Below are 115,343 nucleotides of genomic sequence, written 5' to 3' on the forward strand. Positions count from 1 at the left end.
CGCAGCAGCCGGTGCTGACGGTGCAGACCGGCCAGACCACCGATGCGATGTACATGGGCTTCTACAGCGACACGCTGCCCACCAATAATGTGACCGACTACCTGGTGCGCGTGGTCAAACCCAAGTTGGACTCCATCGCGGGCGTGCAGACGGCGGAAATCCTGGGCGGCCGCCCATTCGCCCTTCGCGCCTGGCTCGATACGGCCAAAATGGCGGCGCATAACGTGACGGCGGCCGATGTCAGCGCCGCGTTGGCCAGCAACAACACGCTTGCCGGTCTGGGTTCGAGCAAGGGTCAGATGGTGACCATCCCGCTGACCGCCGCCACCGATCTGCATTCGGTGGAAGAGTTCAAGCAGTTGGCCGTCAAGCGCAACGGCGACGCCATCGTGCGCTTGCAGGACGTGGCCAATGTCACGCTGGGTTCGGACAATTACGACTTCAACGTCGCCTTCAGCGGCGTGCGCTCCGTGTTCATCGGCATCAAGGTGGCGCCGGAAGCCAACATCCTCGACGTGGCGGAGCGAGTGCGCAAGGCCTTCCCCGACGTGCAGAAGCAGCTGCCGACCGGACTGACCGGCCAGATCGTCTACGACTCCACCGAGTTCATCAACACCTCCATCCATGAGGTGGTGAAGACGCTGCTGGAAGCGCTGGTGATCGTGACCGTGGTGATCTTCCTGTTCTTAGGCAGCTTCCGAGCGGTGCTGGTCCCAGTGATCGCCATGCCGCTGTCGCTGATCGGCACCTTCTTCATCATGCTGATGCTGGGCTACTCCATCAACCTGCTGACGCTGCTGGCGCTGGTGCTGGCCATCGGCCTGGTGGTGGACGACGCCATCATCGTGGTGGAAAACGTGGACCGCCACATGCGCGACGGCATGTCGCCTTTCCAAGCCTCCATCGTGGCCGCGCGGGAGCTGGGCGGGCCGATTCTGGCGATGACCGTGGTGCTGGTGGCGGTGTACGTACCCATCGGCTTCCAAGGCGGCCTGACCGGCGCGCTGTTCACCGAGTTCGCCTTCACCCTGGCGGCGGCCGTGACCGTGTCCGGCGTGGTGGCGCTGACGCTGTCTCCGATGATGTGCTCGCGTTTCTTCAACACTGATATGGACAACAGCCCCTTCGTCCATGCCATCGACCGCACCTTCGAGCGCGTGCGCCATGCTTACCAGCGCATTCTGCACAGCCTCCTGGAAACCTGGCCGGTGCCGATCGTGATGGGCGTCATCCTGATCGCCCTGCTGGCCGTGATGTTCAAGATGTCCAAGTCAGAGCTGGCGCCGGAAGAAGACCAGGGCATCGTGATGTCGCAGGTAGTCGGCGCGCCTACCGCCACGTCCGACCAGATGCAAACCTACGCCAACCAGGTATTCCAGGTGGCCAAGGGAATGCCCGAATACGAGCAGATGTTCCAGATCACCGGCGTGCCCACCGTCAACGCCGGCATAGGCGGCGTGCTGTTCAAGGACTGGGGCGAACGCAAGCGCAACGCCCACGAAATCCAGCTTGACCTGCAGGCGCGCTGGAACAAGATCGCGGGCGCGCGGGTGGCGGCCTTCCAGTTCCCGCCGCTGCCGGGCGCTTCCGGCTTGCCGGTGCAGTTTGTGATCAACACCACCGAACCGTTCGAAAACCTCAACCAAGTCGCGCAGCAGGTGATGGACAAGGCGCGCGCCTCCGGCAAATTCTACTTCATCGACGGCGACCTCAAAATCGACAAGCCGCAAGCCACGGTGGAAGTGGACCGCGACAAGCTGACTGCGCTGGGCCTGACCCAGCAGGATGTGGGCAACGCGCTGTCCGCCGCGCTGGGCGGCGGCTACGTCAACTACTTCTCCATCGACGGCCGCTCCTACAAGGTGATTCCGCAAGTGCAGCAGGTGGACCGTCTCAACCCGTCGCAGCTGATGGACTACTACATCAAGACGCCCGCCAGCGGCGTCATTCCGGTCGGGACCGTGGCCAAGCTCAGTTACAGCGTGGTGCCGCAGTCCATCACCCGCTTCCAGCAGCTCAACTCGGTGACCATTTCCGGCGTGGCCGGGGTATCGCAAAACGAAGCGCTGCAATTCCTGCGCGACGAAGTGCAGAAAGCCGCGCCCTCCGGCTACAGCGTGGACTACGCCGGCCAGTCGCGCCAGTTCATGCAGGAGTCCGGCGGCTTCCTGGTGACCATGCTGTTCGCGGTGATCATCGTGTTCCTGGCGCTGTCGGCGCTGTTCGAGAGCTTCCGCGACCCGGTGGTGATCCTGGTGTCGGTGCCGCTGGCGCTGTTCGGCGCGATGATCTTCATCTTCCTGGGCTTCTCCTCGCTCAACATCTACACCGAAGTGGGCCTGGTGACGCTGATGGGCCTGATCAGCAAGCACGGCATTCTGATCGTGGAAGTGGCCAACGAGCTGCGCAAGACCGGGCTGTCCAAGCGCGAGGCCATCGAAGAGGCCGCGTCCATCCGGCTGCGCCCCATCCTGATGACCACCGCCGCCATGGTGTTCGGCGTGATCCCGCTGGTGATCGCCTCCGGCGCCGGCGCGGCGGGCCGCTACGCCATGGGCCTGGTGATCTTCACCGGCCTGTCCATCGGCACGCTGTTCACGCTGTTCGTGGTGCCGGCGATGTATATGTTCCTCGCCTCGCGCCGCGAGGCCGAAGAGGAGGCGTCCTCTGGCGAGCAAACGCAGACGGCTCACTGAGCGGCGCTTGCTGCGTTATGATTCGACAGGCGGCCATCCGGCCGCCTGTTTTGTTTACCCAAACAGGAATAGCTAACAATGTCTACCCGCTCTGAAAATGAAGGCATCACCGCCCTGCTCTTGGCCGGCGGCCAGGGCTCGCGCATGGGCGGCGTGGACAAGGGATGGCTGGAACTGGATGGCGTCGCGCTGGCGGAACGGGTCGCCGCGCGGCTGCGTCCGCAGGCCGACACGCTGTTGATCAGCGCCAACCGGAATCTGGAGCGTTACGCCGCGCTGGGCCGGGTGGTGACGGACGCGGCGGAGTTCGCCAACTGCGGCCCGCTGGCCGGGCTGGAAGCCGGCCTGGCCGCTTGCGAGACCACATGGCTGATCGCCGCGCCATGCGACCTACCCTTGCTGCCGGAAAACCTGGCGGCGCGCCTGCTGGCGCCGCTGCGCGATGGCCGCAGCCAGCTGGCGGTGGCGCGCAGCGGGGGGCAAGCACATCCGGTGTGCATGGCGCTATCGATCTCCCTCCTGCCCTCGCTGCGCGACTATCTGCGCGGCGGCGGCCGCAGGGTGCGCGAGTGGCAGGCGCGGGAGAACGCGCTGGCGGTGGATTTCGACGACGCGCCGCAGGCGTTCCGCAATCTCAATTCGCCGGAGGATCTGGCCAGGCTGGAAGAAGAATGGCGAAACCCCGCCTGATCCCCCATCAGACTCGGCGAGATCCCACGAATAACCACGTTAGCTATTGAAGGTTGCTGAATGGTGGCGCCGGGCTGCACTTTGCGATGCATCTAGGCGTTTCGACCGCCACATAGTCATTCCCTGCCCGGGCAAAAGCGCGATGAATCGGCACAAAGGTGGCCGACTCATCACATGTCAACCGTACCGATTCCCGACTTCCGCCGTGCCAAAAGCACCAGATCCGAGCTTGGGTGAGTGGCGTTAGATGGACTGGGAATGATATGAGACTCCAGCACCTCGAAACCGGCTGTCGAAACCATTTCGACGACCGCCTCTGGCGTTCTGTAGAAGTTGAAGACACGGTCACCTGCATGATTGGATTGCGCACCAGAAAACCCCGGGTCCCCCGTGATGGATGCCAGCAACAACACACCCTCATCAAGGAGTTTTTTGCGTGTCTGCTGCAAAGCGACAGCCGCATCCATATCGTCGAGGTAGCTAAGACCAAAAAAGAAAGCTGCGCCATCAAACCGCGCATCGATAGAGCCAAGATCCCGGCAATCCACTTCAGCGATCAAAGCCCCGGATACGCGCTTTGCCGCCTCGGACAACATCGCGGCAGAACGGTCCGCGCAAACGATCATCGCATCAGGACGACGACTGCGCACATAAGCTGCGACAAGGCCGGGACCGCAGGCGAGATCCAGAAACTTGATCGGTCCCCTGGGCAAGGCGCTCAACAACACATCGAAATAAGCATCATAGAGCCGCAAATCGCAGTATTTTTCAGCGTAGCGCGCCGCACCGCGATCAAACGTATCGACTGTTTCATCGTTGTAGTGCATGGATGGTGTCCCAAAATAAAGTTGCACAGTAGACTCAGCCTTGGAAAAAAAGCGCCCTGCGCTAGAATCACTTACCAAAGATAGAGCCTTGCCGCCAAATCCCTCCCATGAGCGCCCAGAACGGCCGGGGCCTGGAACCCTCTTATCGACCATTGCGGCAGAATCCGGCAAGCCAATCCAATCAAGCCAGTTTATCGTTCGCGGTGTACTCGACGAAACCGTTCTGCCGACAGAAGCTGGCCAGCGCCACGCCGGCCTGGCGCGCGATGTCCACCGCCAGCGCCGTGGGCGCGGAGATGGTGGCCAGCATGGGAATATTCATCCGCGCCGCCTTGCGCACCAGCTCGTAGCTGGCGCGGCTGGACATGAAGACAAAGCCATCGCTGGGCGAAAGATCTTGCAGCGCCAGATGGCCTATCAGCTTGTCCAGCGCATTATGGCGGCCCACATCCTCGAACACCGCCTTCACCTCGCCATCCAGGCCGCACCAAGCGGCCGCATGCGCGCAGCCGGTGAGCTGGTTCAAACGCTGCCGCGCCGGCAGCTCGGAAGCCGCGCGGGCAATGGTCGCGGCGTCGGCGACCAGCGGACGCGCCGTGATCCGATCAGGCGAGAGATCAAGCAGGCCCAGGCTCTCGATGCCGCACACGCCGCAGCCGGTGCGGCCGGCCAGCGAGCGCCGGCGTTCCTTCATCGCCAGAAAAGCCGGCTGGGCGATGTCCAGCCTGACCTCGGCGCCGCCGCAAACCCGCTCGGCCTCGACATCGAAAATTTCCGCCCGCCGCGACACAATGCCCTCGCTCAGGGCGAAGCCTACCGCCAGCTGCTCCAAGTCGCAGGGCGTCGCCATCATCACGGCGTGCGAGATGCCATTGAACACCAGCGCCACCGGCACCTCCTCCGCCACCCAATCCATGGCGGACTGCGCCGCGCCGTCGCGGTGACGCCTTACCTCCAGCCGGGCGGCCCCGGCCTGCTCGCTCATCCCTTCCACACGCCTCTCCCTCCCGCGCCTTGGCGACGGGAATACGCTAGACTACGCGTCGTTTACATTGATACTGATCCCCATGACCGCCGACGCCCCTTTGCAGGCAGAACAACTGGACCCGGCCATCGCCGCGCTGCTGGCGCAATTGTGGCGCGCCGAGCACGCCAGCGACGGCCCCTGGTCGCTGCCGCGGCTGTGCAAGCAATCCGGGTTGCGCATGAGCACCTTGCGCCGCAGCCTGACGCTGCTGAGCCAGCTGGAGCTCGCCGCCCTCCGCATCGACGATGCCGGCCATGGCGAGGCCAGCCTGACCGACGACGGAAAAACCTTGTGCCGCCAGCTATTCGCAGCGGCGGGCCACGACTGACATTATCCCCCTGGCTGCGCGGCGGAGCCAGCAGCTTGCGTGAGTCGCCGCCACCAAGCCATGTCATGGCGATAAAATCTTGACCCCAAGCCGCAGCTAGGAATTATCCTAGTAAGCTTAGCCACCGCGCCGCCCGCAGCCATGCCAGGCGGTACGCGTTTTACCGCACACCGCATCTGGAATACCCACCATGGAACACAAGCGCAAGGCACGCATCGCGCCCTACCCACAGCCGGCCGGCGGCCTGGATTCGCTGAAAAGCACCACCATCACGCTGCTGAAGGAAAAAGTGCCCGGCAGCCGCTACAAGACGCTGCTGCACCAAAACCAGCCGGACGGCTTCGACTGCCCGGGCTGCGCCTGGCCGGACCGGGAGCATACCTCCACCTTCGAGTTCTGCGAAAACGGCGTCAAGGCGGTGGCCGCCGAAGCCACCTCCAAGCGCATCGGCGCCGATTTCTTCGCGCGGCACACCGTCGCCGAGCTCTTGGAGCAGAGCGACTACGAGCTGGAGCAGCACGGCAGGCTGACCGAGCCGCTGGCCTACGACGCCGCCAGCGACCGCTACCTGCCCATCAGCTGGGACGACGCCTTCGCGCTGATCGCCCGCCATCTGAAGACGCTGGACGATCCCAATCGCGCCTCGTTCTATGTCTCCGGCCGCACCAGCAACGAAACCGCCTTCCTGTTCCAGCTGTTCGTGCGCCTGTACGGCACCAACAACTTCCCGGACTGCTCCAACCTGTGCCACGAATCGTCTAGCCGCGCGCTGCCGCAGACGGTGGGCGTGGGCAAGGCCACAGTGGTGCTGGACGACTTCGAACACGCCGACACCATCATGGTGTTCGGCCAGAACCCGGCCACCAACCACCCGCGCATGCTGAACGAACTGCGCGCCGCCGCCAAGCGCGGCGCGACCATCGTGTCGATCAACCCGCTGAAGGAAAAGGGGCTGGACCGCTTCGCCAGCCCGCAACATCCGATGGACCTGCTGAATGGCGGGGCCGAGATCAGCTCGCTGTTCATCCGCCCCACGCTGGGCGGCGACTTCGCGCTGATCAAGGGCGTGGCCAAGCGGGTGCTGGAACTGGACGACGCGGCCGTCGCCGCCGGCGAGCGGATTCTGGACATCGGCTTCCTGGCCGAGCACTGCAGCGGCTTCGACGCCTTCGCCGCCGACCTGCGCGCCGAGAGCTGGCCGGACCTGGCCGCCGCCTCCGGCGTGCCCTACCAGGATATCGACGCGCTGGCCCGGATGTACGCGAAAGGCAAGGCGGTGATCGCCACCTGGGGCATGGGCCTGACCCAGCACCGCGATTCGGTGGCGGCGATCCAGATGCTGTCCAATCTGATGATGCTGCGCGGCAACATCGGCCGCCGCGGCGCCGGCCTGTGTCCGGTGCGCGGCCACTCCAATGTGCAGGGCGACCGCACCATGGGCATCGAGGACAAGCCTAGCCAAGCTTTTCTGGACCGGCTGGCCCAGGTTTACGACTTCGAGCCGCCGCGCGGGCACGGCCTGGACGCGGTGGACACCATCAAGGCGATGCAGTACGGACGGGTCAAGGTCTTCGTCGGCCTGGGCGGCAATTTCGCGATGGCGACGCCGGACACGCCGCGCACCTTCGAAGCGCTGCGCAACTGCGATCTGACGGTGCAGATTTCCACCAAGCTGAACCGCAGCCACCTGATTCACGGCCGGGACGCGCTGATCCTGCCGACGCTGGGCCGCTCCGAGATCGATCTGCAGAAAACCGGCCCGCAGGGCGTGACGGTGGAGGACTCGATGTGCATGGTGCACTTGTCTTACGGCATCAACCCGCCGGCGTCCCGGCAGCTGCTGTCGGAAACCGCGATCACCGCGCGCATGGCGCATGCCACGCTGGGCAGCGGGAAAATCGACTGGCTGTCCTATGCGGACGATTACGCCAAAATCCGCGACGAGATCGCCAAGGCCGTCGCCGGCTTTGAAGATTTCAATGCCCGCGTGGCCAAGCCCGGCGGCTTCCACCTGACGCCGGCCTCGCGCGAGCGGCGCTGGCTCACGCCAAGCGGCAAGGCGCAGTTCATCGTCAACGCGCTGGAGAAGGACACCCCGATCGCCCGCGCCCGCGCGCTCCATGGCGACAAGCTGATGGTGCTGATGACCGCCCGCTCCCACGACCAGTACAACACCACCATCTACGCCCTGGACGACCGCTACCGCGGCGTCTACGGCCAGCGCCGGGTGCTGCTGATCAACCGCGACGACCTCGCGCGGCTGGGCTTCGCCGACGGAGAGCGCGTGGATATCTTCACGGTATGGCATGACGGCATCGAGCGCCGCGCCGACGGCTTCCTGCTGGTGGAGTACGACATCCCGCGCGGCTGTCTGGGCGCCTACTTCCCGGAAACCAATCCGCTGATTCCGCTGGACAGCGTGGCCGACATCTCCAACACGCCGACGTCCAAATCGGTGCCGGTGCTGCTGCGCCGCTCGGCGGCGAGCTGAACGGACGACACGGCAGCCAAGAAGGGCCGTCGGCGGGATCAACTCAGCCGGCGGTCCATTTCCTCGACCGGCATCGGCTTGCCGTAATAAAACCCTTGCATGATCCGCACCCCATGCCTGGCCAGGGCATGAGCCTGCTCGGCCGACTCCACCCCCTCCGCCACCAGGCTCAGCCCCATCGCCTGCGCCATCCGGACGATGGCCGCCACGATGGCGCCGCTGCTGCTATCGCTGAGCATGTCGCGCACGAAGCTCTGGTCTATCTTCAACACATCGATGGGAAAAGACTTCAGATAAGACAGGCTGGAGTAACCGGTGCCGAAATCGTCGATGGCGATGGAAACGCCCAGGCTTTTGAGTTCGGACAGCATCGCCATCGTCAGCTCGACATCGCGCGCCAGCACGCTTTCAGTCAGCTCCAGCTGCAGGCGGTCCGGCGCCATGCCGGTTTCCGTCAGCGTCGCCCGCAATTGTTCGCAGAACCCCGCCGCGGCGATCTGCATGGCGGAGACATTGACCGCGACGTGCAGATCGCAGCCGGCGTCATGCCAACGCTTGCCGTCCAGGCAAGCCTGGCGCAATACCAGCTGTCCCAGCGGCAGGATCAGGCCGGTTTTTTCCGCCAGCGGAATGAACTCCGCCGGCGCCAGGATAGCGCCATCCTCCTTGCGCCAGCGCATCAGCGCCTCCACGCCGACAGTGCTGAGGTCCTCCACATCCACCTTGGGCTGGTAGTAGACCAAAAAGCTCTCTTGCTCCGCGCCCACCCGGAAGTGCCGCTCCAGGGCCTGCCGCGTCAACAACGCCTCTTCTATCTCGCCGGAGAAAAAGCTGCAATGATTGCGCCCCTGCTGCTTGGCGTGATACAGCGCGGCGTCGGCATGACGGTACAGCTCATCGGCATCGCGGCTGTCATCGGGATACAGGCTGACTCCCACGCTGGCGGACAGATCGTAGCGCGACTCGCCCAGCTGGAACGGTTCGGCGACAAGCCGCCTCAATTTTTCCGACAGCATGCCGGCCTGCTCAATGCTGCCCAGCCCCGGCATCAAAATGATGAATTCGTCTCCCCCTTGGCGGCTAACCGTATCGCCAGGCCGCAATCCCTGCTGCAGACGCAAGGCCACCAACTGCAACAATTGATCGCCCACCGCATGCCCCATCGAGTCGTTGATCAGTTGGAAATGGTCCAGGTCCAGCATCAGCAAACCCAAACGCTCGCCGCTTTGCTCCGCCTGCTGCAAGGCCTGCAGCAGCCTATCCTGCAGCAGGATGCGGTTGGGCAGATTGGTCAACGCGTCATGGTAGGCCAGATGCGTCATCCGCACGGCCATCGCACGCGCCTCGCTGACATCATGGAATACCACGACGGCGCCGCCCGGCCTGCCGGCATGGTCCATGACCGGCGCGGCGCGGCCCACGACCGCGAGCAGTCCGCCGTCTCGCTGCTGCAGTTCGCAGTCCAGCGCCATGCCAACGGTTCGCCTCTCCGCCAAGGCCAGATGCGTCGGGCTGGGCAGGGCTCGCCCCTGGCTGTTGCGCAGCAGGAGGATCTTATCGACAGGCTGGTTCAGCGCGTCGTCAAACTGCCACCCGGTCAGGCTCTCGGCGATGGGGTTCAGGAAGGTCACGCGGCCATCGTCGTCGGTGGCGATCACCGCGTCGGCCAAGGCATTGAGCGTGACGCGGGCGCGCTCCTTCTCGTCAAACAAGGCATGCTGGGTCCGCTTATCGTCGGTCACGTCGGAAATCGACATCATCAGCACATTCTCTGCGCGACGGATCAGGGCGACTCTGCCATACCAGGCCTCGCCGTCCGGCCGTGAAAAACGCGATTCGAACAAGGCGTCGCTGCCGGCCAGCGCTTGCCGCAGCGAGTCTGCCATTGCCCGGTAATTGTCTGCGCCAAGCGCGTCGCGCGCGTGCAAACCGACCATGTCCGCCGCCGGCAGCCCAAACCAGCAGCCTTCCGCGTCATTGCAGGAAATATTGCGCAAGTCGGCGTTCCAGTAAGCGATGAACACCGGAAAATAACGCCGCATATCGGACATGTCCTGCGCCGCCCTCTCCAGCAGCCGCGCCTTGCGCCGCAGGGTCAAGTGCGTCTGGATGCGAGCGCGGGTCTCCTGCACGCTCAAAGGCTGGCGCAGGAAGTCCGCGCCGTCCATGCCCAAGGCTTGCAATTGCTCGTCGTCCGCATCTTTGCCCGTGATGCAGATGATCGGCACATCCCGCAATGGCGGCATGGCCTTTAGCGCATGGTAAACGGCGCCGCCATCCATGCCAGGCACGGCGATGTCCAGCAAGATCAAATCCGGCTTCAGGATTCCGGCCATGCCGAGCGCCGCCCGCTCGCCCGAAGCATGATGCACTTCGGCCTGCCCGCGCAGCGCCTCGGCCACCACGCGCGCATTGCTCGGCGAGTCGTCGATAATCAGAATCCGCTCCGGCTCCCGCAGCCGCTCATTGAACATTCGCCCTCCCTGCACCAACCTAGAAGCCCGGCAGACAACAGGCAAAGAAACCCGGCCCTCGCCCGCCATACCCGGAAACTACATTCAGGAATAGCTGGCCGCCGACGCCATAGGCAAGCCCACTCGCAAAACTGCGTATTGCCTGCCTTGCGGCTAAGCGGCGGCGTCCCATGCCCTGCATGGCACAAGCGCATGCGCCTGGCCGTCAATGCCGACGATCAGACCGTGCCGGCGGTGGCGGGCAGTCTCCATCGCCATGCTCCCGTCCGCGCCGCGCGATGGGCGGCAATGCCGCGTAGACGACCACATTCTTCCTGCGGGGGGACTGAGACAATGGGCGGTTATGAATCGGACGGCCGCAATTCATGCGGGGCATACAAAAACGGCTGCGCGAACGAACGTGAAACGCAAAAGCCCCGATGAAATCGGGGCTTTTTATTTGGCGGAGAGGGGGGGATTCGAACCCCCGTTAGGGTATTACCCTAAACACGCTTTCCAGGCGTGCGACTTAAACCACTCATCCACCTCTCCGGAGGTGTCTTGCTGAATTGTCGGAACCGCTACGCGGTTCGATATTGAATTCTGGCGGAGAGGGGGGGATTCGAACCCCCGTTAGGGTATTACCCTAAACACGCTTTCCAGGCGTGCGACTTAAACCACTCATCCACCTCTCCAGAACCCTGCGCTGAAGCGCCTTCGGCGTTTCGGCCACAGAGGCTGCGCAGTATATAAGCCCTATTCTTCTTGCGCAAGTGTTTTATAAGCGGAATGCGCAAATAACTGGTCCACATAATCGGTCACGCCGGCACGCTCGCGCGCCAGCCAGCCGGCGATGGCTTCTCTAAAGCGCGGATCGGCAATGTAATGGGCGGACACCGTGCGCGCCGGCTCGAAACCGCGCGCCAGCTTGTGCTCGCCCTGCGCGCCGCCTTCGAAACATTGCAGTCCTTTAGCAATGGCATATTCCAGGCCCTGGTAATAACACAGCTCGAAGTGCAGGCAAGACACCTCCTCCAGCGCGCCCCAATAACGCCCATACAACACCGCGCCATCGCGTATGCACAGGCTGGCAGCGATATCGACGCCATCGCGGCGGGCGATGAACATCACGCAATGGCTGGCCAGCCGCTCGCCTATTCGCCGGAAGAAGTCCAGATTCAGATACGGCGCCGAGCGATGCTCAAGATAGGTCTGGCGATAACAGCGATAAAACAAGCGCCAGTCTTCATCGGAGATCTGCCCCGCATCCAATGCGCGCACCTGCACGCCGGCGTCCGCCACCTTGCGCCGCTCCTGGCGTATCTTCTTGCGCTTATCCCGGCTCAAGCTGGCGAGAAAAGCCTCAAAATCGGCATAGCCCTGGTTGTTCCAATGGAACTGCACGCCGTCGCGCAGCAGCCAGCCCGCGGCGGCCAGCCATTCCGCCTCTTCCTGCGTCGGAAACAATACGTGCGCCGACGACAGGCGGTTGTCGTCCGCCACCTGCTGCAGCCCGGCGATCAGCCGTCTCGAATCATCTCCGCGCCCCAGCAGCCGGCTGCCAGTGACGGGGCTGAATGGCGAAGACACCACCAGCTTGGGGTAATAATCCAGCCCGGCGCGGGCATAGGCTTCGGCCCAAGCCCAGTCGAACACGTACTCGCCGCGGTTATGCTGTTTCAGATAGGCCGGCGCCAGCGCCTCAGCCCTGCCATCGCGCTCCAGCGCCAGCGGCAAGGGCTGCCAGCCGGTGGCGCCGCCGACGCAGCCGGTTTCCTCCAGCGCGGCCAGCCACTCGCGGCCGACAAACACGCCGCCGCCCTCCCCTGCCGGCCAGGCCGGCTGCGGCACGGCGCTCACGCCGTCATACAGTTGCAGACGCAATGCTTTTCCTTTCGAGGCCGCTGTCTTCAGGTAAAATGTGCCAATCAAGAAACATCGGTGTTCTCTCAAGATGCGTATCGCACTCGCCCAGTTCAACCCCGTGGTCGGCGACATCGCCGGCAATGCCCAGAAAATCGTCGATCTCGCGCAGCGAGCCATGGTCCAGGGCGCCGACATCCTGCTGACGCCGGAGCTGGCGCTGACCGGCTACAGTCCGGAAGACCTGCTGCTGCGCGACAGCTTCTACCGCGAAGTAGCCAAGGGCCTGGACATCATCGAGCAGCTGGACGGCATCACCGTCATCGTCGGCCATCCGGCGAAAATCGGCAACGAGCGCTTCAACGCCGCCACCGCGCTGCGCGACGGCAACCGTCTGGGCCAGTATCACAAGATGCTGTTGCCCAACTATGAAGTGTTCGACGAATGCCGCTACTTCACCCCCGGCGCCGCGCCGCTGGTCTTCGAACAGAACGGCGTCAAAGTCGGGGTGCTGATCTGCGAGGACGCCTGGCAACTGGAGCCGGCGGCAGAAGCGACCGACGCCGGCGCCGAGTTGCTGCTGAGCCTGAACGCCTCGCCGTTCCACCGCGACAAGGTTGAAACCCGGCACGAGGTGATGCGTTACCGCGTGGAGGAAACCGGCCTGCCGCTGGCCTATGTCAATCTCGTCGGTGGCCAGGACGAGCTGGTGTTCGACGGCGCCTCGTTCGCCGTCAACAAGGCAGGCGAGGTCGTCGCCCAGGCCGCCGCCTACGACGACGAACTGCTGCTAGTGGACTACGCCGACGGCGATTTCCAGGCCGGCCGCCAAGCCGCCCTGCCCGGCCCGCTGGAAAGCGTCTACCGCACCCTGGTGGTCGGCGTGCGCGACTACATCGTCAAAAACGGCTTCCCCGGCGCGCTCTTGGGCCTGTCCGGCGGCATAGACTCCGCGCTGACCCTGGCGGTGGCGGTCGATGCGCTGGGCGCGGACAAGGTGCACGCGGTGATGATGCCGTCGCGCTACACCGCGGACATTTCCGTGACCGACAGCCGCGACATGATAGGCCGGCTGGGCGTGAAGTACGACGAGATCGAAATCTGGCCGATGTACGAAAGCTTCATGGCCGCGCTGGCGCCGTCGTTCGCCGGCCTGGAGATGGACACCACCGAGGAGAACCTGCAGGCACGCATCCGCGGCACGCTGCTGATGGCCTTGTCCAACAAGAGCGGCAAGCTGGTGCTGACCACCGGCAACAAATCCGAGATGACCACCGGCTACTGCACCCTGTACGGCGACATGGCCGGCGGCTTCGCGGTGCTGAAAGACGTGGCCAAGACCTTGGTGTTCGAGTTGTGCCGCTGGCGCAATACCGTGTCCGACGTGATTCCGGCACGCATCATCACCCGCCCGCCCTCGGCCGAGCTGCGCCCGGATCAAAAAGACCAGGACAGCCTCCCGCCGTATGAAATACTGGACGCCATCATGGCGCGTTACGTCGAGGACAACCAGTCGGCCGCCGACATCATCGCCGCCGGCTACGCCGAGGCCGACGTCAAGCGCGTGGTGCGCTTGCTCAAAATCAACGAGTACAAGCGTCGCCAGGCGCCGGTGGGTCCGCGCGTCACCCAGCGCGGCTTCGGCAAGGACTGGCGCTACCCGATCACCAATCGGTTCAGCTGATCCGGCGCGGGCGGCCATGGCTGCATGCGACATTCCGCAAGCTATTCCGCCCGCAACGCGCCGAACCGCCGCCAACGCCGGCAGTCATAGCATTTTGACCGCAGCCAGGCTGCCCTGAGGAATCCATCCGATGAAACCGTCTTTTCCCCTGCTGAGCGCCGCCGCGCTGGCCTGCAGCCTGGCCGCGCCCGCCCACGCCTCCGCCATCGGCCAACTGAAGGCCTTCGTCGCCGGCAGCAAAACGCTGAGCGCGGACTTCACCCAGATTGTCAGCAACAAGAACAAACGCGAAGAAGCCATCGGCCGGCTGGAAATCGCCCGCCCCGGCAAATTCCGCTGGGAATACACCAAGCCGTATGCCCAATTGATCGTCGGCGACGGCAAAACGCTGTGGATCTACGACCCGGACCTGGCCCAAGTGACGCGCAAGGCGCAGGGTGCGGCGCTGGGTTCCAGCCCGGCCGCCTTGCTGGCCGGCAGCAATGAAATCGAGCGCAGCTACAAGCTGAACGAAGCCGGCAAACAGGGCGACCTGGAATGGCTGGCCGCCAGCCCCAAGAAGCAGGACAACACCTTCAGCGCCATCCGCATGGGCTTCCGCAACAATATGCTGGTGGAAATGGAACTGACGGACAGCTTCGGCAACGACACCCGCATCCGCTTCAGCCAACCGCAGCAGAACGTCAATCTGCCGGTCAGCCGCTTCGCCTTCACGCCGCCCAAAGGGGCGGATGTGGTCAATGGCGACTGATCGCGGCTGACTCAAGACCCCCGCGCAGCCTAGCCGCAAACCATTGCGGCGCGCGGGCATGGCGCGGGACGCGCCAACGCATTCGCAGGGCCGCCATCGCCGCATTGCAATCCCCCCTCCCGTCCGCTACAAAAATGAAGTATCTGGCGCGAGGATGCGCAAGCCGGGATAGGGAAAATGAAAAATGGCGAGACCGGCATAAGGTCATTAGCAGGCCGCCTGGTGCTGGCCACGCTGTTATTCTGCCTAGCCTTCACCTTCGCCACCGTCATCGTCAAAACCTGGCTCATCTGGAATAGCCACGTCCAGGCCATGCAGAATCAGCTTAACCTGATCAATGGCATCTACCAGCAGACGCTGAACAAGGCCATCTGGGATCTGGACCGCGCTGCCATAGAAGAACATCTGCGCAGCAGCTTTCAAGTGCCGGCAGTCGGCAGCGTCACCATCAAACTGATCAATCTGAACAGCGAATCCAAGAATTACTACGAAGCGGAATCCTTCAGCCTTTCCAAGCCAGGATGGCAAAACACATCCTGGACACCAAAAATCTTTTCCCAGCTGAAACACCACGACCGCACCGCCGGCACCACGGAAACCATAGGCAGCCTGGAAATTGAAGGCGACAGCCGCATCCTCATCGCCGAGTTGAAAAGCGAAGTCGCCAATATCATCAGCACCCAGGCAATCTATTCATTGTTGCTGGCCGGATTTCTGATGCTGATCGTCAATCGCTACATCACCACGCATATCCGCAAGATTGCGCTGCACCTGGATCGATTCTCGCCGGAAACCCTGAACCAACCGCTCCGCCTGGAGCGGCGGGGAACCTATCAGGATGAGCTGGACAAGCTGGTGAATGGCATCAACGCCATGCAGCAGAATCTTTCCGAATACCTGGAACATAAAAACCAATACGAGGAAGAGCTGCCCACCCACCGCGACCACCCGAGCGAGGCGAACATGGCCCTGGCAAGCTCGGCCGAAACCCTGCGGCAGCTGGGCGACATCGGCAAGGCGCTGACTGCCAGCCTGGACAGCAAGGCCATATGCGTCGCCCTGTACCAGCATTTGCGCGAGCTGATTCCGATTGACGGCTTCGCAGTCGCGCTGCTGAAATCCGACGCCAATGCCCTGGAGCTGATTTACTGCATCGACGACGGCCAGGAAAAGCCATCCGCGCTGCTGCCGCTGGAGCAGACCGACTCCCCTCTCGTCAATGCCTTCTTGGCGATGGAAGAGGTCCAGCTGCTGGACGAACACCGCATCGCCCAGCTGGGTGCGGCGAGCTGCGACACGATCAGATCAACCATGCGGCAGGGCGTCATCCATCAGCTGACCGCCGGCCGCAACTGCATCGGCATCGCCATGGCGCTGAGCCATGCATCAGACGCATTCCAGCAGCGCGAACTGGAAATCTTCCGCTCCATCGCCGCCTATGCCGCCATCGCGTTCACCAATTCGATTTCCTACGACATGAGCAAGACACCACGCCAGCATGCAGACAAAACCTTGCAAGACCTGCGGCGCGAGCAGGACAACTGATCCAGCCCGAAAAAATGGCACCGCAAGGACAACTGGCCGCCGGCGTCGCCCACGAAATCGACACCCCTACCGGCGCGATCCCAGCCGCGACAATATTCAAGATGCGCTGGAGCTGGCGCTCTCCGCCTGCCTGCCATCCTGATACGACTGGACGCCAGCCCCCCCCCCTGGCCGGGCGGCCTCAAAACCCGCCAAACCCCGGAGCGAAGGCACCGACCTCGGTTTGGGCATCGTCAAAAAAACATTGAACGGCACAGAGGGAAAATAGAATTTTCCAGCGGGCTTGGCATCGGAACCGCCCTCCAGCTTTTCTTGCGCTCTCGGCAGGAGGGCAGATGAAGAAAGGCATCATCTTGTGCGGGGACGACAAGCCCAGCGCACTCATCGCCCCGCGGGCAAACTGAGGAAAAATTATCCGAGCCATCTGATGGGAATCGCCGAAAGCGAAGCGAAGAGGCTGGATATTCTGAATCTCAACGAGCTTCCGCCGAAGGCGGTTGATTCCACCGATCGTCATTTCCGATTTCATCATGCCCGGCATGCATGAAAGGCGACCAGCCGCGCCCCGGCCCTGGCGCCCCGGCTCAGGACACGCCACGGCGCTCGTACACCGCCTGCGCCAGCGTGCCCAGATCGACGTACTCCAGCTCGCCGCCCACCGGCATGCCGCGGGCGATGCGGGTGACCGCCAGGCCGCGATCCTTGAACAGCTCGCTCAGCATATGGGCGGTAACCTCGCCCTCGGCGGTGAAATTGGTGGCGATCACCACCTCGCTCACCTGCCCGTCCAAAGCGCGCGGCAGCAGCTTGTCCAGGTTCAAGTCCTTGGGGCCGATATTGTCCAGCGGCGAAATCCGCCCCATCAGCACGAAATACAGGCCTTCGAAACACTTGGCCTGTTCCAGCATCATCAAGTCCGCCGGCATCTCCACGATGCACAGCTGATCCTGCCGTCGCGCCTCGTCGGCGCAGATCGAACACAGTTCGGTCTCGCTGAACGTATTGCAGCGCTGGCAATGGGTCAGCTGGGTCAACGCCTTGTCCAGCGCGCGCGCCAGCTTGTCGGCGCCCTTCTTGTCGCGTTGCAGCAAATGAAACGCCATGCGCTGCGCGGTTTTCGGCCCCACACCCGGCAATACCTTCAAAGCGGCGATCAATTGTTCCAGCGCGGGTGGATTTTTCATCCCAAAACCTCATACACCACGAAATCGTACGGATAAGAAATAACCGAATTTCCACCACGAAATCCACGAAACCACACGAAACACAACAGCCGCCGACCTTCTGATCGACGGCTGCTCACGGTTGCCCAGCCAGTCAGGTTCGTGTTTCTCGTGGATTTCGTGGCTGAAATGGTTTCAGCTTACTCAAGCGCTTGCGCGCCCCACATATTACCGAAGGCACCGCCAGCGCCGGCACTGCGCGCCGAACAAAAAGGCCCGTCGCCGGGCCTGGAATCAGAACGGGAGCTTCATCCCGGCCGGCAGATTCAGGCCGCTGGTGAAGCCGGACATGCGTTCCTGGGTGGTGGCTTCCACCTTGCGCACGGCGTCGTTGACCGCGGCGGCGATCAGGTCTTCCAGCATGTCCTTGTCTTCCTTGGCGTCTTCCAGCACGCTGTCGTCGATGGCGACGCGCTTGACGTCGTGGGAGCAGGTCATCACCACCTTCACCATGCCGGCGCCGGCTTGGCCTTCCACTTCCACCTTGGCCAGCTCTTCCTGGGCCTTTTTCATGTTTTCCTGCATTTGCTGGGCCTGTTTCATCAGGCCGGCGATTCCAGCTTTACCGAACATTGCGGTCACTCCTGTACGGGTTGAATGGTCTCGATGAGCAGCGTGGCGCCGAATTCGCGCACCATTTGCTGCACCACCGGATCGTTTTGCATGCATTCGCGGGCGACGGCCAGCTGCTCCTGCCGCAGCCTGGCATCGGTCATGGCCGGGGTTTCCATCCCCAGCTCCTCCACCGTCACCGCGAGGTCCACCGGATGGCCGAAGCGATCGGCCAGCGCGGCTTTCAATTTATCCTGGTAATCGCGTCCGCTCATGTGGCGGAAGCTCTCCGGCACCGCCAGCTCCAGTCGGCTCTGACTCCAGCGCTTCAGCACCGCATTATGCGCCAGCATGCGCGCCGCGCCGAGCTTGGCACCCAAATCGGCCACCAGCCGCTGCCAGTCGCCGTCGAAACTGTAGCCGGCCGCTTCGTCCTCCAGCGGCGGCAATTGGGCATAATCCGGCAGGCCATCATCGTCGGCCTGCCATGGCGCATCGACGATTTCCTCGTCGTCGCGCTCATCCGCCTCGTCCTGCGGCTCAGGCGGAACGGCGGCTGGCGGCAGCGGCCGGGCTTCGATCTTGGCTTGGGCAGCCGGCGCTGCCGCTACCGGCTGTGGCGCAGGCTCGGGCTCCGGCTCGACAGCCGGGACAGCGGGTTCGCTCGGCTCCTGCCGCGGCGCCGGCTTGGCCGGACTGCCGAGACCGGCAGCCTGCAAGGCGCGGGCGGCGGGCGAAACCCCGCGCGCGACCGGCACCGAAGCGCTGGCGGTCACGGAGGCGGCGGCCGCTGCCGGACGCGATGCGGGCTGCGGCGCAGCCGCCCGCGCGGGCGCCGCGCTTTCGGCCGGCGCGCGGGCCGGATGGAAGGCCAGCATGCGCAGCAGCGTCATATTGAAGCCGGCGTGCTCGTCCGGCGCCAAGGCCAGGTCTTTGCGGCCATGGATGGCGATCTGATAGTACAACTGGACGTCCTGCGGCGCGATGGCGTCCGCCAGCGCGAAAATCGCCTCCCGCTCCGGCTCGTCGTCGGCCAGCGCCGCCGGCACCGTCTGCGCCAGCGCCAGTTGCTGCAACAATACGGCCAGTTCGGACAAGGCGGCGTCAAAGCTGATGCCGCGCTCGGCCAGCCTGTCGGCCTCGGCCATCAGCGCCGAGCCGTCGGCGCCGGCCAGCGCCTGCAGCAGGCTGAACAGGTAGCGGCGGTCCACCGCGCCCAGCATGGCGCGCACGCCGTCTTCCCTGACTTCGCCCAAGCCATAGGCGATGGCCTGGTCCAGCAGCGATTGCGCGTCGCGCATGGAGCCGGACGCCGCGCGGCCCAGCAAGGCCAAGGCCGGCGCCTCGTACGGAATGCCTTCGACTTCCAGCATATGCGCCAAATGCGTCGACACCTGCTGCGGCGTCATATTGCGCAGGGAGAATTGCAGGCAGCGGCTCAATACCGTGACCGGGACTTTCTGCGGATCGGTGGTGGCCAGGATGAATTTGACGTGGCCAGGCGGCTCCTCCAGCGTCTTCAACATCGCGTTGAAGGCGCTTTTCGACAGCATGTGCACTTCGTCGATGATGTAGACCTTGAAGCGGCCCATGGTCGGCGCGTACTGGGCGTTTTCCAGCACTTCGCGGATATTGTCGATGCCGGTATTGGACGCGGCGTCGATTTCCAGCAGGTCGACAAAGCGGCCGGCGTCGATCTGGCGGCAGGCCTGGCACTCGCCGCAAGGCTCAGCGGTGGTGCCGGTTTCGCAGTTCAGGCTTTTGGCCAGGATGCGGGCGATGGTGGTCTTGCCTACGCCTCGGGTGCCGGTCAGCAGATAGGCGTGGTGCAGCCGCTGCTCTTTGAGGGCGTTGGACAGGGCGCGCACCACGTGCTCCTGGCCGACCAGATCGGCGAAGCGTTTGGGGCGCCACTTGCGGGCAAGGACTTGATAGCTCATGGGGGCGGATTTTAATGGCAATTGCCGCGCAAGGCGACAGGTTTCGCCGGCGCGGCCGCGGCGGGCGGCGCCGGCGGAAGAGATAGCCGCGGCGGCTTACATACCGGCCGAGGCCGGCTCCTGCCGCCGCGCCAGCTCGGCGAAGTAACGCTGGCGCAGCTGGCTGGCGATTTCCTGCACCGCCTTGGCATACAGCGTGCTGCGGTTGTAGCGGGTGATCGCGTAGAAATTGTTCAGGCCCAGCCAGTATTCGGTGACGCCCGGCGCCGACTCCAGCGAGAACAGCACGGCCGGGACGTCGTCGGCCAGCGGCGCCTGCGGCGCCACGCCCATCTTGCGCAGATCGCCCACCGCGTAGTGCAGATTGAATTTGTCGGCCAGCAACTGATCGATCTGCGGACCGGCCACCACGCTGGCCGGCACCACCACGTCGTCGCCGGGCTTCCAGCCGTGCAGCTGGAAGTAGTTGGCCACGCTGCCGATGGCGTCGTGCGGATTGTTCCAGATGTCGCGGTGGCCGCTGCCGTCGAAGTCCACCGCCCACTTGCGGTAGCTGGACGGCATGAACTGCGGCAGGCCCATCGCGCCGGCGTAGGAACCCTTTAGCGTCAGCGGATCCTTGCCCTCTTCCTTGGCCAGCAGCAGGAACTGGGTCAGTTCGCCGCGGAAGTACGCGGCGCGGCGCGGGTAATCGAAACCGATGGTGGACAGCGAATCCACCAGCCGGAAGCTGCCGGTGTTGCGGCCGTAATGGGTTTCCACCCCGAGGATGGCGACGATCACCTCCGGCGCCACGCCGTATTGGCGCTCGGCGCGCGCCAGCGCGTCGGCATTGGCCTGCCAGAAGGCCACGCCGTCGGCGATCAGCCTCTCGTTGACGGTGGTGGCGCGGAATTGGTACCACGGCCGCGAGGTGGACGGCTTGTCCAGAATGCGGATGATATTCGGCTTCAGTTCCACATTGGCGAACACCGCCTCCAGCTCAGGGCGATTGAACTGGCCGCTGGCTACTTGCTCGTCGATGTAGCGCTGCACATCGGGGCGGGCGAGGAAGTCCGCGTCGGCGAAAGCCGGGACGGCGGAAAACGCCAGCGCGGCCAGGGCAACCGCGGCGGCCAGTTTCTGCATGGTTTTCATGGTGTATTTGTTTTCCAGTTGGATATCCCTAATTCCGGGCGCAGGCGGCAAGCTCACTCGCGGAACGACAGCGCGTTGCTGACCAGCCGAGCGGTGATGTCGACGATAGGAATGACGCGCTCGTAAGCCATGCGGGTGGGGCCGACCACGCCCAGCGTGCCGACCACCTGGCCGTTGATGCAATACGGCGCGGTCACCACCGAGCATTCGTCCAGCGTTACTACGCCAGACTCTTCGCCGATGAAAATGTTCACCCCGCTCGCCTCCCGGCCCTGCGCCAACAGCTTCAGCAACTCGGTCTTGCGTTCGAACACGCCGAACAGCTCCCGCAGCCGCGACAGGTCGTCGGACAGGTCATGCACCTGCAGCAGGCGCGAGCCGCCGGCCACCACCACGTCCTCGCTGCTCTGGTTCAGCGTTTGCTGGCCCAGTTTCACCGCGGCGGACATCAATTCGGCGATATCGCCCTGCAGCTGCTTGAGCTCGCTTTCCACCCGCTGCGCGACGGCGCTCAGCCCTTGGCCGGCGTAATGCTGGTTGATGAAATTGCCGGCCTCGATCAGCTCGCTCGGCGTGTAGTCGCGCTCGGTCACCAGCAGATGGTTCTGCACGTCGCCGTCCAGCGTCACCAGTATCATCAGCACCCGCCGTTCGGACAGGCGCAGAAATTCGATCTGGCGGAAGGCGACATCGCTGCGCTGCGGCGTCAGCACCACGCCGGCGAAGCTGGTCAGCTCGGACAGCAAGGACGACGCCGCCTGCACGATGCGCTGCGGGCTGTCCGGCTGCAGATTGTGCTCCAGCTCCTGCAACGACACCTGGTCCAACGGACGGATGGTCAGCAGGCGATCCACAAACAGCCGGTAGCCGCGCGCGGTGGGCACCCGGCCGGCGGAAGTATGCGGCGAGGCGATCAGGCCCATGCCTTCCAGATCGGCCAGCACATTGCGCACCGTGGCCGAAGACAGTTCCACGCCGGGCAGCAGCGACAGGGCCTTGGAGGCCACCGGCTGACCGTCGGCGATGTAGCGCTCGATCAGCGCTTTCAGCAGATGTTGGGCGCGTTCGTTCATCATGTCTCCCATTGTACACATCCTGAACCGCGCCAAAAGGGGGCGGCGCGCGGGTTTACGACTATGGCACGCGCCGGATGGCCGGCAAGCTGCTGTTAGCCCTCTGGTTTTCTGCGATAATCGCCCCATTATTGGTCCGACCTACCCCATTTGGAGACAGCATGGCATCCGAAGACAAGAGCAAGGCGCTGGCCGCGGCCCTGGCCCAGATTGAAAAGCAGTTCGGCAAGGGCTCGATCATGCGCATGAGCGACAACCAGATCAACGAAAACCTGCAGGTGGTCTCCACCGGTTCGCTGAGCCTGGACCTGGCGCTGGGCGTCGGCGGCCTGCCGCGCGGCCGCGTGGTGGAAATCTACGGACCGGAATCGTCCGGCAAAACCACCCTGTGTCTGCAAGTCGTGGCCGAGGCGCAAAAGCTGGGCGGCACCTGCGCCTACATCGACGCGGAAAACGCGCTGGACCCGATTTACGCGCAGAAGCTGGGCGTAAACGTGGAAGACCTGCTGATCTCGCAGCCGGACACCGGCGAACAGGCCCTGGAAATCTGCGACATGCTGGTGCGTTCCAGCGGCGTGGACGTGATCGTGGTGGACTCGGTGGCCGCGCTGGTGCCCAAGGCTGAAATCGAAGGCGAAATGGGCGACAGCCACGTCGGCCTGCAAGCCCGCCTGATGAGCCAGGCGCTGCGCAAGCTGACCGGCAACATCAAGCGCACCAACACCCTGGTGATCTTCATCAACCAGATCCGCATGAAGATCGGCGTGATGTTCGGCAACCCGGAAACCACCACCGGCGGCAACGCGCTGAAGTTCTACGCCTCCGTGCGCCTGGACATCCGCCGCACCGGCGGCATCAAGAAGGGCGAGGAAGTGATCGGCAACGACACCCGCGTCAAAGTGGTGAAGAACAAGGTCTCGCCGCCGTTCCGCCAGGCTGATTTCGAAATCCTGTACGGCGAAGGCATTTCGCGCGCCGGCGAGATCATCGAGCTGGGCGTCAAGCACGGTTTCATCGACAAGTCCGGCGCCTGGTACGCCTACAACGGCCAGAAGATCGGCCAGGGCAAGGACAATACCCGCGAGTGGCTGAAGGCCAATCCGGCCATCGCCGAAGAAATCGAGCGCAAGATCCGCGAAGCGGTGGGCGTGAAGGTGGAAATCACCGAAGGCCAGGCCGACGAAGAAGAATTCGTCGACGACGCCCTCGACGCCTGATGGCGGCGGAAGGCAAAAGCCTGAAGGCGCGGGCCGCCGATCTGCTGTCGCGCCGGGAATATTCCCGGCGCGAACTGGTCAGGCGGCTCGCGCCTTTTGCCGAAAGCATGGAACAGCTGGAAGCCGTGCTGGACGAGCTGGCGGCCGCCAACTGGCAGTCGGACAGCCGTTTCGCCCAGCAATTCGCCGCCAGCAAGGGCGGCAAGTTCGGCAGCCGCCGGCTGTCGCAGGAGATGCGCCAACGCGGCGTGGACGATGACACCATACGCCAGGCCCTGGCCGGCCAGGACGATCTGGCCAGCGCGCGCGAACAGTGGCGCAAGAAATTCGGCCGCCCGCCGGCCGACGCCGCGGAAAAAGCCAAGCAGTACCGTTTTCTGGCGCAACGCGGCTTCCCGACGGATGTGATCCGCCAGGTCATCGCCGGCGCCGGCGACGACTTCTACGAGGACTGAGCCATGGCCAAGCGCAGCATCGCCACCGAGATCGACATCGCCGCCGCTCCGGATCAGGTATGGCGGGTGCTGACCGACTGGCCGCGCTACCCGGAATGGAACCCGTTCATCGTCGGCCTGCACGGCCGCCGCGAAACCGGCGCCAGCCTGGTGGCCACCATCCATCCGCCCGGCGGCCGGCGCCTGACCTTCCGGCCGCGGCTGACGGCGTTTTGCGCGGCGCAGCAACTGCGCTGGCGCGGCCAACTGCTGCTGCCGGGCCTGTTCGACGGCGAACACTACTTCCGGCTGGAAGCGCTGGCAGACGGCGGCACCCGCTTTCATCACGGCGAGGATTTTTCCGGCATCCTGCTGCCTTTGATCGGCGGCGCGCTGCTGGACAAGGCCCGCAACGGCTTCCTGCTGATGAACCAGGCGCTGAAACGGCGCTGCGAAGCGCTTGCCAGCCAGGCTCCAGCTTGACACAATCGACGGATTCGTCCTGGCACGGCGCCCGGACCAGATTTTGAAAATTGACCAAAAATCATGAAAACCTCTGAAATTCGCAAGAAATTCCTGGATTTCTTCGCCTCCAAAGGCCACCAGGTAGTCGCCTCCAGCAGCCTGATCCCGGGCAACGACCCGACGCTGATGTTCACCGTCGCCGGCATGGTGCAGTTCAAGGACGTGTTCCTGGGCTTTGAAAAGCGCGACTACACCCGCGCCACCACCAGCCAGAAATGCCTGCGCGCGGGCGGCAAGCACAACGACCTGGAAAACGTCGGCTACACCGCGCGCCACCACACTTTCTTCGAAATGCTGGGCAACTTCAGCTTCGGCGACTACTTCAAGCGCGACGCCATCACCTTCGCCTGGGAATTCCTCACCGGCGAACAATGGCTGGCGCTGCCGAAGGACAAGCTGATGGTGACGGTGTACGCCACCGACGACGAAGCCTACGACATCTGGCACAAGACCGTGGGCCTGCCGGCCGACAAGATCGTCCGCATCGGCGACAACAAGGGCGCGCCGTACGCGTCCGACAACTTCTGGACCATGGGCGACACCGGCCCCTGCGGTCCGTGCACCGAGATCTTCTTCGACCACGGCCCGTCCGTGGCCGGCGGCCCTCCGGGCAGCCCGGACGAAGACGGCGACCGCTTCATGGAAATCTGGAACAACGTGTTCATGCAGTTCAACCGCGACGAAGCCGGCGTGCTGCACCCGCTGCCCAAGCCGTCCGTCGATACCGGCATGGGCCTGGAACGCCTGTCCACCGTGCTGCAACACGTCAAGTCCAACTTCGAGACCGACGGCCTGGCCTGCCTGGTGCGCGCCGCCGCCCGCGAAACCGGCGTGGCCTACAGCCAGGACGTGCCGTCGCTGAAAGTCATCGCCGACCACATCCGCGCCTGTTCTTTCATGATCGCCGACGGCATCCTGCCGTCCAATGAAGGCCGCGGCTACGTGCTGCGCCGCATCGCCCGCCGCGCCATCCGCCACGGCTACAAGCTGGGCCAGAAGGGCCTGTTCTTCCATAAGATCGTGGCCGACCTGGTCGCCGAGATGGGCGACGCCTATCCGGAGCTGCGCGAGAAGCAGGCTCAGATCGAAGACGCGCTGCGCGCCGAGGAAATCAAGTTCGCCGAGACGCTGGAAAACGGCATGGCGCTGGTGGACGCCGCGCTGGAAGGCGGCAAAAAAGAGCTGGATGGCGAAACCATCTTCAAGCTGTACGACACCTTCGGCTTCCCGGTGGACCTGACCGCCGACATCTGCCGCGAACGCGGCATCCACGCCGACCTGGAAGGCTTCGAGCGCGCCATGGAAGCGCAACGCGAGCGCGGCCGCGCCGGCTCCACCTTCAAGATGAGCGGCAAGCTCAGCTACAGCGGCGACGACACCTGCTTCCACGGCTACGACAAGAGCAGCGTGGAAGCCAAAGTGCTGGCGCTGTACAAGGGCACGGAACCGGTTGAGGCGCTGTCCGCCGGCGACGAAGGCATCGTGGTGCTGGACAACACCGCCTTCTACGCCGAAGGCGGCGGCCAGGTAGGCGACGTGGGCGAAATCTCCGCCACCGGCGGCCTGGACGCGTTGTTCGACGTGGCCGACACCCAGAAGATCCAGGGCGCGGTCTTCGGCCACAAGGGCGTGCTCGCCCGCGGCGCGCTGAAGGTCGGCGACAACGTCACCGCCACCATCGACCTGCATCAGCGCCTGGCCAGCGCCCGCAACCACTCCGCCACCCACCTGCTGCACGCGGCGCTGCGCCATGTGCTGGGCAGCCACGTGGCGCAGAAGGGTTCGCTGGTCAATCCGGAACGCACCCGTTTCGACTTCGCCCACGGCGAGCCGGTGACGGCGGAGCAGATCGCCGAGCTGGAGCGCGTGGTCAACCGCGTGATCGCCCATAACGTCGAAGTCAAGGCCGAGCTGATGAGCATGGCCGACGCGCAAAAATCCGGCGCGATGATGCTGTTCGGCGAAAAATACGGCGAGGAAGTCCGCGTGCTGACCATGGGCGACTTCTCCGCCGAACTATGCGGCGGCACCCACGTCAAGCGCACCGGCGACATCGGCCTGTTCAAGATCGTGGCCGAAAGCGGCGTCGCCGCCGGCGTGCGCCGCATCGAAGCCGTGACCGGCGAAGGCGCCGTCGCCTGGGTTCAAGCCCAGGAAGCGGAACTGAAAGCCGCCGCCGGCGCGCTGCAAGCGCAGCCGGGCGAGCTGATCGCCAAGATCGAACGCCTGCAAGCCGAACTGAAAGCCGCGCAGAAGGAAGCCCAGCAGCTGAAGGGCCAGCTGGCCTTCGGCCAACTGGACGAACTGGTCAGCGTCGGCATGCGCACCATCAACGGCGTCAAGTGCGTCGGCAGCCGCATCGACAACGTCGACGCCGCCACCCTGCGCGACATGAGCGACAAGCTGATGGACCGTCTGGAAAGCGGCATCGCGCTCCTGGCCTGCGTCAACGAAGGCAAGGTCAGCCTGATCGCCCGCGTGTCCAAGGACCTGACCGGCAAGGTCAAGGCCGGCGAACTGGTCAACCAAGTCGCCATGCAAGTGGGCGGCAAGGGCGGCGGCCGTCCGGACATGGCCCAGGCCGGCGGCACCCAGCCGGAAAACCTGCCGGCTGCGCTGCAAAGCCTGCCGGACTGGCTGATGAGCAAGCTGTAAGCCGCGCAAACCGCACACAAACGAAACGGCCGCATGACTATCATGTGGCCGTTTTTTATTCGGTAACAATTGGCTTGCAAAATGCGATCAGCCCCGTCAACAGGAGCCTGCCATGGAAACCATCGAATTCCGCCTTGCCGACTGGGATGACCTACCGGCTGTCTGTCACTTGATCCAGCAGGCGTTCGCCCCGCTGACCGCCACGCTGCCCAGCCGCCCCACCGCGCTGGACGAAACCGTCGCCAGCCTGACCGGCCACCTCGCCAGCGGCAGCCAGATCTTCCTGGCCTGGCAGCAACGGCAGCTGGCCGCCTGCCTGTTGGTGCTGCCGCCGGACGATGGCTGCGCCGAGGTCAAACGCGTCTGCACCCACCCGGAACTGCAAGGCCTGGGCCTGGGCTCCGCCCTGCTCCACCACGCCGAAGCGCAGCTGCGGCAACAAGGCGTGCAACGCATACGGCTGGCAACCCGCCGCCGCCTGCCTGGCAATCTGGCGTTCTATCAGCGCCTCGGTTATCAGGAGATCGCGCGCCAGCCTTACGCCGCAGAGGTGGATGATGAGCGCGTGGTATTGAGCAAGCAATTAGCCGCCTGAAACTGCAGAGCCAGCCAGACACTAATTTGAAGCAAAACCCTGTAAGTTTGTTTCATATCAAGCCATGAAAAATCAGAGTTAAATAATATACACATGCTTCTTATGGCTTCTCCTTTGTTGTTTGCTTTGATGCCCCCGGGACCTCCCGGGGCTTTTTTTGCCTGCGCCCAAGCGCCTGCTTATAGTGGAAACACCTATCCACTTCGTCGAGGGGAGCGCCATGCGCCTGCCTTTGCTCGCCCTGCTCGCTTGCTGCTGCCAGCTGCTATCCGCCCGGGCGGACCAGCCCCCGCCGGAACTCTACGCGCTGACCGAAAACCTGCCGCCGCTGAGCTATCAGCAAGGCGGCGACTACAAGGGCTTCTCCAATGAGTTGCTGCTGATGATGCTGCACGAAAGCGGCCTGCACGCCACCATTGAGATCAAGCCGTGGAGCCGCGCGCTGCGCGAGGCGCAACAAGTGCCGAATACCGTGCTGTACCTGACCGTGCGCACGCCGGAGCGCGAGGATTGGTTCAAATGAGTGGGACCGGCCCTGCCCTTGCCGATTGAGCTATTCCGACTGGGCGGTCCCAAGGCGCTGCCGTACACCTCGCCCGGCGCGCGCGGGTGGCGGTAGCGCGCGACACGCCCGGGCAAAAGATGATGGAAGACCGGGGGTTTTCAGAAAACCAAAACCTGGTGCTGACCAACGACGAAGCGCAGTCGGCCAAGCTGCTGTACGCGCGCCGGGTGCCGTACACGGTTGGGGTGGCGCTGTTCCAGCGCTACGCCGCGCGCCAGCAGGGCCAGGACCCGGAGCGGCTGGATTCGGTGCAGGTGCTGGATGACAGCACGCAGTTCTATTTCGCGCTGCAAAAGGATAGCAAGCCGGAATACGTCGCGCGCCTGCAGGCGGCATTGGACAAGATCAAACAGGATGGCCGCTACGCCTCTCTGCTGAAACGCTACACCCACCCCTGAATCCGCTTACAACACCAGCTTGCCGCCCACCAGCGCCAGCATCACCGCCAGCGCAGGCCTGAGCCAGTGGTCCGCCAGCTTGCCGGTCAGCTTGCTGCCCAACCAGATGCCGGGCAGCGAGCCGCTGAGGAGTTTCAACAGCAGCAGCCAATCCAGATGCCCCATGCTGGCGTGGCCCAGGCCGGCCACCAGCGTCAGCGGCACCGCATGGGCGATTTCCGTCCCCACTAGGCGCGAAGTGGACAGCGCCGGATACAGCATGAACAGCGCCAGCGTGCCCAACGCGCCGGCGCCGATGGAGCTGAGCGTCACCAGCGTCCCCAGCACCGCCCCCACCAGCGCGGTGGGCCACCAGCGCTCGCCCACGCCAAGCTTGGCCACATGGCGCCCGCCCACCTTCATCAGCCAAGGCTTGCCCAATATGGCCGCCGCAGTCAGCAGCAAGGCCAGGCCGAGCACAAAGCGGAATATTTCGTCCATGATGCGCGGCGACACATGCAGCCAGGACAGCAAGCCCAGCGTCAACAGCGCCGCCGGCACGCTGCCCAGCGCCAGCTGCAGCGTGATGCGCCAGTCGATATGGCGCTGCCTATGATGCACCACCACCCCGCCGGCCTTGGTCAGCGCGGCGTACAGAAGGTCGGTGCCGACGGCCGTGGCCGGCGAAATGCCAAACCACAACAGGATGGGCGTCATCAGCGAGCCGCCGCCGACGCCGGTCAGCCCGACGATAAAGCCGACCGCCAGCCCCGCCACCGTGTATCCCAGATCCATAGCCGTCCTCATTTATCCTGCAACAAGCAGCCGATGCTACGCGGTTTGCTTATAACAATTTAGATCGTTTTGATACAACAATATATTCACAAAACATATGAATGGCTTACCCTGCAAGTTTCATCGCGGCATCACAGCCTCGTAACAACAGCGGGCTAAGTTTTAATCGAAACAAAATGACACGGGACGCCACAACCGCCGCCTGATTTACACCCAAAGCCTTTACAAACTGAGCAAATCGCGTCAACTTGATACCGTCAGGGCGCCCCCGCCCAGCTTGCCGGCCACCTCCGCGCCAGCCGTCAGGATCGCCCTGAGAAGTCCACGTTTCGAGATCGAAAGGTGCAGGATGATTTCTCGTATCCCCCTGAGCGTTCGTAGAAAACAGGCCCGAGACCAGCATGAAAGCTTCCTCTATGCCGTGGCCAAACCACAGCTGAGCGACGAGGAAAGGTCGCGCCAGCAGAAAGTGCGGCAACGGGCCCACGACCGCGACGACGCCCGCTTCCTAGCCGACCGTTGCGACGATCTGTTCTGAAACCTTGACGGGGCCGCACGGCCCCGCCCACCTGCCTCCGCCCACGATGGCGGCGCGCCCTCCGTATTTTTCTTTACACCATCCCGTCCCCTTCTTGCCCCCCGGAAATCACGTATCCGCCAAGCGTTGACTTGACGCAACGCGCCGCTTTCCGCCTAAAAAAATTCCAACAATACGACGACAGAGGAATTTTTTTTCTAAAAAATGACCGATAGCAATAATTTTTATACTTTCTTTACACGAGGCTGCTCGCTTTTATCAGGTTTTTGACGTCGGTTTGATTACCTTCCACATCGCACATTACGCATGGAGATTTTCACTATGGATTGGCTTTATCTGGGCCTGGTCGCGCTGTTCTGCGCACTGACCTGGCTGCTGATCGCAGCCTGTGACCGACTGGGAGGCAAGCAATGACTGCCTGGTACCTGATCAGCGCCCTGCTGGCGCTTGGACTGTTCGTCTATCTGATCTACGCATTGGTCAAACCGGAGAATTTCTAATCATGACAACACCCGCCATGCTCCAACTGGGGCTGTTCCTGGCCGTGCTGATCGCGCTGGCCTGGCCTCTGGGCGCGTACATGACGCGCATCATGCAGGGGGAAAACGTCGGTCCGGTACGCTTTTTCGCGCCGCTAGAACGCGGTTTCTATCGCCTCGCCGGCATCAAGCAGGATGAGGAAATGGGCTGGCGCGGCTACACCGTGGCCTTGATCCTGTTCAACGTGCTGGGAGTGTTTGCCGTCTACGCCCTGCAACGCCTGCAAGGCGCGCTGCCGTTCAACCCGCAAGCGATGGCGGCGGTCAGCCCGGACTCCTCGTTCAACACCGCCATCTCCTTCGTCGCCAATACCAACTGGCAAGGCTATGGCGGCGAAACCACGATGAGCTATCTGACCCAGATGCTGGGTCTGACCGTACAGAACTTCTTGTCGGCTGCGACCGGTGCCGCCGTGGTGATCGCGCTGATCCGCGGCTTTGTCCGCCACAACAGCAGCAAGATCGGCAACTTCTGGGTGGACATCACCCGCCTGACCCTGTACATCCTGTTGCCGCTGGCCGTGGCGTTCGCGCTGGTCTTCACCCAGCAGGGCGTCATCCAGAACCTGTCCGCCTACAAGGATGTGCACACGCTGGAAGCGACCAAGTATCAGCAGCCCAAGGTTGACGCCAAGGGCAATCCGGTGACCGGCAAGGACGGCAAGCCGGTGATGGAAGACAAGTCCACCCAGACGCAGACCCTGCCGATGGGCCCGGTGGCCTCGCAAGAAGCCATCAAGATGCTGGGCACCAACGGCGGCGGCTTCTTCAACGCCAACTCCGCCCACCCGTTTGAAAACCCGACCCCGCTGGCCAACTTCCTGCAAGACATCGCGATCTTTCTGATTCCGGCAGCCTTGTGCTTCCTGTTCGGCCGCATGGTCGGCGACCGCCGCCAGGGCTGGGCCATCCTCGCCGCGATGACCATCATGTTCGCCACCGCCTACGCGGTGGAAGTCAGCGCCGAGCAAGCCGGCGTGCCGCAATACAACGCCCTGCACATCGACCAGAAAGCCAGCGGCCTGCAGGCCGGCGGCAATATGGAAGGCAAGGAAGCGCGCTTCGGCATCATCGACACCTCGCTATTCGTTACCGTGACCACCTCCGCCTCCTGCGGCGCGGTGAACGCGATGCATGACTCGCTGACGCCGATCGGCGGCATGGTGCCGATGTTCCTGATGCAGCTGGGCGAAGTGGTGTTCGGCGGTGTGGGTTCCGGCCTGTACGGCATGCTGATCTTCGCCATCCTGGCCGTGTTCATCGCCGGCCTGATGGTAGGCCGCACGCCGGAATACCTGGGCAAGAAGATCGAAACTTACGAGATGAAGATGACCGCGATCACCATTCTGGTGACCCCGACGCTGGTGCTGGCGCTGACCGCCATCGCCGTGAGCATGGCAGCGGGCAAGGCCGGCATCGCCAATCCGGGCGCGCACGGTTTCAGCGAAATCCTGTACGCCTTCACCTCCGCGGCCAACAACAACGGCAGCGCCTTCGCCGGCCTGTCCGCCAACACGCCGTTCTACAACATCACCACCGGCATCGCCATGTTCTTTGGCCGCTTCTTCATGATCGTGCCGATTCTGGCCATCGCCGGTTCGCTGGCAGCCAAGAAGCGCCTGGCCGTCACCAGCGGCACCCTGCCGACCCACGGTCCGCTGTTCGTGACGCTGCTGATCGGCACCGTGCTGCTGGTTGGCGCCCTTAACTATGTTCCGGCTCTGGCACTGGGCCCGGTAGTCGAGCATCTGCAAATGCTCGCCGCCCGCTAAGCGCCCGTCAGTCAGTCAAGGAAACTCGAAATGAACGACAAGAATCATTCAAAGACCCTGGTAGCAGAACCCGCCGCTGCCAGCCACAAGAGCGCGAGCAAGGGCATGTTCGATCCGGCGCTGGTGAAACCCGCCATCGTCGATTCGTTCAAGAAGCTGTCGCCGCGCACCCAGTGGCGCAACCCGGTGATGTTCGTGGTGTACGTGGGCAGCATCCTGACCACCGGCCTGTGGATCCAGTCGCTGGGCGGCCAGGGCGAAGCTTCCTCCGGCTTCATCCTCGGCATCGCGCTGTGGCTGTGGTTCACCGTGCTGTTCGCCAACTTCGCCGAAGCGCTGGCCGAAGGCCGCAGCAAAGCCCAGGCCGCCAGCCTGCGCTCCGCCAAGAAAAACGTGGTGGCCAAGAAGCTGGCCGGCGGCAATCACGGCGCCGCCAAGAGCATCGTGGACGGCACCAGCCTGCGCAAAGGCGACTACGTGCTGGTGGAAGCCGGCGACGTGATCCCGGTGGACGGCGAAGTGATCGAAGGTGTGGCCTCGGTCGACGAATCCGCCATCACCGGCGAATCCGCGCCGGTGATCCGCGAATCCGGCGGCGACTTCTCCTCGGTCACCGGCGGCACCCGCGTGCTGTCTGACTGGATCGTGGTGAAGATCACCGTCAACCCGGGCGAAACCTTCCTCGACCGCATGATCGCCATGGTGGAAGGCGCCAAGCGCCAGAAGACGCCGAACGAGATCGCGCTGACCATCCTGCTGGTGGCCTTGACCATCGTGTTCCTGATCGTCACCGTCACCCTGCTGCCGTTCTCCTTATTCAGCGTGGAAGCGGCCAAAGCCGGCACGCCGATCAGCATCACCACCCTGGTGGCGCTGCTGGTCTGCCTGATTCCGACCACCATCGGCGGCCTCTTGTCCGCCATCGGCGTGGCCGGCATGAGCCGGATGATGGGCGCCAACGTGATCGCCACCTCCGGCCGCGCGGTGGAAGCCGCCGGCGACGTGGACGTGCTGCTGTTGGACAAGACCGGCACCATCACGCTGGGCAACCGTCAGGCTTCCGCCTTCATCCCGGCGCCGGGCGTCAGCGAGAAAGACCTGGCCGACGCCGCGCAGCTGGCCTCCCTGGCCGACGAAACGCCGGAAGGCCGCTCCATCGTGGTGCTGGCCAAGCAGAAGTTCAACCTGCGCGAGCGCCAACTGGCCAGCCATGAAGCCAGCTTCATCCCGTTCAGCGCGCAAACCCGGATGTCCGGCATCGACTACGACGGCCGCTTGATCCGCAAGGGCGCCATCGACGCCATCCGCCGCCACATCGCCGAGCAAGGCGGCCAGTTCCCGGACGCGCTGTCCAAGAGCGCGGACGAAGTGGCCCGCCGCGGCTCCACCCCGCTGCTGGTGGCCGAAGGCAACCGCGCGCTGGGCGTGATCGAGCTGAAGGACATCGTCAAGGGCGGCATCAAGGAGCGCTTCGCCGAACTGCGCCAGATGGGCATCAAGACGGTGATGATCACCGGCGACAACCCGCTGACCGCCGCCGCCATCGCCGCCGAAGCCGGCGTGGACGACTTCCTGGCCGAAGCCACGCCGGAAGCCAAGCTGAAGCTGATCCGCAGCCATCAGGCCGAAGGCAAGCTGGTGGCGATGACCGGCGACGGCACTAACGACGCCCCCGCCCTGGCCCAGGCCGACGTGGCGGTGGCGATGAACACCGGCACCCAGGCGGCCAAGGAAGCCGGCAATATGGTGGACTTAGACTCGAACCCGACCAAGCTGATCGAGATCGTGGAAATCGGCAAGCAGATGCTGATGACCCGTGGTTCCTTGACCACCTTCTCCATCGCCAACGACGTGGCCAAGTACTTCGCCATCATCCCGGCGGCGTTCGCCAGCACTTACCCGCAGCTGAACGCGCTGAACGTGATGGGCCTGAACAGCCCGTCCTCGGCCATCATGTCCGCCGTGATCTTCAACGCCATCATCATCGTGTTCCTGATCCCGCTGGCGCTGAAGGGCGTGAAGTACCACGCCAAGAGCGCGGCCGAACTGCTGCGCGGCAACTTGCTGGTCTACGGCCTAGGCGGCCTGCTGGTGCCCTTCGCCGGCATCAAGATCATCGACATGCTGCTGGGCGCGCTGGGTTGGGTGTAACAGGCAATCTAAGGTTCCCGGACCCGGTCCGGGGCATCACCCCGGCATGCCGGGAACCGGGCACGGGCCAGCCCGCCGCCGCCAAGATGGCGACGGGCGCCGCGCCAAGAGAATGGAAAGGATTATCGTGAAAATCATTCGTCCCCTGCTGGTGATCTTCGGCGGCTTGTCGCTGCTCACCGGCCTGGCCTACCCGCTGGCCACCACCGGCATCGCCCAGGCGGTGTTTCCGGCGCAGGCCAACGGCAGCCTGATCGAAAAAGACGGCAAGGTCGTGGGCTCGCGCCTGATCGGCCAGAACTTCAGCGGCGAACAGTACTTCTGGGGCCGTCCGTCGGCCACCAGCCCGATGCCGTACAACGCCGGCAGCTCCGGCGGCTCCAACCTGGGCCCGACCAACAAGGCCCAGCTGGACGCGGTGAAGGGCAATGTGGACAACATCCGCAAGGCGCATCCGACCCAGACCGGCCCGGTGCCGGTGGACCTGGTCACCGCTTCCGGCAGCGGCCTGGACCCGGAAATTTCGGTCGCCTCGGCTTACTATCAGGTTGACCGCGTAGCCGCCGCGCGTAAACTGCCGGCAACGGCCGTGCGCAAGCTGGTCGATGACCATATCATCGGCGAGACCTTCGGCCTCCTGGGCGAGCCGCGCGTCGATGTGCTGGAGCTGAACCTGGCGCTGGATCAGCTGGCCCGCAAAGCCTGAGCCGTCCAGCTCTAGCCACGGAAACACACGGAAGGACGCGAAAAGGCTCCCCCAAGGCGGCTCGCCTGGCCATTTCGTGTCGTTTCGTGGATTTCGTGGCTCATTTACTTGTGATTCCGTGTGTTTCTGTGGCTGAACAATAGGATGCCTCATGTCTGATACCCGTCCTGATCCCGATGCGCTGCTGGATGAACTCAAACGCGAGGAGGAGCAGGCTAATCGCGGCCGGCTGAAAATCTTCTTCGGCTCCTGCGCCGGCGTCGGCAAGACCTTCGCCATGCTGGCCGCCGCGCGCATCAAGCAACAGGAAGGGGTCAAGGTGCTGGTCGGCGTGGTGGAAACCCACGGCCGCAAGGAAACCGCGGCGCAGCTGGACGGGCTGGAAGTGCTGCCGCCCAGCCAGATCGAGTACAAGGGCCGCACGCTGTCGGAATTCGACATCGACCAGGCGCTGGAACGCCAGCCGCAACTGATCCTGATCGACGAGTTCGCCCACTCCAACGTGCCCGGCTCGCGCCACCCCAAGCGCTGGCAGGACGTGGAGGAGCTGCTCGCCGCCGGCATCGACGTCTACACCACTCTCAATGTGCAGCACCTGGAGAGCCTTAACGATGTTGTCGGCCAAATCACCGGCATCATCGTCAGGGAAACGCTGCCGGACCATGTGTTCGACATGGCCGACGAAGTCTCGCTGGTGGACTTGCCGCCGGACGAATTGCTGTCCCGCCTCGCCGCCGGCAAAGTTTACTTGCCGCACCAGGCCGAGCGCGCGGTCAAGAACTTCTTCCGCAAGGGCAATCTGCTGGCCCTGCGCGAACTGGCGCTGCGCCGCACCGCCGACCGCGTGGACGCGCAGATGCGCGCCTACCGCGCCGATCAATCCATCGCCCCGGTCTGGCATGCCCGCGAGCGGCTGCTGGTCTGCGTCGGCCCCGGCCCCGGCACCGAGAAACTGATCCGCAGCACCAAGCGGCTGGCCGCCAACCTGGACGCCGACTGGATCGCGGTCTACGTGGAAACGCCGCAGCTGCAGCGGCTGCCGGAAGAGCAGCGCGCGCGCATTCTCAAAGGCCTGAAGCTGGCGCAGGAACTGGGCGCCGAAACCACGGTGCTGGGCGGCAGCGAGCTGGCCGCCACCCTGCTGGCCTATGCCCGCACCCGCAATGTGTCCAAGCTGGTGGTGGGCAAATCGGTGCGCAATCCGCTGGTCCGGCTGTGGCAAGGCTCGCTGGTGAACGAGCTGACCCGGCTGTCCGGCGATGTCGACATCTATGTGGTGGCGCATGAGCTGGAGGACGAATCCAGCCGCCGCGGCAAACGCGTGCGCAGCCTGCTGTTCAGCGAGGATGACGAAGGCAAGACCAGGCGCGGCTATCTGGCGGCGTCCGCCATCTGCTTCGCCACCACTGCCGTCAATCATCTGCTGGTGCCGTATTTCGCCTTGTCCAACGTCATCATGGTGCACCTGCTGGCGGTGGTGCTGATCGCCACCCGCTACGGCCGCGGGCCGGGCGTGCTGGCGTCCTTCCTGTCGGTGGCGGCCTTTGATTTCTTCTTCGTGCCGCCGCGGCTGTCGTTCGCGGTATCGGACACCCAGTATCTGCTGACCTTCATCGTGATGCTGGTGGTGGCCTTGATCATCAGCCAGCTGACGGCGCGCTTCCGCTTCGAAGCCACCATCGCCACCTACCGCGAACGCCGCACCCGCGCGCTGTACGACCTGGGCCGCGAGCTGGCCGGCGCGCTGACTGCATCGCAGATCATCGAAACCGCCGTCGGCCGGCTGGAGCCGCTGTTCCGCGCCAAGGTGATGCTGTTCATCCCGAACAGCGAGGACCAGCTGCGCGCCGCCACCGATTACGGCAGCACGGCCGATACCGGCGTGGCGCAATGGGTGTTCGACAATCTGCAGCCGGCCGGCCTGGGCACCAATACCCTGCCGTCCAATCCCGCTCTGTATGTGCCGCTGAAGGCGCCGATGCGCACCCGCGGCGTCATCGCCTTGCTGCCGGAGGAAACCATCCACGCCTTCCTGCCGGAGCAGCAACGGCTGCTGGAAACCTGCGCCGCGCAGATCGCGCTGGCGCTGGAGCGGGTGCACTACGTGGAAGTAGCGCAAGACGCCATCGTGGCGATGGAGTCGGAACGGCTGCGCAACAGCGTGCTGTCGGTGGTGTCGCACGACCTGCGCACGCCGCTGACCACCATGCTGGGCCTGGCCAATATGCTGAATTCGCCGAATCTGCCGCCGGAACAGCAGGCCGACATCTCGCAGTCCATCCAGGACGAGGCGATGCGGATGAACAAGCTGGTGACCAACCTGCTGGACATGGCCAAGCTGCAGTCGGGCGTCAAGCTGAACAAGGAATGGCAGCTGCTGGACGAAGTGGTGGGCAGCGCTGTGCGCGCCTGCGAGCACAGCCTGCGCAACCATAAGCTGGAGCTGCAACTGAGCAACGATCTGCCGGTGCTGGAGTACGACGCCGTGCTGATCGAACGCGTGCTGGTCAATCTGCTGGAAAACGCCGGCAAGTACACGCCGGCCGGCTCGCATATTCAATTGGCCGCGCGTCATGAGGGCGACAAGGTCCGCATCTCGGTCAGCGACGACGGCCCAGGCCTGCCGGCCAATATGGAACACAAAGCTTTCGACAAATTCTCGCGCGGCACGCCGGAGTCCACCACGCCGGGCGTCGGCTTGGGCCTCGCCATCTGCCGCGCCATCATCGAAAACCACGGCGGCACCATAGACGCAGGCAACCTCCATCCGCACGGCGCCCGCTTCTCCTTTACCCTGCCGGCCGGCACGCCGCCCGCGCTGCCGCCGGAAGACGCCTGAACCCAAAAGAGCGATAAGACATGACCGACGCACCTATTTCCGTAGTGATCATCGAGGATGAAAAGCCGATACGACGCTTCCTGTCCTCGGCGCTGGACGAAGAAGGCCTTAACGTCTTCGAAGCCGAAACCGGCAAGCAGGGACAGATAGAAGTCGCCACCCGCAAGCCTGATATGGTCATCCTGGACCTGGGCCTGCCGGACATGAACGGCATAGACGTCATCAAAAGCCTGCGCGAATGGAGCGACATCCCCATCCTGGTGCTGTCCGCCCGCACCCAGGAAACGGAAAAAGTGGCCGCGCTGGACGCCGGCGCCGACGACTATCTGACCAAGCCGTTCGGCGTGGCCGAGTGCCTGGCGCGCATCCGCGTGCTGCTGCGCCGCCGCATTCAGGGCAGCGCCGCGCCGCAGCAAACTTTCCAGTTCGGCGACATCCGCGTCGACCTGGTCAACCGCCTGGTGCACAAGGGCGACGCGCCCGTGCATCTGACGCCGATCGAATACCGGCTGCTGTCCACGCTGATCCGCAACGCCGGCAAGGTGATCACCCATCGCGAGCTGCTGCTGGCGGTGTGGGGGCCATCGTTCTCCGAACACAACCAGTACCTGCGCGTCTACATGGGCCATTTGCGGCAAAAGCTGGAAGACAACCCGGCCATGCCGCGCCACATCGTCACCGAAACCGGCGTGGGCTACCGGCTGGTGGAAAACGCTCCCGATCCGGCCATTTGAAAACCAGACGCATGGCCTTGACAGCGTAGAACCATGGGCATAATCTAACCGACATGCGCCGATTTGACACAGCTTGCGGGCGCTTAACAAATGCCAGCTAAAGCGTATCCGGATCAACCCGCTTGCGCTTACACGGCCAGCGGGTTTTTTCTTGGCTGGCTGATTGGCACCGTTCTCCCGCAAGTCGTCCCGATCGGCTCGGGCGCCGAGTTAATGACAACTTGCAGGGCGCCTAAAAATCCTGCTAAAGCGTCGCCGGCGGACTCAAGCCCGGCACGCACAGCGCGACCGAACTTGGGAGAGCCAAACATGTACGACTGCCTGCAAGACAGCTATACCGATTTCTCTTTTGCGATTTTTGATGCCGTGGGAAGACCTCGCCCCCTGTGTGGCAGCCTGAGCGCCACCCCCCTGCCGTACGGCGACGGCCATGCGCTGCATGAGCTGGCCGCCTTCGCCCGCGATCAAGGCTATGACGTGGAACACAGCGATCAACAACGGACCGTCAGCGACATCAGCTTGGCCGACGCGCTGGCGATCAACGCCCGCTATGGCGACACGCTGATCATCAGCTGCGACCTGCGCCGCGATCCGCCGGTGAGAATTTGAGCCGACGCGACAGCATGCGGCCCGCGCGGCTATAATTGGCGTTTTCCGCCGAAAATCCCGCCAAAGCCCATGCTGTTTGAACTCAATCGCGCCACGCGCCACGAAATCATGGCCGAGGCGCGTCAGATCGCGCGCCTCGCGCTGCCGATGATGATCGCCCAGATCGCCCAAGTGGCGACCGGCTTCGTCGACACCGTGATGGCCGGCCGCGTCGGCACCGACGATCTGGCCGCCGTCTCGCTGGGCGCCAGCGTGTTCATCACCGTCTATGTGACGCTGATGGGGGTGGTCGCGGCGCTCAATCCCATCCTGTCCCACCACCTTGGCTCCGGCCAGACGCGCGAATTCGGCCGCGACGCCTCCCAGGGGCTGTGGTTCGGCCTGCTATTGGGCGCGCTGGGCGCGCTGTTGATGCTGCTGCTGGAAGCCCCGCTGCGCCATGTGCTGGACCTGCCGCCGCAAGTGATAGACAAGGTGATGCTGTTCATCACCGGCGCCGCCATCGGCATGCCGGCCGCGATGGCGCACCGCGCGCTGCACGCCTACGCCTCCAGCCTGGGCCATCCCAAACCCATCATGGTGGTCAGCCTGCTGGCGCTGGCGCTGAACATTCCGCTGAACTACATCCTGATCCACGGCCTGTTCGGCCTGCCCAAGATGGGCGGCGCCGGCTGCGGCTGGGCAACCGGCATCGTGTTCTGGTTCAACTGTCTGGCGCTGCTGGCTTATGTCAGCTGGCACAAGGCCTTCCGCGGCAACCGGGTGTTGGCGTCGCTGGCCGCGCCGGACTGGCGCCGCTTCGCCGCCTTCCTCAAGCTGGGCACGCCCATCGGCCTGTCCTTCTTTGTCGAAGTCAGCCTGTTCTCTTTCATCGCGCTGTTGATCGCCGAGCTGGGAACCGTGGTGGTGGCCACCCACCAATCGGTGCTGAACTTCTCCAGCCTGATCTACATGCTGCCGCAAAGCGTGGCCACCGCCTTGTCGGTGCGGGTCGGCCACCATGCCGGCGCCGGCGACTACAAGGCCGCCCGCTTCATTTCCGGCGTCGGCCTGGCCATGGGGCTGGCCATGGCCGGCGCCGCCATGATCCTGGTTCTGCTGCTGCGCGAACCCATCATGCGCATGTACAGCGAGGACCCGCGCGTGATCGCCATGGGCACCACCCTGTTGCTGTTCGCCGCCGTCTATCAGTTGACCGACGCCGCCCAGACCATCGCCTCCGGCGCGCTGCGCGGCTACAAGCTGACCGCCATCCCGATGGCCATACACATCACCTCGTTCTGGATCGCCGGCCTCGGCCTGGGCATCCTGCTTGGACTGACCGACTGGATCGTGCCGCGAATGGGCATCTACGGCTTCTGGACCGCTCTGGTGATCAGCCTGACGCTGGCCGGCCTGCTGCTCACTTATTATCTGGCCCGCGCCAGCCGCCAGCGGCTGCGCCGCGACCAAGGAATCCTGCTATGACCCTGCAGTTTCAAGCAGACGTCGATCTGCGTCCATACAACACCTTTGGCCTGGCGGCGCGCGCCGCCCACTTCTGCCGGCTGGACGATCTGGCCGACCTGCCCGCCCTGCTGGCCCATCCGCTATACCACCAGGGTCCGGTGCTGTGGCTGGGCGGCGGCAGCAATCTGCTGCTGACGCGCGATTACCCTGGCTTGGTGATCAAAGTGGCGCTGACAGGCATCCGCCTGTTGCGCGAAGACGGCGGCCACGTGATCGTCGAGGCCGCGGCCGGCGAAAACTGGCACGATTTTGTGCTGCATACCCTGGAGCAAGGCTGGTACGGCCTGGAAAACCTCAGCCTGATTCCCGGCACCGTGGGCGCCAGCCCGGTGCAGAACATCGGCGCTTACGGCGTGGAGGTGAAGGACCATTTGCATGAAGTCGTCTGCGCCCAGCTGGACCGCGACGGCGCCCCGCTGGTGCTGTCCAATGCCGATTGCCGTTTCGGCTACCGCGACAGTGTGTTCAAACACGAGGCTGCCGGCCGGCTGCTGGTGATCGCCGTGCGCTTCAGGCTGTCGCGCCATGCCAGCTTGCGCACCGGCTACGGCGACATCGCCCGGCAGCTGGCCGCCGACGGCATCACGGCGCCGACCCCGAGCGACATCAGCCGCGCGGTCATCGCCATACGCCAGAGCAAGCTGCCGGATCCCGCCGTGCTGGGCAATGCCGGCAGTTTTTTCAAGAACCCGGTGGTATCGGCCGCGCAGGCCGAGCAGCTCCTGGCCAGCCACCCGCAGCTGCCGCACTACCCCGCCGCCGACGGCCGGGTCAAACTGGCCGCCGGCTGGCTGATCGACCAATGCGGCTTGAAGGGCTACCGCGACGGCGACGCCGGCGTGCACGCCAAGCAGGCGCTGGTGCTGGTCAACTACGGCGAGGCCAGCGGCGCGCAACTGCACGCCCTCGCCCGCAAGGTTCAGGAGGCCGTTCGGGAACGATTCGGCGTGGCGCTGGAGCCGGAGCCGCTGATTTTGTAGTTTTCTTGCGGGAACCGATCCTGCGAAAGCCACTCTAGCCATCATCCTGCGGCGGGATTTGACCGCCGGCAATCAAAATCTAAAGAGGGCGCGATGAGCAGCAAACCTAGCGTATTGGTGTTTGATCTGGGCGGCGTGCTGGTGGACTGGAACGGCATCGATCCGCTGATGCGGCTGTCCGGCGGCACCTTGTCACGGGAAGAGGCGCGCCGGTTCTGGATAGAGAATCCATGGGTGGCGCGGCTGGACCTGGGCGAATGCACGCCGCAGGCATTCTGCGCGGCGATGGTGGATGCGCTGCAGCTGGGCCTCTCCCTGCAAGCGATGCAGGAGCAATTATCCGCCTGGCTGGCGGGCTGCTACCCTGGCGCTGGCGAATTGCTCGACACCCTGTCCCAAACCTTCCCGCTGGCGGCGCTCAGCAACAACAACGCGTTGCATTGGCGCAAGATAGAGCGGGAGTTCGGGCTGCTGGGGCATTTCCAGCATACATTCGCCTCTCATCTGCTGCATTTGCGCAAGCCCGATCTGGCGATCTATCGCCATGTCGAGCAGGCGCTGGATCTGCAAGGAGAGCAGATCGCCTTCTTCGACGACAACATCGAATGCGTGGAAGCCGCCCGCGCCATCGGCTGGCAAGCCTTCCACACAGTCGGCTTCGAGCAGCTGCAAGCCACGCTGCGCGCGCAAGGCTGGCTGTAACCTCAGCCGATTAGGCCGCCGGCGCGCAGGAACAGGTACAGCGCCGCCAGCATCCCCACCAGCCAGGCCAAGGAACGCAGCGAGGCCTGGTTGGCGATATACAGCAGACCGTGGGCGACGCGCGCCAGCACGAAGACGGCCGCGGCGGCATTCATCGCCGCCTCCGGCACCTTCATCAGCCAGGCGGCCACGACTGCCGCCGTCCAGGTCGGCAAGGCCTCCCAGGCGTTCTGCTGCGCCCAGCCCGCGCGCTGGCGATAGCCATCCGCCCTGGCCGCCACTTCGCGCGGCTTATGATTGTCGTAACGCGTCCCGGCCTTGGATACCCCGGCCCAGATCAACGGCAACACGGCCGCCAGCAACAAACTCCATAAGACAAACGGCATCGCGATTCTCCTCAACGCTTGCCCGGCCAATCGCCGAGATAGCGCTCATCATCGAAGGTAGCGACCCAATGCGGTCGATACACCACCAACACTGCCAGCAACAAGCCGGTCGTAAAGGCCTCGGACCACGACAGCAGGAAATAATACGGCACAGCCTCTTCCAGCAAGGCATCCCAGGGGTAGACTCCGGCCAGCCCCAGCACCAGCAAGCCGCACGCCGCGGCGCAGATCAAGCTGGCGCCGCCGGCCAGAAAGCCGTTGACGAACACATAGACGAAGAAATGCGGCGGCAGGAACCGCCGCGCCAGGTGCAACCCAACGCCGGTCAAGACGACTGCCGGCAGCGCCGTCAACAACCAATTCAAGCCCAAGGCAAGCCAATCGGCATGGCCGCCGGCCGCCAGCCCGATCTGCACCGCGGCCAAGGCCAGCAATGCCAGCCACGGCCCCATCAACAAGGTGAACAGCGCGGCGCCGAGCATGTGAAACGACAAGCCGGGATGCAAGCCCGCGCGCAGCAGCCACAGCGCCAAATCGAATACGCAGGCGCCCATCCAGGCATTCAGCGCCGCGGCGTCCAATTGCCGCCACGGCACGCGCCAGGCGGCCACGCACAATCCGGCCAGCGCCAGAGCGTTTGCCAACCAGGCAATCCAGGGACCAAACAGAGAAGCCGACAAATCCATGACATTGAGCTTGCGGTTCGATGCCTGCCAGCATACCAGATGCCAAGCGCCGTTCGCGCCGCGTCGCGCGCCTTTTTCGCAAGACTGCCGTTACAATACGCTTTTGGATGGAGACCCGCATGACCGCCCTACCCGCCCCCCACCTGATTGCCCAGCAAGTCGGTCAGGCGCTGGCCGAAGACATTGGCCAGTGCGACTGGACCGCCCGCCTGATTCCCGCCGACAAAATCGGCTCCGCCCGCGTCATCGCGCGCGAGGACGCGGTGATCTGCGGCCAAGCCTGGTTTGATGAATGCTTCCGCCAGGTAGACCCGCGCTGCGAAGTGGAATGGCGGGTGAAAGAAGGAGACAAGGTCTCCGCCGACAGCGAGTTGTGCCGCATCGCCGGTCCGGCGCGCGCGCTGCTGACCGCCGAACGCAGCGCTTTGAACTTCCTGCAGCTGCTGTCCGGGGTGGCCAGCGAAACCCGCCGCTACGTCGATGCCGCAGCCGGCCACCGCGCGCGCATCCACGACACGCGCAAGACCGTCCCCGGCCTGCGGCTGGCGCAGAAATACGCCGTCACCGTCGGCGGCGGCGCCAACCAGCGCATAGGACTGTTCGACGGCATCCTGATCAAGGAAAACCATATCATGGCGGCCGGCGGCATCGCCGCCGCCATGGAGCAGGCCCTGGCGGACCTGCCCCCCGGCGTGACGCTGCAGATCGAGGTGGAAACGCTGGCACAGCTGGAAGAGGCGCTGCGCCACGGCGCCACGCTGATCCTGCTGGACAATATGAGCACCGAGCAGATGCGCCAAGCGGTGGAGCTGACCGCCGGCCGCGCCCAGCTGGAAGCCTCAGGCGGCATCGACCTGGACACCGTGGGCGCCATCGCCGCCACCGGCGTCGACCGCATCTCGGTAGGCAAGCTGACCAAGGACGTCCGCGCCATTGATCTGTCCATGCGCTTTACCCTGTAAGCAACTACGCAGCGGCGGCTTTAGATGTCATACTGAAGACCTTAGAACAATAGACAACGCATACCCCGCCCTGATATGGAAATGACCAACCGCAAGCACGTGCACCGCTCCGCTCGCCATGCCAAATGGGGCGCGGCATTGCTGCTGTTGGTCACGCTGAGCCTGGTGCTGCTGGACCTGGTCATCAGCTATCGCCAGGTGGAGAACGAGGCCAGCCACCAGGCCAATGGCCTGAGCCAGCTGCTGTCGGAACGGCTAAGCTCAGGCATCCATGAGGCCGGCCTGATCCTGCAAAGCAGCAACCAGATCCCGGAAGTGCAGAAATTGCTGCGCAGCGGCAGCCTGCCGCCGGAGGCTCAACAGGATCTGCAGCAGAAACTGCAGCAACAATTGCGGCTGGCGTCCTACCTGAGCCAGATCGAAATCGTCGATACCGCCTGCCAGACCATCTTCAGCAGCAAGCCGGACAGCGCCGCTCATGCCCGCCACAGCGAATTCTGTCGCTGGCTGCACCGTGGCGAGCCGCAGGAGAGCAAGTACACTGCGGTTGTGCACAGCCCCACCGCCGGCGGCATCGTGCTGGCCAACAAGCTGTACGACGCCAATGGCAACCTGGTCGGCATGGCCACTGGCCTGATCAACCACAACTTTTTCCAAGACGAAGTCAGCCGCCTGACCGTGGGCGAGCACGGCGAGATTCTGGTGCTGGACCAGAGCCAGCTGACCATAGCCCGCTGGCCCAAAGTGCAAGGCAAAGACCCGCAAAGCTACCGGCCGCTGCAGCCGCACGTCATGATGTCGCGCGACGCCAGCCAGATGCTGTTCAGCGCGCCATCCAGTTTCGACGGCTCGATGCGCTTGTACAGCGTGCGCCAGACCGGCAACTACCCGTTCCAGGTGGCGGTGGGCATCTCGCGAGAGGATTTCACCCGCTATGTCTGGGACAAGGCCTGGCTGGCGCTGCCGGGCTGGCTGTTCGTGGCCGCGCTGACGCTGCTGGCGCTGCGCAAGCATCTGTCCAACCTCAACCAGCATCAACAGCTGCTGCGCGGCAACGAGCGCATCCGCGAAAGCGAAGAGCAGGCGCGCCGCATTCTCGACACCGCCCCACTCGCCCTGTTGCTGGTGAATCCGCAAACGCTGCGCATCCAGCACGCCAACGCCCCGGCGCGGGAGCTGCTGCGCTTGCCGCCGCAGCAAGCCGAAGCCGCCGGCCGCGAATTGAACCTGCCGCTGAAACTGCAGCCGGTGGAGCGCTGGCTGCTGGACGGCGAAGACGCGCTGCAGCGCGAGGTCGAACTGGAACTGGAAGACAAGAGCCGCCTGTGGGCGATCGTATCGCTGCAACAGCTGAACCGCGAAGGGTCGCCGTCCTCGCTGGTCGCCATGTACGACATCTCCGGTCGCAAGCAGCTGGAACAACAGCTGCACGAGAGCAATCTGCAATTGGCCGAGATGGCCATCACCGACCCGCTGACCCGGCTATACAACCGTCGCCACGGCGACATGGTGCTGAAGGACGAGATCAGCCGCTGCGAGCGCTACGGCCAGACCATGGCGATTGCGGTATTCGATATCGACCACTTCAAGAAATTCAACGACCAATACGGCCATCAAGCTGGCGACGATGTGCTGGTGGCCGTGGCCAACGCGCTGCGCGATTCCACGCGGAACACCGACATCAACGCCCGCATCGGCGGCGAAGAGTTCATGGTGGTCTTCCCCTACACCCGCCTGCGCGACGCACACAAGGTGATGCTGCGCATGCAGATGGCGCTGACCCACACCACCTTCCCCTTCGTCGAACAACGCATCACATTCAGCGGCGGCATCACCGACTGGCGACCCGGCGACACGCCGGCCACCATGGTGTCGCGCGCCGACAAGCTGCTGTACGAAGCCAAGCTGTCCGGACGCAACATCATCCTGTGCGATCAGGACACGCCCTGAGCGGCGGCCCGCTCACCAGCCCCAGGCCGCCCAAGAAACCTCCGCCAGCGCTTGGCGGGGCCGAATCCGACCAACAAACCGCATGCCCGCTCAAGCCAGCGCGTCGGCCAGCATCCACATCATGGCCGCGGTGGCGCCCCAGATGGTGTAGCGCCGCCACTCCAAGGCCAGATATTGTCCGGCCACGCCATCGCGCACGTAGTCATGCCGGCGATAAGCCGACTTGTCCAACAGATTCCGCAGCGGCACCTCGAACACCTCGGCCACCTCGCCGGGCGCCGGCGACAGCGCCAAGGGCGGCCGCAGCATGCCCACCACCGGCGTCACCATGAAGCCGGTCACCGTCACGTAGTCCGGCAGGCAACCCAGCACCCTCACATCGGACTCCGGCAAACCGGTTTCCTCGCGCGCTTCGCGCAAGGCCGCCGCCTCGGCGGACGCATCGTCCGCCTCCCGCTTGCCGCCGGGGAAACTGACCTGCCCCGGATGGCTGGGCAGGTGATCGGCTCGCCGGGTGAACAGCACCGCAGGCTCGTCCGCGTGCCACACCAGCGGAATCAGCACCGCCGCCGGGCGCAAGCCCTCGCGCACGGGACGACACGGCAAGTCGCCCGTCTTGCCGGTGAAATCATACGCGCGCAGCCGCTGGGCTATCCGCCCCGCGGCCTCTTCTGCCTCCATCGACCACATTTTATTTTCCTTTTTACTGCTCGCGCCTGCCTATCTTGGGCAGCGTGATCTCGCGGGCGTGGGCCAGCATGCGCAGCGCCAGCCCCAGCCAGAACAGCAATTGCAAAGACCAGACCCCCACCCAGCCTAGCTTGTCGAACAACCACAGCCCGCCCGCCACCACGATGGCGACCGTGCCGTAGAAATCCCTATGCAGGATGAAGGGCACGTCATTGACCATCATGTCGCGCACCACCCCGCCGCCGACCGCGGTGATGAAGCCCAGCGCCACCACGCCAAAGGCGTTGAGGTCGAACATCAGGCCCACCTGGGCGCCGGTCAGGCTGAACGCCACCAGGCCCAGCGAATCGGCCACCACGAACAGCCCCTCCAATGCCCGGCTGCGCCGGCGGTGCAGGCCCAGCAGCCAAGCCAAGAGGACCGTCGCGGCGATGACGGCCAGATTGGTGTAATCGAAAAACACCCGCGGCACCCGATTCACCAGCACGTCGCGCATGATGCCGCCGCCTATGGCCGTCACCACCGCCAGAATCAGGATGCCCAGCACGTCGAGCCGCTTGCGGATGCCCACCAGATAGCCCGATACGGCGAAAGCGGCGGTGCCGATCGCCGAGAACCACTCCATTTGAAAAACGCGGCTTGGCAAATCCATGTCTCAATGTACCAAAAAAAATGCCAGACCGGCATGGTCTGGCATGTTTTGCGACGAAGGCCGCTTAACGGCGCATCGAGTCGAAGAAGGCCTGGTTCGACTTGGTGGCCTTGATCTTGTCCTGCAGGAATTCCATCGCCTCCAGATCGTCCATCGGGTACAGCAGCTTGCGCAGCACCCAGATCCGCTGCAGCTGGTCCTGCGGGATCAGCAGCTCTTCGCGGCGGGTGCCGGAGCGGTTGATGTTCAGCGCCGGGAAGATCCGTTTTTCGGCCATCTTGCGGTCCAGATGGATTTCGCAGTTGCCGGTGCCCTTGAATTCCTCGTAGATCACGTCATCCATGCGGCTGCCGGTGTCGATCAGCGCGGTGGCGATGATGGTCAGGCTGCCGCCTTCTTCCACATTGCGCGCGGCGCCGAAGAAGCGCTTCGGCCGTTGCAGCGCGTTGGCGTCGACGCCGCCGGTCAGCACCTTGCCGGAAGCCGGCACCACGGTGTTGTAGGCGCGGGCCAGACGGGTGATGGAGTCCAGCAGGATGACTACATCCTTCTTGTGCTCGACCAGGCGTTTGGCCTTTTCGATCACCATTTCGGCCACCTGCACGTGACGGGTGGCCGGCTCGTCGAAGGTGGACGACACCACTTCGCCGCGCACCGAGCGTTGCATCTCGGTCACTTCTTCCGGACGTTCGTCGATCAGCAGCACGATCAACACCGCGTCCGGATGGTTGGCGGTGATGGCGTGCGCGATATGCTGCAGCATCACCGTTTTACCGGACTTCGGCGGCGCCACCAGCAGCGCGCGCTGGCCGCGGCCGATGGGCGCGATCAGATCGATGATGCGGCCGGTGATGTTCTCTTCGGCGCGGATGTCGCGCTCCAGCTTGAACTGCTCGGTCGGGAACAGCGGCGTCAGGTTCTCGAACAGAATCTTGTGCTTGGAGTTCTCCGGCGCTTCGCCATTGACCTTGTCGACCTTCACCAAAGCGAAGTAGCGCTCGCCGTCCTTCGGGGTGCGGATCTCGCCCTCGATGGAGTCGCCGGTGTGAAGATTGAAGCGGCGGATTTGCGACGGGCTGACGTAGATGTCGTCCGGACCAGCCAGATACGAGGTATCCGGGCTGCGCAGGAAACCGAAGCCATCCGGCAGCACTTCCAGCGTACCCTCGCCGAAGATGCTCTCGCCTTTCTTGGCCTGGTTTTTCAGAAGCGCGAAGATCAGATCCTGCTTGCGCAGACGGTTTGCGCCTTCGATCTCGTTGGAAATCGCCATTTCCACGAGCTCGGAAACATGAAGATGTTTGAGATCAGATAAGTGCATAGCGGTCGTGAGGTCGACTCGGTAGTATTCAGGCGGAACGCCATCGGGGGTGTGGAAGCGTAAACGGAGCGGGCGGCTTTTTATGCCACCCGCCTTGAAGATTGTGCGTGGAGAATAGACGCTTTACAGTTGGCTGTCAATGAAGGCGGTCAGCTGGCTCTTGGACAGCGCGCCAACCTTGGTGGCCACAACCTGGCCATCCTTGAACAGCATCAGGGTCGGGATGCCGCGGATGCCGAACTTCGGCGGAGTCTGCTCGTTCTGGTCGATGTTCAGCTTGGCCACTTTCAGCTTGCCGGCGTAGGCGGTCGCCACTTCGTCCAGAATCGGAGCGATCATCTTGCACGGACCACACCATTCGGCCCAGTAGTCAACCAGCACCGGGGTGTCGGCCTTCAGCACGTCTTGTTCGAAAGAATCGTCGGTTACGTGATGGATCAAATCGCTCATGGCTTCCTCGTCGAAATTAAATAGCTTGCCTAATCCCCGATGGTAGCAAGCGCAGCCGCTCGCGGCAACCGCGCGCTGCGCGGAAGAATCCCTGCCTATCATCAGGTTATATGCCGCATCCCTCGCCTAGATGGCTGCTGCAAATGGCTGCCATTCGGTATAATGTCGCGCTGTTTACATGTGAAGGACACCAAATGGGCTTTCTGCAAGGCAAGAAAATCCTGATCACCGGCATGATCTCCAACCGCTCCATCGCTTACGGCATCGCGCAAGCCTGTCATCGCGAAGGCGCCGAACTGGCTTTCACCTATGTGGTGGACAAGCTGGAGACTCGCGTCCGTGAAATGGCGGCGGACTTCGGCTCCAAGCTGGTCTACCGCTGCGATGTGCAGAACGACGACGAGATCAATCAGCTGTTCGTCGAGCTGGGCAAGGAATGGGATGGCCTGGATGGTCTGGTGCACTCTATCGGTTTTGCCCCGCGCGAAGCGCTGGAAGGAGACTTCCTGGATTCGTTGAGCCGCGAGGCCTTCCAGATCGCGCACGACGTGTCGTCCTACAGCTTCCCGGCGCTGGCCAAGGCCGCCCGCCCGATGATGCAGGGCCGCAAGGCCGCGCTGTTGACCTTGTCCTACCTGGGCGCGGTGCGGGCGATCCCGAACTACAACGTGATGGGCCTGGCCAAGGCCAGCCTGGAAGCCTCGGTCCGCTTCATGGCCGCCAGCTTGGGCAAGGAAGGCATCCGCGTCAACGGCATCTCCGCCGGCCCGATCAAGACCCTGGCCGCCTCCGGCATCTCGGGCTTCTCCAAGCTGCTGAACATGGCGGCCGGCCAAGCCTGTCTGCGCCGAAACGTGACCACCGAGGAAGTGGGCAACGCCGCCGCCTTCCTGCTGTCTGACCTGTCCTCCGGCATCACCGGCGAGATCACCTACGTCGACGCCGGCTACAGCGTCAACGCGCTGAACGTGCCGGAATAGGCGGAGACCGCGCGCTCCGCCGCGTTATTCCTCGCGCAGCGCTTTCAACGCTTCCTGCGAGTGGTAGAACACCTGATCCAGGTCTTCGACCAGACTGGCCGCGTCGACCAGATCATCGGCCTTGCCCAGTTGCTCCAATAATTGGCACAGCTCGGCCAGCCGCCGCGCCCCCACGCTGCCCGCGCCATTCTTCAAGGCGTGGGCGGCGCGGAACAGCTCTTTGCCGTCGCGGCTGTTGGCCGCCTGATGTATGGCGGCCAACAGCCGCGGCCCTTCCCCCAGCCAAGCCGCCACCATGCGCGGCAACAATCCGGCATCGATGTCGCGGATGCCTGCCAGCGCTTGAGGATCGAGCCAGCCCTCTTCCTCCGCCTCGGACGACGCCTCCTCCGCCGGGTTGCGTTCAAACGTGTCCGCTCCATAATCCAGCGGCCCTGCCTGGACGCTGATTTCCTGAAAATTGCGGCGCAGCTCGCCAAGGATTTTCAAGCTTGGCACCGCATTGATATTGGCGTTATTGGCGCCTTCGCACACTCTCTCCATCCGGTACCGCTCCAGCGCGATCAGCAAGGCCATGCCCAGCAAAGCTGGCCAGCGCCATATTCTTGCCAACAGTCAATTTCACGCGAACCTCCCGGCATGGCCACAAACGCGACGTTAACTATTGCAGTTTAGACAATTAACAAAATCACTAAATAAAGAAAAAAGACTAGACTGGAGACATCGAGCCTATTCCCGAGGAGGGAATGCATGCAGCTTACTGGCAACATTCTGGTGGTCGATAACACCATGACCACGCTGATGATGCTGCTGGCTCTGCTATCGACCCAGGGCTTCCAGGTCAGCTCGGCGCAAAGCGGCGCCGAGGCGCTGGATTTGGCGCAAAAGCAGCCGCCGGACCTGATCCTGCTGGACTTCAGCCTGCCGGACATGGACGGAGTCGCCGTTTGCCGCGAGCTTAAGCTCAATGCCCGCACCCGCGACATCCCGGTGCTGTTCCTCAGCTCCATCTCCGACGCGGACATCCGCGTGGAAGGCTTCGCCGCCGGCGCGGTGGACTTCATCGCGAAGCCGTTCGAACGCAGCGAACTGCTGGCCCGCGTCAACACCCACCTGGACCTGTCCCGCCTGAAACAGCGGCTGAGCAAGCTCGTTGAGGAAAAAACCGAATCGCTGCGGCTGAGCGAACAACGTTTCCGCGCGCTGATCGAACAGGCGCCGGAGGCCATCATGGTGTTCGACAAGGATACCGGCCGCTTTGTCGACGCCAACCGCCAAGCCGAGCTGCTGACCGGCCGGCCCTTGCAGACGCTGATAGGCCTGACGCCCGGCGACCTGTACTCCGCGGAGCAGCCCGATGGCCTGCCGGCGATGGAAACCGTGCGCATGCATGCCGCCCGCGCCATGCAAGGCGAGGTGCAGGTATTCGAGCGCGTCATACAACGGCCGAATGGGGAAACGGTGCCGTGCGAGGTCAGACTGAGCAAGCTGCCCAGCGAAACCGGCCATCTGCTGCGCGTCAGCTACATCGACATTTCCTCGCGCATGGCGGCCCAGGAGAAAATCAACCGGCTGGCTTACTTCGACAACTTGACCGGCCTGCACAACCATAGCGGCCTGCTGGAGCAACTGAACGCGCTGTGCGCACTGAGCGATGAGGAAAGGCCGCCGTTCGCGCTGCTGCTGATCGACTTGGGCGACTTCAAATACATCAATGACGTTTACGGCAACCGCATCGGCGACCTGCTGCTCAGCTGCGTGGCCGACCGGCTGCGCCAACTGGCGGGCAACACCGGCCATGCCGGTCGGCTGGGCGGCGTTGAGTTCGTTCTGCTGCAAACCGGCATCGCCACTGCCAAGGCCGCGCAGGCGCTGGCCAGCCAGGTGCTGGACACCATCACCGCGCCGTTCGCCGTGGACGAAATGATGCTGAGCATTGCCGCCAACATCGGCGTCAGCCTTGGCGCGCCGCATGGCTGCAACGGCCAGGAGCTGCTGCGCGACGCCGACATGGCGCTATACCAGGCCAAGCAGCGCGGCACGCGGCATATCGAACTGTATCAGGCGGAAATGGGCCAGCAGATGCGCGAGCGCATCGAGCTGGAGAAGCAGCTGCGCCACGCCATTGAAAAAGGCCAGCTGGCGCTGCATTACCAGCCGCAGATCGAACTGGCCAGCGGCCAGGTGGTGGGCGTGGAGGCGCTGGTGCGCTGGCAGCATCCGAAGAAGGGCATGATTTCGCCAGGTCAGTTCATTCCCATCGCCGAACAATCCGGCCTGATCCTGCCGCTTGGACGCTGGGTGTTGCGCGAAGCCTGCCAGCAGCTCAGGCGCTGGCACGACAAAGGCTGCGGCCTAGACATCAAGATGGCTGTCAACCTCAGCGTGGCGCAATTCACCGACCAGGAACTGCCGGAGTTCGTGGCCGAGGTGCTGAAGGAAACCGGCATCGCGCCGGCCTCGCTGGAGCTGGAAATCACCGAATCCTGCACCATGCTGTCGCCGCAGCAATCGATACGCATGATGCAGCAGTTCCGCGCCATGGGCGTTCACAGCTCGATAGACGATTTCGGCACCGGCCACTCCTCGCTGTCTTATCTCACCCGCTTCCCGGTGGACACGCTGAAGATAGATCAATCGTTCATCCGCAATATCGCCAGCGACGAAAAAGACACCGCCTTGTGCGACACCATCGCCTATCTTGCCCACCGCATGGATTTGCGGGTGGTGGCCGAAGGCGTGGAAACCAAGGAGCAGCTGACCTTCCTAACCAGCATCCAGGTCGATGTGGTGCAGGGCTACCTGCTGTGCAAGCCGGTGCCGGCCGCGGATGCCGAAGCCTTCATCGTGCAGCGGGCAAGCCTGAACCCGCAGGCCGGCGTCGAATATTTCTAACTTTACCTAGGGGCTGCTGACGTTTGCTGAGCGGTCGCGCCGGAGTGCATTTCGCGACGAATCGAGGCGTTTCGCGCGCCGCATTTCATTCTCTGCCAGCGCGGAACAACGAAGAGTCGGCGCGAAAGGCGCCCGGCCCAAATCGGCTCAAACGCGATCCACTCACCAAACGTCAACAGCCCCTAATCCATTGCCAGCCGCCCCCCGGCAATGGCACACTTTCCCCATATTTTCCCCAGGCGAGCGCCATGCCCGATGACCACAAACTGACGGCCATCACCGCCGCCCACGCGGCGGAACTGCTGAACCATCTGCGACACGGCAGCGTGAACGATCCGCAGCAGCTGGGCGCGCTGGCGGACGCCAACGCCAACGAGCTGATCCTGGATCTGCTGCAGGCCGCCCGGCCCGAAGACGGCTTTCTGTCGGAAGAGTCCGCCCCCGATCCCTCCCGCCTGTCGAAACACCGCGTCTGGATCATCGACCCGCTGGACGGCACCCGCGAATACTGCGAACGCGGCCGCGACGACTGGGCGGTGCACGTCGCCTTGACCGAGGGGGGCGTCCCCACTGCCTGCGCCGTGGCTTTGCCGGCATCGCATCTGCTGTACAGCACCGCAGCGCCCCCGAAACTGGCCCCCGCGCCTTCCGGCAAACTGAAAATACTGGTCAGCCGCAGCCGGCCGCCGGAACTGGCGGCGCGGGTCGCCGCCAGGCTGGATGCCGAGCTGGTGCCGATGGGGTCGGCCGGCGCCAAGGCGATGGCGGTGCTGCGCGGCGAGGCCCACGCCTATCTGCACAGCGGCGGCATGAACGAATGGGACACCTGCGCGCCGGTCGGCGTGGCGCTGGCCGCCGGCCTGCACGCCTCGCGCATAGATGGCTCGCCCTGTGTGTTCAACCAGGCGGACATCAGCATGCCGGACCTGCTGATCTGCAGGCCGGAACTGGCGCAAACGCTGCTGGCGGCGATAGCGGCGGAACAATAGCCCGAAGAGCCTGCACGCTCTTGCAGGCATCGGACGCCCATAATGGTTTTGGTCCTCGCGCCGCCTCACGCGCAAAATCCAGGTCGCCACCATGGCGGGAGCGGCCAAGGGCTCTGCCGCCGCAAAACAAGACGATAAAGCGCCCCGGTGGCGGCCACCGGGGCCGCGCAGCTTCTGCGCTTAAGCCCGCGCGGCGCGCAGCTGCTTCGCCGCGGCAACCATATTGCGCAAGGCCGGAATCACCTCGTTCCACTGGCGCGTCTTCAGGCCGCAATCCGGATTCACCCACAAACGTTCAGCCGGTATGCGCTCGGCCGCTTTTTGCATCAGCTGGACGATATGCTCCTCGCTGGGGATGTTCGGCGAGTGGATGTCGTAGACGCCGGGGCCAATCTCATTGGGATAGTTGAAATCGTCGAAGGCGTCGAGCAGCTCCATATCGGAACGCGAGGTTTCGATGGTGATCACGTCGGCGTCCATGTCGGCGATCGAGGCGATGATGTCGTTGAACTCCGAATAGCACATATGGGTGTGGATCTGCGTTTCATCGCCCACGCCATTGGCGGCGATGCGGAACGACTCCACCGCCCATGCCAGATACTCTTGCCATTGCGCCTTGCGCAGCGGCAAGCCTTCGCGCAGGGCCGCCTCGTCGATCTGGATCACCCGCACGCCGGCCTTTTCCAGATCCAAAACCTCTTCGCGGATGGCCAGCGCCAGCTGATAGCACGAAACCGCGCGCGGCTGGTCGTCGCGCACGAAAGACCAGTTCAGGATGGTCACCGGGCCGGTCAGCATGCCCTTCATCGGCTTTTTCGTCAGCGACTGCGCATAGCGGATCCATTGCACGGTCATGGCCTTGGGACGGCTGATGTCGCCGTATAGAATCGGCGGCTTCACGCAACGCGAACCATAGGACTGCACCCAGCCGAACTGGCTGAACGCGTAGCCATCCAACTGCTCGCCAAAGTATTCCACCATATCGTTGCGCTCGGCCTCGCCATGCACCAGCACATCCAGGCCCAGCGCCTCTTGCTCGCGCACGCTGTGTTCGATCTCGGCGCGCATCGCAGCGATGTAGGCCGCCTCGTCGATTTCCCCGGCCTTGAACTGGCTGCGCGCCTGGCGGATGGCCGCGGTCTGCGGGAAAGAGCCTATGGTGGTGGTGGGATAGGCCGGCAGCTGCAATCGCGCGGCCTGCAAGGCGGCGCGTTGCGCGTAGCCGCTGCGGCGACGGCCCAACTGCGCGTCTATCTTGGCGACGGCGGCCTTCACCGCTGGATTGTTGACGCGCGGCGACTGGCGGCGGGCATCGATGGCGGCGCGGTTGGCCGCCAGCGCCTCGGCCACCGCCGCGCGGCCCTGGTTCAACGCCGTGGCCAGCACGCGCAGCTCTTCCAGCTTTTGCTTGGCGAAGGCCAGCCAGGATTGAATCTCGGCATCCAGCTTCTGCTCGCTATGCAAATCCACCGGCACATGCAGCAAGGAGCACGATGGAGCCAGCCACAAGCGATCGCCCAGCGCTTTCGACAGCGGCTCCAGCCAATCCAGCGCCGCGTTCAGATCGGTTTTCCAGATATTGCGGCCATTGATCACGCCGACGGACAGCACGCGGTCGGCCGGCCATTGCGCGGCCAATGCCTCCACTTCATGGCGGGCATGGACGGCATCAAGATGCGCGCCGTGCACCGGCAGCGCGGCGAGCAGCGGCAGATTGTCCTGCAGCTGGCCGAAGTAACTCGCCAATAGCAGCTTAGGCTTGCCGGTGCCCAGCGCCTGATAAGCCGTGGCGAACGCCTGCCGCCAGCCGGCGTCCAGCTCGGTCGCCAGAATCGGCTCGTCTATCTGCACCCATTCCACGCCCTCCGCCGCCAAGGCGTCCAGCAGCTGGACATACGCCGGCAGCAAGCGCGAGAGCAGCACCAGCTTGTCGGAGCCATCCTTGGCCTTGCCCAAGGCCAGATAGGTGACCGGGCCGATGATCACCGGCTTGGCGCGGACGCCCTGCGCCTTGGCCTCGGCCAACTGCGCCAGCAGGCGCGAGGCATCCAGCTGGAAGGTCGTCGCCGCGCTGAATTCAGGAACGATGTAGTGATAGTTGGTATCGAACCATTTGGTCATCTCGCCAGCCGCCACGCCGCCGCAGCAATGGGCATGTTCTTCCGCCGATTGGGCCGAGCGGCCGCGCGCCACGCGGAAGTAATTGTCCAGCGCGTCGCCATGGAAATCGCGCACGCGCTCGGGCAGATTGCCCAGCGTGAAGCTCATGTCGAGCACTTGGTCGTAAAAGGAGAAATCGCCGACCGGCGCCCAATCCAGCGCCGACTGCTCCTGCCAGTGGCGACAGCGCAGCGCGGCGCCGACCGACTGCAACTCGTCGCGAGTGCTTTGGCCTTTCCAATACGATTCGAGGGCGAACTTCAGTTCGCGCTTGGCGCCGATGCGGGGGAATCCCAGGTTATGCGTAAATGCCACGATTTCTCCTTTTCTTAATAACCAAAAGTAGAAACATCGTAGAGCGGCCAATGCATGAAGAAAAATGGTATTGTTTCATAAATCAATGAAAACCATTCATGGAGTAACCGCATGGCCACGCTTGAACGCATCCACCTGGCGATCATCCGCGCAGTAGACCAGCACGGCTCGCTGACCGCGGCGGCGGAACAGCTGCACCTGACCCAGTCCGCCCTGAGCCATACCATGCGCAAACTCGAAGACCAATTGGGCGTGGCGATCTGGCGCCGCGAGGGGCGCAGCCTGCAGCCAACCCAGGCCGGGGAATATCTGCTGGCGGTAGCCAACCGGCTGCTGCCGCAGCTGAACCACGCCGAAGAGCGCATCAGGCAATTCGCCCGCGGCGAAAGCGGCGCCCTGCGCATCGGCATGGAATGCCATCCCTGCTACCAGTGGCTGCTGAAAATCGTCTCGCCCTATCTGGCGGCCTGGCCCATGGTCGATGTGGACGTGAAGCAGAAATTCCAGTTCGGCGGCATCGGCGCGCTGTTCGGCTACGAGATAGACATGCTGGTCACCCCGGACCCGCTCTACAAACCGGGGCTGCGCTTCGAGCCGGTATTCGATTACGAGCAGGTGCTGGTGGTGGGGCCGGGACATCCCTTGCGCCATGCGCCGCACGCGCAAGCGGAGCAGCTGGTGGAGGAAACGCTGATCACCTACCCTGTGAGCATCGACCGGCTGGACGTCTATACCCAGTTCCTGATGCCGGCCGGCATCCAGCCCAAACGGCACAAGCCGATAGAAACCACCGACATCATGCTGCAGATGGTGGCCAGCGGCCGCGGCGTGGCGGCCCTGCCGCGCTGGCTGGTCGACGAGTACGCCGCCAAGCTGGACATCGCCGCGGTCAAACTGGGGGAGCATGGCATCGCCAAGCAGATTTTCCTGGGCATCCGCGAAACGGACGCCGACATCGACTACCTCAGCGCCTTTGTCCAACTGGCGCGCGGGGATCGCAGGTAAACCCCGCGGCGGTTACCGCGATATTGCACCGCCCACACAGCAAAGTTGCCAACCATGAGCCGATACCCGCAAGCCGACATCGACGCCGTCTACCGCGCCATCCGCGAGCGCCGCGACATGCGTCACTTCAAACCGGACCCAGTCGATCCCGACATCATGCAGCGGCTGCTGGCCGCAGCCCATTTCGCGCCCAGCGTAGGCTTCATGCAGCCATGGCGCTTCATACGCATCCGCAGCCTTGAATTGCGCCGCCGGATGCACGCGCTGGTGGAGGAGGAACGGATACAGACCGCCCGCGCGCTGGGCGAGCGCGAGGACGCGTTCATGAAGCTGAAGGTGGAGGGCCTGCTCGATTGCGGCGAAGTGCTGGTGGCCGCGCTGATGGACGGCCGCGAGCGGCATGTCTTTGGCCGCCGCACCCTTCCGGAGATGGACTTGGCCTCGGTGGCCTGCGCCATCCAGAACATGTGGCTGGCGGCGCGGGCCGAGGGCTTGGGGCTGGGCTGGGTGTCGATCTTCGATCCCGCCAAACTGGCCGCTCTGCTTTCCATCCCGCCAGGCGCGCGGCCGGTGGCGATACTGTGCATCGGCCACGTCGAGGCGTTTTACGAGAAACCGATGCTGGAGCAGGAAAGCTGGGCCAGCCGGCAGAATCTGGCCGATCTGGTCTACGATGATCGCTGGCCTGACGCCTGATCAGGACGCCCCAGGCCGGATTTCGCCAAAGCGAGGAGGCAAAGCCCCAAAGCCAGTCAGCGCGAAGCCGCGGGTTTATCGCGGCACCCCCTGCGCCAGCCGTTTCTGCAGGCACGCCGGGCATAGGCAATCGCTGTCGGCAGCCATGGGAGACAAGCCGCGCGGCAGGTCCGCGCACCAGCAGCCGCCTTGCTCCCCGCCCGCGCCGCATGTAAAACCGCTGCCGCAACGCGCGCAGGTCTTGCGCAGCACCGGCAGCGGCAAAGCCAGCAGCCTCCGCCACACCTGTTCCTTTTGTTCCTCGCGATAACCGGACCAAGCGGCGATCTCGTCCAACGTACGATGACAGCCTGCGCAAACCTGCCCGCTCTCGTCCACGCGGCAGACGCCTATGCAGGGGGATGGCACCGCCTTTCCTGACTGCTCCAAAACCACACCTCGAATTCCAGCAATGACTGTCGGGATGGTAACGCGGCGGCGCGGATCAGGCCAGCTCCCGCCAGCGCTGGCTCAGCCCCGCCGCGTGGAACAGCCCATAGCCCAGGCAAATCAGCGAGCTCCAGACGGCGAAGGCATTGAGGGCTTCAGGACGCCATAGCCAAATGGGAAGCAAAGCCAAGCCGCGCAATAGATAAATGGCGGTGATGATAAGCAAAACCGGCTTGAGCAAAGGCAGCCGCCGCAAGCAGCCCGCAGCGGAGAACGCATACAGCGCCCAGATAGCCAGCATGGCGGCAATGGCCATCGTCACTAGCGACGGCCACCACTCTCCGCGCTCCGCGGCCCAAGCGTAGCGGGCCGGCGCGCCAAAAAAGCGATACCATGCCGGCCCGCCAAAGATGATCGCCACATGCAGCAAACTGGCCAGCAGGCTCAAACCGCCGCCGATCAGCAAATTTCGATTCATTCCCCGCCTCCTGACCTTATTGATAGAATGAATATAACATTGTCATTTCTGGCGTGTATGAAAAACGGCGCGAAAATCGCGCCGTTTTTTATCCTCAAACCTGCTTACTTGGCCGCCGAGGCATCCTTGGCTGCCGCGCCGCCGCCGACGGTCTCCATCACTTTCCACTGGCCGTTCTCGACCTTGTACACGGTGATGCCGCCGTCTTTCAGATCGCCCTTCTCGTCATAGGTCCAGTTGCTGGAGGTCACGCCCTGGTGGGTGATCTTGGCCAGCACCGGCAGGTAGACTTTGGGGTCGGCCGAATTAGCCTGCTCCATCGCTTGGATCAGCGTGCGCGCCGCGTCGTAGCCGTACGGCGAGTAAGTCGCCACATCGGCCTTGAAGCGCGCCTTGTAACGGGCCTCGTAATCCTTGCCGCCCGGCATTTGCTCCAGCGGCAAGCCGGCCAGCGAGGCGATGGTGCCGTCGGCTTCCTTGCCAGCCAGCTGCAGGAAGGTCGGGGTCTTGGTCATTTCGCCTGAGATCAACGGCGACTTCAGGCCCAGACGCTTCATCTGCTTGACCATGGGCGCGGACTGCGCGTCGGCGCCGCCGTAGAACACCACGTCCGGGTTCGCGCCTTTGATGGAGGTCAGGATGGCGGTGAAGTCGGTGGCCTTGTCATTGGTGAACTCGCGCTTCACCACGTCACCGCCGGCGGCGCGCGCAGCCTTCTCGAACTCGTCGGCCAGGCCTTGGCCGTAGGCCGTGCGGTCGTCGACGATGACGATTTTCTTGGCGTGCAGCTTTTCCACCGCGAACTTGCCCATCACGCCGCCCTGCTGGGTGTCGGACGTCATGGAACGGAAGGTGTTCTTGAAGCCTTGCGAGGTAAACACCGGCGACGTGGCCATCGCGATCATCGGGATGCCGGCGTCGGAATAGATCTTGGAGGCCGGGATGGACGTGCCCGAGTTGAAGTGGCCCACGATGCCCGCCACCTTGCCATCGACGAACTTCTGCGCCAGCTGGGTGGCGGTCTTCGGATCGGCCTGGTCGTCCTGCGCGTCGAGCTCGAACGTCACCGGCTTGCCGCCGATGGTCGGCTTCTCGGCGTTGGCGTCTTCGATAGCCAGGGTCACGCCGTTTTTGTATTCCTCGCCATAGTGCGATTGCGGGCCGGTGAGCGGCGCGGCGAAACCGATCTTGATCACATTGCTGGCGCTGGCGGCGGGCGCGGAGGCGGCGCCAGCAGGCGCGGCTTCTTCCTTCTTGCCGCAGGCGGACAGCGCAACGGCGGCGGCAACCGCCAACGTCAGGGTGGACAGCTTGGATGCTTGCATCTCTCTCGTTCCTCTTCTCTTGCTTCTACTGCTTGCGTCGATATAACCGGCCAAAGCCGGATCCATACTTGCTCTTTATAAAGTAAAAACTCTGGCCGCATTATTCCAACGCGGCCAGGGCCTGGCAAGTTCTTATTCAGTCATGCTCATCAGGCTGGCGTTGCCGCCGGCAGCGGTGGTGTTGACGCTCAAGGCGCGCTCGACCACTAGCCGATGGATATTGTAGCCGCGCTCGCCGCGCAAGATCAGCGGCACCAAGGCGCCGTCGCGCGAGGCCAGCTTGCGGCGAGCCTCTTCGACGCCGCTGCCGGCAAACAGCACGGCGGACACATCGGCGGCCAGCACATCGGCAGCCACTTCAGCATAGCCGTTCAGGGCGCGCGCGAGCTTGCGTCCTGCTTCGTTGTCCGCCAGCACGGCGCGGTTGCCTGCGGCAAACGCGGCGGCCAGTTGTTCGGCCAAGGCCTGGACGTCATCCGCCACGCAGCCAACCCAGCCGCGGCCGGCAAAGGACAGGATATTGTTCTCGCCGGTCGGACCGGGCAAGGCCACGCTATGCGACAACGGGCTGTCCTTGCGCGCGGCGGCGATCACGCCATCCAGCGCGAGGCCCTGCGCCTTGGCGACGGAGGCCAACGCGTCCAGCGCGCGCAGATCCGCAGCCTCTGCCTGAGCATTCAGCTTGGGCTGCCAGTCGGCGCGCGTCAGGCGATACAGATAGTAAGGACCGCCGGCCTTGGGGCCGGTGCCGGACTTGCCTTCTCCGCCAAATGGCTGCACCCCGACCACCGCGCCGACGATGTTGCGGTTGACGTAGATGTTGCCCACCTTGATCTTGCCGCATATGTCGGCGATGGTTTCGTCGATGCGGCTGTGTATGCCGTGGGTCAGGCCATAGCCGGTGGCGTTGATCTCAGCCACCACCTTGTCCAGGTCGCTAGCGGCGAAACGCAGCACATGCAGCACCGGGCCGAACACCTCGCGCTTCAGCTCGGCCAGGTTGTCGATCTCGAACAGCGTCGGCGCCACATAGGTTCCGCGCTCGCAGTCCGCCGTCAGCTTGGTCTGATGCACAGCGCGCGCGGACTGTTTCATGCGCTCGATGTGAGCCAGCAAGCCAGCCTGCGCTTCGGCGTCGATCACCGGACCGACATCGGTGGTCAGCTTGGCCGGATTGCCGACGGTCAGCTCGTCCATCGCGCCCTTGATCATCTTGATGACTTTGTCGGCGATGTCGTTTTGCAGATACAGCACGCGCAGCGCCGAGCAGCGCTGGCCGGCGGAATCGAAGGCCGAGCTCAGCACATCGGTCACCACCTGTTCCGGCAGCGCCGAGCTGTCGACGATCATCGCGTTCATGCCGCCGGTTTCCGCCACCAGCACGGTGTCGTCGCTGCGCTTGGCCAGCGTGCGGTTGATGATCTGCGCCACCTCCGTGGAACCTGTGAAGATCACACCTTGAATACGCGCGTCGCCGGTCAGCGCCGCGCCCACCATTTCGCCGCGTCCCGGCAGGAACTGCAGCGCCGCGCGCGGCACGCCGGCCTCGTGCAGCAATCGCACGGCGTAGGCGGCGATCAGGCTCGTTTGCTCGGCCGGCTTGGCCAGCACGGTGTTGCCGGCGGCCAAAGACGCGACGACTTCGCCGATGAAAATGGCAAGCGGGAAGTTCCACGGGCTGATGCACACCACCGGACCCAGCGGCGGGTGCGTGGCTTTGTCAAACTCGGACACGATCTGCGCCGCGTAATAGCGGCAGAAGTCCACCGCCTCGCGCACTTCGGCGATGGCGTTGTTCAAGGTCTTGCCGGCCTCGCGCACAGCCAGCGCCATCAGCGCCGGCATATTCGCTTCCATCAAGTCCGCCATGCGGTTCAGGCAGGCGGCGCGCTCGGCTACCGGCGTAGCCGCCCAGTTGGCGGCGAAATCGGCCGACTGCTGCAGCGCGCGCTCGACATCGTCTGCGCTGGCTTCCAGCACTTTGCCCACCACGTCGCCGTGGTCGGCGGGGTTGCGCACGGCCAGCAGCTCGCCGTCGGTGACATCGCCGTCGCCCAGCATGGGGAAGGCGGCCCAGCGTTGCTGCTCGGCGGCCTGCAGCCCCAGTTGCAAGGTGTTCAGCACATGCTCGCTGGACAGGTCCAACCCCTTGGAATTGCGGCGGCCATGGCCGTAGAGGTCCAACGGCAGCGGAATCTTGCTGTGCGGCTGGCCGGCGAAAGCGGCAGCCTCGGCCACCGGGTCGGTCACCAGCTCATCAATGGAGACGCTCTCGTCGACGATGCGGTTGACGAAAGACGAGTTGGCGCCGTTTTCCAGCAGACGGCGCACCAGGTAGGCCAGCAGGGTTTCATGCGAACCCACCGGCGCGTAGATGCGGCAGGCCTTGCCCAGCTTGTCTTTGCCGACGACTTGGTCATACAAAGTCTCGCCCATGCCGTGCAGGCACTGGAACTCGTAATCCTTGCCGGCCGCCAGGTTGTAAATCGCCGACAGGCTGTAGGCGTTGTGGGTGGCGAACTGCGGGTAGATGGCGTCTTGCGCAGCCAGCAGCTTCTTGGCGCAGGCGAGGTAGGACACATCGGTATACACCTTGCGGGTATAGACCGGATAGCCCGGCAGACCATCGACTTGGGCGCGCTTCACCTCGGCGTCCCAATAGGCGCCCTTCACCAGCCGCACCATGAAGCGGTGGCCGCTGCGGCGCGCCAGGTCGATCAGGAAATCGATGACGAAGGGACAGCGCTTCTGGTAAGCCTGCACCACGATGCCTATGCCCTCGAAGCCCTTCAAATCCGGATCGTCGGCCAGCGCCTCCACCAAGTCCATGGAGATTTCCAGACGGTCGGCTTCCTCGGCGTCGATATTGAGGCCGATGTTGTACTGCTTGGCCAGCAGGAACAGCGCCTTCAAGCGCGGGAGCAGCTCCGTCATCATCCGCTCATGCTTGAGGCGGCTGTAGCGCGGGTGGATGGCGGACAGCTTCACCGAGATGCCCGGGCCATCGTAAATGCCGCGTCCGTTCGACTCCTTGCCTATGGCGTGGATGGCGGTGACGTAGTCTTTCAGGTAACGCTGCGCGTCGGCCTCGGTCATCGCCGCCTCGCCCAGCATGTCATAGCTGAAACGATAGCCGCGCGCTTCGCGCTCGCGCCCGTTGGCCAATGCTTCTTCAATGGTCTCGCCGGTGACGAACTGCTTGCCCAGCATGCGCATCGCCATGTCGACGCCCTTGCGGATCAGCGGCTCGCCGCCCTTGGCGATCAGGCGGGTCATCGCGGCCGACAGGCCGGAGGCGCTGTGCGAGGCGACCAGCTTGCCGGTGACCAGCAGGCCCCAAGCGGCGGCGTTGACGAACAAGGAGGCGCTATTGCCCAAGTGAGCCTTCCAGTCGCCGCGGGAAATCTTGTCGCGGATCAGCTTGTCTGCCGTCTCGCGGTCGGGGATGCGCAGCAGCGCCTCCGCCAGGCACATCAAGGCGATGCCTTCGCTGCTGTCCAGCGAGAACTCGTGCATCAGCGCGTCCACGCCGCTGGCACGGGTGCGCTCGCGGCGCACCTCCGTCACCAGGCGGCGCGCCAACTGCTGCACCGAAGCGACCTGCTCCGGACTCATCGCCGCCTGCGCAAGCAAGGCTTGCACGCACTCGCGCTCGTCGCGCCGATATGCGGCGGTGATCGCATCGCGCAGGACAGATTGCTGATGAGCAAAAGATTCAAACTGCATGGGCTTCTCCGATATTGTTTTTGCTGTCCCGGGCCAGGGGCTGTTAACGAGTGCTGAGCGGTTCCTCGAAAGACCTCTCCGCCAGGCGCTCCCCAGGCTCCAGGCAATCGGACTATTGTATACAACTGCATTAAAAGTTGTTGGACAATATAAAATATTCTTTAGCTTGCAAGCACTCACTCTAGCAAGATAGACACAGCAAAAAACCTATGCAATCCACGCCTTCCGGATTCATTGCCATTGCTAGTCAAGCGGGATCAAATCCTTCCGCGATCAGGACAATAACATGTGAAATCTTCTGCTTGTCACTGGCTCCCGCTTTGACAGCAGCGAGCGCGCGCTTTCGATATGGAGCACCCCGTTGCGCATCAGCAAACACCTTGGTTTGTTCGAGTCAAACGGTTGCCATGGCTGAACGCCGAGACCGCAGCAAAGCAGCGGGCCAATCCTTCCCTGAGTGAAAGACTGGCGGAAATTCTGGGGCAAGAGCGCCATGGTCAAAATCTGCGAAACTTGCGCAGACGCAGGCGGCCTTGTCGAGGACTATCTGCCGCCAAGCGCGGTCATCGGCGCCACGCTGAAACGGGCCGAATGGACGCGGGCAGCAGATAAGAGGATGGGTTTCTAGGGGCGCTGAAAATCAGGCAAGCATCATTTCCAGGTTCGATAAATCCTCCCCAGTGGGCAAGGGAGAAGACCATAGAGCTTTGTTATTGCTAAGGTGGGAAAACGTCTGGCAAGTCGCCATCATATCGACCCTGTTGATGTTGACCCGGCCCGGCAAGCGGCTGATCCACCAGGCGGTCTCCGCCACGTCTCGCGGCAACAGGTAATCGTAAGGCATCTGCTGCCGCCTCAAGGCCTCCACATCTCCGTCCAGCCTTCCAAGCGCCAGTTCGGTGTCTTTCACCGTTCCAGGCTCAATCGACGTCACCCGAATAGCGCTGCCTGCCAAGTCCGCGCGCAGCGCCAGAGAAAATTGCTTGGAAAATGCTTTGCTGGCGCAGTAAATCGCATTGCCCGGACGCGGATAACTGCCCGCCGTCGAACCGATATTGATGATAAGGCCGCGATTACGCTGCACCATGCCCGGCAACACCAGGCGCGTGCATGCAATAAGCCCGTTGATATTGGTGTCCACCATCCGTTGCCATTGATCGAGATCGCTCAGATGCGGCGCGCTATCGCCCAGTGTCACGCCGGCGCAATTGATCAGAACATCAATACCCTGAAACCGTTCAGGCAAGTTGGACAGCTCGCGACTCAGCATCGCCGCATCCGCCACGTCCTGGCAAATCAGATGAACAGGCACGCTCAAAAACTTCTTCAAGGCTTGCAAACGCTCCTGCCGGCGCGCCAGCAATATCAGCGAGTGCCCTTCCTCTGCGAACTTGCGGGCACAAGCAGCGCCAATTCCGGAGCTTGCGCCAGTAATGAGTATGGTCATGATTGCTTTCTGAGAAACGACCGCGGCGCGCCATTACGCCGCGGCAAACGATCAGTGCACTTCCGGTATGGCTTGCGCAATTTCCTGAGTACGCGTTGCGTACAGGTTGAAAATCATCACCAGGCTGAGCGCCGTCACGCCGACATACAAGGTAGCAAGCGGGGTCAACACGTCCACGCGCAATAAGCTGGAAACATACATAATCACCCCGGCGCAGATCGTGAACGAGAATCCCAACAGAGAACTCGCCAGGCCGGCAATTTGCGGAAACAGCGCCACGCTGCGCGCCATCAGATTCGGGAAGATCACGCCGGCAAAAAAAGTAATGATCAATGGCGGGACAATCAGAGCCGACAAAGTCAGACCATAGCGATTGGCGAGGAAAAGCATCACGCCTGCGCAAGCCAGATTGATGATGGAGGCCGTCTTGCACAGTACGGCAGCGCGTATTCGCCCCGCGATGATCCGATTGCTGAAGACCCCGGCAAAATAGGTCAACCCCATGGCCAGCGCAATATTTCCAAAGAATACCGGGGACTGATGCAACACATCTTGCACCATGAAGGGCGCGCACAAATTAAATGTCAGCAATACGCCATAGCACAATCCCATGGTGAGGAAATTCAGATGAAATTCCTTGCTGCGGAAAATGGCGCCAATATTTTGCAACATCACTCGCGGCCGCAGCGGCACCGGCGTTTTCAATGACTCTTTGTAGCCAAACACGGTCAAACCACAAAGCAACGCGCCATACGCAAACAGAAAATACAGGCAGGACTCCCAGCCGAAATGCTTCTGCAACTGCGCGCCAATCACGGGAGCGACAATCGGCCCCATCCCCCAGCCAATGACCATGTAAGTCATCACATGCGCCAGCTTCTGGCCGGAAAAGTTATCCGGCGCAATCGCTTTCATCACAACCGAAGCGGAAGCGATGCCAAGCCCCTGTATCACCCTGGCCGCGAGGAACAATGAAAATTCATGTGTTTGTAGAATAATCAGACTGCCAATCATGTACAGGCCGAGTCCGGCCAGCAACGCCGTCTTGCGCCCGTAGGCATCGGCAATCGGTCCGTAGAACAGCTGCCCGCATGCGAAACTGACCAAATACGCCGTCACGCTCAGTTGTATGCTTTGCTGGCTTACCTGAAAGGCGTTCCGCATCTCCGGCAATGCAGTCACATAGATATCGATTGCCATTTGGCCGATAGGAGCCAACGCCACAATCAACAGCATCATCAAGAAAGGATGATTCAAGGTTTTTTTCATGATTCGACTCCCACCGTCAGGCATTGATCAATTCAAAAGACTGACCTGCAAGCTGATGCAAAGCATGCTTATACTGATTGCGCCGCCATACCAGATGGGTCGTCATCATGCGCCCCTTATACATGCCGGCTTGGCATGTGCTTAATTCGAGCAGATCATCTTGAAGACGCATTTGCCGGATCAACGAGCGTCCTTCCCAGTTCGGGAATAGGCTGTTGACCATATGATGGGAGATCAAGCCACGGACGACTTTGCCATCGCCAGCCTCTGCCTCATCCAGTACCTCAATCTCGTACAAACCCGAATAGGCAAAATATCCTCGCGCTGCTTGTCCAATTTCATATTCGGTCTTTTCATGCAGTTGATCCGATTGAAAGCGCGGCCGATTCGCCACCATGATCTGTACAGACATGTGACCGTCCTGCGAGTACATGATCAAACCGCTAGGATGCTCTCCCATCGGGTACTCAAGCCTCCCATCGTCGTCGCGTTTGAAATAGGACTGCAGCTCCCAGCTGCCCACAATCAGCAAATTCGACATTTCATCCATTCCTAGTCTTGATAAATCAATCCATACAGTCGGATTGCATATATAATCGTTCGAGGAGGAATAATATTCAAAATGGATTTTCAAAGAAAGCCGCAGCTTTGCATAAGCAGCATGCAATTTTGCATAAGGTTCAATGATGAATTGGAATGATGTTCGCTTTTTCTTAGCCATCTACCGCAACGGCACCTTAAGCGCAGCCGCCAGGTTACTGGCGGTGGACCAGGCCACCGTTGGCAGAAGACTCGCCGCTCTGGAAAGCAGCCTGGGATCACGACTGTTTCTAAGAGGCTCCTCAGGCTATACGCCGACGCCGCTGGCTGAAGAAATTCTTGCAGAAGCCATGCAAGTGGAGCAGGCGGCGCTCAAGTTGGAAAGCAAGTCCCAAGGCCAGGACAATCTCGCTTGCGGACGCGTACGCATCGCCACCACAGATACGCTTGCTCAGGCATTGGTCATTCCGGCGATGACGCATCTGCGCTCCAGACACCCACGGATTGAATGCAGCTTGGTATCCGGGCAGGAACTCATCAGCCTCACTAGGCGCGAGGCCGACATTGCCATCCGCACCGTCAAACCCAACAATCCCGATTTGATCGTCCGCAAGCTGGCGGATCTATCCGTACACTTGTATGCCAGCCAGGCTTACCTGGATCGCCGTGGAGCCCCGCTGCGCGGCTCTCAATTCATGGGACATGAACTATTGCTGCCACTGGTTAATACCGGCTGGGCAGAGATGGAAAAACTCTCCGGGGAACCCATAAGCCAAGGCACCGTCGCAGCCCGCTTCAGTAGTTTATGGAGCATGCTATCCGCTTGCGCATCAGGCATCGGGATTGCCGAGCTTCCGGATTTTGTCGCCGCGTGGGGAGGGGATATGAGACAGATCTGGCCCGAGCAAGACAAAACCTATCCGATATGGCTGGTTGTACCGCCCGATCTCTATAAGACCTCACGTGTTCGAGCCGTCATCGACATGATTGATGAAGTGCTTTCGGGCAAGGGACCCGATATCTGGCAAACCCCGGGAAACTGGCTGATGCCATACGCGTCCATACCCTCTCCCGCTTGACCCACGATCAAGAAACGGATGAATCCAGGAGCAAGAATGCAAAAACCCCGGACCATTGTCCGGGGTTATCTGATGGGATCTGGCGATGTCCTACTTTCACATGGCGAATGCCACACTATCATCGGCGCTAAAATGTTTCACGGTCCTGTTCGGAATGGGAAGGCGTGGAGCCATTTCGCTATGGTCGCCAGAAAAAACGTGAACGCTGTCGCGTAATTCTGGATCCGCTTCTTTTGAAGCGAAACGCCAAGTCATGGAGTTGGCGCTATCGTATGGGGCGTCTGGCGGTGTCCTACTTTCACATGGCGAATGCCACACTATCATCGGCGCTAAGGCGTTTCACGATCCTGTTCGGGATGGGAAGGCGTGGGACCACCTCGCTAAGGCCACCAGACATAAACTGTACAAACTGCAAGAAGCCTGAACCAGAGTCGCTCTCTGATTCTGAATATTCGGTATTTGATGTTCTTCGCACATCCACTCTCGTCACTTAGCCTCGCTAAGCCACTCAAATGATAGGATCAAGCCTCACGAGCAATTAGTATCGGTTAGCTTCACGCCTCACAGCGCTTCCACACCCGACCTATCAACGTCCTGGTCTCGAACGACTCTTCAGGGAGGTCAAGCCTCCAGGGAAGTCTCATCTTCAGGCAAGTTTCCCGCTTAGATGCTTTCAGCGGTTATCTCTTCCGCACTTAGCTACCCGGCGATGCGACTGGCGTCACAACCGGTACACCAGAGGTGCGTCCACTCCGGTCCTCTCGTACTAGGAGCAGCCCCCGTCAAACTTCCAACGCCCACTGCAGATAGGGACCAAACTGTCTCACGACGTTTTGAACCCAGCTCACGTACCACTTTAAATGGCGAACAGCCATACCCTTGGGACCGGCTACAGCCCCAGGATGTGATGAGCCGACATCGAGGTGCCAAACACCGCCGTCGATGTGAACTCTTGGGCGGTATCAGCCTGTTATCCCCGGAGTACCTTTTATCCGTTGAGCGATGGCCCTTCCATTCAGAACCACCGGATCACTATGTCCTGCTTTCGCACCTGCTCGACTTGTCGGTCTCGCAGTTAAGCTACCTTTTGCCATTGCACTATCAGCACGATTTCCGACCGTACCTAGGTAACCTTCGAACTCCTCCGTTACACTTTGGGAGGAGACCGCCCCAGTCAAACTGCCTACCATGCACTGTCCCCAATCCGGATCACGGACCAAGGTTAGAACCTCAAAGGGGTCAGGGTGGTATTTCAAGGTCGGCTCCACCAGAACTAGCGTCCTGGCTTCTTAGCCTCCCACCTATCCTACACAAACCACTTCAAAGTCCAATGCAAAGCTACAGTAAAGGTTCACGGGGTCTTTCCGTCTAGCAGCGGGGAGATTGCATCTTCACAAACACTTCAACTTCGCTGAGTCTCAGGAGGAGACAGTGTGGCCATCGTTACGCCATTCGTGCGGGTCGGAACTTACCCGACAAGGAATTTCGCTACCTTAGGACCGTTATAGTTACGGCCGCCGTTTACCGGGGCTTCGATCAAGAGCTTGCACCCCATCACTTAACCTTCCGGCACCGGGCAGGCGTCACACCGTATACGTCCACTTTCGTGTTGGCACAGTGCTGTGTTTTTGTTAAACAGTCGCAGCCACCGATTCTCTGCGACCTCTCAAAGCTTCGAACGCGAAGTCCTACACTCTAAGAGGCATACCTTCTCCCGAAGTTACGGTATCAATTTGCCGAGTTCCTTCTCCTGAGTTCTCTCAAGCGCCTTAGAATTCTCATCCTGCCCACCTGTGTCGGTTTGCGGTACGGTTCTTGTGTAGCTGAAGCTTAGTGGCTTTTCCTGGAAGCGTGGTATCAGTCACTTCAGGTCCGTAGACCCTCGTCATCACGTCTCGGCCTTAAGGGGCGGCGGATTTGCCTACCACCCCAGCCTACCGGCTTAAACAGACTATTCCAACAGTCTGATGACCTAACCTTCTCCGTCCCCACATCGCACTACACAAAAGTACGGGAATTTTAACCCGTTTCCCATCGACTACGCTTTTCAGCCTCGCCTTAGGGGCCGACTCACCCTACGCCGATGAACGTTGCGTAGGAAACCTTGGGCTTTCGGCGAGCGGGCTTTTCACCCGCTTTATCGCTACTCATGTCAGCATTCGCACTTCTGATATCTCCAGCATCCCTTACGAGACACCTTCACAGACCTACAGAACGCTCCCCTACCACGCATCGGCTTCCCTTAGCCTGCTTGTTTCCCTCATGGCCTGGCGACCATTGGGGTGGGCTTTGTCATCGCTTCGCGATGACAAGCTTGCAACAAGCTAAGGTGAAGCCGACGCATCCGCAGCTTCGGTTATCAGTTTGAGCCCCGTTACATCTTCCGCGCAGGACGACTCGACCAGTGAGCTATTACGCTTTCTTTAAATGATGGCTGCTTCTAAGCCAACATCCTGGCTGTCTAGGCCTTCCCACTTCGTTTACCACTTAACTGATCATTTGGGACCTTAGCTGGCGGTCTGGGTTGTTTCCCTCTTGACGATGGACGTTAGCACCCACCGTCTGTCTCCCATGCTCGCACTTTCCGGTATTCAGAGTTTGCCATGGTTTGGTAAATCGCAATGACCCCCTAGCCATAACAGTGCTTTACCCCCGGAAGTGATACATGAGGCACTACCTAAATAGTTTTCGGGGAGAACCAGCTATCTCCGAGTTTGTTTAGCCTTTCACCCCTATCCACAGCTCATCCCCTAGTTTTGCAACACTAGTGGGTTCGGACCTCCAGTGCGTGTTACCGCACCTTCATCCTGGCCATGGATAGATCACTCGGTTTCGGGTCTACGCCCAGCAACTAAAGCGCCCTATTCGGACTCGGTTTCCCTACGCCTCCCCTATTCGGTTAAGCTCGCTACTGAACGTAAGTCGCTGACCCATTATACAAAAGGTACGCAGTCACGGAACACGTCCGCTCCCACTGTTTGTATGCATCCGGTTTCAGGTTCTATTTCACTCCCCTCCCGGGGTTCTTTTCGCCTTTCCCTCACGGTACTGGTTCACTATCGGTCGATCACGAGTATTTAGCCTTGGAGGATGGTCCCCCCATCTTCAGACAGGATTTCGCGTGTCCCGCCCTACTTCTCGTATGCTTAGTACCAAGAATGCGTTTTCGTGTACGGGGCTATCACCCACTATGGCGGTCCTTTCCATAACCTTCCACTAACGCAATCTCTATCACATACAGGCTGTTCCGCGTTCGCTCGCCACTACTTACGGAATCTCGGTTGATTTCTTTTCCTTCAGCTACTTAGATGTTTCAGTTCGCTGAGTTCGCCTCCTCAGACCTATGTATTCAGTCTGGGATGACCCCTAAGGGCCGGGTTTCCCCATTCGGATATCGCGGGATCAAAGCTCTATTGCCAGCTCCCCCGCGCTTTTCGCAGGCTTACACGTCCTTCATCGCCTGTGATCGCCAAGGCATCCACCAGATGCACTTAGTCGCTTGACCCTATCATTTCAGTAACCTAGATCACTAAAACAACAAGTGTGTTTGTGCGACGACTGCACCGCCCCTTTTGAGTTGGCGACGCAGCCTTAGATACAATCAAATACCCAAGATGACGATTTGTCCGCGTAAAGAGTTAACTCTACGCTTTCATTTCGCCGTCTTATATATTCGGCTTCTTCAGTTTGTTAAAGATCGGGCGTTTTACAACGCAAACAGAATCCAACTCTTCCGAGTTCGCTTTTGTTTGCACTGTAAGTGGTGGAGGATGACGGGATCGAACCGACGACCCCCTGCTTGCAAAGCAGGTGCTCTCCCAACTGAGCTAATCCCCCTCTAAATCCGAAATACTGCGTTGCTTAGTCGCTCGTGTACAGGTGTACACGTCGCTCCTGCGCGCCTTGTCTTTCGGCTTTATCTCCGGGTGCCAATTCAGAACACCCAGAGTGTAACTGGTGGGTCTGGTAGGACTCGAACCTACGACCCCTGCGTTATCAACACAGTGCTCTAACCAGCTGAGCTACAAACCCAGTTGACTTATGAAGTCGTGGCATCCACAACTTCATTTTGATCAAAAACAAGCGAATCCAGGCGGAAGGCGACGACGTGTACATCCAGTACACGAGGAGCTTTCCAACGCAGAGTCGCGCCGGTTTTCATCAAAATGCCCTTAACTACAAATAACCGATAGGCTGTAAGTACTTGACGATCGCCTTCTCTAGAAAGGAGGTGATCCAGCCGCAGGTTCCCCTACGGCTACCTTGTTACGACTTCACCCCAGTCATGAATCCCACCGTGGTAAGCGGCCTCCTTGCGGTTAGCCTACCCACTTCTGGTGAAACTCACTCCCATGGTGTGACGGGCGGTGTGTACAAGACCCGGGAACGTATTCACCGCAGCATGCTGATCTGCGATTACTAGCGATTCCGACTTCACGCACTCGAGTTGCAGAGTGCGATCCGGACTACGATCGGTTTTATGAGATTGGCTCCACCTCGCAGCTTCGCGACCCTCTGTACCGACCATTGTATGACGTGTGAAGCCCTGCTCATAAGGGCCATGAGGACTTGACGTCATCCCCACCTTCCTCCGGTTTGTCACCGGCAGTCTCATTAGAGTGCCCAACCAAATGATGGCAACTAATGACAAGGGTTGCGCTCGTTGCGGGACTTAACCCAACATCTCACGACACGAGCTGACGACAGCCATGCAGCACCTGTGTTACGGCTCCCTTTCGGGCACCAAGCCATCTCTGGCAAGTTCCGTACATGTCAAGAGCAGGTAAGGTTTTTCGCGTTGCATCGAATTAATCCACATCATCCACCGCTTGTGCGGGTCCCCGTCAATTCCTTTGAGTTTTAACCTTGCGGCCGTACTCCCCAGGCGGTCAACTTCACGCGTTAGCTACGCTACCAAGGATTCAAACCCCCAACAGCTAGTTGACATCGTTTAGGGCGTGGACTACCAGGGTATCTAATCCTGTTTGCTCCCCACGCTTTCGTGCATGAGCGTCAGTGTCATCCCAGGGGGCTGCCTTCGCCATCGGTATTCCTCCGCATCTCTACGCATTTCACTGCTACACGCGGAATTCTACCCCCCTCTGACGCACTCTAGTCGTGCAGTCTCCAATGCCGTTCCCAGGTTGAGCCCGGGGCTTTCACATCAGACTTGCACAACCGCCTGCGCACGCTTTACGCCCAGTAATTCCGATTAACGCTTGCACCCTACGTATTACCGCGGCTGCTGGCACGTAGTTAGCCGGTGCTTATTCTTCCGGTACTGTCATCCCCGCCAGGTATTAACCAGCGAGATTTCCTCCCGAACAAAAGTCCTTTACAACCCGAAGGCCTTCTTCAGACACGCGGCATGGCTGGATCAGGCTTGCGCCCATTGTCCAAAATTCCCCACTGCTGCCTCCCGTAGGAGTCTGGGCCGTGTCTCAGTCCCAGTGTGGCGGATCATCCTCTCAGACCCGCTACTGATCGTCGCCTTGGTGAGCTCTTACCTCACCAACTAGCTAATCAGACATCGGCTGCTCGTATAACGCGAGGCCTTTCGGTCCCCCGCTTTCCCCCTCAGGGCGTATGCGGTATTAATCCGGCTTTCGCCGAGCTATCCCCTATTACACGGTACATTCCGATGCATTACTCACCCGTTCGCCACTCGCCACCAGGAGCAAGCTCCCGTGCTGCCGTTCGACTTGCATGTGTAAAGCATGCCGCCAGCGTTCAATCTGAGCCAGGATCAAACTCTTCAGTTCAATCTCATAGCAACTTCTGGCACGCAAGTTCAAAGAAATAACTGGTATTTCCTATCTCTTGCAGTGCAAGTTTTTGGCTTTCGCCAAGCACTTACACCTATCGGTTATTCGTTCTGTTAAAGAGCGGTGCTGGTCGCTGCAACCGTCGCCGGAACCTGTTTCGTTCGGCTTGTTTCGTTCGCTGCGTCAGCTGAGGAGGCGAACTATACGCCCGGACCCGAACCTCGTCAACACCTTTTGCGGGAAAAAGTGAACAAGAGCGGACCTTCCAGTCTGAAAACACACGCAAGTGATTGATGAAAAACATCATATGAAGACAGACTTTTTGCAGCGCATCTAGGCAGCACCGCCCAAACTATCGACACACCATGAAAAACGGGCCGGCATTGCTGCCGGCCCGCGCCCAAAACCTATATATAGCTGCGATCAGTTCTTACGCAGTTTGGCGAACGCCGCCGCCATCGCGGTATCGCCCGCCGGCGCGCCTTGCTGGCCGCGCTGACGCTGACCGCCGGACGGCCGCGCATCGCTGCGCGGCCCGCGAGACGATGTCGCGCCCACTTCGTCATCCAGACGCATGGTCAGCGCGATGCGCTTGCGCGCCACGTCCACTTCCAGCACTTTGACCTTGACGACGTCGCCGGCCTTGACCACCTTGCGCGGGTCGTCGATGAATTTGTTGGACAGCGCCGAGATGTGAACCAGGCCATCCTGGTGCACGCCGATATCGACGAAGGCGCCGAAGTTGGCGACGTTGGTGACCACCCCCTCCAGCACCATGCCGGGCTGCAGGTGCTTGATGTCTTCGATGCCATCCTGGAAGGTGGCGGTCTTGAACTCCGGCCGGGGATCGCGCCCCGGCTTGTCCAGCTCTTTCAGGATGTCCATCACCGTAGGCAGGCCGAAGCGGTCGTCGGTATAGTCAGTGGCGCGCACCGATTTCAGAAAGGCCGAGTCGCCAATCAGCGACTTCACCTCGCGCCCAGCCTTAGCCACGATCTTCTCGACCACTGGATACGCTTCCGGGTGCACCGACGATGCATCCAGCGGGTTGTCTCCGCCAGTTATTCGCAGAAAGCCCGCCGCCTGCTCGAAGGTCTTTTCGCCCAGACGCGGCACTTTCAGCAATTGCTTGCGGTTGCGGAAGGCGCCGTTCTGGTCGCGGTAAGACACGATATTGGACGCCAGCGTGGCGTTGAGGCCGGAGATGCGGGTCAGCAGCGGCGCCGAAGCGGTGTTGACGTCGACGCCCACCGCGTTCACGCAATCCTCGACCACGCCGTCCAGCGCGCGCGCCAGCTGGCTCTGATTGACGTCGTGCTGATACTGGCCGACGCCGATCGACTTGGGTTCGATCTTGACCAGCTCGGCCAGCGGATCTTGCAGGCGGCGGGCAATGGATACCGCGCCGCGCAGGCTGACATCCAGATCCGGAAATTCCTTGGCCGCCAGTTCGGATGCCGAATACACCGAAGCGCCGGCTTCCGACACCACGATCTTGGTCATGGAGAGTTGCGGGAAGGCGCGGATCAGCTCCTGTGCCAGCTTGTCGGTTTCGCGGCTGGCCGTGCCGTTGCCGATGGCGATCAGGTCCACCTTGTGGCGCGCGCACAGCGCGCCGAGGATGGCGATGGACTTGTCCCACTCGCGGCGCGGCTCGTGCGGATAGATGGTGGCGGTTTCCAGCAGCTTGCCGGTGCCATCCACTACCGCCACCTTGCAGCCGGTGCGCAGGCCAGGGTCCAGGCCCAGCGTGGCGCGCTGGCCGGCCGGGGCGGCCAGCAGCAAGTCATGCAGATTGGCGGCGAATACCTTGATCGCTTCGGCATCGGCCGCTTCTTTCAGCCGCGAGACCAGCTCCAGCTCCAGCGACAGGAAGATCTTGGCGCGCCAGCACAGGCGCACGCCATCGAGCAGCCACTTGTCGGCGGCGCGGCCGGCATCCTGGATGCCGCAGCGGGCGGCGATCAGCTGTTCGTAAGCGGAACGCTCGGTAATCGGCGTTTCGTCCGGCTGGTATTTCAGCGCGACATTCAACACGCCCTCGTTGCGGCCGCGCAAGAGCGCCAAGGCGCGGTGCGAGGGAATGGCCTTGATCGATTCGCGATGGTCGAAATAATCGGAAAACTTGGCGCCTTCCGTTTCCTTGCCGGCCACCACGGACGCGGCCAGTTCGCCTTCGTTCCATAGCTTCTCGCGCAATTGGCCCAGCAGTTCGGCGTCTTCAGCAAAGCGCTCGATCAGGATGGCGCGCGCGCCGTCGAGCGCGGCCTTGGCGTCGGCGACGCCGGCTTCGGCATTGAGATAGGCTTCGGCCAAGGCGTTCGGGTCTTGCGAGGGATCGGCCAGCAGGCTGTCAGCCAGCGGCTCCAGCCCGGCTTCGCGGGCGATCTGCGCCTTGGTGCGGCGCTTGGGCTTGTAGGGGAGATACAGGTCTTCCAGCGTGGTCTTGTTGTCGCTGGCGTAGAGGGCGGCTTCCAGTTCCGGGGTGAGCTTGCCCTGCTCGGCGATGCTCTTGAGGATGCTATCGCGGCGTTCATCCAACTCGCGCAGATAAACCAGCCGTTCGGCCAGCGTGCGCAACTGGGTATCGTCCAGACCGCCGGTGACTTCCTTGCGGTAACGGGCGATGAAGGGAACGGTGGCGCCGCCGTCGATCAGCTCGATGGTGGCCGCCACCTGGGATTCGCGGACGGCAAGCTCAGCCGCCAGGCGGCTGGAAAGGCTTTTCAGCATCGGTTTTTATTCTTTCGCGTCGAACAAAAAACGCTACTGTACCGCCATCCGCCGCAAAATCAAGCCGCGACGGGGCGCGCCAGCCAGGCCTGGGCCTCTTCCACCAGGTCGAAATACTCCACATGGGTGTGGGACAGCAGGCCGGCAATATGGGTGGCCAGCTTGATCCAGACATCGCCGACCACGATGGCGACCCGCCCCATTTTCTCTTCATGCGCGCGCATGAACTTGACCTCTTCCAGCGCCATGTCCAGCGTGAAGTCCTTCAACTCGGACAGGTCCAGCAGCACGTCCGGCTTTTCCCGCTCCTCCAGCCGCTTGAGCAGGGCCTGCTCCAGCAACTGGAAATCAGCCAGCGTGAATTCGTTGAACAAGGCGACATCCAGACCGTAGTCCTGCTCACGGATTGAGATCATGTATTGCTCCCTTCCTTTGTATCGCGGGAACCGCTTTGACTGTATTTTAGCGCCGGCTGGCCAACATGCCGCTGACCACGATCAAGCCCATCGCCAGCAGCGAATCGACCGTCAGCACATCGCCCCACACCAGCGCGCCCAACAAACTGGAAAACACCACGGTCAGGTAGGACAGATTGGCCGCGGTCAGCTTGCGTCCCACCTTGTAGGCGCGGGTCATCGCCAATTGCGCCAGCGTGGCGGTGGCGCCGACGCCCAGCAGCAGCCACGCATTATCCCATGTCACCGCATGCCAGCGCTCCAGACACATCAGCAACAGTCCGCCGATCGTGGAAATCAGGGCGAAATAGAACACCACCCGCCATTCTGCCTCGCCCTGCCGCCCCAGCTCGCGCACATGCAGATATGACCAGCCGGCCAGAAAGCCGGATACCAGGCCCATCAGTCCGGCAAACCACACGTCGCCGGACAGGGTGGGCCTGAGCAGCAACACCACTCCGGCAAAACCCAGCGCCAGGCCCAGCATGGCGCGCGCCGGCAGTTTCTCCCGCAGCAGCACAACCGACAACAGCGCCAGGAACATCGGCGAGGTATAGGTCAGGGTCGATGCCATCGCCAAAGGCAGATGCGCGATGGCGTAGAACGACATCAATAAGGAAACATAGCCGATCACGCCGCGCTGCAGATGGTAGCGCAACAAAGGCGTGGCGAAGCGCTCGCGCCGCCATAAGGCCGCGCCCCCCAGCGCCAGCGCGCCGATCAAGGTGCGCCAGAACACCAGTTCGGTGGATGAAAAATGCTGCGCGCCCAGTTTGACGAACAAGCCCATCAAAGCGAAAAAAGTCGCCGCCACTACCATCCAGCCAGAACCCAGCCGGAAACCCGCCAACCTGCTACTCACTGCCAATTGTCTTGACCTTTACCACATGAAACTTCAGACCCGCTGACAAAACCCCTGATCCTGAATTGCGCCTCCACTGTCTGCGTCGACGCGCCTTGGCTCAGGTTCTCTAACGAGGTTTTGTGAGCAATTCTAAGCAACTACTTCTTGCCCACCGCGACGCTGAGGCAAATCGCCTCCATCTGCCGCCGGTAAGTGCGGAATTCCGATGCGTTGGCGGCGCAGCGCGCCTCAAGCAAGCGACTCTTGTCCACCAGCTGAATCACTTGCAGATTGTGCCGCACAATCCACAATCGATTGGAAACGAAACGGCCATCGCGATACTCCGTCACCAGCCGGCCGGTCTTCTGATTGAGGCGGACGAAGTTGGCGGCCTCGCGATCGCCGTCATTCTCGCGGAATCCGGCCGCCAGCCGGCTCAATGTTTCCCCGCGACGCGGCTTGCGCAAACCTATCTGCACATCGATCGCCGCCCGCTCGCGCTGATCCGCCTTAGGCGGGATCACCCGCAGCACGCGCGCGCCGCTGGCCATGCTGGGCCGCACCTTCCAGCCAGCCGGCAAGGTGAAGCGGATCTTGCTGACAGGGTCGACGTAGCTGGCAGCCAGGGCCAGAGGGCTGATCAGCAACAGCGCCGCCAGCGCAGTCATGCGGAAAATAGAGAGCATGGTTCAACCGGAAATTTCGATAAAAAAAGGCGCGGAACCCCGCGCCTGCGCATTATGGCATTCAACTTGCCACTTTAACCAGCCAATGCCGAAGCCATCTTGCGGCGATAGTATTCGTGGAAGTGCTGCATGCCCTCTTCGGTAGGCGACTGGTACGGGCCGACCTCGCTGACGCCCGCCATCCACAAGGCCTTGCGGCCTTCGTGCATGCGGATGCAGATTTCGTCGTCTTCCTTGGCGGTTTCGAAGTAGGCGGCCTGTTCGGCCTCGATGAATTCCGGCTCGAACCACACCACGTCTTCCGGGTAGTAGAACTCGGTGATGACCGTGCACTTCTCCGGGCCACGCGGAATCACCACGCTGACTACCAGCACATGCGGATACCACTCCACCATGATGTTGGGGTAGTAGGTCAGCCAGATGGCGCCGAACTCCGGCTGCTGCTCCTCGTAACGGCGGCGCACTTCCTCATGCCACTTGCCGTACACCTTGGAGCCGGCGCGCGCCAGGCGGTTCTTCACGCCCACCGTCTGCACATGGTAGCTGTCGCCCCACTCCCATTTCAGATCATCGCAATTGACGAAATTGCCGAGACCGGGATGGAAGGGATCGACGTGATAGTCCTCAGAATACACTTCAATGAAAGTCTTCCAGTTGAAGTCGTACTCGGTGGTATGCGTGGAGTGGAAAGCATAGCCATCGAAGGTCATGTGCTTGGCCACGCCCAGCCGGGCCAGGTCGGCGGCCACATTGCGGCGGGCGTCAAACAGCAGGCCATTCCAGCGCGTCAGCTCGGTCTGGCCCAGATTCAGGCACGGCGTTTCCGGGAAATGCGGCGCGCCCACCAGTTTGCCTTCGGCGTCGTAGGTCCAACCGTGCAGATTGCACACGATATGGTTGCCGTTGCCGCGGCCTTTATAGATCACGGCCTGGCGATGGCGGCAGACGTTGGAGATCAGTTTGATCTCGCCATCCACATTCTTGAGCATCTTGCCATGCCCCAACCAGTCCAGCGTATGATAGTCGCCCGCATTGGGCACCATCAGTTCGTGGCCATAGTACTGAGGCGCATCTGCGAACAGCAGCGCTTGCTCCCTGGCATAGAACGCGGGATCGAAATAGGTATAGACGGGTAGCTGGGCTGCGGATGCTTGAAGCAGTTGAGCAGAAGCCAGATCAGACATTATTCCCACACCTCCGTGGAAGAAGATATAAGACCAGCCGAATCTCGCTCAGGACGAGTTTGCGGGACTATCAAAAACAATCAATCAAAACAAGGCCGAACCTTGCATCACGAGGGCGGAATTATGCCCGCCCCCACCCCCGGGGCAAGCGTTAATTCTTGGTGACAATCTGTCCGAAGCCTGGCGCTGTGGCAAGATATCCACCGACACCCGGTTTGTGGCAAACAAACCGCCTGTCAGTTAATTAAAATCAAAGACTTGTCAATTTCAACGCAGTGCAACATTAGAATCTGATGATTTGTAGTGATATACTACGGTCAATATTGTTGCTACATCGACTGCCCTACTCTCCGCGCCTGGCTTGCAGCCGGCCAGCGAACCCGCTGAAAAGCAGGCTAAATCCTTGATAAGACAGCGCAGACAGCATGATGGCCGTCTGCTGTCGATCGTAACAACAAGCTGGCCAAACTGGCCGACATGCGCTACCACACGGTTAAGACGCCGAGCGCGCCGCGCCATGGCGCGACGATAGCGATCAGGCAGCAAATCGGCGGCAAGCGCATCGCAGTGGTTTTTTTCACCGATTTTCTCCATTTTTTTCAAATTTACATGTTCAAACCTATGAATTCCAGCATCCTAGTCATCAATTGCGGCAGCTCCTCCCTGAAATTCGCGCTGATCGACAGCGCCAGCCACGACGCCATCATGACCGGTCTGGCGGAGAAGCTGGGCCTGGCCGACGCCTGCATCACCTTCAAGCACAACGGCGAGAAGCAAACCGCCCTGCTGTCCGCGCCGGATCACGCCGCGGCCATGCACGCCATCATCGAAAAGCTGCAGCAAGTGTCGCTGCTGGACAGCGTGAAGGCCATCGGCCACCGCGTGGTTCATGGCGGCGAACACTTCAAGCAATCCGCCCTGCTCGACGAAGCCGCCATCAGCGAAATCGAACGCTGCATCAAGCTGGCGCCGCTGCACAACCCGGCACACATCCTGGGCATGCGCACCGCCATCAAGGAATTCCCGAGCCTGCCGCAAGTGGCGGTGTTCGACACCTCCTTCCACCAAACCATGCCGGAAAAGGCTTACCTGTACGCCGTGCCGATGAAGCTGTACCGCGAAAACAGCCTGCGCCGCTACGGCATGCACGGCACCAGCTACCGCTTCGTGGCTGAAGAAGCGGCCAAGATGCTGAACAAGCCGCTGGAAGACAGCTGCCTGGTGATCGCCCACCTGGGCAACGGCGCGTCGATCTCCGCCATCCGCAACGGCAAGTGCGCCGACACCTCCATGGGCCTGACCCCGCTGGAAGGCCTGGTGATGGGCACCCGCTCCGGCGACATCGACCCCAGCGTATTCAGCTACCTGGCCGCCGAGCGCGACATGGACATCCAGGCCATCACCAATCTGCTGAACAAGGAATCGGGCCTCTTGGGCCTGTCCGAGCTGTCCAACGACTGCCGCGAACTGGAAGAAGCCGCCGCCAAGGGCCACGAAGGCGCCAAGCGCGCGCTGGAAGTGTTCGCTTACCGCCTGGCCAAGTACGTTGCCTCGATGACCGTCGGCGCCGGCCGTCTGGACGCCCTGGTATTCACCGGCGGCATCGGCGAAAACTCGTCCTTCCTGCGCGGCGAAGTCATCAAGCAGCTGGGCTTCCTCGGCCTGAAACTGGACGATGCCGCCAACGCCGCCTGCACCCGCGGCAACGCCGGCCGCATCACCGCCGCCGACTCCGTGCCGGCCCTGGTGATCAACACCAACGAAGAACTGATGATCGCCATGGATACCGCCAAGCTGGCGGGCCTGGCCAACTAAGCCGGCTGAGGGAAACATCATGCAAACGTTTTTCCTTGCTCCCACCGGATTCAATGCCGGCCTGACTTCGGTCTCGCTGGGCGCGGTGCGCACGCTGGAACAAGCCGGCCTGCGCGTCGGCTTCCTGAAGCCCATCGCCCAAGGCACCGACGACAACGGCGTGGAACGCTCCACCCATTTCGCCCAGGCCATCTGCCGCCTGAACGCGCCGCAGCCGATCAGCATGGACCGCGTCGAGTATCTGCTGTCGCAAGGCCAGGTCGACCAGCTGATGGAAGAAGTGGTCAGCCTGTACCAGCAAGTGGCGCAGAATGTGGACGTGGTGATCGTGGAAGGCCTGGTGCCGGACCAGAAGCAGGTCTTCTCCACCTTCCTGAACACCAAGATCGCTCGCAACCTGCAGGCGCAGACCCTGCTGGTCTGCTCCGCCAAGGACCTGGGCGTGGCGGAAATCGCCGAACAGCTGGAAATGAGCATCCAGGCCTTTGGCGGCCAGCATGTCGCCGGCTACATCCTCAACCACGTATTGCCGGACGTCGACTGCGCCAAGCTGGCGCATGACGTGCAGGACGCGCGCAGCCTGAAAAAGGCCGGCCTGCCGCTGCTGGGTGTGATCCCGTACCAGCCGGAGCTGCTGGCGCCGCGCACCCAGGACGTGGCCCGCCATCTGAACGCCAGCGTGGTGCACGCCGGCCAGCAAACCAGCCGCCGCGTGCGCAGCATGGTCGTGGCCGCCCGCACCGCGCCGAACATCGTCAATCTGCTGAAGCCGGGCGCGCTGATCATCACCCCGGGCGAACGCGAAGACGTGGTCATGGCCACGTCGATGGCCGCGATGAACGGCGTGCCGCTGGCCGGCCTGCTGCTGACCTGCGACTCCGAACCGGACCCGCGCATCCAGCAGCTGTGCCAGCAAGCCTTCACCGGCGGCCTGCCGGTGCTGGCCACCTCGCTCAACTCGATGGAAACCGCCAGCGCGCTGAACGCGATGAGCCGCCAGGTGCCGTCCGATGACCTGGAGCGCATGGAGAAGGTCATCGACTTCATCGCCGAGCATCTGGACGCGTCGCCGCTGAAGCAGAGCGTCGGCGAGCCGCGCGAAGTGCGCCTGCCGCCGCCGGCATTCCGCTACCAGCTGATGGAAAAGGCGCGCAAGGCCAACAAGCGCATCGTGCTGCCGGAAGGCAACGAGCCGCGCACCATCCAGGCCGCCGCCATCTGCCACGAAAAGGGCATCGCCCGCTGCGTGCTGCTGGGCAACCGCGCCGAGATCCTGCAAGTGGCCGAGTCCCAGGGCGTGACGCTGCCTGCCTCGGTGGAAATCCTCGACCCGAACCAGATCCGCGGCCGCTACATCGAGCCCATGGTCGAGCTGCGCAAAGGCAAGGGCCTGAACGCGCCTATGGCCGAGCAGCAACTGGAAGACACCGTGGTGCTGGGCACCATGATGCTGGCTATGAACGAAGTGGACGGCCTGGTTTCCGGCGCGGTGCACACCACCGCCAACACCATCCGTCCGGCGCTGCAGCTGATCAAGACCGCCCCGGGCTCCAGCATCGTGTCGTCGGTATTCTTCATGCTGATGCCGGAACAGGTGTACGTATACGGCGACTGCGCGGTGAACCCGGATCCGAGCGCCGAGCAGCTGGCCGACATCGCCATCCAGTCGGCCGACTCCGCCACCGCCTTCGGCATCACCCCGCGCGTGGCCATGATCTCCTACTCCACCGGCTCGTCCGGCAGCGGCAGCGACGTGGAAAAAGTCCGCGAAGCCACTCGCATCGCCCAGGAGAAGCGCCCGGATCTGCTGATCGACGGCCCGATGCAGTATGACGCCGCCTCGGTGGAATCCGTCGGCCGCCAGAAGGCCCCGGACAGCCAGGTCGCCGGCCGCGCCACCGTGTTCGTGTTCCCGGACCTGAACACCGGCAACACCACCTACAAGGCGGTGCAGCGCTCCGCCAACGTGGTGTCGGTGGGCCCGATGCTGCAAGGCCTGCGCAAACCGGTCAACGACCTGTCGCGCGGCGCCCTGGTGGACGACATCGTCTACACCATCGCCCTGACCGCGCTGCAGGCGGAACAGACGCCGGCTCGCTAAGACCAATGCTGAAACGCATCGAACGGCTCCTCTGCGGAGCCGTTTTTTTTTGCAAGCTCCTACTATGAATCGGCAAACCAACAAGCCTTCTTCGCTGCCGCTACGCGCTGCATGGCCAAAATCTTCAATCGAGGTTTGAAAATGGAAAACCGCTCAACCCTCCACACAGAATCAGGCGTGCGCCTGCGCCGCGTTTCCAATCGCCCAGGCCGGCACAACTGGCTGTTGCTGCCAGGCGGCCCTGGATTAGGCTCTGAGAGCTTGGCTTCGCTGGCCTCTTGCCTGGACGTTGACGGCGCAGTCTGGTTGGTAGACCTTCCCGGAGACGGCAACAACACCGGCCAGCCGGAAGATTATCGACGCTGGCCAGGCGTCATCAGAGAAGCAGCATGCGCGCTCCCCCATTGCGTATTTGTCGGCCATTCCACTGGTGGGATGTATTTGCTGTCGACGCCAGAGCTTGAGCCCCTGCTGCAAGGCCTGGTGCTGATCAGCTCCGCGCCCGATGCTCGCTGGCAATCGCGCTTCGCACGCACCAGCGAGCAGTATCCGCTTCCCGAGCTTGGCCAGGCTTTCGAGGCCTACTCGCAAAATCCTAGCGCCAAAACGCTTAAGCGGCTGACACTGGCCGCCGCGCCCTGGAACTTCTCTCCGGCGTCGCTCGCCAGCGGGCGCGCCATGCTGGAAACCTTGTCATACAATGTGGCAGCCATGGAGTGGTCCGGCCAACATTTCGATGCGGAATACCAAGCCCGCTGGTGGCCGTCCCAGCTGCCGGTGCTGATTCTTTCCGGAAGCGAGGACCGGATCGTCGATCAGTCGCTATGGCAAGACAGCGCCTACCAAGGCGCCAATGTGCGCCACGCGATGATCGAGGGCGCGGAACACTTCCCGTGGTTTGAAGCGCCGGACCAAGTCGCGGCGGAGTTTGCCCAGTTCGCGGAGCGATTGACCTAATCCCTCCGCCCCCCAAAAAAGAAACCCCGCCTTGCATGCAAGCGCGGGGCAATCATTTGGCGCTCCTGATTCAAGGACGCTTATGCCAGCATTTCCAGCAGCTGTTTGGCCACGCCGCCAGCGGCGTGATGGCCTATCACCGGCGCATCCGGCAGGCGGCGTTTCAGTTCCGGATGCGCGTTGGCCATCACATGCGGCAAGCCTGCCAATTGCAGCATCTCGGCATCGTTGAGGTTGTCGCCGAACGCGGCGCAGCCGGCGGCGTCCACGCCCAGATGCGCCAACAAGCGCGCCAGGGCGCTGCCCTTGTGCACCCCGGGAGCCATCACTTCCAGATAGCATACCTGCGAATAGGTCATGGACACCGCATCGCCCAGTTCGCGGGCGATGTCGGCTTCGATTTCGGCCAACAATTCCGGCTCGCCGCAATAGATCACTTTGGATACATCGTCTGCAGCAAAGCTGGCCAGATCGGCAATCTCCGCTACTTGGCCGGTGTAATGGCTGTACTCGCGGCGGCTGTGATAGGCCATGATGCAGTCGTCGCGATACACGCCCAGCTCGGCTTCGCGCACCAGCGCGGGCTGCAACAGCCGGTCCAGCAGCGCCTGCGACAGATTGGCCTGAAACAGCAGGCTGCCATCGGCCAGATGGATGCGGGCGCCGTTGGCGCTGATCACCGGCACCGGCGGCAGGTCTTGCGGCCACAAACGTCGGACCTGAAGCGCATGACGCCCGGTGGCGATAGCCAGCGGAATGCCGCGCGCCGCCACCTGCCGCAATACCGCATGGGTTTCCGGGGCCACGCGAGAATCGGCGTCCAACAATGTTCCATCCAGATCGCTAACGATGAATTGCATGCTAAGCCTCCTTGCTTGTTGCTGCCCATTCTGCACGAACATGCATAATCGTGCAAAATTTAATGCGCATTCAGGCATTAAAATTTGCCTGTTTTGACCAAACATGCAGGATCATGCAACACTGCGCATAAAATCCGCACGGAAAACCCATCATGTCCAAAGAACGCGCCGCCAGCACCAGCCTCCCCGCAGATCGCCACCTTTATATCCGCCAGCAACTGCAGCTGCATGGCCGGGTGCTGGCCGGCGAGCTGGCGGAAAAGCTTGGCGTATCGGAGGACTCCATCCGCCGCGATCTGCGCGAATTGGCAGCCTCCGGCGTTTGCCAGCGCGTCTACGGCGGCGCCATCGCCTTGACGCCGAACCAGGCCAGCTTCCGCGCCCGCAAACAGGAGCATCAGGCGCGCAAGGCCAGGCTGGCCGCCACCGCGGTCCAGCAGCTGCAACCGGGGCAATTTGTCTTCCTGGACGGCGGCACCACCAATCTGGAAATCGCCCGCGCGCTGCCTGAGCACCTGCCCTTGACGGTGGCGACCAATTCCATCCCCATCGCCGCCGAATTATTCGGCAAAAAACAACTGGAGCTGCTGCTGATCGGCGGCAGCGTCAATCACCAAAGCGGCGACGCGCTGGGCACCATCGCTACGCTCATGCTGCAGGGCATGCGGCCGGACATTTGCTTCCTGGGCACCTGCTCCGTCGACTCTGAGCTGGGCATCGGCACGCTGCAGGCGGACGAAGCCGCCTTCAAACGCCAGCTGGTGGAGCAATGCGGCCAGATCATTCTGGCGGTGACCAATGAAAAGCTCGATACCGCCTCGCCTTTTCAGGTCGCCCCGCTGGGCGACATCGGCCTGTTGATCATCGAACCGGATGCCGATCCATCGCGCCTGGCGCACCTGAAGGCCAGCGGCGTGCCCTTGCGCACTGCACGCTGAGCGCAGTTTAAATCCAGCGGCATATTGCAGTTGATCAAACATTTGTTTTAAAGTCCCCCTCCAGGCGCCAAACGATAAATCCTTGAAAATCAGAGCGCTTCCATCTGGAACATCCTTGGAGGGGAAACCAATGTCGATACAAGCCATCACCGAATGGTTCATGCCCGAGCGCGTCCGCCAGTCGCCGGAGCAGGCGATACGCGCCCGCACCGTGGTCGGCGTCGGCCTGCTCGCCGGCCTGATGGCTCCGCTGTTCGCCGTCGAATACCTGATGCTGGGCCATTATCAGATGGCCGAAGGCATCGCGCTGGGCGGCCTGGGCCTGCTGCTTGGCCCGCTGCTGCTGCGGATCAGCGGCGCCGTGCGCTTCACCGCGGAATTCATCACCAGCTGCATGTACGCCATGGTGTGCTGGATGGTGTATGTCAACGGCGGCATCCTGTCCACCAGCTTGATGTGGTTCGCCGCCATCCCCTTTACCGCCGTATTCATCGGCACCCGCCGCTCCGGCATGTTCTGGCTGGCGATGTCGCTGCTCGCCGTCGGCATCATCATGTGGCTGTCGGGCATCGACGCCATCCCCAAGAGCCCGCTGCCGCATGAGGAGCTGCCCAAGCTGCAGGCCAAGTCTCTGGCCGGCTTGTCGCTGGTGGTATTGGTGCTGGCGCTGGCCTTCGACAAGGCCAAGAGCAAGAGTTTCGAGAAACTGGAAAGCGCCCGCCAGGACGCCGAGCGCGCCAGCCAGACGCTGGCGCTGATGATGGAGCAGATCAGCCACTCCATCCGCGACGCCTCCGGCGCCAGCCGCCAGATCGCCGCCAGTACCGGCAGCATGGCCAAAACCATGGCCGATCAGCGCGGCCGCTCCGAAGACATGGTGGTGATCGCGCAGCAAATGGCCGTGGTGACCAGCCAGAACGCCGAGCAATCGACCATCGCCACCCAGCTGGCGCAAACCGCCGGCGACGCGGCGCTGCAGGGCGGTTCGGCGATGGACCAGGCGGTTTCGCAACTGGGCCGCGCCGGCGAAGTGATCAGCCACGCGGCCGGCAAGCTGGAAGAACTGGGCCAGCGCAGCGCCGAAGTCAGCGGCATCGTGCAGTTGATCCGCGACATCGCGGACCAAACCAATCTGTTGGCGCTGAACGCGGCCATCGAGGCCGCCCGCGCCGGCGAAATGGGCCGCGGCTTCGCCGTGGTGGCCGACGAAGTGCGCAAGCTGGCCGAGCGCACCCAGAACGCCACCCAGGACATCGAGAGCAAGATCCAGCTGATTGTCGACGCCACCAACCAGGCCATCGTGGCGATGCGCGACGGCAACCAGCAGATGCGCGCGGGCAGCGACCACGCGCAGAATGCGCATCAAAAACTGTCCGGCATCATTCGCGAAACCGCCGAGCTGGCCAATCTGCTGGGCCAGGTTTCGCAGGCCGAAGCCAATCAGAACCAGGGCTTCGCCCAGTTTGCCGGCGACATCGTCGCCGTCGGCGAAGCCACCCGCAGCCTGTCCGGCGAAACCGAAAACATCGCCGAGGCCATCCGCCGGCTGGATGAGCAAATGGAAAAGCTGCACCAGGCGGTGAGCCAGCCGGCACGCGAGCCGGCACCGACCCGACGCGAACCGAGCTGGGCCTGAGCAGAGCGGGAGCTGGGTTCAGGCCCAGCTCCAAGGCTCGCAACACCGCGCGCACCCGATCGCGCACCCCCAGCAGGACAGAAAGATCGAAAATGCCGGGGCCGATGCCCTGGCACCGCTCCATCCGCCCGGCTCCCGCAGTGATTGTTATGTTATAACTTAATTAAAATTAATGTTATGATATAACATTTTACAAAGCCATCTCCTCCTCCCCGCCATGAACGCCGTCTCCGCCGCCGAAACCATCCGCCTGTCTGACAACCTGGCCAGTCTTGCCGCCATCTTCGACGCCGAGATCGAGCTGTGCCTGTACCGCCGCCCGCCCGACGCCGACATCGTCGGCTACCTCCGCCGCGCGGAGCAAGCCGGCCTGCTGGGCCTGGGTTGGCGGCGAATCGTGACGCCGGGAGAAACCGTCGACTTGCCGCTGGCCGACCTGCCCGGCCGCGACGCGCTGCAAGCCGATATCGACTGGCTGTGCGAGCTGCACGCCACGCTGATCGGCTGCCCGCAAGTGGGCGTCCGGCTGGAGGTGCTGAGCCGCCCAATGTGCCCTCGCTTCCATGTAGACCGCGTCGGCCTGCGCCTGCTGTGCTGCTACCAGGGGCCGGGCACCGAATGGCTGCCGTCCTCCGCGGCAAACCGCTCCCGGCTGGGCGCAGCCGCGCAGGGCCAGCCTGACGAGGCATCCGGGCTGATCCTCGACGCCTCCGCCATAGTCCGCGCGCCGCCGTTCGCCGTGCTGCTGCTCAAAGGCGCCGAGTGGCCGGGATCCAGCGGCGGCGCCATCCACCGCTCGCCCGCGCCGCTCCCCGGAGAGGCCCGCGTGCTGCTGGCGCTGGACGCGGTGTGGTGACCCCCTCTTTCCCTCATTTCAAGGAATACGCATGAACAAGCTGCCGGTAACGGTGCTGTCCGGCTTTCTCGGCGCCGGCAAGACCACGTTGCTGAACCACATCCTGGCCAACCGCGAAGGCAAGCGGGTGGCGGTGATCGTCAACGACATGTCCGAAGTCAATATCGACGCTCGCCTGGTGCGCGAAGGCGGCGCGCAGCTGTCGCGCGCCGAGGAAAAGCTGGTGGAGATGAGCAATGGCTGCATCTGCTGCACGCTGCGCGAGGACTTGCTGCTGGAAATCCGCCGCCTGGCGGCGGAAGGCCGCTTCGATTACCTGCTGATCGAATCCAGCGGCATCTCCGAGCCTCTGCCGGTGGCGGAGACCTTCACTTTCCGCGACGAAGATGGCCGCAGCCTGGACGATCTGGCGCGGCTTGACACCATGGTGACGGTGGTGGATGCCTGTCATTTCCTGCGCGACTACGCCTCGCGCGACAGCCTGCATGACCGCCAGGCCAGCCTGGGCGAGGAAGACGAGCGCACGGTGGTGGATCTGCTGATCGAACAGGTGGAGTTCTGCGACGTCATCGTGCTGAACAAGACCGATCTGATCAGCGCCGAAGCGCTGGCTGAGCTGGAGAACATTCTGCGCTCGCTGAACCCGCGCGCCGACATCGCGCGCAGCGAATTCGGCCGCGTGCCGCTGGACAGGGTGCTGGATACCGGCCGCTTCGACTTCGACGCCGCCGCCGAAGCGCCGGGCTGGCTGGCCGAACTGCGCGGCGAGCATGTGCCGGAAACCGAGGCCTACGGCATAAGCAGCTTCGTCTACCGCGCGCGCCGGCCCTTCCATCCGCAACGGCTGTGGCAATGGATGCAGGAAGAGTGGCCGGGCGTGGTGCGCTCCAAAGGCTATTTCTGGCTGGCCAGCCGGCCGCAGTTCGCCGCCTTGTGGTCGCAAGCCGGCGCAGTAGCCCGCCATTCCTGCGCCGGGCTGTGGTGGGCGGCGCTGGACCGAGCGGAATGGCCCCAGGACGAAGACAGCCTGGCGCTGATCCGCTCGCGCTGGGCCGAGCCGTTCGGCGACCGCCAGCAAGAGCTGGTGCTGATCGGCATGGACATGGACAGCCAAGCGCTGACGGCCGGCTTCGACGCCTGTCTGCTGAACGATGCCGAATTGGCCGGCGGCATGGAGGCCTGGCAAGCGCTGGACGACCCGTTCCCGCGCTGGGCCATCAGCGAGGAAGACGCCGAGGCCTGACGCCAAGCGCGGGCGGCTCGCCGCCGCCCGCTCTGCTATAATCGGCGCTTTCCGCAATTCTCCGTTCTTTAGCCGATGACTCCTGCCGCCCGCCTCGCCGACCTGAAATCCGCCCTGTCCTGCTGCCTGATCCGCGACCGCCACCTGCTGCGCCGCAAGCTCGCCGACGCCGGCGACCGGCTGAAGAAGAACCAGCCGGCCGACAAGCTGCTCACGGACATCGCCAGCCAGATCGACCGCTCACGCGAGCGCGCCGAGGCCCGCCGCCGCCATCTGCCCAAACCGAGCTTCGACGACGCGCTGCCGGTCAACCAGAAACTGGATGACATCAAGACGGCGATAGACAAAAACCAGGTGGTGATCATCTGCGGCGAAACCGGCTCCGGCAAAACCACGCAGATTCCCAAGATCTGCCTGGAGCTGGGCCGCGGCGTGTTCGGCTTGATCGGCCACACCCAGCCGCGCCGGCTGGCCGCGCGCTCGGTGGCGACGCGCATCGCGCAGGAACTGGGTTCGCAACTGGGCGAGCATGTCGGCTTCAAGGTGCGCTTCACCGACAAATTGTCGGAAAAATCGGTGATCAAGCTGATGACGGACGGCATCATGCTGGCGGAGACGCAGACCGACCGTTATCTGGAAGCGTACGACACCATCATCATCGACGAGGCACACGAGCGCAGCCTGAACATCGACTTCCTGCTGGGCTACCTGAAGCAACTGCTGCCGCGCCGGCCGGACCTGAAAGTCATCATCACCTCCGCCACCATCGACGCCGACCGCTTCGCCCGCCACTTTGACGGCGCGCCGGTCATCGAAGTCTCCGGCCGCACCTTCCCGGTGGAAGTGCGCTACCGGCCGCTGAAGCAGCACGACGAAGACGAGCGCGAAATGGAAATGGAAGACGCCATCGTCGACGCGGCGGACGAGCTGTCGCGTCAGGGGCCCGGCGACATGCTGGTGTTCCTGCCCGGCGAACGCGAAATCCGCGAAACAGCGGAGAAGCTGCGCAAGTCCGGCATCCGCGGCTACGAGATCCTGCCGCTGTTCGCCCGGCTGTCCAACGAGGACCAGCAGAAAATCTTCAAACCGTCCGGCGGCCGCCGCATCGTGCTGGCCACCAACGTGGCGGAAACCTCGCTGACGGTGCCGGGCATCAAGTACGTGATCGACACCGGCCTGGCCCGCATCAACCGCTACAGCCCGCGCGCCAAGGTGGAGCAGCTGCAAGTGGAAAAGATTTCGCAGGCGGCCGCCCGCCAGCGCGCCGGCCGTTGCGGCCGCGTGGAGTCCGGCATCTGCGTGCGCCTGTACGCCGAGGACGATTTCAACGCCCGCCCGGCCTTCACCGATCCGGAAATCGTCCGCTCCAACCTGGCGGCGGTGATCCTGCGCATGGCAGCGCTGCGCCTGGGCAAAGTGGATGCCTTCCCCTTCCTGGAAGCGCCGTCCAGCCGCCTGATCGCCGACGGCTACCAGGTACTGACCGAGCTGGGCGCGGTGGACGACAAGGGTGAGTTGACCGCCGTCGGCAAGGAGCTGGCGCGCATCCCGGTGGACCCGAAAGTGGGCCGACTCATGCTGGCCGGCCGCGACTACCACTGCGCGCGCGAGGTGCTAATCATCGCCGCTGCCCTGAGCATCCAGGACCCGCGCGAGCGGCCGTTCGAAGCGCGCGACGCCGCCGAAAAGGCGCAGGCGCGCTTCAACGACGAGAAATCGGACTTCCTGTCCTTCCTGCACCTGTGGGACTTCTTCGCCGACGCGCTGAAACACAAGAAATCCAACCGCCAGCTGGTCAACGCCTGCCACGACCATTTCCTGTCCTACCTGCGCATGCGCGAGTGGCGCGAGTTGCACGCGCAGCTGGCCGAGATCGCCAGCGAGCTGGGCCTGATCACTCGCGACGAAGCCCATGCCGACGCCGAACAACCCGACGCGCAGATGACGCAGAAAAAGCGCCAGCAAGTGGATGCCGTCGCCTACGAAAACCTGCACAAGGCGCTGGTGACCGGCCTGATCGGCAATATCGGCATGAAGAACCAGGAGGGCGACGACTACCAGGGCGCGCGCGGCGTCGCCTTCCACGTTTTCCCCGGCTCCGGCCTGAAGAAGGCCAAGCCCAAATGGCTGGTGGCGGCCGAGCTGGTGGAAACCACTCGCCTTTACGCCCGCTGCGTGGCCAAGATCGAGCCGGAATGGGTGGAAAAGCTGGCGCCGCACTTGGTGAAATACCACTACTTCGAGCCGCACTGGGAAAAGAGCCGCGGCGAAGTCGTCGCCAGCGAACGCGTGACGCTGTACGGCCTGACGTTGATCCCGCGCCGCGCGGTCAGCTACGGCCGCATCGCGCCGGAGGAGGCGCGCGAGCTGTTCATCCGCGGCGCGCTGGTCAATATGGAATACGTCAGCAACGCGCCCTTCTTCCAGCGCAACCAGCAGCTGATCCGCGAGGTGGAGCAGCTGGAGCACAAGGCGCGCCGCCAGGACGTGCTGGTGGACGAAGAGGCGCTGTACGCCTTTTACAGCGAGCGCATCCCTGCCCGCGTCGTCGATGCCGCCAGCTTCGAAGCCTGGCGCAAGGAGGCGGAAAAATCCGACCCCAAGCTGCTGCACCTGACCCGCGAAGAACTGATGCGCCACGCCGCCCAGCACGTGACGGAAAACCAGTTCCCGGAATGGCTGGAGCTGGAGGACGGCAAGCTGAAGCTGCGCTACCGCTTCGAGCCTAAACATCCTTTGGACGGCGTCACCCTGGACGTGCCGCTGGCCATCCTCAACCGCCTGCAGCCGGCACTGTTTGAATGGCTGGTGCCGGGCATGATCCGCGACAAGCTGCAGCAGCTGATCAAGGGCCTGCCCAAGCAGATCCGCCGCTGCTGCGTGCCGGTGCCGGACTTCGTCACCCGCTTCCTGCTGAGCAATCCGGACCAGCAGCAGCCCATCGCGCCGCAGCTGGCGCGCTTCATCCTGCGCGAGACCGGCGGCGTCAAGGTGGACATCGACGAATTCAATACGCAGGAATTGCCGGAACACATGCTGTTCAACTTCCGCGTCATCGACGACGGCAAGCAGGAAATCGGCATGGGCCGCGACCTGATCGCGCTGCAAAAGCAGTTCGGCCAGGCGGCGCAGCTGACCTTCCGCGACACCAGCGCCGAATTCGAGCGCGACGATGTCAAGACCTGGGACTTCGGCGAGCTGCCGGAGAGCATCCAGTTCGCCCGCGGCCGCCAGCAGCTCACCGGCTACCCGGCGCTGACGCTGGAGGAAGACCGCGTCGCCATCCGCCTGTTCGATACCCAGGCCGTGGCGGAAAAGCATCACCGCCAGGGTGTCATTCGCTTGCTGCAGCTGCAACTGAAGGAACAGATGAAGCAACTGGGCAAGGGTTTGCCCGGCATGACGCAAATCGGCCTGCAATTGCGCGCCGTGGCCAATATCGACGAGCTGTTGGCCGACGCCATCGCCTGCATCTGCGACCGCGCCTTCATCGGCGAGGACGCGCTGCCGCGCAGCGAAAAAGCCTTCAATGATCAAAAGACCCGCGCCCGCACGCGGCTGCCGGCCGTGATCCAGGCGGTATCGCAGTATCTGCAGCAGATCGCGGCCGAGTACACGCCGCTCGCCAACAAGCTGCAAAAACACAAACTGGGATACGAGCTGAAAGGCCAGCTGGAGCGGCTGGTTTACAAGGGCTTCCTCAGCGATACGCCGTGGAGCCAGCTGCCCCATCTTCCGCGCTACATGAAGGCGATGAGCCTGCGCATGGACAAGCAGCCGGCCAATCCGCAACGCGATGGCCAGCGCGCGGCGGAAATCCGCGATCTGTGGCAAAAATGGGAACAAAGGGTGGCGGAGCAACGCGAACAGGGCGAGCCGGCGCCGGAGGTGATGGCGTTCCGCTGGATGCTGGAAGAGCTGCGCGTCAGCCTGTTCGCCCAGGAACTGAAAACGCCTTACCCGGTCTCGGTTAAACGCTTATTGAAGATTTGGAGCGACTTGCCGCGCTGATCGTGAAAATTGCCAGCTTGTCATGCCCTTGGATTATCATTTGCAAAACCTTGGGTATTGCAAGCGGTAATTCTTCATGACTGTGGATTCCACAAAAAAACCGGCCAAAATCTACTCCGCGATGGTGGAAGTCGGCAAGGCGCTGCCTGTCGACGTGTATTCGGATACCGGCTTTCTGCTGCTCAAGCGGGGACACTATGTGCTGTCCCCGGACTTGAAGCAGAAGCTGGTACAAATGGGCTACGCCGAGGCCAAGGCCGATGTCCGCGCGCTGGACAAGCCCAATCTCAACGACTTCAGCAAACTGTCGCTGTTCGAAGACATCGCCTTCCTGCAAGTGCGGGTCCGCAACGTGCTGCACCGCGCCCTGACCATACCGAATCTGGAAGCGCGCATCATGGAATTGACCCAGACGCTGATCCGGATGGCGGAAAACCATCACGACGCGCTGGTCGCCTCCATCTTTCTGGTGCCGTTCAGCGAATACAGCGTGGCGCACTCGCTGCACACCGCCGCGCTGCTGGCCATCCTGACCCGCCGTGTCGAGCTGCCGCCGCGCCATCGCGAAATCCTGATCTGCGCCGCGCTGACGATGAATATCTCGCAAGTAGAGCTGCAGAACGAGCTGTACGACCAGCGCGCCAGCCTCAACGAACGCCAGCGCCAGGCCATACGCGACCATCCGCTGATGAGTTCGGCCATCCTGCGCGAGGCCGGCATCGATGACCAGCTGTGGCACACCCTGGTGCAAACGCACCACGAATCCTGGGAAGGCACCGGCTATCCGCAAGGACTGAGCAAGGAGCAGATCCTGCCGCCGGCCCATCTGCTGCACCTGGCCGACATCACCTGCGCCAAACTGCTGCCGCGCCGCTATCGTTCCGCCCTGCTGCCCGCCACCGCCCTGGGGCAGATATTTCAGCGCAAAGACCGCGAATTCGACCTGGCCTTCATCACGCTGCTGATCCGCGAAATCGGCATCTACCCGCCCGGCAGCTTCGTCCGCCTGGCCAGCGATGAAATCTGCGTGGTGACCGCCTCCGGCGCCCAGGCGCGGGAGCCGATGGCGGCCGCCATCCGCCGCGGCGACGGCCCGACTTACGGCGAGCCGCTGCTGCGCGACACCAGCAAGCCGGGGCTGCGCATCGTCGCCCCCTGCCATGCCGACGAAGCCAGAGTGCGCGTATCGTTCCTTGCCCGGCTGTGGAAAGCCTGAAAAACAACACTGCTTAATATTTAATAACAATTTATTTTGGATGAAACATTAGGAAACTACCCTAACTGCGCATTTTTTCATAAAAAAGGTGGATTCAATGCGCATCTTCTCCCTCAGCGCCAGCATCCTGCTGGCCTTCGGCCTCGCAGCCTGCAATAGCGACGGCAGCGCCAGCCGCGCGGTTCCGCAAGACAATGCCGAGACCAAGCCCCCGGCCAGCGCCAGCGCCAAGAACGTCATCTTCTTCCTCGGCGACGGCATGGGCATCACCACCACCACCGCCGCACGCATCTACGCCGCAGGCGAGGATGGCCAGCTGACCATGGACACGCTGCCGGAGTCCGGCTTCGTCAAAACCTTCTCGCAGGATGCCCAGGTCACCGACAGCGCGCCGTCCATGGCCGCGTACATGACCGGCGTGAAGATGAACAACGAGGTCATCTCCATGTCGTCCGACACCCGCGCCATCGAGCCGACCAAGGACGCCACCGGCAACTGCGGCGCCGGCAACGGCAAGCCGGCGTCCACGCTCTTGGAGCTGGCCAAGTCCAAAGGCTGGGCCACCGGCGTAGTCACCACCACCCGCGTCACCCACGCCACCCCGGCCGCCACCTATGCCCATGTCTGCCACCGCGACGCCGAAGCCGATATCGCGGCGCAACTGGTGCCGGGCGGCGCGCAGTACAACAGCGCGCTGCTGGACGGCGTGGACGTGGTGTTCGGCGGCGGGCGCCAGTTCTTCCAGCCCAAGAGCGCCGGCGGCAAGCGCGCCGACGGCCGCGACCTGGTGGCGGAACTGAAAGCCAAGGGCTATGGCTACGCGGCGGACAAGGCCAGCTTCGACGCCATCGACCCGGCCAAAACCCGCCGCGCCGTCGGCCTGTTCACCAGCAGCCACATGAGCTACGACCTGGACCGCGACGCCGGAAAGGAACCGAGCTTGGCTGACATGACCACCAAGGCCATCGCCATGCTGGCGGGCCGCAGCGACAAGCAAGGCATGTTCCTGATGGTGGAAGGCGGCCGCATCGACCACGCGCTGCATGAAACCCTCGCCAAGAAGGCGCTGCAGGACACCGTCGCCTTCGACCAGGCGATCAAGGCCGCCATCGATGCCATGCAGCAACGCGATCCCGGCCTGAAAAACACGCTGATCGTCGTCACCGCCGACCACGACCATACGCTGGTGCTGAACGGCTACGCCAAGCGCACCGGCAAGACCGCTCCCGGCAATCCCGGCGTGCTTGGCCTGGCCAAGGATTACGCCAGCGGCAAGAACCTGACCGACGCCGACGGCATGCCCTACACCATCATCGGTTTCGGCAATGGCGAAAACCGCGTGAACGACAAGCGCAGCGCCGCCGCCGCGCTGACCGACGATGTGGTGTCTGGCAGCAACTACCACCAGGAAGCGGCCATTCCGATGCCTGCAGGCGGCGAAACCCACGGCGGCACCGATGTTTATATCGGTGCCATCGGCCAGGGCGCGGACAGCATCCGCGGCTTCCTGGAAAACATAGAAGTATTCGGCATTGTCAAGAAAGCCGCCGGCCTCTAAGCCCATTGGAGAACAAGAATATGCAAACCGTGATGAAAACCCTGCTGGCCGCCGCCGCGCTGGCCGCCCTGCATACCGCGCCGGCGCTGGCTGCCGGCGAGGCCAAGAACGTGATCTTTTTTCTCGGCGACGGCATGGGCCCGGCTACCGTCACCGCCTCGCGCATCTACCAGTATGGCGAGAGCGGCAAGCTCAGCATGGAAAAGCTTGACCGAACCGCGCGCATCAAAACCTTCTCCAACGACGCGCAGACCACCGACAGCGCGCCGTCCATGGCGGCGTACATGACCGGCGTGAAGATGAACAACGAAGTGATCTCCATGTCCGCCGACACCCGCGCCATCGAGCCGAATAAGGATGGCACCGGCAACTGCGGCGCGAACAACGGCGCGCCCGTCTCCACCCTGCTGGAGCTGGCCAAGGCCAAGGGCAAGGCCATCGGCGCCGTCACCACCACCCGCGTCACCCACGCCACCCCGGCCGCCACCTACGCCCATGTCTGCCACCGCGACGCCGAATCCGACATCATCGCCCAGGCGGTGCCTGGCGGCGCCGGCTACAACGCCAAGCTCGGCAACGGCCTGGATGTGCTGATGGGAGGCGGCGCCAAGTTCCTGCTGCCTGCCACGCAAAAAGGCGGCAAACGCAGCGATGGCCGCAATCTGCTGCAGGAGTTCGCCGCCAAGGGCTATCCGGTGCTGCAAACCGGCAGCCAACTGGCCGCCTTCGACGCCAAATCCGCCAGCCGCGTGGTGGGCATCTTCGCCAACGACCATCTGGACTACGAGCTGGACCGGGTCAAGAACAAGCTGGATCAACCGAGCCTGGCGCAAATGACCGCCGCGGCGATAGACGTGCTGTCCAAGAACGGCAACGGCTACGTGCTGATGGTGGAAGGCGGCCGCATCGACCACGCCCTGCATGGCACCAATGCCAAGCGCGCGCTGGTGGACACCATCGCCTTCGACGACGCCATCAAGACCGCGCTGGCCAAAGTCGATCTGAAAAACACGCTGGTCGTGGTCACTGCCGATCATGACCACACCATGACCATCAACGGCTACTCCAAGCGCGGCAATCCCATACACGACATCGCCCGCAGCTATGCGGACGGCCAACCGTCCAAAGACGCCAATGGCGCCGTCTACACCACACTGGTCTTCGGCAACGGTCCCAACCGCAAACCCAGCCGCGTGTCGGTCGATTCCGCCACCGCCACAGCGGATGACTATCAGCAGGAAGCGGGCATCCGCCTGTCCAGCGAAACCCACGGCGGCGGCGACGTGATGCTGATGTCCGGCGGCGCCGGCAGCAGCGGCTTCAAGGGCGTGATGGACAACACCAAGGTATTCGGCCTGGTGAAATCCGCGCTCGGCCTGTAACCCTCCCCGGCGCGCGGCCCAAGCGCCGCGCGCCTATCCCTTTCAGGAAACATCCATGAAAGTTTTGCTTATCGCCGCGCTGACGCTGTGGGCGCAGCAGGCGGCGGCCGGCTTGCCGGACCTGCAGGCCATCGTTCGCTACGAAACCGTCAGCCAGGGGGCCGACGGCGTGGAAAAAACCCTGCGCTACAGCGAAAAATGGGTGCGCCAGGGCGGACACGTCTGGCGCGAGCGGCTGGGCGCCGCCGTGCCGCATCGCCATGACGACGACGGCCACCAGCACCTGGACTTTGCCGCCGCGCCGCGCCATGTCTGGCAAGACGTAAAAGGCCAGTTGAACGTGGAATTCATCCACGCCGCCAAGCAGGAGAGAATCGTGGTGGAACGGCGCGAATGGAGCGACGCCGGCTTCGACGGCTCCTGGGCGCGCGCCAGCCAACTGGTGGATATCGCGCAACTGCGCGGCTTCGCCAAGAAAAACGCCAGCGCCGACACCATCGTCTACACCAAAGGCGGCAAGACCTTGTGTTGGAGCCAGCGCTGGCAGATGCCGCTGCGTGTGTCGCTGCAGAGCGCCGATGGCCGCCAACGCGAGACCATCACGGTGGAGCCGCAAGCGCTGCCGCCCAGCGCGCCACAGCCCTGGAAACGCAGCGCCGACTGGCCGGCGCGCGATTATCTGGATACCCTGGACTAGGGGCTGTTGACGTTTGGAGAGCGGTCGCGCCGGGATGCATTTTGCGACGAATCGAGGCGTTTCGCGCGCCGCATAGTCATTCTCTGCCAGCGCGGAACAACGAAGAGTCGGTGCAAAAGGCGCCCGGCCCGGAGGGTTTGGCCGCTTTGGGCCGGAAGCCACGTTGCCCAGCCCTTGCATAGAATGCTATGCGTCGGACTGTGCGCCTTGCTTCCGGCACAAATCGGCTCAAACGCGATCCACTCACCAAACGTCAACAGCCCCTAGGAACCCCTCGCCTGTGCGTAACGCGCGGGCGTCACGCCCGCATGCTGGCGGAAAAAAGCGATGAAAGCGCTATCGCTGGCAAACTCCAGCGCCTGCGCCACCTCGCCGGCGCCCGCGCCGTCCGCCAGCCGCTCCATCGCCTTCAGCAGCCGCCACTGCTGGCGCCACTCCTGATAGCTCATGCCGGTCTCGCGCAGAAAGATCCGGCTGATCGTCCGCTCGCATGCCCCCACCCGCGCCGCCAGCTGGTTCAGCCGCGGCGGCAAATCGCCGCGGCGCACCGCGTCCAGCCAGGAGGCCAGTCGCGGATCCGCCGGGAACGGCAGGCGCCAGTCCTCGCTGCGCGCCGCCAATAGTTCTTCGCCGAACACCTGAAGCAAGCTGGCTTGCCGCTCGTCCGCCATGTCCCACGGCCAGAACGCCATGCGCTCTATCACCTCGCGCAATAAGGGATTGACCTCCACCACCTGCAAGCCTGGCGCGGCAAACGGCAAATCGCGCTCAAAATACAGCGAACGATAAGCCACCACGCCGCGCGATTGCACGCGATGCATCATGCCGGCGGGAATCCAGGCGGCGCGGCTGGGCGGCAGCAGGCACAGGGTATGCTCCAGCTCGATGCTCATGCAGCCGGCCGCGGCAAACAGCAATTGATGGCGGCCATGGCCGTGAAGGCCAGAGTCATGCACGCCCATATCGGCGGCAATGCCGATGACCGGCGCATCGAAATCATCCGCGTCGAATGCCTGATTGGCGGCTATTTTCGCCATCTGTCCGATTTCTTATATATAAAGTCACTATCATTGTAATCAGACAAATCCGTGATCACTAGACTGGCGGTCGTCAAAAGAAAGGAAATCGACATGAAAACGACGATCCGTCCTCCGCTATGGCTGCTGACGCTGCTGATCATGTTCCCGCAGCTGGTGGAAACCATTTACAGCCCGGCTCTGCCGGATATCGCCGCGGTCTTCGGCGTGAGCGAGTCGCAGGCCTCTCAGACGCTGTCGGTCTACTTCATCGCCTTCGCCGCCGGCGTGGCGCTGTGGGGATGGCTCAGCGACCGCCTGGGCCGCCGCCCCGCCATGCTGCTGGGGCTGGCCTGTTATGGGGCGGGTTCGGCGCTGGCGCTGATCGCCACCGACTTCAACATGCTGCTGTCGGCGCGCGTGGTCGCCGCCCTGGGCGCCGCCGCCGGTTCGGCGGTGGTGCAGACCATGCTGCGCGACAGCTACGACTCCACCCTGCTGGCCCGCGTGTTCTCGGTGATCGGCGCCGCCTTGGCGATCAGCCCTGTGCTCGGCCTGATCAGCGGCGGCTGGCTGGTCAGCGGCTACGGCCATCCGGGTGTGTTTGCCGCGCTATTGGCGCTGGCCGGCCTGCTGCTGGCGCTCACGGCCCTGATGCTGCCGGAAACCCGCCCGGCCAATACCGTGCCGCCCGATATGGCCAAACTGGCCAAACTGGCCAGACGCATGGCGGGCGATGGCGCGCTCTGGCGCAACGCCATGCTGGTGGCGCTGTTCAATACCATGATTTTCAGCTACTACAGCCTGGCGCCGTTCCTGTTCGATAAACTCGGTTGGAATGCCAGAGAATTCGGCCGGACAGGAGCCGCGCTGGCCGCCGCATCGCTGGCAGGCAGCCTGCTCAACCGCAAGCTGCTGGCGCGCGGCGGACAAGCGGAGGCGCTGGTTCGCCAGGCTTGCGCGCTGGCCTTGCTGTCCGGGCTGGCCGCCTGGCTGCTGCGCGAATCCGCCTGGATCTTGTTGCCGATGGCCGGCGTGATGGTGTCCTTCGGCATCGCGCTGCCGAATGTGATGAGCCAGGCCCTGCGCCACTACCGCGAACAGGCCGGCGCCGCCGGCGCGCTGTTCGGCCTCAGCTACTACCTTCTGCTGGGAGCGATGCTGGGCCTGTCAGGCATGGTCCAGCAGCTCGGCGCGGTGCTGGCCGTCTGCGCGCTGGCGGCCTGCCTGTGCAGACCGCAAGGCCGGGTCGCTCAACCGTCCTTGCGAACCGAATAGAACAGCTGGCCCAAATACTCGCGCAGCAGGGAGTGGCATTCCTGCTGCGCGCGTCCGCCCGGTATCCACCAGAACACGCCGCCGCCATCGTAGCGGATGAAGCCGGTCGGCGCCGGCAGCACGCTCAGGCCCTGCCGTTCAAAAAACGGCGCCGCCCGCGCCAGATGCCAGCCCTGGCTGACCAATGCTATCCGCTGGACATGATCGCGCCGCAGCAGCGCGGCCGAAAATTGCGCATTTTCCAAGGTGGTGTCAGAGCGGCTCTCCACCCAGCGCGGCGTCAGGCCGTAATCCTCGCGCAGCGTGCGCGCCATCACCTCGCCCTCGGGCTCGCCGCCCAACGGTGCCCCTCCCGTCACTAAGAGCGGCTTGCCTGTCTGCCGCGCCAGATAAGCGCCATAGCGCAACCTGGCCAGCGTATCGGCCCCTGGCTCGTTGCGGCCATACTCCGGCGCCGGCTTCTTGCCGCCGCCCAGCACCACGATGGCCTCTACCGCTTGCAACTGCGCGGCGCTGGCCACGGGGTAACGCTCGACATGGCGGGCAAGCCACATCGCCGTTTGCGGGATGGACAATAGATATCCCAGCACGACGCCCAAGGCCAGCAAGCCACTGCCCCAAAAGCGGCAACGCCTGAGCAGCAGCGCACCCAATACAATCGGCAGCAGATAAATCAGCGGGGGCAGCAACAAGGCGCCCAGCAATTGGTGCCACAAGACCGTAAGGCTATACATATTCTTCCTTGCGCAAGGAGCGGTGCGCGCAAGCATACGACAGACAAGCTCCACACACCAATTCCAATATCATTTCCAGAGGACTTAGACACCGGCCAAGATAGCCTGCAGCTGGCAAAATCTTGTAGATTTGTATGCCAAAAGCAAAATCTTTAATACACATTTACTTGAGCTATCAGCATGAGCTGAACAAAATAGCGCGTCCATTAGCCGCATATGCGCTTACGGGCACTTTCGCCTCAATCAACAACATAAGGACCGCCAAAATGAAAAAATTGCTGATCGCACTCTGCGCGTTGGGCTTCGCCGCTTCCGCCTTCGCCTCCAGCGACACCCCCTGCAAGGACGACGCGCAAAAGCTGTGCGCAGGCAAGAAAGGCCGCGAGCAGATCAAGGCCTGTCTCATAGAAAACAAGGAAAAGATCTCTCCGGCATGCAAGGCCAAGATCGAAGAGAAGGCGGCGGAAAAGAAGCAATAAGCTCGTCTTAACAGCCGCCAACGCTCCGTTCGGCGGTTCACTGGCGTCAACCGCGCCTTGCCAAAACCGGCTATTTTTGAAAAAATAGCCGGATATTTCATTGGAATCCTTAAACATGAGCCACCTTCTCGCGTAATGCCCCATGCGGGGCCGGTAGCCGTCCAAGCGGCGCTTGACACCACCCTGACGCGAGATTTCTCATGCCCATCATGCAACTGCAAGGCCTCAGCCTTGCCTTCCCGCGCAAAACCTGTTTTTCCGACTTCCACGCCCAAATCAATTGGGGCCAACGCATAGGCATCGTCGGCGCCAACGGCAGCGGCAAGTCCTCGCTGCTGAAAATGCTGCTGGGCGAACTGCCGTCTGAGCCCGGCCGCATTCGCCGCGACCAGGCCGCGCGCATCGGCTATCTACCGCAAATCGTGGAACGATTCGACGAACTCAGCGGCGGCCAGCGCGTCAACCAGGCCTTGAGCCAGGCGTTGGCGGGCCACCCCGACCTGTTGTTGCTGGATGAACCGAGCAACCATCTCGACAGCCGCAACCGCCGCGCCCTGAGCCGCATGCTGCGCGGCTTTGGCGGCGCCATCGTTCTAGTGACGCACGACCTGGCGCTGCTGGATGAAGTCTGCGACAGCATCTGGCATATCGGCGATGGCCAGATCGAAATCTTCTCGGGCCGCTACGCCGATTTCCTGCGCGAGCGGGAACAGCAACGCGACGCGCTGGAAAGGGAACGCGTCGGCCTGAAACGGGAGCAGGAAGCGACACACCAAGCCCGCATGCGCGAACAGGAGCGCGCCGGGAAAGCGCGCGAGCGCGGCGCGCGTAGCATCGCCGAACGCAAGTGGGCCACGATTAAATCGCCCACCAAACTGGGGCGCGGCAACACCACGGCCGGCCGCAAGCAGGCGGAACTGGCCGAGCAGCGACGCGAATTGAACGACAGGCTCTCGTCCCTGCGCCTGCCCGAACGCATCGCGCCGCGCTTTCAGCTGACAGAAGGAGAACGCGCGACAGGCCTGGTATTGCAGATCAGCGACGGCAGCGTCGGCTACCAACAGCCCGTGATCGACCACATCCACCTGCGGCTGGCGCGCGGAGAAAGGCTGGCGCTGGCCGGCGGCAATGGCTCGGGAAAATCCACGCTGGCGCGCGCCATCGCCGGCATCGAGCCGGCGCGCCGGCTGGGCGGCGACTGGCTGACGCCGGCCCGAATCGGCTACCTGGACCAGCATTACGCCACGCTGCGCCCAGGCCTCTCGGTTCTGGAAACGCTGCGCCGATGCGCGGCAGGCTGGCCGCCGCAGCGCTTGCGCCACTTTCTCAGCGATTTCCTGTTCCGCGACGACGCAGCGGTGGAAGCCGACGTGGCCACGCTGTCCGGTGGAGAAAAAGCCCGCCTGTCGTTGGCGCTGATCGCCGCCCGTCCGCCCGCGCTGCTGATTCTGGACGAGATGACCAATAATCTGGACCTCATCACCCGCAACCACGTCATCGACGTCTTGCAGCATTACCCGGGCGCGATGCTGCTGATCTCCCACGACGCCGATTTTTTGGCAGCCGTCGGCCAGGTCGACCTCTACCGGCTGCCGCGCCGGGACTAACGGAAATAATAAAACCCCAGCAGGCGAGGCCGGCGGGGGTTTTGGCGGAAAGGCAGCGCTTATTCGCCCAGATAGGCGTTGCGCACACGCGGATCGTCCAGCAGCTCTTTGGCGTTGCCGCTCATGGTGATGCGGCCGCTTTCCATCACGTAGCCGCGCTGCGACACTTCCAACGCCAGCTTGGCGTTTTGCTCCACCAGCAGCATGGTCACGCCCTGCTTGGCAATCATCTGGATGATCTCGAAGATCTTCTCGACGATGATGGGCGCGAGACCCATGGACGGCTCGTCCAGCAACAACAGCTTGGGCTTGGACAACATGGCGCGGCCCATCGCCACCATCTGCTGCTCGCCGCCGGACAGGGTGCCGGCCAGCTGCAGCCGGCGCTCCTTCAGCCGCGGAAACAGCTCGTAGACGTGTTCGATCTCGTTCTGGATGGCTGCCTTGTCGTCACGGTAGTAGGCCCCCATTTGCAGGTTTTCCTCCACCGTCAGCTTGGCGAATACGCCGCGGCCTTCCGGCACCATGGCCAGGCCATGGCGAACAAAGTCATAAGACGGAATGGACGCCACATCCTTGCCGTCGTAAACGATATTGCCGCCGGACTTCTTCACCATGCCCACCAGGGTCTTCAGCGTGGTGGTCTTGCCCGCGCCGTTGGCGCCGATCAACGTGACCAGCTCGCCCTGGTTGATGTGAAAATCGATCCCCTTGACCGCCTGAATGCCGCCATAGGCCACTTGCAGGTTTTTGACTTCCAGAATGCTCATGCGTGGGCCGCTCCCAGATAGGCTTCGATCACTTTAGGATTGCGGCGCACTTCTTCCGGCACGCCTTCGGCAATTTTCTTGCCGTAATCCAGCACCGCAATGCGGTCGCACAGACCCATCATCAGCTTGACGTCGTGCTCAATCAGCAGCACGGTGACGCCATCTGCGCGGACCTTGCTCATCAAGGCCTTCAGCTCTTCGGTTTCCTTCGGGTTCATGCCGGCCGCCGGCTCGTCCAGCGCCAGCAGCTTGGGCTCGGTAGCCAGGGCGCGGGCGATCTCCAGGCGGCGTTGGTGGCCATAGGATAGGTTGCGCGCGCGCTCATTCGCCACATCGGCAATGCCGACGTACTCCAGCAGCGCCCAGGCCTTGGCCTCGATGTCGCGCTCCTCGGCCATGGTGCCCTTGTCGCGCAGCACGGCGCCCAAGGCGCCGGCCTTGGAACGGATGTGGCGACCCACCATCACGTTTTCCAGCGCCGTCATCTCGGCGAACAGCCGGATGTTCTGGAAGGTGCGGGCAATGCCAGCCTCGACCACCACATGGGGCTTCTGCTGGAACAGATTGTGGCCGGCAAACTCGAACTTGCCCTCGTCCGGCACATACAGGCCGGTCAGTACATTGAACAGCGTGGTCTTGCCGGCGCCGTTGGGGCCGATCAGACCGTAGATTTCACCCTTGTTGATGCTCAGGCCCACGTCGTTCAGCGCGTGCAGGCCGCCGAAGCGCTTATGGATGCCTTCGATTTTCAGCAAAACTTCAGCCATGATTAACCTTTCTGCGCAGCCGCTTCTTCTTTTGCATGCTGGAATTCAGCCTTGCGGCGCTTGGACGGCCACATCCCTTCCGGACGGACCAGCATCATCACTACCATCGCCAGGCCAAACAACAGCATGCGGGCGTTTTCCGGATCCACGATCATGCGGCCGAAGGTCTTCATCTGCAGCGGGCCGATCACGTCGCGCAGGATTTCCGGGGCGATGGTCAGCACCACCGCGCCCAGGATCACGCCAGGGATATGGCCCATGCCGCCCAGCACGATCATGGCCAGGATCATGATGGATTCCAGCAGGCTGAACGATTCCGGCGACACGAAGCCCTGGAAGGACGCGAACAGTCCGCCGGCCACGCCGCCGGACAGCGCGCCCAGGCCGAAGGCCAAGAGCTTGATGTTGCGGATATTGATGCCCATCGCCGCGGCGGCGATGTCATCCTCGCGCAGCGCCACCCAGGCGCGGCCGATGCGGGAGTGCTGCAGACGCAACGCCATGATCACCACGCCCACGGTCAACGCCAGGAACAGGTAGTAATAGAGGTAGACGCTGTGGAAGCTGAGGCCGAACAGCTCGATGGTCTGGCCCAGCGACGCGCCGCCGATGTGGATCGGGTCGATCAGGTTGATGCCCTGGGGACCGTTGGTGATGTTGACCGGCTGGTTCAGGTTGTTCATGAAGATGCGCACGATCTCGCCGAAGCCCAGGGTCACGATGGCCAGGTAGTCGCCCTTCAGCTTCAGCACCGGCGTGCCCAGCAGCACCCCGCCCAGCGAGGCGAAGGCCGCGCCCAGCGGAATGGTGAGGAAGAACAGCCAGTGGATGTCGAAGTGCGGCGAGCTGAGCAAAGCGTAGGTGTATGCGCCGATGGCGTAGAAGGCGATGAAGCCCAAGTCCAGCAGGCCGGCGAAGCCGACCACGATGTTCAGGCCCAACGCCAGCATCACATACAGCAAGGCGAAGTCGATGATGCGCACCCAGGAGTTGCCCAGCGCGCCGCCCACGACAAAGGGCAGCACCAGCAGCGCCACCGCACTGAGGGCGAACAAGGCCATCTTCTTCTTGATGTCCAGAGTATTCAGATTCATGTTTCTCTCCTCCGGATCAGGCGCGGTCGGCCATTTTTTCGCCCAGCAAGCCGGACGGACGGAAGATCAGCACCATGATCAATACGATGAAGGCGATGATGTCCTGATAGTTGGAACCGAGGAAGCCGCCGGTCAGCGTGCCGATATAGCCGGCGCCCAGGCTCTCGATGATGCCCAGCAGAATGCCGCCGGCCACCGCGCCGCCGAGGTTGCCGATGCCGCCCAACACCGCGGCAGTGAAGGCCTTCAAGCCGATCATGAAGCCCATGTAGTAGTGGGCCTGTTCGTAGTTGGTGGCCACCATCACGCCGGCGATCGCCCCCAGGCCGGAGCCGATGACGAAGGTGGCGGAGATGATGTGGTTGACGTTGACGCCCATCAGGCCGGCCACTGCGGGATTCTGGCTGGTGGCGCGCATGGCGCGGCCCAGCTTGGTCTTTTCCACCATCAAGAGCAGGCCGGCCATGATGGCCAGACACAGCACGATGATCAGGATTTGCAGCTTGGTGATGCTGGCGCCGAAGATGGACACCACGTCATGGTCCAGAATCTGCGGGAACGGAATGTAGTTGCGGCCCCAGATCAGGATGGCGACCTGCTGCAGCACGATGGAAACGCCGATGGCGGTGATCAGCGGCGCCAGGCGCTGCTTGCCGCGCAGCGGCCGGTAGGCGACGCGCTCGATGGTGAAGCCGAGCAGCATGCAGGCGGGCACCGCCACCAGGAGACCGATCAACACCAGGGCAGCCCCCGGAAGATTGATGCCCATGCCCATCAGCGTGGTGATGACGGTGATGGTGACCATGGCGCCGAACATCACCACTTCGCCGTGAGCGAAGTTGATCAGTCCCATGATCCCGTACACCATGGTGTAGCCCAGCGCGATCAGCGCGTAGATGCTACCCAGAACGAGGCCGTTCAGGATTTGTTGCAGAAATATGTCCACGTTTGGAGATCTCCTCTGTTTGTCTGCCGGCAGCTTGCGGGGGTATTCCCTCTTATTGACTGCTGCCTGTTCTGTTTGCCTGCCGCGGGCCTTGATTTTGGCTTCTGTCCGACAGGCGAACCGATTATCACCATGTATCCAATCGACTGTCAATTACGAAGACCGGTAAAATCCGCCGCCTGGGAAATTCATTTAAATTTAAATATCTAATTGATTTTATTGGATTTTACACCAAATGCTTCAGGTTGAATTTTTTCAACCGCTACCATTGGGCAAACTCTTTGCCCTCTACTGCCACTTTTACATTTCAGTCATATTGTCCATGTCTTTTATTCACATCCGAACATGCGACACCCTGCGCCGGCACCGATTGCGAACACTTGAATATGAGCATTGTTCAATTGCATACAATCTACAGTATCACTTGCTATCCATTCTTCAGGCCAATGTCGCCGTCCAAAAAATCTGCAACAAGATGTTTCCGCGCGCTGTGACATCCCGCCCACACCCGCGATGACTTGCAAAATACATGCCAATTTTGAAAATAGCCCTCGCGCGGCATAGCAGGACGATAGATTTGTTAAGCCACGCTAAGCATTTCAATGGCAAAAAGCCCGCTCCGGCCAAACGGCCGGAACGGGCTTTATGGTTTGAGATCGGATCAAACCAGCTGGAAGGGATAGACGCTGCCCAAACCCAAAATCCGGGTCAACTCGTCCAAAGCGCCGCGGCACTCCGTCAACAGCTGCGGATCGGCCAAGTCGGCCGGCGCCAGGCGGTCGCGGTAGTGGCGGTCCACCCAGCCGTTCAACGCGTCGAACAGCGCGTCGCTCATCAGCACCTTGGGATTCACAGCGGCCAGCTCGGCCTGGTTCAGCGCCACGCGCAGGCGCAGGCAGGCGGGGCCGCCGCCGTTCTGCATGCTCTGCTTCAAGTCAAACACCCTGACTTCGTCTATCGGTCCGCCGCTGGCCACCAGTTTCTGCAGATAGCTCCACACCCGCTCGCTGTTGCGGCACTCTTCCGGCACCACGATCAGCATCTTGCCGCCCGGCTTGGACAGCAGCTGGCTGTTGAACAGATAGCTCTTCACCGCCTCCTCCACCGTCACCTCGGCGCGCGGCACCTCGATGGCCGTGAAGCGGCCGCCGCGCGCTTCCAGCTTGCGGGCGATCTCGTCCAGCACGTCGGCCTGGTTGAGGAAAGCCTGCTGATGGTGGAACAGCACCTCGCCGTTGCCGACCGAGATCACATCGTTGTGGAACACGCCGGCGTCTATGGTGTCCGGGTCCTGCTGGGCATACACCACGCCGGCCTGGGACAGGCCGTGCAGCCGCGCCACCGCCTGGCTGGCCTCCAGCGTCTGCCGCGCCGGGAACTTGGCCGGCTTAGGATAGCGCATGTCGAAGGCCGCCGCGCCGAACACGAAGAACTCCACGCCCGGCCGGCCGTAGTCGGCGCAGAAACGGGTATGGTTGGCCGCGCCCTCGTCGCCGAAGTGCATCTGCGTCGGCAGCGCCTCGTGCACGGCGAAGCGGGCTTCGTCGGCGAACATCGCCTGCAGCACGCGGCGGGTGGTCGGGTGCTCGATCGAGCGGTGGAACTTGTTGTTCAGATTGGCCGGCGTGAAATGCACGCGGCCGTCGGCGGTGTCGGCCGACGGGCTGACGGTGGCCGCGTTGGCGGTCCACATGCAGGACGCCGACGTCGCCGCCGCCAGGATGGTGGGCGCTTCCTTGGCGGCGCGGGCGATCACCTCGGCGTCGCTGCCGCCGAAGCCCAGCCGGCGCAAGGACGCCACGTCGGGCCGCTCCTGCGGGGCCAGCACGCCTTGCTTGAAGCCCAGGTCGTGCAGCGCCTTCATCTTCTGCAAGCCTTGCTTGGCCGCCAACTTGGGATTGGAGACCGCGCTGCTGTTGCTGGTGGAGGCGACATTGCCGAAGGACAGGCCGCTGTAATTGTGCGTCGGGCCGACCAGGCCGTCGAAATTCACTTCATAGGCGTTCATCGTCTCTCCCTCACAGCACGATGCCCGGCGACAGCTGGGCCGGCAGCGTCAGACTGTCGCACTCCAGCGAGGCCACCGGATAGGCGCAGTAGTCGGCCGCGTAGTAGGCGCTGGGGCGGTGGTTGCCGGACGCGCCTATGCCGCCGAAGGGCGCGGCGCTGGACGCGCCGGTCAGCGGCTTGTTCCAGTTGACCACCCCGGCTCGGCTTTCTAGCCAGTAGCGGTCGTACAGTTCGCGGCTGTCGGACAGCACGCCGCCGGCCAGGCCGAAGCGGGTGTCGTTGGCGATGGCGATGGCCTGGTCGAAATCGGCGTAGCGGATCAGCTGCAGCAGCGGGCCGAAGAACTCCTCGTCCGGCCGGACGGCATCGGTGGTGTCGATGATGCCCGGCGTCAGCATGGCCGCGCCCGCTTCCAGCCGGCGCATCGCCAGCAGCGGCTTGCCGCCGGCGGCGATCAAGGCATCCTGCGCCTTGAGCAGCGCGTCGGCGGCGGCGTTGGAGATCACCGCGCCCAGGAAGGGCGCGGGCTCGGCGTCGTACTTGCCGACGCGCAGCTTGCCCGTGACGTCTACCAACCGGGCGACGAAACGGTCGCCCCACTCGCCTTGCGGCACCAGCAGGCGGCGCGCGCAGGTGCAGCGCTGGCCGGCGGAGACGAAGGCGGACTGGATCACATGATGGATGGCCGCGTCGATATCGGCGACTTCGCCGACGATCAGCGGATTGTTGCCGCCCATCTCCAGCGCCAGGATTTTGTCCGGGCGGCCGGAGAACTGCTTGTGCAACAGCGCGCCGGTGGCGGAGCTGCCGGTAAAGAACAGGCCGTCCAGGCCCTCGTGGCCGGCCAGCGCCACGCCGGTGTCCTTCGCGCCCTGCACCAGGCCGATCACGCCGGCCGGCAGGCCGGCCTCGGCCCACAGTTTGACGGTCTCCTCGGCGGTCCACGGCGTCAGCTCGGACGGCTTGAAGATCACCGCGTTGCCGGCCAGCAGCGCCGGCACGATGTGGCCATTCGGCAGGTGGCCGGGGAAGTTGTACGGGCCGAACACCGCCACCACGCCATGCGGCTTGTGGCGCAGCACCGCCTGGGCGTCGCCCATCGCCGCGGCGCGCTCGCCGGTGCGCTCGGCCAATGCCTTCAGCGAGATATCGATCTTGCCGACCATGGTGGCGACTTCCGTCGTCGTCTCCCACAGCGGCTTGCCGGTTTCCTGGCCGATGACGCGGGCCAGCTCGGCCTTGCGCTCGGTCAGCAGTTCGCCGAAGCGGCGCACCACTTTGGCGCGTTCTTCCAGGCCCATGCGCGCCCATGCCGGGAAGGCGGCGCGGGCGGCGCGCACGGCGGCGTCCACCTGGGCGGCGCTGGCGGCGCGGCCCTGCCACAGCGGCGCGTTGTCGGCCGGATTGGTCTTGGCCAGGACTTCGCCTTCGCCGGCCAGCCATTGGCCATTGATGAACAAGCTCGTCATTACGCTGCCTCCTTCGGTGTCAGCGCCACGCAGCGCACGTGATCGCCGTCCTTGACATCAAGCGCCCGCGCCAACTCCGGCGTCAGGCTGAACTCGCCTTGCGGCGCCGCGGACTCCGCCAGCACGGCGCGGAAGCCTTCCAGCGCGTCGTTGCACACCAGATAGCAGATTTTGTCGCCGTCCGGCAGCGGATCGACGACGCGCGTCGGCAGCCGCTGGCTCTCCTTCACCGCGCGGATGTCGCCGCAATACGCCTGCACGGTCGGACCGGCGTCGAAGATATCGACATAGCCCTCGTAGCGGAAGCCTTCCGACTCCAGCATCGCCAGCGCCGGCCGCGTGGCCTCGTGGGTCAGGCCGATCACCGCCTGCGCCTCCGGCGGCAGGAAATCCACATATACAGGATGCTTGGGCATCAGCTCGGCGACGAAGGCCTTCTGGCCGATGCCGGTCAGGTAGTCGGCTTCGGCGAAATCGATGGAGAAGAAATGCCGGCCCAGCGCCTCCCAGAACGGCGAGAGGCCATTCTCGTCGGACACGCCGCGCATCTCAGCCACCACCATCTTGCCGAACAGCTGCGGGAACTGCGCCAGGAACAGGAAGCGGCTCTTGGACAGCAGGCCGCCGTTGCGCTTGACGCGGTAATCCGGGTGCAGATACAGCGTGCACAGCTCGCTGTATCCGGTGTGGTCGTTGGACAGGAACAGCGTTTCGTGACGGCTGTACACGCCCAGCTCTTCCGACGCATGGACGATGGTGCCGACTCGATAGTTGTACCAAGGCTCCTTCAGGCCGACGGCGGCCTCGATGGCGCAAATGCCTGCGACTTTGCCGTTTTCCGAATCCTCCAGCACGAACACATAGCCGTGATCGGCCCGGTCCAGCTCGCCGGAAAACGACAGCACCGAACGCGCGATGCGCTTCTGCAGCCTGTCTTCGTTGATCGGCAGCGAAGTCAGCCCCACGCCGCCGCTGGCGGCACTCCTGGCCAGATCCATCAAGCCCGGCAAATCCTTGTGTGCTACGGGACGAATAAACATCATGGCCCGCTCTCCTTATGCTTGCTGCAAACCGGCCACGCGCACCGCGTCGCCGCTGGCCACGCCCAACGCCTTGGCCGCGTCCGGGTTGAGGAAGGCCACGCCGTCCACCACCGCCACGCGGGCGAAGGTGGCGGCGAAACCGGCCAGGCGATCATTGCTGAGCAATTGCAGGCTGGCTTGGGCCGGCAGGCTGGCCTGGATTTCCACCGGATAGACCCGGCTGTGCTCCACCGTTTTCAGCCGGTCCAACTCGGCGGTCAGCACCGCGCCGCCGTCGAAGATATCCAGATAGTTGTCGGCCTCGAAGCCTTCGTTGCACAACAGCTGGCACACGCGCTCGAAATTGGGATGGATCTGGCTGATGGACTGCTGCGCCTCGTCCGGCAGCAGCGGCACGTAGATCGGGTAGCTCGGCATCAGCTCGGCGATGAAGGTCTTGCTGTGGCTGACGAAGGCCTGCTCCACCTGCAGGAAATCCATATTGAAGAAGCGCCGGCCTATGGCGTTCCAGAACGGCGATTGGCCGGCATCGTCGTGAATGCCCTGCATCTCGGCGATGATGCGGCGGCCAAAGCGCTCGCGCTCGCCGGCGATGAACAGCAGGCGCGCGCGCGACATCAGCTCGGCCGCCATCGCCTCCAGGCCGCTGTCGACATAAAAACCGCACAATTGCACCGTGCCGGTCAGGTCGTGGCAGATGTTCAGCACATGGATGCGGTTGTGCACGCCCAGCGTGCGCGAGGCATGCACGGCGGTTTCGCTGCGATAGCTGTAGAACGGCTCGTCGAAGCCGGCGGAAGCGCAGATCGACGCCGTGCCGGCCACCACGCCGCCCTGCTCCAGCACAAACATGTAGTAGTCGCGGCTGGCTTCGCCGGTGGCTTCGTGCTCGAAAGCGCTGACCGACTGCTGGATGCGCTCGAACAGTTTCTCGCGGTTGCTCGGCAGACTGGTGACGCCGATGCCGCTGGCCCGGGCCAGCCGCTCGATGGCCGGCAGGTCCGAAGTGCGGACGGGACGCACAGTAAACATGGGACTTCCTCCCTGGGTTGGCGCAGCGCCGCGAAATTCCGGCGCAGCCGCAGCCGCAACCCGGCGCCAAGCGGGGTCGTGACTGCAAAATCGGGGATAAGACGACCGCGCGGGAATGCCGCGCGGCGCGTCATCACTTGGCGGACAGCAGGTCGGCGATGGCGGCGTCGAGGCGCTTCAGGCCTTCGTCGATGTCGGCGTCGCTGATCACCAGCGACGGCGCCAGACGCAACACGCTGAGGCCGGCCACCAGAATCATCAGTTGCTGCTTCTCGGCGGCCTTGAGGAAATCGCGGGCGCGGCCGTTGTATTCATCAGTCAGCACGCAGCCGATCAACAAGCCCTTGCCGCGCACCTGTTTGAACACCTTGTGCTTGGCGTTGATCGCTTGCAGACCGGCCACCAGACGCTGGTGACGCGCTTCCACGCCGGCCAGCAGCGCCGGATCGCTGATCAGCGACACCACCTTGTGGGCAACCGCGCAGGCCAGCGGATTACCGCCGTAAGTCGAGCCGTGGGTGCCGATGCCGAAGCTCTTGGCCACTTTTTCGGTGGTCAGCATCGCCCCGATGGGGAAGCCGCCGCCTATGCCCTTGGCCGAAGTCAGGATATCCGGGGTCACGCCGTATTGCTGGTAGGCATACAGTGCGCCGGTGCGGCCCATGCCGCTTTGCACTTCGTCAAAGATCAACAGCGCGTTGTGCGCGTCGCACAGCTCGCGCGCGGCCTTGAGAAACTCCGGATCGGCCGGCATCACGCCGCTTTCGCCCTGGATGGGCTCGATCACCACCGCGCAGGTCTTGTCGGAGATGGCCGCCTTCAGCGATTCGATATTGTTGAATTCGATATGGCCGATGCCGCCCGGCACCGGGCCGAAACCCTCGGTGTACTTGGGCTGGCCGCCCACGCTGACGGTGAACAGGGTACGGCCGTGGAAGGAATTGAGACAGGACAGAATCTGGTTCTTGTCGGCGCCGAAGTGGTCATGCGCATACTTGCGCGCCAGCTTGAACGCGGCCTCGTTGGCCTCGGCGCCGGAGTTGCAGAAGAACACGCGCTCGGCGAAGGTCTTTTCCACCAGCAGGCTGGCCAACTTCAGCGCCGGCTCGTTGGTGAACACATTGGACACATGCCACAGCTTGTTGGCCTGCTCGGTCAGGGCCGCCACCAGTTCCGGATGGCAATGGCCCAGCGAGTTGACGGCGATGC

Annotated in this window: 91 protein-coding genes, 4 tRNA genes and 4 rRNA genes (1 of these 99 running past the window's edge); 47 read left to right on the top strand and 52 right to left on the bottom strand. The window is 63.0% G+C overall.

Features of this window, described 5'->3' with window-relative positions; translation table 11 throughout:
• Together BI343_RS13815 and mobA are read left to right on the top strand one after the other, a co-directional pair.
• On the top strand, nucleotides 1–2,696 hold a 2,696-nt coding region (locus BI343_RS13815), incomplete at its 5' end, for an efflux RND transporter permease subunit (protein WP_071110120.1).
• Nucleotides 2,697–2,774: 78 nt separating this feature from the next.
• Nucleotides 2,775–3,386, top strand: coding sequence for a molybdenum cofactor guanylyltransferase MobA (gene mobA, locus BI343_RS13820; RefSeq protein WP_071110121.1), 612 nt, complete (start codon nucleotides 2,775–2,777; stop codon nucleotides 3,384–3,386).
• 170 nt (nucleotides 3,387–3,556) lie between these two features.
• On the opposite strand, the gene BI343_RS13825 is transcribed toward mobA, so the two are convergent.
• Nucleotides 3,557–4,213 (bottom strand): class I SAM-dependent DNA methyltransferase, encoded by a 657-nt coding sequence (locus tag BI343_RS13825; protein WP_071110122.1) that lies wholly within the window; start codon nucleotides 4,211–4,213, stop codon nucleotides 3,557–3,559.
• Between the two features lie 181 nt (nucleotides 4,214–4,394).
• The gene (gene fdhD, locus BI343_RS13830) at nucleotides 4,395–5,198 is read right to left on the bottom strand and encodes a formate dehydrogenase accessory sulfurtransferase FdhD (protein ID WP_071110123.1); all 804 of its coding nucleotides are present in this window, start codon (nucleotides 5,196–5,198) and stop codon (nucleotides 4,395–4,397) included.
• Between the two features lie 82 nt (nucleotides 5,199–5,280).
• On the opposite strand from fdhD, the gene BI343_RS13835 reads away from it, so the two are divergent.
• Both BI343_RS13835 and BI343_RS13840 read left to right on the top strand, forming a co-directional pair.
• Nucleotides 5,281–5,568: a hypothetical protein gene (locus tag BI343_RS13835; protein WP_071110124.1), complete on the top strand. Its 288-nt coding sequence runs from the start codon at nucleotides 5,281–5,283 to the stop codon at nucleotides 5,566–5,568.
• Between the two features lie 190 nt (nucleotides 5,569–5,758).
• Nucleotides 5,759–8,059 carry an FdhF/YdeP family oxidoreductase gene (locus BI343_RS13840; RefSeq protein WP_071110125.1) on the top strand — a complete coding sequence of 767 codons (2,301 nt, stop codon included), beginning with the start codon at nucleotides 5,759–5,761 and terminating at the stop codon, nucleotides 8,057–8,059.
• A gap of 38 nt (nucleotides 8,060–8,097) precedes the next feature.
• Here the strand turns inward: BI343_RS13840 and BI343_RS13845 are convergent, their stop codons facing one another.
• The 4 genes from BI343_RS13845 to BI343_RS13860 all read right to left on the bottom strand — a co-directional run bounded on the left by BI343_RS13845 (nucleotide 8,098) and on the right by BI343_RS13860 (nucleotide 12,396).
• A complete protein-coding gene (locus BI343_RS13845) occupies nucleotides 8,098–10,533 on the bottom strand; it encodes a two-component system response regulator (RefSeq protein ID WP_071110126.1) in 2,436 nt (811 codons plus the stop codon).
• Between the two features lie 440 nt (nucleotides 10,534–10,973).
• Nucleotides 10,974–11,064 (bottom strand) — tRNA-Ser (locus BI343_RS13850).
• A gap of 52 nt (nucleotides 11,065–11,116) precedes the next feature.
• Nucleotides 11,117–11,207 (bottom strand) — tRNA-Ser (locus BI343_RS13855).
• A gap of 61 nt (nucleotides 11,208–11,268) precedes the next feature.
• A complete protein-coding gene (locus BI343_RS13860; protein WP_071110127.1) occupies nucleotides 11,269–12,396 on the bottom strand; it encodes a GNAT family N-acetyltransferase in 1,128 nt (375 codons plus the stop codon).
• A 70-nt stretch (nucleotides 12,397–12,466) separates the two neighbouring features.
• Here BI343_RS13860 and BI343_RS13865 point away from each other — a divergent pair, with 70 nt between their 5' ends.
• The 3 genes from BI343_RS13865 (at nucleotide 12,467) to BI343_RS13875 (ending at nucleotide 16,355) form a co-directional block, all read left to right on the top strand.
• Nucleotides 12,467–14,059, top strand: a complete 1,593-nt coding sequence (locus BI343_RS13865; RefSeq protein ID WP_071110128.1) for an NAD+ synthase — start codon at nucleotides 12,467–12,469, stop codon at nucleotides 14,057–14,059.
• Nucleotides 14,060–14,189: 130 nt separating this feature from the next.
• Complete coding sequence (gene lolA / locus BI343_RS13870) at nucleotides 14,190–14,810, top strand: outer membrane lipoprotein periplasmic chaperone LolA (RefSeq protein ID WP_071110129.1); 621 nt, start codon at nucleotides 14,190–14,192, stop codon at nucleotides 14,808–14,810.
• Between the two features lie 177 nt (nucleotides 14,811–14,987).
• Nucleotides 14,988–16,355, top strand: coding sequence for a HAMP domain-containing protein (locus BI343_RS13875; RefSeq protein ID WP_071110130.1), 1,368 nt, complete (start codon nucleotides 14,988–14,990; stop codon nucleotides 16,353–16,355).
• Nucleotides 16,356–16,536: 181 nt separating this feature from the next.
• Here the strand turns inward: BI343_RS13875 and BI343_RS13880 are convergent, their stop codons facing one another.
• The 6 genes from BI343_RS13880 to hrcA all read right to left on the bottom strand — a co-directional run bounded on the left by BI343_RS13880 (nucleotide 16,537) and on the right by hrcA (nucleotide 22,280).
• Nucleotides 16,537–16,887: a hypothetical protein gene (locus BI343_RS13880; protein WP_139165742.1), complete on the bottom strand. Its 351-nt coding sequence runs from the start codon at nucleotides 16,885–16,887 to the stop codon at nucleotides 16,537–16,539.
• A gap of 52 nt (nucleotides 16,888–16,939) precedes the next feature.
• Entirely contained in the window at nucleotides 16,940–17,539 is a 600-nt protein-coding gene (recR, locus tag BI343_RS13885) for a recombination mediator RecR (protein WP_071110132.1), read from the bottom strand.
• 273 nt (nucleotides 17,540–17,812) lie between these two features.
• Nucleotides 17,813–18,151, bottom strand: a complete 339-nt coding sequence (locus BI343_RS13890) for a YbaB/EbfC family nucleoid-associated protein (protein ID WP_071110133.1) — start codon at nucleotides 18,149–18,151, stop codon at nucleotides 17,813–17,815.
• Between the two features lie 5 nt (nucleotides 18,152–18,156).
• On the bottom strand, nucleotides 18,157–20,070 hold the full coding sequence (dnaX, locus tag BI343_RS13895) for a DNA polymerase III subunit gamma/tau (RefSeq protein ID WP_071110134.1): 1,914 nt from the start codon (nucleotides 20,068–20,070) through the stop codon (nucleotides 18,157–18,159).
• Nucleotides 20,071–20,166: 96 nt separating this feature from the next.
• Nucleotides 20,167–21,207: a lytic murein transglycosylase B gene (gene mltB, locus BI343_RS13900; protein WP_071110135.1), complete on the bottom strand. Its 1,041-nt coding sequence runs from the start codon at nucleotides 21,205–21,207 to the stop codon at nucleotides 20,167–20,169.
• Nucleotides 21,208–21,260: 53 nt separating this feature from the next.
• The gene (hrcA, locus tag BI343_RS13905) at nucleotides 21,261–22,280 is read right to left on the bottom strand and encodes a heat-inducible transcriptional repressor HrcA (RefSeq protein ID WP_244886661.1); all 1,020 of its coding nucleotides are present in this window, start codon (nucleotides 22,278–22,280) and stop codon (nucleotides 21,261–21,263) included.
• Between the two features lie 161 nt (nucleotides 22,281–22,441).
• On the opposite strand from hrcA, the gene recA reads away from it, so the two are divergent.
• The 7 genes from recA to BI343_RS13940 all read left to right on the top strand — a co-directional run bounded on the left by recA (nucleotide 22,442) and on the right by BI343_RS13940 (nucleotide 28,669).
• Nucleotides 22,442–23,497: a recombinase RecA gene (recA, locus tag BI343_RS13910; protein ID WP_071110136.1), complete on the top strand. Its 1,056-nt coding sequence runs from the start codon at nucleotides 22,442–22,444 to the stop codon at nucleotides 23,495–23,497.
• Nucleotides 23,497–23,952, top strand: a complete 456-nt coding sequence (gene recX, locus BI343_RS13915; RefSeq protein WP_071110137.1) for a recombination regulator RecX — start codon at nucleotides 23,497–23,499, stop codon at nucleotides 23,950–23,952. Before recA ends, recX begins: the two co-directional genes overlap by 1 nt.
• A gap of 3 nt (nucleotides 23,953–23,955) precedes the next feature.
• Entirely contained in the window at nucleotides 23,956–24,414 is a 459-nt protein-coding gene (locus BI343_RS13920) for an SRPBCC domain-containing protein (RefSeq protein WP_071110138.1), read from the top strand.
• A gap of 63 nt (nucleotides 24,415–24,477) precedes the next feature.
• The gene (alaS, locus tag BI343_RS13925) at nucleotides 24,478–27,111 is read left to right on the top strand and encodes an alanine--tRNA ligase (RefSeq protein WP_071110139.1); all 2,634 of its coding nucleotides are present in this window, start codon (nucleotides 24,478–24,480) and stop codon (nucleotides 27,109–27,111) included.
• 112 nt (nucleotides 27,112–27,223) lie between these two features.
• Complete coding sequence (locus BI343_RS13930) at nucleotides 27,224–27,706, top strand: GNAT family N-acetyltransferase (protein WP_071110140.1); 483 nt, start codon at nucleotides 27,224–27,226, stop codon at nucleotides 27,704–27,706.
• A gap of 220 nt (nucleotides 27,707–27,926) precedes the next feature.
• Nucleotides 27,927–28,229 carry a type 2 periplasmic-binding domain-containing protein gene (locus tag BI343_RS13935; protein WP_071110141.1) on the top strand — a complete coding sequence of 101 codons (303 nt, stop codon included), beginning with the start codon at nucleotides 27,927–27,929 and terminating at the stop codon, nucleotides 28,227–28,229.
• A 158-nt stretch (nucleotides 28,230–28,387) separates the two neighbouring features.
• Nucleotides 28,388–28,669: a hypothetical protein gene (locus BI343_RS13940; RefSeq protein ID WP_422614116.1), complete on the top strand. Its 282-nt coding sequence runs from the start codon at nucleotides 28,388–28,390 to the stop codon at nucleotides 28,667–28,669.
• A 6-nt stretch (nucleotides 28,670–28,675) separates the two neighbouring features.
• On the opposite strand, the gene BI343_RS13945 is transcribed toward BI343_RS13940, so the two are convergent.
• A complete protein-coding gene (locus BI343_RS13945; protein ID WP_071110143.1) occupies nucleotides 28,676–29,443 on the bottom strand; it encodes a sulfite exporter TauE/SafE family protein in 768 nt (255 codons plus the stop codon).
• A 948-nt stretch (nucleotides 29,444–30,391) separates the two neighbouring features.
• On the opposite strand from BI343_RS13945, the gene kdpF reads away from it, so the two are divergent.
• From kdpF to BI343_RS14000, 10 genes are all read left to right on the top strand, one after another.
• A complete protein-coding gene (gene kdpF / locus BI343_RS13955) occupies nucleotides 30,392–30,481 on the top strand; it encodes a K(+)-transporting ATPase subunit F (RefSeq protein WP_021476355.1) in 90 nt (29 codons plus the stop codon).
• A gap of 2 nt (nucleotides 30,482–30,483) precedes the next feature.
• On the top strand, nucleotides 30,484–32,292 hold the full coding sequence (kdpA, locus tag BI343_RS13960) for a potassium-transporting ATPase subunit KdpA (protein ID WP_071110144.1): 1,809 nt from the start codon (nucleotides 30,484–30,486) through the stop codon (nucleotides 32,290–32,292).
• A 30-nt stretch (nucleotides 32,293–32,322) separates the two neighbouring features.
• Nucleotides 32,323–34,443: a potassium-transporting ATPase subunit KdpB gene (gene kdpB, locus BI343_RS13965; protein ID WP_071110145.1), complete on the top strand. Its 2,121-nt coding sequence runs from the start codon at nucleotides 32,323–32,325 to the stop codon at nucleotides 34,441–34,443.
• Between the two features lie 127 nt (nucleotides 34,444–34,570).
• A complete protein-coding gene (gene kdpC, locus BI343_RS13970; protein ID WP_280513338.1) occupies nucleotides 34,571–35,149 on the top strand; it encodes a potassium-transporting ATPase subunit KdpC in 579 nt (192 codons plus the stop codon).
• Nucleotides 35,150–35,300: 151 nt separating this feature from the next.
• Complete coding sequence (locus tag BI343_RS13975; RefSeq protein ID WP_043625503.1) at nucleotides 35,301–37,988, top strand: DUF4118 domain-containing protein; 2,688 nt, start codon at nucleotides 35,301–35,303, stop codon at nucleotides 37,986–37,988.
• A 20-nt stretch (nucleotides 37,989–38,008) separates the two neighbouring features.
• A complete protein-coding gene (kdpE, locus tag BI343_RS13980) occupies nucleotides 38,009–38,722 on the top strand; it encodes a two-component system response regulator KdpE (protein WP_071110147.1) in 714 nt (237 codons plus the stop codon).
• A gap of 309 nt (nucleotides 38,723–39,031) precedes the next feature.
• Entirely contained in the window at nucleotides 39,032–39,331 is a 300-nt protein-coding gene (locus tag BI343_RS13985) for a hypothetical protein (protein WP_071110148.1), read from the top strand.
• Nucleotides 39,332–39,400: 69 nt separating this feature from the next.
• Complete coding sequence (locus tag BI343_RS13990) at nucleotides 39,401–40,798, top strand: MATE family efflux transporter (protein WP_071110149.1); 1,398 nt, start codon at nucleotides 39,401–39,403, stop codon at nucleotides 40,796–40,798.
• Nucleotides 40,795–41,820, top strand: a complete 1,026-nt coding sequence (gene murB / locus BI343_RS13995; RefSeq protein ID WP_071110150.1) for a UDP-N-acetylmuramate dehydrogenase — start codon at nucleotides 40,795–40,797, stop codon at nucleotides 41,818–41,820. Before BI343_RS13990 ends, murB begins: the two co-directional genes overlap by 4 nt.
• Nucleotides 41,821–41,913: 93 nt before the next feature.
• The gene (locus tag BI343_RS14000) at nucleotides 41,914–42,522 is read left to right on the top strand and encodes an HAD family hydrolase (protein WP_071110151.1); all 609 of its coding nucleotides are present in this window, start codon (nucleotides 41,914–41,916) and stop codon (nucleotides 42,520–42,522) included.
• A 2-nt stretch (nucleotides 42,523–42,524) separates the two neighbouring features.
• Here BI343_RS14000 and BI343_RS14005 read toward each other — a convergent pair whose 3' ends face one another.
• Nucleotides 42,525–42,908, bottom strand: a complete 384-nt coding sequence (locus BI343_RS14005) for an MAPEG family protein (protein WP_071110152.1) — start codon at nucleotides 42,906–42,908, stop codon at nucleotides 42,525–42,527.
• Between the two features lie 11 nt (nucleotides 42,909–42,919).
• Nucleotides 42,920–43,594: an energy-coupling factor ABC transporter permease gene (locus BI343_RS14010; RefSeq protein WP_071110153.1), complete on the bottom strand. Its 675-nt coding sequence runs from the start codon at nucleotides 43,592–43,594 to the stop codon at nucleotides 42,920–42,922.
• 119 nt (nucleotides 43,595–43,713) lie between these two features.
• On the opposite strand from BI343_RS14010, the gene nadC reads away from it, so the two are divergent.
• Together nadC and BI343_RS14020 are read left to right on the top strand one after the other, a co-directional pair.
• Nucleotides 43,714–44,556 carry a carboxylating nicotinate-nucleotide diphosphorylase gene (nadC, locus tag BI343_RS14015; RefSeq protein ID WP_071110154.1) on the top strand — a complete coding sequence of 281 codons (843 nt, stop codon included), beginning with the start codon at nucleotides 43,714–43,716 and terminating at the stop codon, nucleotides 44,554–44,556.
• Between the two features lie 81 nt (nucleotides 44,557–44,637).
• The gene (locus BI343_RS14020) at nucleotides 44,638–46,506 is read left to right on the top strand and encodes a sensor domain-containing diguanylate cyclase (protein WP_043625543.1); all 1,869 of its coding nucleotides are present in this window, start codon (nucleotides 44,638–44,640) and stop codon (nucleotides 46,504–46,506) included.
• A gap of 90 nt (nucleotides 46,507–46,596) precedes the next feature.
• On the opposite strand, the gene BI343_RS14025 is transcribed toward BI343_RS14020, so the two are convergent.
• The 4 genes from BI343_RS14025 to trxA all read right to left on the bottom strand — a co-directional run bounded on the left by BI343_RS14025 (nucleotide 46,597) and on the right by trxA (nucleotide 49,619).
• Nucleotides 46,597–47,196: a CoA pyrophosphatase gene (locus BI343_RS14025; RefSeq protein WP_043625546.1), complete on the bottom strand. Its 600-nt coding sequence runs from the start codon at nucleotides 47,194–47,196 to the stop codon at nucleotides 46,597–46,599.
• A 13-nt stretch (nucleotides 47,197–47,209) separates the two neighbouring features.
• Nucleotides 47,210–47,821 carry a trimeric intracellular cation channel family protein gene (locus BI343_RS14030; RefSeq protein WP_043625549.1) on the bottom strand — a complete coding sequence of 204 codons (612 nt, stop codon included), beginning with the start codon at nucleotides 47,819–47,821 and terminating at the stop codon, nucleotides 47,210–47,212.
• A gap of 91 nt (nucleotides 47,822–47,912) precedes the next feature.
• Complete coding sequence (gene rho / locus BI343_RS14035; protein WP_043625551.1) at nucleotides 47,913–49,169, bottom strand: transcription termination factor Rho; 1,257 nt, start codon at nucleotides 49,167–49,169, stop codon at nucleotides 47,913–47,915.
• 123 nt (nucleotides 49,170–49,292) lie between these two features.
• Entirely contained in the window at nucleotides 49,293–49,619 is a 327-nt protein-coding gene (gene trxA, locus BI343_RS14040) for a thioredoxin TrxA (protein ID WP_043625554.1), read from the bottom strand.
• Nucleotides 49,620–49,813: 194 nt separating this feature from the next.
• Here trxA and fabI point away from each other — a divergent pair, with 194 nt between their 5' ends.
• Nucleotides 49,814–50,599, top strand: a complete 786-nt coding sequence (gene fabI / locus BI343_RS14045; protein WP_043625557.1) for an enoyl-ACP reductase FabI — start codon at nucleotides 49,814–49,816, stop codon at nucleotides 50,597–50,599.
• A gap of 24 nt (nucleotides 50,600–50,623) precedes the next feature.
• Here fabI and BI343_RS14050 read toward each other — a convergent pair whose 3' ends face one another.
• Nucleotides 50,624–51,211: an Hpt domain-containing protein gene (locus tag BI343_RS14050; RefSeq protein WP_139165743.1), complete on the bottom strand. Its 588-nt coding sequence runs from the start codon at nucleotides 51,209–51,211 to the stop codon at nucleotides 50,624–50,626.
• A 138-nt stretch (nucleotides 51,212–51,349) separates the two neighbouring features.
• Here BI343_RS14050 and BI343_RS14055 point away from each other — a divergent pair, with 138 nt between their 5' ends.
• Together BI343_RS14055 and BI343_RS14060 are read left to right on the top strand one after the other, a co-directional pair.
• Nucleotides 51,350–53,494 carry an EAL domain-containing response regulator gene (locus BI343_RS14055; protein ID WP_071110156.1) on the top strand — a complete coding sequence of 715 codons (2,145 nt, stop codon included), beginning with the start codon at nucleotides 51,350–51,352 and terminating at the stop codon, nucleotides 53,492–53,494.
• 248 nt (nucleotides 53,495–53,742) lie between these two features.
• Nucleotides 53,743–54,483, top strand: coding sequence for a 3'(2'),5'-bisphosphate nucleotidase CysQ (locus tag BI343_RS14060; RefSeq protein WP_071110157.1), 741 nt, complete (start codon nucleotides 53,743–53,745; stop codon nucleotides 54,481–54,483).
• Nucleotides 54,484–54,663: 180 nt separating this feature from the next.
• On the opposite strand, the gene metE is transcribed toward BI343_RS14060, so the two are convergent.
• On the bottom strand, nucleotides 54,664–56,958 hold the full coding sequence (gene metE / locus BI343_RS14065) for a 5-methyltetrahydropteroyltriglutamate--homocysteine S-methyltransferase (protein WP_071110158.1): 2,295 nt from the start codon (nucleotides 56,956–56,958) through the stop codon (nucleotides 54,664–54,666).
• Between the two features lie 111 nt (nucleotides 56,959–57,069).
• Between metE and BI343_RS14070 the strand changes: the two genes are divergently transcribed.
• Entirely contained in the window at nucleotides 57,070–57,963 is an 894-nt protein-coding gene (locus BI343_RS14070; RefSeq protein WP_043629020.1) for a LysR family transcriptional regulator, read from the top strand.
• 54 nt (nucleotides 57,964–58,017) lie between these two features.
• Nucleotides 58,018–58,659, top strand: coding sequence for a 5,6-dimethylbenzimidazole synthase (gene bluB, locus BI343_RS14075; protein ID WP_071110159.1), 642 nt, complete (start codon nucleotides 58,018–58,020; stop codon nucleotides 58,657–58,659).
• 75 nt (nucleotides 58,660–58,734) lie between these two features.
• On the opposite strand, the gene BI343_RS14080 is transcribed toward bluB, so the two are convergent.
• The 7 genes from BI343_RS14080 to BI343_RS14110 all read right to left on the bottom strand — a co-directional run bounded on the left by BI343_RS14080 (nucleotide 58,735) and on the right by BI343_RS14110 (nucleotide 68,054).
• A complete protein-coding gene (locus BI343_RS14080) occupies nucleotides 58,735–59,067 on the bottom strand; it encodes a cysteine-rich CWC family protein (RefSeq protein ID WP_244886663.1) in 333 nt (110 codons plus the stop codon).
• 76 nt (nucleotides 59,068–59,143) lie between these two features.
• Nucleotides 59,144–59,566, bottom strand: coding sequence for a hypothetical protein (locus BI343_RS14085; RefSeq protein WP_043629017.1), 423 nt, complete (start codon nucleotides 59,564–59,566; stop codon nucleotides 59,144–59,146).
• Nucleotides 59,567–59,670: 104 nt separating this feature from the next.
• Nucleotides 59,671–60,891: a branched-chain amino acid ABC transporter substrate-binding protein gene (locus BI343_RS14090; protein WP_071110160.1), complete on the bottom strand. Its 1,221-nt coding sequence runs from the start codon at nucleotides 60,889–60,891 to the stop codon at nucleotides 59,671–59,673.
• Between the two features lie 132 nt (nucleotides 60,892–61,023).
• Entirely contained in the window at nucleotides 61,024–64,617 is a 3,594-nt protein-coding gene (gene putA, locus BI343_RS14095; protein ID WP_071110161.1) for a trifunctional transcriptional regulator/proline dehydrogenase/L-glutamate gamma-semialdehyde dehydrogenase, read from the bottom strand.
• A 640-nt stretch (nucleotides 64,618–65,257) separates the two neighbouring features.
• Nucleotides 65,258–66,064: an SDR family NAD(P)-dependent oxidoreductase gene (locus tag BI343_RS14100; protein ID WP_071110162.1), complete on the bottom strand. Its 807-nt coding sequence runs from the start codon at nucleotides 66,062–66,064 to the stop codon at nucleotides 65,258–65,260.
• A gap of 51 nt (nucleotides 66,065–66,115) precedes the next feature.
• A complete protein-coding gene (locus BI343_RS14105) occupies nucleotides 66,116–67,333 on the bottom strand; it encodes a multidrug effflux MFS transporter (RefSeq protein ID WP_071110163.1) in 1,218 nt (405 codons plus the stop codon).
• Nucleotides 67,334–67,349: 16 nt separating this feature from the next.
• Nucleotides 67,350–68,054 carry a lipocalin-like domain-containing protein gene (locus BI343_RS14110; RefSeq protein WP_083340975.1) on the bottom strand — a complete coding sequence of 235 codons (705 nt, stop codon included), beginning with the start codon at nucleotides 68,052–68,054 and terminating at the stop codon, nucleotides 67,350–67,352.
• Here BI343_RS14110 and BI343_RS14115 point away from each other — a divergent pair.
• Nucleotides 68,017–68,952 carry a LysR family transcriptional regulator gene (locus tag BI343_RS14115; RefSeq protein WP_083340976.1) on the top strand — a complete coding sequence of 312 codons (936 nt, stop codon included), beginning with the start codon at nucleotides 68,017–68,019 and terminating at the stop codon, nucleotides 68,950–68,952. The two genes, BI343_RS14110 and BI343_RS14115, sit on opposite strands and share 38 nt — an antisense overlap.
• A 77-nt stretch (nucleotides 68,953–69,029) precedes the next feature.
• Here BI343_RS14115 and rrf (BI343_RS14120) read toward each other — a convergent pair.
• The 12 genes from rrf (BI343_RS14120) to BI343_RS19750 form a co-directional block, all read right to left on the bottom strand.
• Nucleotides 69,030–69,144 (bottom strand): 5S ribosomal RNA (rrf, locus tag BI343_RS14120).
• A gap of 87 nt (nucleotides 69,145–69,231) precedes the next feature.
• Nucleotides 69,232–69,346, bottom strand: a 5S ribosomal RNA gene (gene rrf, locus BI343_RS14125).
• A gap of 123 nt (nucleotides 69,347–69,469) precedes the next feature.
• Nucleotides 69,470–72,457: ribosomal RNA gene (locus BI343_RS14130) — 23S ribosomal RNA — on the bottom strand.
• A gap of 256 nt (nucleotides 72,458–72,713) precedes the next feature.
• Nucleotides 72,714–72,789 (bottom strand) — tRNA-Ala (locus tag BI343_RS14135).
• A 118-nt stretch (nucleotides 72,790–72,907) separates the two neighbouring features.
• Nucleotides 72,908–72,984, bottom strand: a tRNA-Ile gene (locus BI343_RS14140).
• 192 nt (nucleotides 72,985–73,176) lie between these two features.
• Nucleotides 73,177–74,714: ribosomal RNA gene (locus BI343_RS14145) — 16S ribosomal RNA — on the bottom strand.
• The 16S, 23S and 5S rRNA genes sit together here with 2 tRNA genes alongside, the layout of an rRNA operon.
• 426 nt (nucleotides 74,715–75,140) lie before the next feature.
• Nucleotides 75,141–77,450, bottom strand: coding sequence for a Tex family protein (locus BI343_RS14150; protein ID WP_071110165.1), 2,310 nt, complete (start codon nucleotides 77,448–77,450; stop codon nucleotides 75,141–75,143).
• Nucleotides 77,451–77,509: 59 nt separating this feature from the next.
• Nucleotides 77,510–77,866, bottom strand: a complete 357-nt coding sequence (locus BI343_RS14155; RefSeq protein WP_071110166.1) for a SpoIIAA family protein — start codon at nucleotides 77,864–77,866, stop codon at nucleotides 77,510–77,512.
• A gap of 46 nt (nucleotides 77,867–77,912) precedes the next feature.
• On the bottom strand, nucleotides 77,913–78,725 hold the full coding sequence (locus BI343_RS14160; RefSeq protein WP_052246939.1) for a DMT family transporter: 813 nt from the start codon (nucleotides 78,723–78,725) through the stop codon (nucleotides 77,913–77,915).
• Between the two features lie 182 nt (nucleotides 78,726–78,907).
• Nucleotides 78,908–79,435 (bottom strand): hypothetical protein, encoded by a 528-nt coding sequence (locus BI343_RS14165; RefSeq protein WP_071110167.1) that lies wholly within the window; start codon nucleotides 79,433–79,435, stop codon nucleotides 78,908–78,910.
• 74 nt (nucleotides 79,436–79,509) lie between these two features.
• Nucleotides 79,510–80,619 (bottom strand): aromatic ring-hydroxylating oxygenase subunit alpha, encoded by a 1,110-nt coding sequence (locus BI343_RS14170; protein WP_043627845.1) that lies wholly within the window; start codon nucleotides 80,617–80,619, stop codon nucleotides 79,510–79,512.
• A gap of 267 nt (nucleotides 80,620–80,886) precedes the next feature.
• On the bottom strand, nucleotides 80,887–81,213 hold the full coding sequence (locus tag BI343_RS19750; protein ID WP_139165744.1) for a hypothetical protein: 327 nt from the start codon (nucleotides 81,211–81,213) through the stop codon (nucleotides 80,887–80,889).
• 27 nt (nucleotides 81,214–81,240) lie between these two features.
• Between BI343_RS19750 and BI343_RS14175 the strand changes: the two genes are divergently transcribed.
• The 3 genes from BI343_RS14175 (at nucleotide 81,241) to BI343_RS14185 (ending at nucleotide 85,492) form a co-directional block, all read left to right on the top strand.
• Nucleotides 81,241–82,434, top strand: coding sequence for an acetate kinase (locus BI343_RS14175; RefSeq protein WP_071110351.1), 1,194 nt, complete (start codon nucleotides 81,241–81,243; stop codon nucleotides 82,432–82,434).
• 19 nt (nucleotides 82,435–82,453) lie between these two features.
• Entirely contained in the window at nucleotides 82,454–84,535 is a 2,082-nt protein-coding gene (gene pta / locus BI343_RS14180; RefSeq protein WP_043627843.1) for a phosphate acetyltransferase, read from the top strand.
• A 111-nt stretch (nucleotides 84,536–84,646) separates the two neighbouring features.
• Entirely contained in the window at nucleotides 84,647–85,492 is an 846-nt protein-coding gene (locus BI343_RS14185; protein WP_211269435.1) for an alpha/beta fold hydrolase, read from the top strand.
• 80 nt (nucleotides 85,493–85,572) lie between these two features.
• Here BI343_RS14185 and BI343_RS14190 read toward each other — a convergent pair whose 3' ends face one another.
• A complete protein-coding gene (locus BI343_RS14190) occupies nucleotides 85,573–86,352 on the bottom strand; it encodes a Cof-type HAD-IIB family hydrolase (protein WP_071110168.1) in 780 nt (259 codons plus the stop codon).
• Between the two features lie 152 nt (nucleotides 86,353–86,504).
• On the opposite strand from BI343_RS14190, the gene BI343_RS14195 reads away from it, so the two are divergent.
• The 9 genes from BI343_RS14195 (at nucleotide 86,505) to BI343_RS14235 (ending at nucleotide 99,889) form a co-directional block, all read left to right on the top strand.
• Nucleotides 86,505–87,290, top strand: a complete 786-nt coding sequence (locus tag BI343_RS14195; protein WP_071110169.1) for a DeoR/GlpR family DNA-binding transcription regulator — start codon at nucleotides 86,505–86,507, stop codon at nucleotides 87,288–87,290.
• A gap of 130 nt (nucleotides 87,291–87,420) precedes the next feature.
• Nucleotides 87,421–88,926, top strand: a complete 1,506-nt coding sequence (locus BI343_RS20610; RefSeq protein WP_071110170.1) for a methyl-accepting chemotaxis protein — start codon at nucleotides 87,421–87,423, stop codon at nucleotides 88,924–88,926.
• Nucleotides 88,927–89,143: 217 nt separating this feature from the next.
• Nucleotides 89,144–89,782, top strand: a complete 639-nt coding sequence (locus BI343_RS14205) for a DUF1826 domain-containing protein (protein ID WP_071110171.1) — start codon at nucleotides 89,144–89,146, stop codon at nucleotides 89,780–89,782.
• Nucleotides 89,783–89,813: 31 nt separating this feature from the next.
• On the top strand, nucleotides 89,814–91,025 hold the full coding sequence (gene zigA, locus BI343_RS14210) for a zinc metallochaperone GTPase ZigA (RefSeq protein WP_071110172.1): 1,212 nt from the start codon (nucleotides 89,814–89,816) through the stop codon (nucleotides 91,023–91,025).
• 75 nt (nucleotides 91,026–91,100) lie between these two features.
• Entirely contained in the window at nucleotides 91,101–95,036 is a 3,936-nt protein-coding gene (gene hrpA / locus BI343_RS14215; RefSeq protein ID WP_071110173.1) for an ATP-dependent RNA helicase HrpA, read from the top strand.
• Nucleotides 95,037–95,112: 76 nt separating this feature from the next.
• On the top strand, nucleotides 95,113–96,252 hold the full coding sequence (locus tag BI343_RS14220; RefSeq protein WP_071110174.1) for an HD-GYP domain-containing protein: 1,140 nt from the start codon (nucleotides 95,113–95,115) through the stop codon (nucleotides 96,250–96,252).
• Nucleotides 96,253–96,349: 97 nt separating this feature from the next.
• A complete protein-coding gene (locus BI343_RS14225; protein ID WP_071110175.1) occupies nucleotides 96,350–97,810 on the top strand; it encodes an alkaline phosphatase in 1,461 nt (486 codons plus the stop codon).
• A 20-nt stretch (nucleotides 97,811–97,830) separates the two neighbouring features.
• A complete protein-coding gene (locus tag BI343_RS14230; RefSeq protein ID WP_071110176.1) occupies nucleotides 97,831–99,192 on the top strand; it encodes an alkaline phosphatase in 1,362 nt (453 codons plus the stop codon).
• A 55-nt stretch (nucleotides 99,193–99,247) separates the two neighbouring features.
• Nucleotides 99,248–99,889, top strand: coding sequence for a hypothetical protein (locus BI343_RS14235; RefSeq protein WP_071110177.1), 642 nt, complete (start codon nucleotides 99,248–99,250; stop codon nucleotides 99,887–99,889).
• Nucleotides 99,890–100,152: 263 nt separating this feature from the next.
• Here the strand turns inward: BI343_RS14235 and BI343_RS14240 are convergent, their stop codons facing one another.
• Nucleotides 100,153–100,926, bottom strand: a complete 774-nt coding sequence (locus tag BI343_RS14240; RefSeq protein ID WP_071110178.1) for an AraC family transcriptional regulator — start codon at nucleotides 100,924–100,926, stop codon at nucleotides 100,153–100,155.
• A 93-nt stretch (nucleotides 100,927–101,019) separates the two neighbouring features.
• On the opposite strand from BI343_RS14240, the gene BI343_RS14245 reads away from it, so the two are divergent.
• Nucleotides 101,020–102,183 (top strand): Bcr/CflA family efflux MFS transporter, encoded by a 1,164-nt coding sequence (locus tag BI343_RS14245; protein WP_071110179.1) that lies wholly within the window; start codon nucleotides 101,020–101,022, stop codon nucleotides 102,181–102,183.
• Here the strand turns inward: BI343_RS14245 and BI343_RS14250 are convergent.
• Nucleotides 102,159–102,917 carry a YdcF family protein gene (locus tag BI343_RS14250; protein ID WP_071110180.1) on the bottom strand — a complete coding sequence of 253 codons (759 nt, stop codon included), beginning with the start codon at nucleotides 102,915–102,917 and terminating at the stop codon, nucleotides 102,159–102,161. The two genes, BI343_RS14245 and BI343_RS14250, sit on opposite strands and share 25 nt — an antisense overlap.
• Before the next feature lie 266 nt (nucleotides 102,918–103,183).
• Between BI343_RS14250 and BI343_RS14255 the strand changes: the two genes are divergently transcribed.
• Both BI343_RS14255 and BI343_RS14260 read left to right on the top strand, forming a co-directional pair.
• Entirely contained in the window at nucleotides 103,184–103,396 is a 213-nt protein-coding gene (locus tag BI343_RS14255; protein WP_071110181.1) for a hypothetical protein, read from the top strand.
• A 200-nt stretch (nucleotides 103,397–103,596) separates the two neighbouring features.
• Nucleotides 103,597–105,003 (top strand): ABC-F family ATP-binding cassette domain-containing protein, encoded by a 1,407-nt coding sequence (locus tag BI343_RS14260; RefSeq protein ID WP_071110182.1) that lies wholly within the window; start codon nucleotides 103,597–103,599, stop codon nucleotides 105,001–105,003.
• A gap of 59 nt (nucleotides 105,004–105,062) precedes the next feature.
• Here the strand turns inward: BI343_RS14260 and BI343_RS14265 are convergent, their stop codons facing one another.
• The 9 genes from BI343_RS14265 to BI343_RS14305 form a co-directional block, all read right to left on the bottom strand.
• Entirely contained in the window at nucleotides 105,063–105,773 is a 711-nt protein-coding gene (locus BI343_RS14265; RefSeq protein WP_043629458.1) for an ABC transporter ATP-binding protein, read from the bottom strand.
• Entirely contained in the window at nucleotides 105,770–106,540 is a 771-nt protein-coding gene (locus BI343_RS14270; RefSeq protein ID WP_043629461.1) for an ABC transporter ATP-binding protein, read from the bottom strand. The genes BI343_RS14265 and BI343_RS14270 overlap by 4 nt, the downstream gene beginning before the upstream one ends.
• A gap of 2 nt (nucleotides 106,541–106,542) precedes the next feature.
• The gene (locus BI343_RS14275; RefSeq protein ID WP_043629464.1) at nucleotides 106,543–107,634 is read right to left on the bottom strand and encodes an ABC transporter permease subunit; all 1,092 of its coding nucleotides are present in this window, start codon (nucleotides 107,632–107,634) and stop codon (nucleotides 106,543–106,545) included.
• A gap of 16 nt (nucleotides 107,635–107,650) precedes the next feature.
• Nucleotides 107,651–108,580 carry a branched-chain amino acid ABC transporter permease gene (locus tag BI343_RS14280; RefSeq protein ID WP_043629465.1) on the bottom strand — a complete coding sequence of 310 codons (930 nt, stop codon included), beginning with the start codon at nucleotides 108,578–108,580 and terminating at the stop codon, nucleotides 107,651–107,653.
• A 661-nt stretch (nucleotides 108,581–109,241) separates the two neighbouring features.
• Complete coding sequence (astB, locus tag BI343_RS14285; RefSeq protein WP_071110183.1) at nucleotides 109,242–110,588, bottom strand: N-succinylarginine dihydrolase; 1,347 nt, start codon at nucleotides 110,586–110,588, stop codon at nucleotides 109,242–109,244.
• 10 nt (nucleotides 110,589–110,598) lie between these two features.
• A complete protein-coding gene (gene astD / locus BI343_RS14290; protein WP_071110184.1) occupies nucleotides 110,599–112,059 on the bottom strand; it encodes a succinylglutamate-semialdehyde dehydrogenase in 1,461 nt (486 codons plus the stop codon).
• On the bottom strand, nucleotides 112,059–113,102 hold the full coding sequence (astA, locus tag BI343_RS14295; protein ID WP_071110185.1) for an arginine N-succinyltransferase: 1,044 nt from the start codon (nucleotides 113,100–113,102) through the stop codon (nucleotides 112,059–112,061). Before astA ends, astD begins: the two co-directional genes overlap by 1 nt.
• 12 nt (nucleotides 113,103–113,114) lie before the next feature.
• Nucleotides 113,115–114,134 carry an arginine/ornithine succinyltransferase subunit alpha gene (aruF, locus tag BI343_RS14300; protein ID WP_071110186.1) on the bottom strand — a complete coding sequence of 340 codons (1,020 nt, stop codon included), beginning with the start codon at nucleotides 114,132–114,134 and terminating at the stop codon, nucleotides 113,115–113,117.
• 133 nt (nucleotides 114,135–114,267) lie between these two features.
• On the bottom strand, nucleotides 114,268–115,343 hold the 3' portion of the coding sequence (locus BI343_RS14305; RefSeq protein ID WP_043629484.1) for an aspartate aminotransferase family protein. 139 nt of this gene lie beyond the right edge of the window; the window shows 1,076 of its 1,215 coding nt (coding positions 140–1,215); the start codon falls outside the window, past its right edge — the gene reads right to left on this strand; it ends in the stop codon at nucleotides 114,268–114,270.

The sequence above is a fragment of the Chromobacterium amazonense genome (assembly GCF_001855565.1).
Taxonomy (GTDB): domain Bacteria; phylum Pseudomonadota; class Gammaproteobacteria; order Burkholderiales; family Chromobacteriaceae; genus Chromobacterium; species Chromobacterium amazonense.

Excerpts from the sequence above, each read along its gene's own strand:
- BI343_RS14160 (WP_052246939.1), bottom strand. The coding sequence starts at position 78,725 with ATGGTAGTGGCGGCGACTTTTTTCGCTTTGATGGGCTTGTTCGTCAAA.
- BI343_RS13985 (WP_071110148.1), top strand. The coding sequence starts at position 39,032 with ATGTACGACTGCCTGCAAGACAGCTATACCGATTTCTCTTTTGCGATT.
- hrpA (WP_071110173.1), top strand. The coding sequence starts at position 91,101 with ATGACTCCTGCCGCCCGCCTCGCCGACCTGAAATCCGCCCTGTCCTGC.
- BI343_RS14100 (WP_071110162.1), bottom strand. The coding sequence starts at position 66,064 with ATGACCATACTCATTACTGGCGCAAGCTCCGGAATTGGCGCTGCTTGT.
- BI343_RS14000 (WP_071110151.1), top strand. The coding sequence starts at position 41,914 with ATGAGCAGCAAACCTAGCGTATTGGTGTTTGATCTGGGCGGCGTGCTG.
- trxA (WP_043625554.1), bottom strand. The coding sequence starts at position 49,619 with ATGAGCGATTTGATCCATCACGTAACCGACGATTCTTTCGAACAAGAC.
- BI343_RS14230 (WP_071110176.1), top strand. The coding sequence starts at position 97,831 with ATGCAAACCGTGATGAAAACCCTGCTGGCCGCCGCCGCGCTGGCCGCC.
- BI343_RS14195 (WP_071110169.1), top strand. The coding sequence starts at position 86,505 with ATGTCCAAAGAACGCGCCGCCAGCACCAGCCTCCCCGCAGATCGCCAC.
- BI343_RS14005 (WP_071110152.1), bottom strand. The coding sequence starts at position 42,908 with ATGCCGTTTGTCTTATGGAGTTTGTTGCTGGCGGCCGTGTTGCCGTTG.
- aruF (WP_071110186.1), bottom strand. The coding sequence starts at position 114,134 with ATGTTTACTGTGCGTCCCGTCCGCACTTCGGACCTGCCGGCCATCGAG.
- BI343_RS14235 (WP_071110177.1), top strand. The coding sequence starts at position 99,248 with ATGAAAGTTTTGCTTATCGCCGCGCTGACGCTGTGGGCGCAGCAGGCG.
- alaS (WP_071110139.1), top strand. The coding sequence starts at position 24,478 with ATGAAAACCTCTGAAATTCGCAAGAAATTCCTGGATTTCTTCGCCTCC.
- BI343_RS14165 (WP_071110167.1), bottom strand. The coding sequence starts at position 79,435 with ATGCTCTCTATTTTCCGCATGACTGCGCTGGCGGCGCTGTTGCTGATC.
- BI343_RS20610 (WP_071110170.1), top strand. The coding sequence starts at position 87,421 with ATGTCGATACAAGCCATCACCGAATGGTTCATGCCCGAGCGCGTCCGC.
- BI343_RS14255 (WP_071110181.1), top strand. The coding sequence starts at position 103,184 with ATGAAAAAATTGCTGATCGCACTCTGCGCGTTGGGCTTCGCCGCTTCC.
- BI343_RS14070 (WP_043629020.1), top strand. The coding sequence starts at position 57,070 with ATGGCCACGCTTGAACGCATCCACCTGGCGATCATCCGCGCAGTAGAC.
- BI343_RS14250 (WP_071110180.1), bottom strand. The coding sequence starts at position 102,917 with ATGTATAGCCTTACGGTCTTGTGGCACCAATTGCTGGGCGCCTTGTTG.
- BI343_RS14225 (WP_071110175.1), top strand. The coding sequence starts at position 96,350 with ATGCGCATCTTCTCCCTCAGCGCCAGCATCCTGCTGGCCTTCGGCCTC.
- kdpA (WP_071110144.1), top strand. The coding sequence starts at position 30,484 with ATGACAACACCCGCCATGCTCCAACTGGGGCTGTTCCTGGCCGTGCTG.
- zigA (WP_071110172.1), top strand. The coding sequence starts at position 89,814 with ATGAACAAGCTGCCGGTAACGGTGCTGTCCGGCTTTCTCGGCGCCGGC.
- BI343_RS14275 (WP_043629464.1), bottom strand. The coding sequence starts at position 107,634 with ATGAATCTGAATACTCTGGACATCAAGAAGAAGATGGCCTTGTTCGCC.
- kdpB (WP_071110145.1), top strand. The coding sequence starts at position 32,323 with ATGAACGACAAGAATCATTCAAAGACCCTGGTAGCAGAACCCGCCGCT.
- astB (WP_071110183.1), bottom strand. The coding sequence starts at position 110,588 with ATGAACGCCTATGAAGTGAATTTCGACGGCCTGGTCGGCCCGACGCAC.
- BI343_RS13890 (WP_071110133.1), bottom strand. The coding sequence starts at position 18,151 with ATGTTCGGTAAAGCTGGAATCGCCGGCCTGATGAAACAGGCCCAGCAA.
- mobA (WP_071110121.1), top strand. The coding sequence starts at position 2,775 with ATGTCTACCCGCTCTGAAAATGAAGGCATCACCGCCCTGCTCTTGGCC.
- BI343_RS14020 (WP_043625543.1), top strand. The coding sequence starts at position 44,638 with ATGACCAACCGCAAGCACGTGCACCGCTCCGCTCGCCATGCCAAATGG.
- lolA (WP_071110129.1), top strand. The coding sequence starts at position 14,190 with ATGAAACCGTCTTTTCCCCTGCTGAGCGCCGCCGCGCTGGCCTGCAGC.
- BI343_RS13825 (WP_071110122.1), bottom strand. The coding sequence starts at position 4,213 with ATGCACTACAACGATGAAACAGTCGATACGTTTGATCGCGGTGCGGCG.
- BI343_RS14115 (WP_083340976.1), top strand. The coding sequence starts at position 68,017 with ATGATGAATTGGAATGATGTTCGCTTTTTCTTAGCCATCTACCGCAAC.
- mltB (WP_071110135.1), bottom strand. The coding sequence starts at position 21,207 with ATGAAAACCATGCAGAAACTGGCCGCCGCGGTTGCCCTGGCCGCGCTG.
- rho (WP_043625551.1), bottom strand. The coding sequence starts at position 49,169 with ATGCACTTATCTGATCTCAAACATCTTCATGTTTCCGAGCTCGTGGAA.
- recR (WP_071110132.1), bottom strand. The coding sequence starts at position 17,539 with ATGAAAAATCCACCCGCGCTGGAACAATTGATCGCCGCTTTGAAGGTA.
- BI343_RS14260 (WP_071110182.1), top strand. The coding sequence starts at position 103,597 with ATGCCCATCATGCAACTGCAAGGCCTCAGCCTTGCCTTCCCGCGCAAA.
- kdpF (WP_021476355.1), top strand. The coding sequence starts at position 30,392 with ATGACTGCCTGGTACCTGATCAGCGCCCTGCTGGCGCTTGGACTGTTC.
- BI343_RS14060 (WP_071110157.1), top strand. The coding sequence starts at position 53,743 with ATGCCCGATGACCACAAACTGACGGCCATCACCGCCGCCCACGCGGCG.
- BI343_RS14170 (WP_043627845.1), bottom strand. The coding sequence starts at position 80,619 with ATGTCTGATCTGGCTTCTGCTCAACTGCTTCAAGCATCCGCAGCCCAG.
- BI343_RS14265 (WP_043629458.1), bottom strand. The coding sequence starts at position 105,773 with ATGAGCATTCTGGAAGTCAAAAACCTGCAAGTGGCCTATGGCGGCATT.
- BI343_RS14205 (WP_071110171.1), top strand. The coding sequence starts at position 89,144 with ATGAACGCCGTCTCCGCCGCCGAAACCATCCGCCTGTCTGACAACCTG.
- BI343_RS14105 (WP_071110163.1), bottom strand. The coding sequence starts at position 67,333 with ATGAAAAAAACCTTGAATCATCCTTTCTTGATGATGCTGTTGATTGTG.
- BI343_RS13880 (WP_139165742.1), bottom strand. The coding sequence starts at position 16,887 with ATGATGAAATCGGAAATGACGATCGGTGGAATCAACCGCCTTCGGCGG.
- BI343_RS14240 (WP_071110178.1), bottom strand. The coding sequence starts at position 100,926 with ATGGCGAAAATAGCCGCCAATCAGGCATTCGACGCGGATGATTTCGAT.
- BI343_RS13945 (WP_071110143.1), bottom strand. The coding sequence starts at position 29,443 with ATGGATCTGGGATACACGGTGGCGGGGCTGGCGGTCGGCTTTATCGTC.
- BI343_RS13975 (WP_043625503.1), top strand. The coding sequence starts at position 35,301 with ATGTCTGATACCCGTCCTGATCCCGATGCGCTGCTGGATGAACTCAAA.
- BI343_RS14175 (WP_071110351.1), top strand. The coding sequence starts at position 81,241 with ATGAATTCCAGCATCCTAGTCATCAATTGCGGCAGCTCCTCCCTGAAA.
- astA (WP_071110185.1), bottom strand. The coding sequence starts at position 113,102 with ATGATGTTTATTCGTCCCGTAGCACACAAGGATTTGCCGGGCTTGATG.
- murB (WP_071110150.1), top strand. The coding sequence starts at position 40,795 with ATGACCCTGCAGTTTCAAGCAGACGTCGATCTGCGTCCATACAACACC.
- recA (WP_071110136.1), top strand. The coding sequence starts at position 22,442 with ATGGCATCCGAAGACAAGAGCAAGGCGCTGGCCGCGGCCCTGGCCCAG.
- BI343_RS13840 (WP_071110125.1), top strand. The coding sequence starts at position 5,759 with ATGGAACACAAGCGCAAGGCACGCATCGCGCCCTACCCACAGCCGGCC.
- BI343_RS14030 (WP_043625549.1), bottom strand. The coding sequence starts at position 47,821 with ATGGAGTGGTTCTCGGCGATCGGCACCGCCGCTTTCGCCGTATCGGGC.
- BI343_RS13920 (WP_071110138.1), top strand. The coding sequence starts at position 23,956 with ATGGCCAAGCGCAGCATCGCCACCGAGATCGACATCGCCGCCGCTCCG.
- BI343_RS14010 (WP_071110153.1), bottom strand. The coding sequence starts at position 43,594 with ATGGATTTGTCGGCTTCTCTGTTTGGTCCCTGGATTGCCTGGTTGGCA.
- bluB (WP_071110159.1), top strand. The coding sequence starts at position 58,018 with ATGAGCCGATACCCGCAAGCCGACATCGACGCCGTCTACCGCGCCATC.
- BI343_RS13935 (WP_071110141.1), top strand. The coding sequence starts at position 27,927 with ATGCGCCTGCCTTTGCTCGCCCTGCTCGCTTGCTGCTGCCAGCTGCTA.
- BI343_RS14110 (WP_083340975.1), bottom strand. The coding sequence starts at position 68,054 with ATGGCTAAGAAAAAGCGAACATCATTCCAATTCATCATTGAACCTTAT.
- BI343_RS13875 (WP_071110130.1), top strand. The coding sequence starts at position 14,988 with ATGAAAAATGGCGAGACCGGCATAAGGTCATTAGCAGGCCGCCTGGTG.
- BI343_RS13930 (WP_071110140.1), top strand. The coding sequence starts at position 27,224 with ATGGAAACCATCGAATTCCGCCTTGCCGACTGGGATGACCTACCGGCT.
- kdpE (WP_071110147.1), top strand. The coding sequence starts at position 38,009 with ATGACCGACGCACCTATTTCCGTAGTGATCATCGAGGATGAAAAGCCG.
- BI343_RS14090 (WP_071110160.1), bottom strand. The coding sequence starts at position 60,891 with ATGCAAGCATCCAAGCTGTCCACCCTGACGTTGGCGGTTGCCGCCGCC.
- BI343_RS13990 (WP_071110149.1), top strand. The coding sequence starts at position 39,401 with ATGCTGTTTGAACTCAATCGCGCCACGCGCCACGAAATCATGGCCGAG.
- fabI (WP_043625557.1), top strand. The coding sequence starts at position 49,814 with ATGGGCTTTCTGCAAGGCAAGAAAATCCTGATCACCGGCATGATCTCC.
- BI343_RS13845 (WP_071110126.1), bottom strand. The coding sequence starts at position 10,533 with ATGTTCAATGAGCGGCTGCGGGAGCCGGAGCGGATTCTGATTATCGAC.
- BI343_RS14155 (WP_071110166.1), bottom strand. The coding sequence starts at position 77,866 with ATGATCTCAATCCGTGAGCAGGACTACGGTCTGGATGTCGCCTTGTTC.
- recX (WP_071110137.1), top strand. The coding sequence starts at position 23,497 with ATGGCGGCGGAAGGCAAAAGCCTGAAGGCGCGGGCCGCCGATCTGCTG.
- BI343_RS19750 (WP_139165744.1), bottom strand. The coding sequence starts at position 81,213 with ATGGAGAAAATCGGTGAAAAAAACCACTGCGATGCGCTTGCCGCCGAT.
- BI343_RS14270 (WP_043629461.1), bottom strand. The coding sequence starts at position 106,540 with ATGGCTGAAGTTTTGCTGAAAATCGAAGGCATCCATAAGCGCTTCGGC.
- putA (WP_071110161.1), bottom strand. The coding sequence starts at position 64,617 with ATGCAGTTTGAATCTTTTGCTCATCAGCAATCTGTCCTGCGCGATGCG.
- BI343_RS14185 (WP_211269435.1), top strand. The coding sequence starts at position 84,647 with ATGGCCAAAATCTTCAATCGAGGTTTGAAAATGGAAAACCGCTCAACC.
- BI343_RS13835 (WP_071110124.1), top strand. The coding sequence starts at position 5,281 with ATGACCGCCGACGCCCCTTTGCAGGCAGAACAACTGGACCCGGCCATC.
- hrcA (WP_244886661.1), bottom strand. The coding sequence starts at position 22,280 with ATGAACGAACGCGCCCAACATCTGCTGAAAGCGCTGATCGAGCGCTAC.
- BI343_RS14245 (WP_071110179.1), top strand. The coding sequence starts at position 101,020 with ATGAAAACGACGATCCGTCCTCCGCTATGGCTGCTGACGCTGCTGATC.
- astD (WP_071110184.1), bottom strand. The coding sequence starts at position 112,059 with ATGACGAGCTTGTTCATCAATGGCCAATGGCTGGCCGGCGAAGGCGAA.
- fdhD (WP_071110123.1), bottom strand. The coding sequence starts at position 5,198 with ATGAGCGAGCAGGCCGGGGCCGCCCGGCTGGAGGTAAGGCGTCACCGC.
- BI343_RS14150 (WP_071110165.1), bottom strand. The coding sequence starts at position 77,450 with ATGCTGAAAAGCCTTTCCAGCCGCCTGGCGGCTGAGCTTGCCGTCCGC.
- dnaX (WP_071110134.1), bottom strand. The coding sequence starts at position 20,070 with ATGAGCTATCAAGTCCTTGCCCGCAAGTGGCGCCCCAAACGCTTCGCC.
- BI343_RS14220 (WP_071110174.1), top strand. The coding sequence starts at position 95,113 with ATGACTGTGGATTCCACAAAAAAACCGGCCAAAATCTACTCCGCGATG.
- BI343_RS13865 (WP_071110128.1), top strand. The coding sequence starts at position 12,467 with ATGCGTATCGCACTCGCCCAGTTCAACCCCGTGGTCGGCGACATCGCC.
- pta (WP_043627843.1), top strand. The coding sequence starts at position 82,454 with ATGCAAACGTTTTTCCTTGCTCCCACCGGATTCAATGCCGGCCTGACT.
- BI343_RS14190 (WP_071110168.1), bottom strand. The coding sequence starts at position 86,352 with ATGCAATTCATCGTTAGCGATCTGGATGGAACATTGTTGGACGCCGAT.
- BI343_RS14025 (WP_043625546.1), bottom strand. The coding sequence starts at position 47,196 with ATGTGGTCGATGGAGGCAGAAGAGGCCGCGGGGCGGATAGCCCAGCGG.
- BI343_RS14055 (WP_071110156.1), top strand. The coding sequence starts at position 51,350 with ATGCAGCTTACTGGCAACATTCTGGTGGTCGATAACACCATGACCACG.
- BI343_RS14085 (WP_043629017.1), bottom strand. The coding sequence starts at position 59,566 with ATGAATCGAAATTTGCTGATCGGCGGCGGTTTGAGCCTGCTGGCCAGT.
- nadC (WP_071110154.1), top strand. The coding sequence starts at position 43,714 with ATGACCGCCCTACCCGCCCCCCACCTGATTGCCCAGCAAGTCGGTCAG.